The 115,343-nt window shown below is 28.0% G+C and carries 126 protein-coding genes, 11 tRNA genes, 3 rRNA genes and 1 other RNA gene (2 of these 141 only partly in view); 122 read left to right on the top strand and 19 right to left on the bottom strand.

The window, feature by feature from the left end; all coding sequences use genetic code 4:
- Together ACFEL4_RS08435 and proS are read left to right on the top strand one after the other, a co-directional pair.
- Nucleotides 1-424 carry the final stretch of a hypothetical protein gene (locus ACFEL4_RS08435; RefSeq protein ID WP_375317392.1) on the top strand. 1,361 nt of this gene lie to the left of the window's left edge, so the window shows 424 of its 1,785 coding nt (coding positions 1,362-1,785); its start codon lies off the left edge, out of view; its stop codon occupies nt 422-424.
- Between the two features lie 7 nt (nt 425-431).
- The gene (gene proS / locus ACFEL4_RS08430; protein WP_375317391.1) at nt 432-1,892 is read left to right on the top strand and encodes a proline--tRNA ligase; all 1,461 of its coding nucleotides are present in this window, start codon (nt 432-434) and stop codon (nt 1,890-1,892) included.
- 178 nt (nt 1,893-2,070) lie between these two features.
- Here proS and ACFEL4_RS08425 read toward each other — a convergent pair whose 3' ends face one another.
- On the bottom strand, nt 2,071-2,274 hold the full coding sequence (locus ACFEL4_RS08425; RefSeq protein WP_375317390.1) for a hypothetical protein: 204 nt from the start codon (nt 2,272-2,274) through the stop codon (nt 2,071-2,073).
- Here ACFEL4_RS08425 and ACFEL4_RS08420 point away from each other — a divergent pair.
- The 10 genes from ACFEL4_RS08420 (at nt 2,255) to ACFEL4_RS08375 (ending at nt 7,534) form a co-directional block, all read left to right on the top strand.
- Nucleotides 2,255-2,791 (top strand): hypothetical protein, encoded by a 537-nt coding sequence (locus tag ACFEL4_RS08420; protein ID WP_375317389.1) that lies wholly within the window; start codon nt 2,255-2,257, stop codon nt 2,789-2,791. The two genes, ACFEL4_RS08425 and ACFEL4_RS08420, sit on opposite strands and share 20 nt — an antisense overlap.
- Nucleotides 2,686-3,075: an IS1595 family transposase gene (locus ACFEL4_RS08415; protein WP_375317388.1), complete on the top strand. Its 390-nt coding sequence runs from the start codon at nt 2,686-2,688 to the stop codon at nt 3,073-3,075. The genes ACFEL4_RS08420 and ACFEL4_RS08415 overlap by 106 nt, the downstream gene beginning before the upstream one ends.
- 362 nt (nt 3,076-3,437) lie before the next feature.
- The gene (locus ACFEL4_RS08410; RefSeq protein ID WP_375317387.1) at nt 3,438-3,794 is read left to right on the top strand and encodes an MG284/MPN403 family protein; all 357 of its coding nucleotides are present in this window, start codon (nt 3,438-3,440) and stop codon (nt 3,792-3,794) included.
- Nucleotides 3,795-4,013: 219 nt separating this feature from the next.
- Nucleotides 4,014-4,493 (top strand): hypothetical protein, encoded by a 480-nt coding sequence (locus tag ACFEL4_RS08405; protein WP_375317386.1) that lies wholly within the window; start codon nt 4,014-4,016, stop codon nt 4,491-4,493.
- A gap of 351 nt (nt 4,494-4,844) precedes the next feature.
- Nucleotides 4,845-5,195 carry a hypothetical protein gene (locus ACFEL4_RS08400; RefSeq protein WP_375317385.1) on the top strand — a complete coding sequence of 117 codons (351 nt, stop codon included), beginning with the start codon at nt 4,845-4,847 and terminating at the stop codon, nt 5,193-5,195.
- Between the two features lie 408 nt (nt 5,196-5,603).
- Nucleotides 5,604-6,140, top strand: a complete 537-nt coding sequence (locus ACFEL4_RS08395; protein ID WP_375317384.1) for a hypothetical protein — start codon at nt 5,604-5,606, stop codon at nt 6,138-6,140.
- Nucleotides 6,035-6,424 (top strand): IS1595 family transposase, encoded by a 390-nt coding sequence (locus tag ACFEL4_RS08390; protein ID WP_375317383.1) that lies wholly within the window; start codon nt 6,035-6,037, stop codon nt 6,422-6,424. Before ACFEL4_RS08395 ends, ACFEL4_RS08390 begins: the two co-directional genes overlap by 106 nt.
- A 243-nt stretch (nt 6,425-6,667) precedes the next feature.
- Complete coding sequence (locus tag ACFEL4_RS08385) at nt 6,668-6,919, top strand: acyl carrier protein (protein WP_308150193.1); 252 nt, start codon at nt 6,668-6,670, stop codon at nt 6,917-6,919.
- 18 nt (nt 6,920-6,937) lie between these two features.
- A complete protein-coding gene (locus tag ACFEL4_RS08380) occupies nt 6,938-7,402 on the top strand; it encodes a Fur family transcriptional regulator (RefSeq protein WP_375317382.1) in 465 nt (154 codons plus the stop codon).
- Nucleotides 7,403-7,459: 57 nt separating this feature from the next.
- Nucleotides 7,460-7,534, top strand: a tRNA-Trp gene (locus ACFEL4_RS08375).
- A 39-nt stretch (nt 7,535-7,573) separates the two neighbouring features.
- On the opposite strand, the gene ACFEL4_RS08370 is transcribed toward ACFEL4_RS08375, so the two are convergent.
- Nucleotides 7,574-8,458: a DegV family protein gene (locus ACFEL4_RS08370; RefSeq protein ID WP_375317381.1), complete on the bottom strand. Its 885-nt coding sequence runs from the start codon at nt 8,456-8,458 to the stop codon at nt 7,574-7,576.
- 204 nt (nt 8,459-8,662) lie between these two features.
- Here ACFEL4_RS08370 and secG point away from each other — a divergent pair, with 204 nt between their 5' ends.
- The 3 genes from secG to ACFEL4_RS08355 all read left to right on the top strand — a co-directional run bounded on the left by secG (nt 8,663) and on the right by ACFEL4_RS08355 (nt 11,916).
- Nucleotides 8,663-8,926: a preprotein translocase subunit SecG gene (secG, locus tag ACFEL4_RS08365; RefSeq protein ID WP_375317380.1), complete on the top strand. Its 264-nt coding sequence runs from the start codon at nt 8,663-8,665 to the stop codon at nt 8,924-8,926.
- A 111-nt stretch (nt 8,927-9,037) separates the two neighbouring features.
- Nucleotides 9,038-11,314 carry a ribonuclease R gene (gene rnr / locus ACFEL4_RS08360; RefSeq protein ID WP_375317379.1) on the top strand — a complete coding sequence of 759 codons (2,277 nt, stop codon included), beginning with the start codon at nt 9,038-9,040 and terminating at the stop codon, nt 11,312-11,314.
- Nucleotides 11,296-11,916 carry a phosphoribosyltransferase gene (locus ACFEL4_RS08355; protein ID WP_375317378.1) on the top strand — a complete coding sequence of 207 codons (621 nt, stop codon included), beginning with the start codon at nt 11,296-11,298 and terminating at the stop codon, nt 11,914-11,916. The genes rnr and ACFEL4_RS08355 overlap by 19 nt, the downstream gene beginning before the upstream one ends.
- Before the next feature lie 3 nt (nt 11,917-11,919).
- Here ACFEL4_RS08355 and ACFEL4_RS08350 read toward each other — a convergent pair whose 3' ends face one another.
- The gene (locus ACFEL4_RS08350) at nt 11,920-12,333 is read right to left on the bottom strand and encodes a hypothetical protein (RefSeq protein WP_375317377.1); all 414 of its coding nucleotides are present in this window, start codon (nt 12,331-12,333) and stop codon (nt 11,920-11,922) included.
- A 395-nt stretch (nt 12,334-12,728) separates the two neighbouring features.
- Between ACFEL4_RS08350 and ACFEL4_RS08345 the strand changes: the two genes are divergently transcribed.
- The 3 genes from ACFEL4_RS08345 (at nt 12,729) to ACFEL4_RS08335 (ending at nt 14,375) form a co-directional block, all read left to right on the top strand.
- A complete protein-coding gene (locus ACFEL4_RS08345; RefSeq protein WP_375317376.1) occupies nt 12,729-13,094 on the top strand; it encodes a hypothetical protein in 366 nt (121 codons plus the stop codon).
- A 138-nt stretch (nt 13,095-13,232) separates the two neighbouring features.
- Entirely contained in the window at nt 13,233-13,763 is a 531-nt protein-coding gene (locus tag ACFEL4_RS08340) for a hypothetical protein (protein ID WP_375317375.1), read from the top strand.
- A gap of 138 nt (nt 13,764-13,901) precedes the next feature.
- On the top strand, nt 13,902-14,375 hold the full coding sequence (locus ACFEL4_RS08335; protein WP_375317374.1) for a hypothetical protein: 474 nt from the start codon (nt 13,902-13,904) through the stop codon (nt 14,373-14,375).
- Between the two features lie 40 nt (nt 14,376-14,415).
- On the opposite strand, the gene ACFEL4_RS08330 is transcribed toward ACFEL4_RS08335, so the two are convergent.
- Entirely contained in the window at nt 14,416-15,237 is an 822-nt protein-coding gene (locus ACFEL4_RS08330; protein WP_375317373.1) for an IS1595 family transposase, read from the bottom strand.
- Nucleotides 15,238-15,255: 18 nt separating this feature from the next.
- Here ACFEL4_RS08330 and ACFEL4_RS08325 point away from each other — a divergent pair, with 18 nt between their 5' ends.
- The 27 genes from ACFEL4_RS08325 to ACFEL4_RS08195 all read left to right on the top strand — a co-directional run bounded on the left by ACFEL4_RS08325 (nt 15,256) and on the right by ACFEL4_RS08195 (nt 28,295).
- A complete protein-coding gene (locus ACFEL4_RS08325) occupies nt 15,256-16,044 on the top strand; it encodes a hypothetical protein (RefSeq protein ID WP_375317372.1) in 789 nt (262 codons plus the stop codon).
- Between the two features lie 2 nt (nt 16,045-16,046).
- Nucleotides 16,047-16,328, top strand: coding sequence for a hypothetical protein (locus tag ACFEL4_RS08320; protein WP_375317299.1), 282 nt, complete (start codon nt 16,047-16,049; stop codon nt 16,326-16,328).
- A complete protein-coding gene (locus tag ACFEL4_RS08315; RefSeq protein ID WP_375317371.1) occupies nt 16,297-17,118 on the top strand; it encodes a hypothetical protein in 822 nt (273 codons plus the stop codon). The genes ACFEL4_RS08320 and ACFEL4_RS08315 overlap by 32 nt, the downstream gene beginning before the upstream one ends.
- Complete coding sequence (locus ACFEL4_RS08310; RefSeq protein WP_375317370.1) at nt 17,118-17,798, top strand: hypothetical protein; 681 nt, start codon at nt 17,118-17,120, stop codon at nt 17,796-17,798. The genes ACFEL4_RS08315 and ACFEL4_RS08310 overlap by 1 nt, the downstream gene beginning before the upstream one ends.
- Nucleotides 17,799-18,001: 203 nt before the next feature.
- Nucleotides 18,002-18,529, top strand: a complete 528-nt coding sequence (locus tag ACFEL4_RS08305) for a hypothetical protein (protein WP_375317369.1) — start codon at nt 18,002-18,004, stop codon at nt 18,527-18,529.
- Nucleotides 18,530-18,532: 3 nt separating this feature from the next.
- On the top strand, nt 18,533-18,874 hold the full coding sequence (locus ACFEL4_RS08300) for a hypothetical protein (protein WP_375317368.1): 342 nt from the start codon (nt 18,533-18,535) through the stop codon (nt 18,872-18,874).
- 1,245 nt (nt 18,875-20,119) lie between these two features.
- Nucleotides 20,120-20,584 carry a hypothetical protein gene (locus ACFEL4_RS08295; protein WP_375317367.1) on the top strand — a complete coding sequence of 155 codons (465 nt, stop codon included), beginning with the start codon at nt 20,120-20,122 and terminating at the stop codon, nt 20,582-20,584.
- Nucleotides 20,496-21,317, top strand: a complete 822-nt coding sequence (locus ACFEL4_RS08290) for an IS1595 family transposase (protein ID WP_375317366.1) — start codon at nt 20,496-20,498, stop codon at nt 21,315-21,317. Before ACFEL4_RS08295 ends, ACFEL4_RS08290 begins: the two co-directional genes overlap by 89 nt.
- Before the next feature lie 468 nt (nt 21,318-21,785).
- On the top strand, nt 21,786-22,334 hold the full coding sequence (locus ACFEL4_RS08285; RefSeq protein ID WP_375317365.1) for a hypothetical protein: 549 nt from the start codon (nt 21,786-21,788) through the stop codon (nt 22,332-22,334).
- On the top strand, nt 22,288-22,527 hold the full coding sequence (locus ACFEL4_RS08280; RefSeq protein ID WP_375317364.1) for a hypothetical protein: 240 nt from the start codon (nt 22,288-22,290) through the stop codon (nt 22,525-22,527). The genes ACFEL4_RS08285 and ACFEL4_RS08280 overlap by 47 nt, the downstream gene beginning before the upstream one ends.
- Nucleotides 22,479-22,811 (top strand): hypothetical protein, encoded by a 333-nt coding sequence (locus ACFEL4_RS08275; protein WP_375317363.1) that lies wholly within the window; start codon nt 22,479-22,481, stop codon nt 22,809-22,811. The genes ACFEL4_RS08280 and ACFEL4_RS08275 overlap by 49 nt, the downstream gene beginning before the upstream one ends.
- A gap of 57 nt (nt 22,812-22,868) precedes the next feature.
- Entirely contained in the window at nt 22,869-23,696 is an 828-nt protein-coding gene (locus tag ACFEL4_RS08270) for a hypothetical protein (protein ID WP_375317362.1), read from the top strand.
- Nucleotides 23,674-24,210: a hypothetical protein gene (locus ACFEL4_RS08265; RefSeq protein ID WP_375317361.1), complete on the top strand. Its 537-nt coding sequence runs from the start codon at nt 23,674-23,676 to the stop codon at nt 24,208-24,210. Before ACFEL4_RS08270 ends, ACFEL4_RS08265 begins: the two co-directional genes overlap by 23 nt.
- Nucleotides 24,105-24,476 (top strand): transposase, encoded by a 372-nt coding sequence (locus ACFEL4_RS08260; RefSeq protein WP_375317360.1) that lies wholly within the window; start codon nt 24,105-24,107, stop codon nt 24,474-24,476. Before ACFEL4_RS08265 ends, ACFEL4_RS08260 begins: the two co-directional genes overlap by 106 nt.
- 136 nt (nt 24,477-24,612) lie before the next feature.
- On the top strand, nt 24,613-25,053 hold the full coding sequence (gene smpB / locus ACFEL4_RS08255) for an SsrA-binding protein (protein WP_375317359.1): 441 nt from the start codon (nt 24,613-24,615) through the stop codon (nt 25,051-25,053).
- Between the two features lie 398 nt (nt 25,054-25,451).
- Nucleotides 25,452-26,213, top strand: a complete 762-nt coding sequence (locus ACFEL4_RS08250; protein ID WP_375317358.1) for a hypothetical protein — start codon at nt 25,452-25,454, stop codon at nt 26,211-26,213.
- 86 nt (nt 26,214-26,299) lie between these two features.
- Nucleotides 26,300-26,689 carry an IS1595 family transposase gene (locus tag ACFEL4_RS08245; RefSeq protein WP_375316929.1) on the top strand — a complete coding sequence of 130 codons (390 nt, stop codon included), beginning with the start codon at nt 26,300-26,302 and terminating at the stop codon, nt 26,687-26,689.
- Between the two features lie 125 nt (nt 26,690-26,814).
- Nucleotides 26,815-27,238: a transfer-messenger RNA gene (gene ssrA / locus ACFEL4_RS08240) on the top strand.
- 141 nt (nt 27,239-27,379) lie between these two features.
- A tRNA-Cys gene (locus tag ACFEL4_RS08235) sits at nt 27,380-27,455 on the top strand.
- Nucleotides 27,456-27,559: 104 nt separating this feature from the next.
- Nucleotides 27,560-27,635 (top strand) — tRNA-Arg (locus ACFEL4_RS08230).
- Nucleotide 27,636: 1 nt separating this feature from the next.
- Nucleotides 27,637-27,713 (top strand) — tRNA-Pro (locus ACFEL4_RS08225).
- Between the two features lie 26 nt (nt 27,714-27,739).
- Nucleotides 27,740-27,815, top strand: a tRNA-Ala gene (locus ACFEL4_RS08220).
- A gap of 23 nt (nt 27,816-27,838) precedes the next feature.
- A tRNA-Met gene (locus ACFEL4_RS08215) sits at nt 27,839-27,915 on the top strand.
- Between the two features lie 10 nt (nt 27,916-27,925).
- Nucleotides 27,926-28,002: transfer RNA gene (locus tag ACFEL4_RS08210), tRNA-Ile, on the top strand.
- A 22-nt stretch (nt 28,003-28,024) separates the two neighbouring features.
- Nucleotides 28,025-28,114 (top strand) — tRNA-Ser (locus tag ACFEL4_RS08205).
- Nucleotides 28,115-28,140: 26 nt separating this feature from the next.
- Nucleotides 28,141-28,215, top strand: a tRNA-Met gene (locus tag ACFEL4_RS08200).
- Nucleotides 28,216-28,219: 4 nt separating this feature from the next.
- Nucleotides 28,220-28,295 (top strand) — tRNA-Asp (locus tag ACFEL4_RS08195).
- Between the two features lie 204 nt (nt 28,296-28,499).
- Here ACFEL4_RS08195 and ACFEL4_RS08190 read toward each other — a convergent pair.
- On the bottom strand, nt 28,500-28,634 hold the full coding sequence (locus ACFEL4_RS08190; RefSeq protein WP_375317357.1) for a hypothetical protein: 135 nt from the start codon (nt 28,632-28,634) through the stop codon (nt 28,500-28,502).
- On the opposite strand from ACFEL4_RS08190, the gene ACFEL4_RS08185 reads away from it, so the two are divergent.
- The 21 genes from ACFEL4_RS08185 to ACFEL4_RS08085 all read left to right on the top strand — a co-directional run bounded on the left by ACFEL4_RS08185 (nt 28,634) and on the right by ACFEL4_RS08085 (nt 48,868).
- A complete protein-coding gene (locus tag ACFEL4_RS08185) occupies nt 28,634-29,170 on the top strand; it encodes a hypothetical protein (protein ID WP_375317356.1) in 537 nt (178 codons plus the stop codon). The two genes, ACFEL4_RS08190 and ACFEL4_RS08185, sit on opposite strands and share 1 nt — an antisense overlap.
- Nucleotides 29,065-29,484 carry a transposase gene (locus tag ACFEL4_RS08180; RefSeq protein ID WP_375317355.1) on the top strand — a complete coding sequence of 140 codons (420 nt, stop codon included), beginning with the start codon at nt 29,065-29,067 and terminating at the stop codon, nt 29,482-29,484. Before ACFEL4_RS08185 ends, ACFEL4_RS08180 begins: the two co-directional genes overlap by 106 nt.
- On the top strand, nt 29,457-29,951 hold the full coding sequence (locus tag ACFEL4_RS08175) for a hypothetical protein (protein WP_375317354.1): 495 nt from the start codon (nt 29,457-29,459) through the stop codon (nt 29,949-29,951). The genes ACFEL4_RS08180 and ACFEL4_RS08175 overlap by 28 nt, the downstream gene beginning before the upstream one ends.
- Before the next feature lie 505 nt (nt 29,952-30,456).
- The gene (locus tag ACFEL4_RS08170) at nt 30,457-31,068 is read left to right on the top strand and encodes a hypothetical protein (protein WP_375317353.1); all 612 of its coding nucleotides are present in this window, start codon (nt 30,457-30,459) and stop codon (nt 31,066-31,068) included.
- A gap of 16 nt (nt 31,069-31,084) precedes the next feature.
- A complete protein-coding gene (locus ACFEL4_RS08165; RefSeq protein ID WP_375317352.1) occupies nt 31,085-32,761 on the top strand; it encodes a hypothetical protein in 1,677 nt (558 codons plus the stop codon).
- A gap of 90 nt (nt 32,762-32,851) precedes the next feature.
- The gene (locus ACFEL4_RS08160) at nt 32,852-33,472 is read left to right on the top strand and encodes a hypothetical protein (RefSeq protein ID WP_375317351.1); all 621 of its coding nucleotides are present in this window, start codon (nt 32,852-32,854) and stop codon (nt 33,470-33,472) included.
- Between the two features lie 17 nt (nt 33,473-33,489).
- Nucleotides 33,490-35,028, top strand: a complete 1,539-nt coding sequence (locus tag ACFEL4_RS08155; RefSeq protein ID WP_375317350.1) for an AAA family ATPase — start codon at nt 33,490-33,492, stop codon at nt 35,026-35,028.
- 14 nt (nt 35,029-35,042) lie between these two features.
- On the top strand, nt 35,043-36,536 hold the full coding sequence (locus ACFEL4_RS08150) for a VWA domain-containing protein (RefSeq protein ID WP_375317349.1): 1,494 nt from the start codon (nt 35,043-35,045) through the stop codon (nt 36,534-36,536).
- Nucleotides 36,537-36,619: 83 nt separating this feature from the next.
- Nucleotides 36,620-37,252, top strand: a complete 633-nt coding sequence (locus tag ACFEL4_RS08145) for a hypothetical protein (RefSeq protein ID WP_375317348.1) — start codon at nt 36,620-36,622, stop codon at nt 37,250-37,252.
- Between the two features lie 129 nt (nt 37,253-37,381).
- Entirely contained in the window at nt 37,382-37,543 is a 162-nt protein-coding gene (locus ACFEL4_RS08140) for a hypothetical protein (RefSeq protein WP_375317347.1), read from the top strand.
- An 84-nt stretch (nt 37,544-37,627) separates the two neighbouring features.
- A tRNA-Phe gene (locus ACFEL4_RS08135) sits at nt 37,628-37,702 on the top strand.
- A gap of 144 nt (nt 37,703-37,846) precedes the next feature.
- Nucleotides 37,847-39,037, top strand: a complete 1,191-nt coding sequence (nagA, locus tag ACFEL4_RS08130; protein WP_375317346.1) for an N-acetylglucosamine-6-phosphate deacetylase — start codon at nt 37,847-37,849, stop codon at nt 39,035-39,037.
- 24 nt (nt 39,038-39,061) lie between these two features.
- On the top strand, nt 39,062-39,811 hold the full coding sequence (gene nagB / locus ACFEL4_RS08125; protein ID WP_375317345.1) for a glucosamine-6-phosphate deaminase: 750 nt from the start codon (nt 39,062-39,064) through the stop codon (nt 39,809-39,811).
- Between the two features lie 12 nt (nt 39,812-39,823).
- Nucleotides 39,824-40,573 carry a triose-phosphate isomerase gene (tpiA, locus tag ACFEL4_RS08120; protein ID WP_375317344.1) on the top strand — a complete coding sequence of 250 codons (750 nt, stop codon included), beginning with the start codon at nt 39,824-39,826 and terminating at the stop codon, nt 40,571-40,573.
- Between the two features lie 48 nt (nt 40,574-40,621).
- A complete protein-coding gene (locus ACFEL4_RS08115) occupies nt 40,622-41,995 on the top strand; it encodes a hypothetical protein (RefSeq protein WP_375317343.1) in 1,374 nt (457 codons plus the stop codon).
- A 16-nt stretch (nt 41,996-42,011) separates the two neighbouring features.
- Nucleotides 42,012-43,547 (top strand): 2,3-bisphosphoglycerate-independent phosphoglycerate mutase, encoded by a 1,536-nt coding sequence (gpmI, locus tag ACFEL4_RS08110; RefSeq protein WP_375317342.1) that lies wholly within the window; start codon nt 42,012-42,014, stop codon nt 43,545-43,547.
- Nucleotides 43,548-43,696: 149 nt separating this feature from the next.
- Nucleotides 43,697-44,158: a hypothetical protein gene (locus ACFEL4_RS08105; RefSeq protein ID WP_375317341.1), complete on the top strand. Its 462-nt coding sequence runs from the start codon at nt 43,697-43,699 to the stop codon at nt 44,156-44,158.
- A 101-nt stretch (nt 44,159-44,259) separates the two neighbouring features.
- The gene (locus tag ACFEL4_RS08100) at nt 44,260-46,596 is read left to right on the top strand and encodes a hypothetical protein (RefSeq protein WP_375317340.1); all 2,337 of its coding nucleotides are present in this window, start codon (nt 44,260-44,262) and stop codon (nt 46,594-46,596) included.
- Between the two features lie 105 nt (nt 46,597-46,701).
- Entirely contained in the window at nt 46,702-48,012 is a 1,311-nt protein-coding gene (eno, locus tag ACFEL4_RS08095) for a phosphopyruvate hydratase (protein WP_375317339.1), read from the top strand.
- A 35-nt stretch (nt 48,013-48,047) separates the two neighbouring features.
- On the top strand, nt 48,048-48,584 hold the full coding sequence (locus ACFEL4_RS08090) for a hypothetical protein (protein ID WP_375317285.1): 537 nt from the start codon (nt 48,048-48,050) through the stop codon (nt 48,582-48,584).
- On the top strand, nt 48,479-48,868 hold the full coding sequence (locus tag ACFEL4_RS08085; RefSeq protein ID WP_375316929.1) for an IS1595 family transposase: 390 nt from the start codon (nt 48,479-48,481) through the stop codon (nt 48,866-48,868). The genes ACFEL4_RS08090 and ACFEL4_RS08085 overlap by 106 nt, the downstream gene beginning before the upstream one ends.
- On the opposite strand, the gene ACFEL4_RS08080 is transcribed toward ACFEL4_RS08085, so the two are convergent.
- Nucleotides 48,865-48,996, bottom strand: coding sequence for a hypothetical protein (locus ACFEL4_RS08080; RefSeq protein ID WP_375317338.1), 132 nt, complete (start codon nt 48,994-48,996; stop codon nt 48,865-48,867). The genes ACFEL4_RS08085 and ACFEL4_RS08080 overlap by 4 nt on opposite strands.
- Nucleotides 48,997-49,099: 103 nt before the next feature.
- Here ACFEL4_RS08080 and ACFEL4_RS08075 point away from each other — a divergent pair, with 103 nt between their 5' ends.
- The 22 genes from ACFEL4_RS08075 (at nt 49,100) to ACFEL4_RS07970 (ending at nt 71,280) form a co-directional block, all read left to right on the top strand.
- Nucleotides 49,100-50,158 (top strand): ATP-dependent 6-phosphofructokinase, encoded by a 1,059-nt coding sequence (locus ACFEL4_RS08075; protein WP_375317337.1) that lies wholly within the window; start codon nt 49,100-49,102, stop codon nt 50,156-50,158.
- Between the two features lie 16 nt (nt 50,159-50,174).
- Entirely contained in the window at nt 50,175-51,581 is a 1,407-nt protein-coding gene (gene pyk, locus ACFEL4_RS08070; protein WP_375317336.1) for a pyruvate kinase, read from the top strand.
- Nucleotides 51,582-51,623: 42 nt separating this feature from the next.
- Nucleotides 51,624-53,558 carry a threonine--tRNA ligase gene (gene thrS / locus ACFEL4_RS08065; protein WP_375317335.1) on the top strand — a complete coding sequence of 645 codons (1,935 nt, stop codon included), beginning with the start codon at nt 51,624-51,626 and terminating at the stop codon, nt 53,556-53,558.
- Nucleotides 53,559-54,025: 467 nt separating this feature from the next.
- Nucleotides 54,026-55,548: ribosomal RNA gene (locus tag ACFEL4_RS08060) — 16S ribosomal RNA — on the top strand.
- A 190-nt stretch (nt 55,549-55,738) separates the two neighbouring features.
- Nucleotides 55,739-58,673, top strand: a 23S ribosomal RNA gene (locus ACFEL4_RS08055).
- A gap of 81 nt (nt 58,674-58,754) precedes the next feature.
- Nucleotides 58,755-58,861, top strand: a 5S ribosomal RNA gene (gene rrf / locus ACFEL4_RS08050).
- Together the 16S, 23S and 5S rRNA genes form the textbook arrangement of a ribosomal RNA operon.
- 214 nt (nt 58,862-59,075) lie before the next feature.
- Complete coding sequence (locus ACFEL4_RS08045; RefSeq protein WP_375317334.1) at nt 59,076-59,201, top strand: hypothetical protein; 126 nt, start codon at nt 59,076-59,078, stop codon at nt 59,199-59,201.
- Between the two features lie 293 nt (nt 59,202-59,494).
- Entirely contained in the window at nt 59,495-60,034 is a 540-nt protein-coding gene (gene infC / locus ACFEL4_RS08040) for a translation initiation factor IF-3 (protein ID WP_375317333.1), read from the top strand.
- Nucleotides 60,035-60,049: 15 nt separating this feature from the next.
- A complete protein-coding gene (gene rpmI, locus ACFEL4_RS08035) occupies nt 60,050-60,244 on the top strand; it encodes a 50S ribosomal protein L35 (protein ID WP_308149980.1) in 195 nt (64 codons plus the stop codon).
- A 15-nt stretch (nt 60,245-60,259) separates the two neighbouring features.
- The gene (gene rplT / locus ACFEL4_RS08030) at nt 60,260-60,616 is read left to right on the top strand and encodes a 50S ribosomal protein L20 (RefSeq protein WP_342276629.1); all 357 of its coding nucleotides are present in this window, start codon (nt 60,260-60,262) and stop codon (nt 60,614-60,616) included.
- Nucleotides 60,617-60,775: 159 nt separating this feature from the next.
- Entirely contained in the window at nt 60,776-60,979 is a 204-nt protein-coding gene (locus tag ACFEL4_RS08025; protein ID WP_375317332.1) for a hypothetical protein, read from the top strand.
- A complete protein-coding gene (locus ACFEL4_RS08020; protein ID WP_375317331.1) occupies nt 60,904-61,311 on the top strand; it encodes a hypothetical protein in 408 nt (135 codons plus the stop codon). Before ACFEL4_RS08025 ends, ACFEL4_RS08020 begins: the two co-directional genes overlap by 76 nt.
- Entirely contained in the window at nt 61,206-61,595 is a 390-nt protein-coding gene (locus tag ACFEL4_RS08015) for an IS1595 family transposase (protein ID WP_375317056.1), read from the top strand. Before ACFEL4_RS08020 ends, ACFEL4_RS08015 begins: the two co-directional genes overlap by 106 nt.
- A gap of 198 nt (nt 61,596-61,793) precedes the next feature.
- A complete protein-coding gene (locus ACFEL4_RS08010; protein ID WP_308149487.1) occupies nt 61,794-62,657 on the top strand; it encodes a YwaF family protein in 864 nt (287 codons plus the stop codon).
- Between the two features lie 31 nt (nt 62,658-62,688).
- Nucleotides 62,689-63,192, top strand: a complete 504-nt coding sequence (locus ACFEL4_RS08005; protein WP_375317330.1) for a dUTP diphosphatase — start codon at nt 62,689-62,691, stop codon at nt 63,190-63,192.
- 59 nt (nt 63,193-63,251) lie between these two features.
- Nucleotides 63,252-63,941, top strand: coding sequence for a M48 family metallopeptidase (locus ACFEL4_RS08000; RefSeq protein WP_375317329.1), 690 nt, complete (start codon nt 63,252-63,254; stop codon nt 63,939-63,941).
- A complete protein-coding gene (locus ACFEL4_RS07995) occupies nt 63,941-64,720 on the top strand; it encodes a TrmH family RNA methyltransferase (protein ID WP_375317328.1) in 780 nt (259 codons plus the stop codon). The genes ACFEL4_RS08000 and ACFEL4_RS07995 overlap by 1 nt, the downstream gene beginning before the upstream one ends.
- Nucleotides 64,721-64,769: 49 nt before the next feature.
- Nucleotides 64,770-65,834: a phenylalanine--tRNA ligase subunit alpha gene (pheS, locus tag ACFEL4_RS07990; protein WP_375317327.1), complete on the top strand. Its 1,065-nt coding sequence runs from the start codon at nt 64,770-64,772 to the stop codon at nt 65,832-65,834.
- Between the two features lie 15 nt (nt 65,835-65,849).
- Nucleotides 65,850-68,258, top strand: coding sequence for a phenylalanine--tRNA ligase subunit beta (gene pheT, locus ACFEL4_RS07985; RefSeq protein ID WP_375317326.1), 2,409 nt, complete (start codon nt 65,850-65,852; stop codon nt 68,256-68,258).
- A gap of 97 nt (nt 68,259-68,355) precedes the next feature.
- Nucleotides 68,356-69,726, top strand: a complete 1,371-nt coding sequence (locus tag ACFEL4_RS07980) for an MATE family efflux transporter (protein ID WP_375317325.1) — start codon at nt 68,356-68,358, stop codon at nt 69,724-69,726.
- A gap of 67 nt (nt 69,727-69,793) precedes the next feature.
- Nucleotides 69,794-70,519 (top strand): ATP-binding cassette domain-containing protein, encoded by a 726-nt coding sequence (locus tag ACFEL4_RS07975; RefSeq protein WP_375317324.1) that lies wholly within the window; start codon nt 69,794-69,796, stop codon nt 70,517-70,519.
- Nucleotides 70,519-71,280 (top strand): ABC transporter permease, encoded by a 762-nt coding sequence (locus tag ACFEL4_RS07970; RefSeq protein WP_375317323.1) that lies wholly within the window; start codon nt 70,519-70,521, stop codon nt 71,278-71,280. The genes ACFEL4_RS07975 and ACFEL4_RS07970 overlap by 1 nt, the downstream gene beginning before the upstream one ends.
- Nucleotides 71,281-71,680: 400 nt before the next feature.
- Here the strand turns inward: ACFEL4_RS07970 and ACFEL4_RS07965 are convergent, their stop codons facing one another.
- The 4 genes from ACFEL4_RS07965 to ACFEL4_RS07950 all read right to left on the bottom strand — a co-directional run bounded on the left by ACFEL4_RS07965 (nt 71,681) and on the right by ACFEL4_RS07950 (nt 72,870).
- Nucleotides 71,681-72,043, bottom strand: a complete 363-nt coding sequence (locus ACFEL4_RS07965; RefSeq protein ID WP_375317322.1) for a hypothetical protein — start codon at nt 72,041-72,043, stop codon at nt 71,681-71,683.
- Nucleotides 72,044-72,138: 95 nt separating this feature from the next.
- Nucleotides 72,139-72,276: a hypothetical protein gene (locus ACFEL4_RS07960; protein ID WP_308149476.1), complete on the bottom strand. Its 138-nt coding sequence runs from the start codon at nt 72,274-72,276 to the stop codon at nt 72,139-72,141.
- An 88-nt stretch (nt 72,277-72,364) separates the two neighbouring features.
- The gene (locus tag ACFEL4_RS07955; protein ID WP_375317321.1) at nt 72,365-72,685 is read right to left on the bottom strand and encodes a hypothetical protein; all 321 of its coding nucleotides are present in this window, start codon (nt 72,683-72,685) and stop codon (nt 72,365-72,367) included.
- The gene (locus tag ACFEL4_RS07950) at nt 72,676-72,870 is read right to left on the bottom strand and encodes a hypothetical protein (RefSeq protein WP_375317320.1); all 195 of its coding nucleotides are present in this window, start codon (nt 72,868-72,870) and stop codon (nt 72,676-72,678) included. The genes ACFEL4_RS07955 and ACFEL4_RS07950 overlap by 10 nt, the downstream gene beginning before the upstream one ends.
- A gap of 211 nt (nt 72,871-73,081) precedes the next feature.
- Here ACFEL4_RS07950 and ACFEL4_RS07945 point away from each other — a divergent pair, with 211 nt between their 5' ends.
- The 3 genes from ACFEL4_RS07945 to ACFEL4_RS07935 all read left to right on the top strand — a co-directional run bounded on the left by ACFEL4_RS07945 (nt 73,082) and on the right by ACFEL4_RS07935 (nt 76,870).
- Nucleotides 73,082-73,387, top strand: coding sequence for a hypothetical protein (locus ACFEL4_RS07945; RefSeq protein WP_375317319.1), 306 nt, complete (start codon nt 73,082-73,084; stop codon nt 73,385-73,387).
- Between the two features lie 58 nt (nt 73,388-73,445).
- Nucleotides 73,446-73,835 carry a transposase gene (locus tag ACFEL4_RS07940; protein WP_375317318.1) on the top strand — a complete coding sequence of 130 codons (390 nt, stop codon included), beginning with the start codon at nt 73,446-73,448 and terminating at the stop codon, nt 73,833-73,835.
- Between the two features lie 416 nt (nt 73,836-74,251).
- Nucleotides 74,252-76,870 carry a valine--tRNA ligase gene (locus ACFEL4_RS07935; RefSeq protein ID WP_375317317.1) on the top strand — a complete coding sequence of 873 codons (2,619 nt, stop codon included), beginning with the start codon at nt 74,252-74,254 and terminating at the stop codon, nt 76,868-76,870.
- 156 nt (nt 76,871-77,026) lie between these two features.
- Here the strand turns inward: ACFEL4_RS07935 and ACFEL4_RS07930 are convergent, their stop codons facing one another.
- Nucleotides 77,027-77,377 carry a hypothetical protein gene (locus ACFEL4_RS07930; protein ID WP_375317316.1) on the bottom strand — a complete coding sequence of 117 codons (351 nt, stop codon included), beginning with the start codon at nt 77,375-77,377 and terminating at the stop codon, nt 77,027-77,029.
- 428 nt (nt 77,378-77,805) lie between these two features.
- Here ACFEL4_RS07930 and ACFEL4_RS07925 point away from each other — a divergent pair, with 428 nt between their 5' ends.
- The 5 genes from ACFEL4_RS07925 (at nt 77,806) to ACFEL4_RS07905 (ending at nt 81,626) form a co-directional block, all read left to right on the top strand.
- Nucleotides 77,806-77,940 (top strand): hypothetical protein, encoded by a 135-nt coding sequence (locus tag ACFEL4_RS07925; protein WP_375317315.1) that lies wholly within the window; start codon nt 77,806-77,808, stop codon nt 77,938-77,940.
- A complete protein-coding gene (locus ACFEL4_RS07920) occupies nt 77,880-78,416 on the top strand; it encodes a hypothetical protein (protein ID WP_375317314.1) in 537 nt (178 codons plus the stop codon). Before ACFEL4_RS07925 ends, ACFEL4_RS07920 begins: the two co-directional genes overlap by 61 nt.
- Nucleotides 78,311-78,700: an IS1595 family transposase gene (locus tag ACFEL4_RS07915; RefSeq protein WP_375317313.1), complete on the top strand. Its 390-nt coding sequence runs from the start codon at nt 78,311-78,313 to the stop codon at nt 78,698-78,700. The genes ACFEL4_RS07920 and ACFEL4_RS07915 overlap by 106 nt, the downstream gene beginning before the upstream one ends.
- 565 nt (nt 78,701-79,265) lie before the next feature.
- Nucleotides 79,266-80,177 (top strand): DNA polymerase III subunit delta, encoded by a 912-nt coding sequence (gene holA / locus ACFEL4_RS07910; protein WP_375317312.1) that lies wholly within the window; start codon nt 79,266-79,268, stop codon nt 80,175-80,177.
- Between the two features lie 39 nt (nt 80,178-80,216).
- On the top strand, nt 80,217-81,626 hold the full coding sequence (locus ACFEL4_RS07905) for a hypothetical protein (RefSeq protein WP_375317311.1): 1,410 nt from the start codon (nt 80,217-80,219) through the stop codon (nt 81,624-81,626).
- Between the two features lie 89 nt (nt 81,627-81,715).
- Here ACFEL4_RS07905 and ACFEL4_RS07900 read toward each other — a convergent pair whose 3' ends face one another.
- A complete protein-coding gene (locus ACFEL4_RS07900; RefSeq protein WP_375317310.1) occupies nt 81,716-82,537 on the bottom strand; it encodes an IS1595 family transposase in 822 nt (273 codons plus the stop codon).
- An 18-nt stretch (nt 82,538-82,555) separates the two neighbouring features.
- On the opposite strand from ACFEL4_RS07900, the gene ACFEL4_RS07895 reads away from it, so the two are divergent.
- On the top strand, nt 82,556-82,684 hold the full coding sequence (locus tag ACFEL4_RS07895; protein WP_375317309.1) for a hypothetical protein: 129 nt from the start codon (nt 82,556-82,558) through the stop codon (nt 82,682-82,684).
- Nucleotides 82,685-83,003: 319 nt separating this feature from the next.
- On the opposite strand, the gene ACFEL4_RS07890 is transcribed toward ACFEL4_RS07895, so the two are convergent.
- Nucleotides 83,004-85,127 carry a hypothetical protein gene (locus ACFEL4_RS07890; protein WP_375317308.1) on the bottom strand — a complete coding sequence of 708 codons (2,124 nt, stop codon included), beginning with the start codon at nt 85,125-85,127 and terminating at the stop codon, nt 83,004-83,006.
- A 478-nt stretch (nt 85,128-85,605) separates the two neighbouring features.
- Here ACFEL4_RS07890 and ACFEL4_RS07885 point away from each other — a divergent pair, with 478 nt between their 5' ends.
- Both ACFEL4_RS07885 and ACFEL4_RS07880 read left to right on the top strand, forming a co-directional pair.
- Nucleotides 85,606-85,977, top strand: coding sequence for a hypothetical protein (locus tag ACFEL4_RS07885; protein ID WP_375316858.1), 372 nt, complete (start codon nt 85,606-85,608; stop codon nt 85,975-85,977).
- A 5-nt stretch (nt 85,978-85,982) separates the two neighbouring features.
- Complete coding sequence (locus tag ACFEL4_RS07880) at nt 85,983-86,426, top strand: IS1595 family transposase (RefSeq protein WP_375318377.1); 444 nt, start codon at nt 85,983-85,985, stop codon at nt 86,424-86,426.
- 344 nt (nt 86,427-86,770) lie between these two features.
- Here the strand turns inward: ACFEL4_RS07880 and ACFEL4_RS07875 are convergent, their stop codons facing one another.
- A complete protein-coding gene (locus ACFEL4_RS07875) occupies nt 86,771-88,765 on the bottom strand; it encodes a hypothetical protein (protein ID WP_375317307.1) in 1,995 nt (664 codons plus the stop codon).
- 277 nt (nt 88,766-89,042) lie between these two features.
- Between ACFEL4_RS07875 and ACFEL4_RS07870 the strand changes: the two genes are divergently transcribed.
- From ACFEL4_RS07870 to ACFEL4_RS07825, 10 genes are all read left to right on the top strand, one after another.
- On the top strand, nt 89,043-93,752 hold the full coding sequence (locus ACFEL4_RS07870) for an ABC transporter permease (RefSeq protein WP_375317306.1): 4,710 nt from the start codon (nt 89,043-89,045) through the stop codon (nt 93,750-93,752).
- Nucleotides 93,753-94,317: 565 nt separating this feature from the next.
- On the top strand, nt 94,318-95,181 hold the full coding sequence (locus tag ACFEL4_RS07865) for an alkaline phosphatase family protein (RefSeq protein ID WP_375317305.1): 864 nt from the start codon (nt 94,318-94,320) through the stop codon (nt 95,179-95,181).
- A gap of 9 nt (nt 95,182-95,190) precedes the next feature.
- The gene (locus ACFEL4_RS07860; RefSeq protein ID WP_375318376.1) at nt 95,191-95,880 is read left to right on the top strand and encodes an alkaline phosphatase; all 690 of its coding nucleotides are present in this window, start codon (nt 95,191-95,193) and stop codon (nt 95,878-95,880) included.
- A gap of 240 nt (nt 95,881-96,120) precedes the next feature.
- Nucleotides 96,121-96,591 (top strand): hypothetical protein, encoded by a 471-nt coding sequence (locus ACFEL4_RS07855; RefSeq protein WP_375317304.1) that lies wholly within the window; start codon nt 96,121-96,123, stop codon nt 96,589-96,591.
- Nucleotides 96,569-96,886, top strand: a complete 318-nt coding sequence (locus tag ACFEL4_RS07850) for a hypothetical protein (protein WP_375317303.1) — start codon at nt 96,569-96,571, stop codon at nt 96,884-96,886. Before ACFEL4_RS07855 ends, ACFEL4_RS07850 begins: the two co-directional genes overlap by 23 nt.
- Nucleotides 96,887-97,008: 122 nt before the next feature.
- On the top strand, nt 97,009-97,908 hold the full coding sequence (locus ACFEL4_RS07845) for a hypothetical protein (protein WP_375317302.1): 900 nt from the start codon (nt 97,009-97,011) through the stop codon (nt 97,906-97,908).
- A gap of 12 nt (nt 97,909-97,920) precedes the next feature.
- Nucleotides 97,921-98,328 (top strand): hypothetical protein, encoded by a 408-nt coding sequence (locus ACFEL4_RS07840; RefSeq protein WP_375317301.1) that lies wholly within the window; start codon nt 97,921-97,923, stop codon nt 98,326-98,328.
- Nucleotides 98,301-99,092, top strand: coding sequence for a hypothetical protein (locus tag ACFEL4_RS07835; protein ID WP_375317300.1), 792 nt, complete (start codon nt 98,301-98,303; stop codon nt 99,090-99,092). Before ACFEL4_RS07840 ends, ACFEL4_RS07835 begins: the two co-directional genes overlap by 28 nt.
- 2 nt (nt 99,093-99,094) lie before the next feature.
- A complete protein-coding gene (locus tag ACFEL4_RS07830) occupies nt 99,095-99,376 on the top strand; it encodes a hypothetical protein (protein WP_375317299.1) in 282 nt (93 codons plus the stop codon).
- Nucleotides 99,345-100,166, top strand: coding sequence for a hypothetical protein (locus ACFEL4_RS07825; RefSeq protein ID WP_375317298.1), 822 nt, complete (start codon nt 99,345-99,347; stop codon nt 100,164-100,166). The genes ACFEL4_RS07830 and ACFEL4_RS07825 overlap by 32 nt, the downstream gene beginning before the upstream one ends.
- 82 nt (nt 100,167-100,248) lie before the next feature.
- Here ACFEL4_RS07825 and ACFEL4_RS07820 read toward each other — a convergent pair whose 3' ends face one another.
- Nucleotides 100,249-100,470: a hypothetical protein gene (locus ACFEL4_RS07820; RefSeq protein ID WP_375317297.1), complete on the bottom strand. Its 222-nt coding sequence runs from the start codon at nt 100,468-100,470 to the stop codon at nt 100,249-100,251.
- Between ACFEL4_RS07820 and ACFEL4_RS07815 the strand changes: the two genes are divergently transcribed.
- From ACFEL4_RS07815 to ACFEL4_RS07795, 5 genes are all read left to right on the top strand, one after another.
- The gene (locus ACFEL4_RS07815) at nt 100,451-101,272 is read left to right on the top strand and encodes an IS1595 family transposase (protein WP_375316797.1); all 822 of its coding nucleotides are present in this window, start codon (nt 100,451-100,453) and stop codon (nt 101,270-101,272) included. The two genes, ACFEL4_RS07820 and ACFEL4_RS07815, sit on opposite strands and share 20 nt — an antisense overlap.
- A 195-nt stretch (nt 101,273-101,467) precedes the next feature.
- Nucleotides 101,468-101,743 (top strand): hypothetical protein, encoded by a 276-nt coding sequence (locus tag ACFEL4_RS07810; protein WP_375317296.1) that lies wholly within the window; start codon nt 101,468-101,470, stop codon nt 101,741-101,743.
- 3 nt (nt 101,744-101,746) lie between these two features.
- On the top strand, nt 101,747-102,088 hold the full coding sequence (locus ACFEL4_RS07805; RefSeq protein ID WP_375317295.1) for a hypothetical protein: 342 nt from the start codon (nt 101,747-101,749) through the stop codon (nt 102,086-102,088).
- 41 nt (nt 102,089-102,129) lie between these two features.
- Nucleotides 102,130-102,819 (top strand): hypothetical protein, encoded by a 690-nt coding sequence (locus ACFEL4_RS07800; RefSeq protein ID WP_375317294.1) that lies wholly within the window; start codon nt 102,130-102,132, stop codon nt 102,817-102,819.
- Between the two features lie 4 nt (nt 102,820-102,823).
- Nucleotides 102,824-104,290, top strand: a complete 1,467-nt coding sequence (locus ACFEL4_RS07795) for a hypothetical protein (protein WP_375317293.1) — start codon at nt 102,824-102,826, stop codon at nt 104,288-104,290.
- 93 nt (nt 104,291-104,383) lie between these two features.
- On the opposite strand, the gene ACFEL4_RS07790 is transcribed toward ACFEL4_RS07795, so the two are convergent.
- On the bottom strand, nt 104,384-104,965 hold the full coding sequence (locus tag ACFEL4_RS07790; RefSeq protein ID WP_375317292.1) for a hypothetical protein: 582 nt from the start codon (nt 104,963-104,965) through the stop codon (nt 104,384-104,386).
- Nucleotides 104,966-105,244: 279 nt separating this feature from the next.
- Nucleotides 105,245-106,051: a hypothetical protein gene (locus ACFEL4_RS07785; protein WP_375317291.1), complete on the bottom strand. Its 807-nt coding sequence runs from the start codon at nt 106,049-106,051 to the stop codon at nt 105,245-105,247.
- A gap of 136 nt (nt 106,052-106,187) precedes the next feature.
- Between ACFEL4_RS07785 and tsaB the strand changes: the two genes are divergently transcribed.
- From tsaB to ACFEL4_RS07760, 5 genes are all read left to right on the top strand, one after another.
- Complete coding sequence (gene tsaB / locus ACFEL4_RS07780) at nt 106,188-106,766, top strand: tRNA (adenosine(37)-N6)-threonylcarbamoyltransferase complex dimerization subunit type 1 TsaB (protein ID WP_375317290.1); 579 nt, start codon at nt 106,188-106,190, stop codon at nt 106,764-106,766.
- Nucleotides 106,767-106,805: 39 nt separating this feature from the next.
- The gene (locus ACFEL4_RS07775; RefSeq protein ID WP_375317289.1) at nt 106,806-107,648 is read left to right on the top strand and encodes a MurR/RpiR family transcriptional regulator; all 843 of its coding nucleotides are present in this window, start codon (nt 106,806-106,808) and stop codon (nt 107,646-107,648) included.
- A 64-nt stretch (nt 107,649-107,712) separates the two neighbouring features.
- Entirely contained in the window at nt 107,713-108,273 is a 561-nt protein-coding gene (locus ACFEL4_RS07770) for a transposase (RefSeq protein ID WP_375317288.1), read from the top strand.
- A gap of 137 nt (nt 108,274-108,410) precedes the next feature.
- Nucleotides 108,411-110,498: a PTS fructose transporter subunit IIABC gene (locus tag ACFEL4_RS07765; RefSeq protein WP_375317287.1), complete on the top strand. Its 2,088-nt coding sequence runs from the start codon at nt 108,411-108,413 to the stop codon at nt 110,496-110,498.
- Between the two features lie 24 nt (nt 110,499-110,522).
- Nucleotides 110,523-111,461 (top strand): type I phosphomannose isomerase catalytic subunit, encoded by a 939-nt coding sequence (locus tag ACFEL4_RS07760; protein WP_375317286.1) that lies wholly within the window; start codon nt 110,523-110,525, stop codon nt 111,459-111,461.
- A gap of 711 nt (nt 111,462-112,172) precedes the next feature.
- Here ACFEL4_RS07760 and ACFEL4_RS07755 read toward each other — a convergent pair.
- Nucleotides 112,173-112,562 carry an IS1595 family transposase gene (locus ACFEL4_RS07755; protein ID WP_375316929.1) on the bottom strand — a complete coding sequence of 130 codons (390 nt, stop codon included), beginning with the start codon at nt 112,560-112,562 and terminating at the stop codon, nt 112,173-112,175.
- Nucleotides 112,457-112,993 carry a hypothetical protein gene (locus tag ACFEL4_RS07750; RefSeq protein WP_375317285.1) on the bottom strand — a complete coding sequence of 179 codons (537 nt, stop codon included), beginning with the start codon at nt 112,991-112,993 and terminating at the stop codon, nt 112,457-112,459. Before ACFEL4_RS07750 ends, ACFEL4_RS07755 begins: the two co-directional genes overlap by 106 nt.
- A gap of 481 nt (nt 112,994-113,474) precedes the next feature.
- Here ACFEL4_RS07750 and trxA point away from each other — a divergent pair, with 481 nt between their 5' ends.
- From trxA to ACFEL4_RS07735, 3 genes are all read left to right on the top strand, one after another.
- Entirely contained in the window at nt 113,475-113,807 is a 333-nt protein-coding gene (trxA, locus tag ACFEL4_RS07745) for a thioredoxin (protein WP_308149714.1), read from the top strand.
- Between the two features lie 11 nt (nt 113,808-113,818).
- Nucleotides 113,819-114,643: an HAD family hydrolase gene (locus tag ACFEL4_RS07740; RefSeq protein ID WP_375317284.1), complete on the top strand. Its 825-nt coding sequence runs from the start codon at nt 113,819-113,821 to the stop codon at nt 114,641-114,643.
- A gap of 169 nt (nt 114,644-114,812) precedes the next feature.
- Nucleotides 114,813-115,343: the 5' portion of a hypothetical protein gene (locus ACFEL4_RS07735; protein WP_375317283.1), read on the top strand. It continues 255 nt past the right edge of the window; the window shows 531 of its 786 coding nt (coding positions 1-531); its start codon is at nt 114,813-114,815; its stop codon lies off the right edge, out of view.

Raw genomic sequence — 115,343 nt, 5'->3', positions numbered from 1 at the left:
CCAAGATATTGGTGAAATCAACAGTTGAAATAAATATGACCCTATTATCAAAGCCATTCGTAGTAATAAAATTAAAATTAGTTTTACTCATGATTTACTTCATATCGATAATTTTAAATTAATTAACCATTTTAAACCAGATTATGTTGTGTTAACATCTAATTTACTAGAACAAGTAACATTTAGTTTTAGCAAATACATTGATGTTATTATTTGTATTCATTACCTAAACATCTTAGGTATTAAGAATATTTTAGCACGAGGATTAATTAATGTTCCTGAAATTATTGTTTTAAAGTCATTAAAAGTTGATTATTTACTAGGAAAAATATTAGAATCAGAACAAGCAAATAAAGCGTTGGATGCTTTAAATTATCCAAACTATTGAAAATGACATAAAAGTCAATCTATGAAAGGTGAATAAAAAAATTATGAAAACCCATGCTTTAAAATTAAATAAAAATATTACACCACGAGATACTGATTTTGCTAAATGATATACTGATGTCATTAAGCAAGGTGAACTTTGTGATTATGGTGCTGAAAATGGCAGTGCTGCCGGAACTATCATTTTTCGTCCTCGTGGTTATGCCTTATGAGAAAATATCCAAACAATTCTTAATCAAGAATTTCGGAAATTAAATGTTGAAAATGTGATGTTACCAATGTTAATTAGTCAAAAAGCTTTTCAAGTGGAAAAAGACCATATTGAGGGCTTTGCTCCTGAATGTGCCACAGTTACTAAAGTTGGTGATGTTGTTTTACCAGAGTCATTTATTATTCGTCCGACATCAGAAGTTTTATTTTGTCGTCACTTTTCCAAAATTATTAGTAGTTACAAACAACTCCCACTAATTTACAATCAATGATGTAGTGTTATTCGCTGAGAAAAAAATACTCGCCCTTTTTTAAGAACTAGTGAATTCTTATGACAGGAAGGACACACTATTCATAACAATGCTGATGAAGCACAAGCGCTTACGCTAGCAATGATTAAATTATATGCTAAGTTTGTTGAACAACACTTAGCTATTAAAGTTATTGTTGGAGAGAAGAGCGTTTATGAACGTTTTGCCGGCGCTAAAACTACCTATACTATTGAGAGTATGATGCAAGATGGACAAGCATTACAAGCAGGAACGAGTCATTATTTTGGTCAAGGTTTTGCCAAAGTCTTTGATATTAAGTTTACTAATAAAGATAATAAACAAGAATTAGCTTATCAAACATCATGAGGGGTATCAACAAGATTAATTGGTGCTTTGATTATGTCACATAGTGATGATTTAGGTTTAGTATTACCACCTACCATTGCTCCCACGCAAATTATGATTTTAAATTTATCACCAAAAAATGAAATGGTTCAAAAAGTTGTCCAACAAGTTAATAATTATTTAAAATCACATTTTAAAGTCTTAGTAAATAATGATGATAAAAGTTTTTCTTTTAAAAAAAGTGAGAGTCAAATTAAAGGTATTCCTTTATCAATTGAAATTGGAACTAAAGAAATTGAAAATAACCAAATTAAACTAGTTTTACGTCATAACTTAAGTGAAACACTTATTAACTTTGATGATGAAAAACAAGTTATAAAGGCAATTAATAATTTGTTTGTTACTATGAATCAGGAATTATTAACTAAATCAGCATCTAATTTAAAAAATAATTTAAAAGAAATTATAACTTTTGATGAATATAAAAAATTAGTAAAAATCCATAAAGGTTTTTTTATTGTTCCCTTTTGTAATCAAGTGATTTGTGAAAAAGAAGTTAAGGAATTAACATCTACTGTTTCAAGATGTATTCCCTTAGAAGTATATAAAGCACCAAGTAATTGTTTTAAATGTAATATGCCTTATAGTGCTTGAACTTATTTTGCTCGTGCTTATTAAATAAAATTAAAAACTACTAAAAAATTTTGGTAAAAGTCAGAAAATATGTCGAATTTGCTTATTGGAAAATTATTAGAAGAAGAAAAAAATAATATTCTAGTTTATTTTGTAAGACCAGGTACTCCTTGAGAAAAACCCACTATTGAACATGCTAACAAGTTTATTAGAGAATACTTACTTAAAAAATTTGACTTAAATGATTTTCCACCAAAATACAACTATAGTTAATTTGAACGACTAAATAACAGACCAAGAAAAAAAATAGGTTATAAAACGCCATTAGAAGTATTTTATGAAATGACAAAAAAGTTTTAAACAAAAAATTAACGGACTTCTCCCCACATGTACTTGTGGAGGAAACAATGAAATTGAATGAGTTCAATAATACTTTTCAAACTGAAAAACAATGTCTTGCATATATAGCAAGTTTGAAACAAAGCAAATGTATTAGGTGTTCTAGTTTTAATTTGAATACTTCTAATTTAAGAAAAATGAGATGTTTGAAATGTCATCAAACATTCAGTATTCTCACGGGCACTATATTTTCAAAGTCACAAACACCTTTAATATCTTGGTTTTATCTCATCTTTAGATGAATAAAAACCAAACATGGAATTCCATCAACTGATGTTGCAAAAGAATTGGGAGTGACCTTGAAAACAGCTTGAAGAATGGGTCATAAAATCCGAAGTTCCATTGCTAAACAAGAACCTCAATTCATTGTTGAGGGCATAGTGCAAATGGATGAAATGTATCTTTCACATATGGGTTTAAAAAACAAGGAAGATCCTTGTTGAACAAAAACTTGATTGTTGGTATTTATGAAAAAACAACCAACAAGCTGATTGTGAAAGTATTGAAAAACGCAAACAGTAAAAATCTTTTGCAGTTTGCAATAAACCACATTTCTTCAAAGTGTGATGTACATACTGATTCTTGAAAAGGATATCGCGATTTGAAATCGGTTTTCACTAAGCATGAAACAGTTAACCATCAAGATGGCTATGTTTCAAAAACTGGTGTAAATACCAACCAAATTGAGTCAGTATGAAAACATATACGAAGAACATTTAAAACACATATCAAAGTTGCAAAACATCATATTCATTTATATGCCAAAGAAGCTGCATATAAATTCAATAACATACCTAGTTTTGAAACTGTAATACTATGTTTAATTTAAAAATGTGGGGAGAAGTCCGTAGATAGGCTTTTCTCAGCATTTATGTGATAAAATTTAAAAATAGTACATAAAGGGAGAAAAGCCTAAAATAATTCAATAAGCAATCTTATGCCTTCATTTTTAGTCTCTTTTGAAATAAATTTTCTAATTATTTCAGAATCTATTGTAAAATTTAATGGAGTCATATATTTCTCTTCCTATCTAGTTTTTATTTTCAAACTAATTATATTTGATAAGGAGGGGTATATGGCTCATTTTTTATTACTTTTTTAAATTTACACACAATCTTAGACTTAACCAAATAAAAAATTTTAAAAAGGAAATTTTAAGTTTTATCATTAGTTATTATTGAGGTGATAATAATGAAAGAACAAACAAGTATTGATCAAAGAGTGGTCGCAGCTATTTTTATGAAATATACTCAAACTAAGAAAGCATTAGAAACTAATAATTTTAATCAAACAGGTATTATTCAAGAAACATCTGTTGATTATGCTAAAGAGAAAGTAACAACTGTTAATTTAAAAAATTATGAAAAACATGTTAAAATTGTTGATACAGTTTTGGCGTTACTTCCAAAAAATGAATACAGTTATATTGTTAGAACATTTCTAACTAAGTCTAATAAAAATTGATGAAAAAACCATTATCATCCCCATGAATATGAAAAACTACAAAAAACTGCTATTAATCGTTTTTTATATTTATATTTGGTTTAGGTGGTGTGGTAATGGATTACAATCATGTTGATTTATTAAATAAAAGTAGTTTTTTAGAGCAAAAAAATTAATCTTAAAGAAACAACTAAATGGGATGATTCACGATTAGTAAATCAAATATTTTTAATACCAACTTTTAGGGTTGTGGGGTTTCCCATTACTAATGCTGAAAAAACATCATATTACTATATTGAATTAACTGTCCAAAAAGGTTATGGCATGCTAGAAAGTTATGATAATCCTGCAAATAATATTTTAAAAAATGTTATTTTTCAATATGATGTTAACTATAGTGATGTGCAACAAGCCCGTGGTAGCATTAATATTTCTACTTCTTTTACTTATCAAAAAGATAATGGAGCAGGTAATAAAAATGCAACTTTGTTTGATAATAATTTAACTCCCATTGTTGGACATATTGCCAATGCTGATAATTTATTTTGAAATACATATAAAATTATGATACCAATAAAGGCAATTAAAAGTGATGATGTTAATGTTTTAAATTATAGTTTTACTAGTGATAAACCTAGCGATATTAAAGATGCATTGTATGTTAGTAATAATAATTATGGTTCATTAAATTTCTATTTTAATCAGAACCCTTTGTATCAATTAACAATAACTCCTAGCATTTTTAGTAATAATATATTTAACTTAGAAATTAATAATACTATTGTTTTAAAAACAAACATATAAGGGTTTAAAGATCCGTTGTTTGTATGTACTTTATTTGGAGAACAACAAACTAATGAATAGTTTGAAGTAACTGGTAATAATATTATAATGGCAATATTGTACCAATTAAAATTAATCATAGCATTCATGACTTAGGTTATTTTAAGAAAACTGATTTAGAAAAAATTATTTTTTTTCATCATGATTTTTAATTTAGCCCAAAACACTAGCTTAAATATTTCTGAATAAAATAGTAAATTTTATCAAGATAAAAAAGTTAATGCAAATTTAGTTAAGGATTTTAATTCTATTGTTGATCCTTATGATGATGGCCTTAAAGAAAAATACCAATTACAATATACTAGTAATGTAATGGACATTATTACTAATACTATTTTTTCTAATGATGAAATTCCTAAAAATCAATTTGATTTACCATTATTTGATAAATTTCATTTCGAAGTTAATATACCATTAACTTTTCAAACCTTTTTTAAATACGATGTTAATATTAAATTCGTTGAAAATAGTGATCAACCAATCATTGGTAATGATTATATCAAAGTAACTATTCAAAAATTAACTAAAAACAATGATGAACAATGAATTCAAAATCAAACTATAACTTTAAGGTATGAAGAGATATTACGTTTTTATAGTTCTGGTGCATTTACGTATGCTGACTATGAACACTTAAAGCAAGGAAGTGGTAGTTATGTTTAGTCGTAGATTTAAAATTATTTTTTTAATTACTACTATTAGTTTCTCATTAATTATTATGTTATTTTTTGTTTTTCAAAATTTTGCTAATAATCGTAACTTAAATCAAGTAAAAAAAAGATTATGATGTTAAAGTAGAAGATATGAATAATACTGATGAAAATTTAAATTCTGAAATTATTAAAAATGCTATATCTATATAATATCTCAACAAAACGATTAAAATTGTATTAGAAAATAATGGTTCTATTTCAGAACCTACCATTATTTATAAAGTAGAATTTGATAAACAATCATTCCAATATATATTTTTATCAATTATTATCAAAACCTTTCCACAGTGAAAAACTAATAATTTTATTTTTAAATTTAATATCGGACTTCTCCCCACATGTACTTGTGGAGGAAACAATGAAATTGAATGAGTTCAATAATACTTTTCAAACTGAAAAACAATGTCTTGCATATATAGTAAGTTTGAAACAAAGCAAATGTATTAGGTGTTCTAGTTTTAATTTGAATACTTCTAATTTAAGAAAAATGAGATGTTTGAAATGTCATCAAACATTCAGTATTCTCACGGGCACTATATTTTCAAAGTCACAAACACCTTTAATATCTTGGTTTTATCTCATCTTTAGATGAATAAACACCAAACATGGAATTCCATCAACTGATGTTGCAAAAGAATTGGGAGTGACCTTGAAAACAGCTTGAAGAATGGGTCATAAAATCCGAAGTGCCATTGCTAAACAAGAACCTCAATTCATTGTTGAGGGCATAGTGCAAATGGATGAAATGTATCTTTCACATATGGGTTTAAAAAACAAGGAAGATCCTTGTTGAACAAAAACTTGATGGTTGGTATTTATGAAAAAACAACCAACAAGCTGATTGTGAAAGTATTGAAAAACGCAAACAGTAAAAATCTTTTGCAGTTTGCAATAAACCACATTTCTTCAAAGTGTGATGTACATACTGATTCTTGAAAAGGATATCGCGATTTGAAATCGGTTTTCACTAAGCATGAAACAGTTAACCATCAAGATGGCTATGTTTCAAAAACTGGTGTAAATACCAACCAAATTGAGTCAGTATGAAAACATATACGAAGAACATTTAAAACACACATCAAAGTTGCAAAACATCATATTCATTTATATGCAAAAGAAGCTGCATATAAATTCAATAACATACCTAGTTTTGAAACTGTAATGCTATGTTTAATTTAAAAATGTGGGGAGAAGTCCGTAGATAGGCTTTTCTCAGCATTTATGTGATAAAATTTAAAAAATAGTACATAAAGGGAGAAAAGCCTTTAATATTTTAAGTAATGCTGCTTGAGTACAGTATGATACTGATTCTCAAGTTGATTATTTAGATTGGTATTTTAAAATAGTCAGCAAAATATAGTCTGCTATGTTATACTATAGATACTTTAAAAGTGCCTAATTAAGTAAAATAGGAGTGAAATTATGAATATTTTAAAAGAACTTAAAACATTAATTGATACAGAAAACATTCGAGTAAGAGTAAAAAATATTACACCAACAACGAAGTTTGCTGAGAGTGGTATTGACTCTTTGGATTTAGTTAATTTAGCAATGGCCATTGAAAGTAAACATGGTATTACTATTGATGATGCAACGCTGTTGAGTTTAAAAGAAAAAAGTGTGCAAGATTTTATTGATGTAATTGAAAAACAAGTTGCTGCTAAAAATAAATAGTCGCTTTAGGAGCAAATTATGAATAAAAATTTTGAAAACATTACCCAAAGATTAAAAGATAAAGACTATCGTTTAACAGATATTCGTAAAGCAGTTATTAAAGTTTTAACAATAAAAGAACATGTGAGTATTAACGATATTATTAACTTCTTAAAAGAAGAAGGAAATGAAACTATTAATATTATGAGTATTTATAATACTATTGATTTATTAATAGAAGAACATATTATTCATGCTAATATTTTTGAAGGCAAGCAAATTATTTATGAATTATCAGAAAATGGTATTCATATTATTTGTAATTATTGTAATAGTATTATTCATGTTAACGAAAATCGTAAAAATCAACAAAATGCTCCGTTACACGTGACACACTTAGAAAAGTTGGCAACTGAAAACAATTTTTCTTTTTCACATTACAAGTTAGAAATACATGGTATTTGTCGAAATTGTCAATTAAAATCAAAAAAAATGAAATTTTAATTGCACTTAAAACATCTTTCACGTAAAATTGTACATGTACTAACTTAATTTAATTCTAGGGGTGTAGTTCAACGGTAGAACATCGGCCTTCAGATCCGAGTGTTGTGGGTTCGAATCCTGCCACCCCTGCCATATTATAAAAAAAATTCACAATTCGTGATTTTTTTTATTTTAATCCAATGTTGGTAAATTATTTTTTTCTAAATCAAACACAACAAAAGCAAAAGTTCCTATCCCTGTATGAGCACTGATAACATTAGCTAATGTTATTGTTTGAACATTTTCTATATGATAGCTATGAACATATTCTTCAATTTCTTTAACCATTTCTGGTTTTGCAAATGCATGAATAATATAAAATAAAGCAATTTTTTCTTTATTCTTAATTTTTAATATATCTTTAATGGTATTATTAACTGCTTTTTTTCATGTTCGTGTTTTATCATGTCTATCAATAGTACCATCAAAAGTTAAAATTGGTGTGATTTTAGTTAATTTAGCCAAAGCAGCAGCAGTCTTACTAATTCTGCCACCACGTTCTAAGTATTTTAAATCATAAGGTAAAATATATGCTAAGTAGTTGTCTCTAATTAATTTTAACGCTTCTAAAATAGTATTAACATCATTTTTTTCTACTAATGACATTTGATAAGCTTTTTTAACTAAAAGTCAGTTGATAATAGAAACCCCATTACTATCAAAAATAAAAACTTTATTTTTGAAATTAGGTTCTTTAGCTAACATAGTTGCTGTATTATATTGCCCTGACAGACCTTTTGATAAAGGAATAAAAATTAATTTATCAAACTTATTAAGCATTTCTTCTCAGATTTTAGCCATTTCACCAAGTGGTGTTTGTGAAGTTTTAGCAGATTGTTCTTTATCAACAATTCGTTCATAAAATTCTTTATCTGTTAAAATGCTAGGGTCATCATTAATGGTTGTGTTATCACTAAAATTAATTATTAGTGGACAAAAGCCAATTTCCATTTCTTTCAAATCTTTTAATGAAAAACCAGCAGAAGAGTCACTAATAATCCCAATTCTATTTTTCAATTTTATCACCCTAACTATTTTTTGGCTATTTATTTTTTATTTAAATGCTTTTTAGATAAATTATAGCATATATTTTTTGATAAAATATAATGTGTAGTAATAGAAAATATTATAAAAAGAGATAAAATACAATTATTTTTGCTAAATTTTTAAAAATTAAGTGTAAAATTAATTAGTAAAATAAAAAAAATGGATGTGACAAATATGAGTCAAAATATTATTTTTGCTTTTGAAATTATTGCTTTAATTATTGCCATGTTATTAGTAATTTTAGGGTTGCTACAAGGTAAAAAAAATCATAATGGTTTAGGTGCCTTAAGTGGTGGTAACCAAGAATTATTTGCTAGTACCAAAGAACGTGGATGAGCAAAATTATTTTCCATGGCTACGCTTGTTTTGGGAATATCACTTTTTGTAATAGTAATCATTATCAGAATTATTATTAATACTATTGGAGTTATAAACTAGAAAGTATTTTGTAAAAGGCACATTTTAATGTGCCTTTTTATAAATTTTAAAAGATATATTATAATTATTAATAGATTGATAGATATACAAAAAAGATGGGAATGATTTTATATGAAACAACAAATCATTAATGAACTGCAAAATAGTGTTGTTCCATTATCAACTATTGATTTAACAATGAAATTAAATGTTACCAATCATCAGCAACAACAACAATTGATTGCTGATTTAGAAGAATTAAAGAATAGTGAAATCATTTTCGAAAATAAAGAACAAGAGTTTTATATGACAAAACATAATAATTTATTTATTGGTAAAATTCAAATTACCCAAAAAGGTTTTGGTTTTGTTAAATTATTAAATAGCGAAGAAGAATATTATGTTAACATAGAAAACATTAACAATGCTTTAAATGGTGATGAAGTATTATGTGGTTTAATTAAAATTAATAATCAACGTGATGAAGCGACAGTTTTAAAAGTGATTAAACGTGACACTAATTTACTAGTAGGAACGATTGTTATTGATCCACAAACTAAAGTTAAATCACTAGTTATTCAAAATGCTAAAATGCAACAATATGAAGTTAATATTTTAAATAAAGACCAAGCGTTAGAAAACAATATTGTTGTTGCTAAAATTGAAAGTTTTGACCATAATATTTTCAATGTTACGATTGATCGTATTCTTGGAAATTTAAATGATCCTGGTGTTGATATTTTAGCAGTTATTTATGAAATTGGAATTAAAGCTCAATTTGATGTAGAAACTTTAGCTGTTATCGAAAAAATTCCCCAAACTGTCCAAGCTAGTGATAAGGTTGGCCGTATTGATTTAACAAAAGAATTATTAGTTACAATTGATGGTAAGGATGCCAAAGACTTTGATGATGCCATTTGTGTTACTAAGTTAAGCAACGGTAATTACCGCTTACTGGTTGCTATTGCCGATGTTAGTCATTACGTAACCGAAAATAGTCCAATTGATGAAGAAGCTTTTACACGTGGAACATCGGTCTATTTAGCAGACCGTGTTATTCCTATGTTGCCAACACAATTATCAAATGGAATTTGTTCTTTAAATGAGCAAGTTGAACGTTTATGTATGGTAGCTGATATGGAAATTGATAAACATGGATTACCTGTTAGCCATCGTATTTATCAGGCGTTTATGAAATCAACACGTCGAATGAACTATGATGAAGTTAATGATGCTTATAATGACAAAAATCCTGATTTTATTAAAACTCATCCGCAAATATGAACAATGCTGCAAGATGCCAAAGATTTATATCAAATTTTATGAAAATTCAAAGAAGCTGCGGGTGTTATTGACTTTGAAATTAATGAAGCAAAAACAATAATTGGTAAAAATGGTGAAGTAACTGACATTGTTTTAAGAACTCGTGATACTGCTGAAAAGTTAATTGAAAGTTTTATGATTAGAGCTAATGAAGTAGTTGCCCAAACTATACATGAAATGAAATTACCGTTTATTTATCGTGTCCATGAACACCCACGTGCACGCAAAATGCATCAAATGACTACGATTTTAAAATTAATGGGTCTCAAACTTAACCCTAAAATCGTTAATATTACTTCTAAAGATTTACAATTATTATTAAATTCCTTAAAACAATTACCGACATTCCAAATTTTATCAACGTTGTTATTAAGAAGCATGGAAAAAGCACAATATAGTAATAAATGTATTGGTCACTTTGGATTAGCAAGTCAATACTATACCCACTTTACTTCTCCAATTAGACGTTATCCAGATTTAATTGTTCATCGTTTATTACGTCAATATTTAGTTAAGAAACAAATTAATGGGAAAGTAATTGAAAAATATCAAAGCATTACTAACTGAGCCTCAGAACAGTCAAGTAACATGGAATTAAAAGCTTTAGAATGCGAACGTGCTGTTGATCAAATGAAAAAAGCTGAATACATGATGAAATTTATTGGTCAAAAATTCACAGGTATTATTTCCAGTGTTACTGGTTTTGGGTTATTTGTAGAATTACCTAATACTATTGAAGGTTTAATTAGAATTTCGGATATGAAAGATGATTATTATATTTTCAATGAAAAAGCTATGGTCTTATTTGGAGAACGAAAACGCAAACAATATGGTTTAGGACAAAGAGTAAAAATTATTGTCAAAGACGCCAATAAGATTGCACGTACGATTGATTTTCAATTAGAAGAAAGCAAGCAAGAAAATAGCAAAAGTAATAGTGTCCGTAATGGTGGAAAAGTTTACCAAGATTCCAAGTTTAAAAATAAAAATGGAAATAATAAAAAGACTGTTGCTAATAGCAATCAAATTGGTAAATTTGACCCACGAAATAAAAATGGAGTTAAGAAATGAAATCGCAAAAAGTAGAACAACAAAAAAGGTTAATCCAACAAAATAATATTAATATTGAATGTTACTATTATAACTATTTTAAATCTCCAGGTTTAAATAGTTATCCTCAACTATCATGAGTTAATGATGATTATAATTTAATTAAGCAACCAACAATTAGTGAAGAAGAATGTTTGCGTTTAGCAACCAACCTCTTCATTGTTGGTCAAAAATATAATCTATTTAATGGTGTTGATTATTTTATCATGATGCCAAAAAAACCAACATCAGTTAGTAGTTTGGAAGTTATTATAAATCAATTAGTAAAAATGATAAGCGATAAGTTAAATATTAAGATTGAATTTCTTGATAATATTTTTTATGTTGAAAATTATCGTAAGTTTTGACAAAATAAATTAAAAGTTAGTGAACGTCAAGCAGAAATTGCTAATAAGATTCATTTATTAGTAAAGTATGAAAATTACTTTACTAATAAATGAATTATTATCATTGATGATGTTGTTTCCTCAGGAACATCTATTGCCCAAGTCATTACAACATTATGGGATAATAATCATAATTTTAATGTTAAGGCTTTATGTTATGGGTCAGTTTATAATTGGCAGGAAATTTATTAATAGTTAAAAGTTAATATTGTTTTTTTTCTTGCGCTTTTTAGTTACTCCATACTCATCTACATAATATTCTTCTTCTTTGTTAATCTGATCTGATAAAAATTCAATTTCTCATTGCATTTTCATTTCATGGATAATTTTTAAAATGTACTGAGCAGTATCATTTTCTAAAGCAAAACTATAAATTTGAATTTCAGATTCATGAATGATGCTAGTTTTTGTAGCTATTTCAATTTTATTATTTTTTTCATCAATAATTATTTTGCAAACCTCAAGTTTTTTTTCAGTTAAAATTTTATAAATAATAAATTTATTATTATTTTTGTCAAATCCTAAATCACCTTTGAAAAATTGGTTATCATTTGAACATTTTCTACTTTTTGCATTTAGAGTAGTCGCCATTTTTTTGATTCCTTTCATTGACTTTAAAAAACTAATTAAAGAAAAGCAACCCATAAAACAAATATAAAATTTATTCCTAGGGTTGATTACAACGTATATTAATTTGTTTTTTTAATTCTTTTATAACAATTGTTAAACTAACAAATCTAACTGTTACTAGAAGTTTATTATAACACTTTAATTATAAAAAGCAAAAAAAATATCATTTAGGAATGTATTGCAGTATTTTTTTAGGATTGTTATATAATTTATCGGACTTCTCCCCACATGTACTTGTGGAGAGAAGTCCGATATTTAATTCCTTTCTTAATTTATGAATTTGATTATAATAGTAATTAAAAAGAAAATGTTGTAATAATATTTTTGACACTAATGTATAATTAATATAAGAAATAATAAATAAGGTGAATAATATGCCCGCACAAAGAAAATATTTAGGAAATTATGAGGTTACAATTAGTAATTATTTACGCACAAAAAATAAAATATTAACACCACAAGGATTAAATAATGCACTTGGAATTGATAGAAAATATATATTTGATTGCCGACGCAGAAGCAGTCCATGACAACGTAATTTTTTAAAAAGTTATGATAAAGCACGTAGTATTATTTCAACTCATATGTTAGAAAAAGCATTAGTAAAACCAGAAATAATTTATCAACATTGATTAAAATCTCATCCAAATGAATTTGATATTAATGAAGAAGATAATAAAACACAAAGTAATATAATTATTAATATTATTGAACCTAGAAAAATAGAAAATAATGACTAGAAACCTATAATAAATATAGGTTTTTTTCTTTATTTTAAAGGGTAAAAATGATATAATATATTAAAGTGAATATGTTAAATAACATATATTAAAGTGATGTATTAATATAATAAAAATTCATAAAGGGAGATTAAAGGTATGAGTAATTTTACTTTTGATGAAAAAGAGAATTATAGTTTAGATGATGTTAAAGGTTTACTAAAACAACATAGAAATGTAGTATATGCTGAAAGTAAAAAAGATATTGAACCTAAATTAAGTGAATATGAAACTAAATTAAAAGAATATGAAACAAAAATTAATAGTTTTGAAGAGCAACAATTATTTTCTAATATTAAAGATACTAAAAAAGTTAATTTAATTAAAAATTTAATGAGCACTGATAATTATAAATCTTTATCTAAACAAGAAGCATTTAATAAAATAAATGAAGATTATAAAGAATTTCTTATTGATAAAACATCAGAATCTATTAAACAAGAAAATAAACCTAATTCAAATGATTTTAATCCTAAAACTCTTTTAGATTTACATACAAATAGTATTAATCCAGAAGAATTAGAAAGAAAATTAAATGAAAAAGCTAAAACTACAGGTATTACTGACCCTAACGAATTAGAAAAACTTGTAAATTTAGCAAGAGGAACTGCACTTAAATCTATTAAATAGAAAGAGGAAAAAATGGCAATTCCAAAAATTCCAGAAGCATTTATTATTGGTGGTAATTCCCCTACTTAAAATGCTGTTTTAAGTGTACTTGAAGCACAAGTTCGTGGTGAATTAACTGCTGAATTAAGTACTTTATTTATGAGAAATACTGTTACTGCTGACCAAATAGCAAATATTAGTGGTGTAGCAATGGCAATATATAGAGCAACAGTACGGGTATTATGAGGCTCAACATGAGATGAATTTACAGGTACTAAAAGACAAAAAGGAACAGTTAAAACAACAACAATAATTATTGATAAAGAATTAACAATTGATTTTAATATTCCAGAATTTGATATTGAAAGATTTATGACTTCACCAGCAAATGTAGCAACTCAAATTGTTTCAAATTGAACAAGTTCATTTATGAGAAATTTAAGAGAAAATTTTGAATTAATATTTTTACAAGGTACAAAAGATTATGCAATTGCTAAATCATTAGTATTACCTTTAAATTTAAATAATATGACTAAAGAACAAGCATTAAATGCTTATTATATAATTGGAGAAAGAAATAATAAATTACGGCTTTTCTCCCTTTATGTACTATTTTTAAATTTTATCACATAAATGCTGAGAAAAGCCTATCTACGGACTTCTCCCCACATTTTTAAATTAAACATAGCATTACAGTTTCAAAACTAGGTATGTTATTGAATTTATATGCAGCTTCTTTTGCATATAAATGAATATGATGTTTTGCAACTTTGATATGTGTTTTAAATGTTCTTCGTATATGTTTTCGTACTGACTCAATTTGGTTGGTATTTACACCAGTTTTTGAAACATAGCCATCTTGATGGTTAACTGTTTCATGCTTAGTGAAAACCGATTTCAAATCGCGATATCCTTTTCAAGAATCAGTATGTACATCACACTTTGAAGAAATGTGGTTTATTGCAAACTGCAAAAGATTTTTACTGTTTGCGTTTTTCAATACTTTCACAATCAGATTGTTGGTTGTTTTTTCATAAATACCAACCATCAAGGTTTTGTTCAACAAGAATCTTCCTTGTTTTTTAAAACCCATATGTGAAAGATACATTTCATCCATTTGCACTATGCCCTCAACAATGAATTGAGGTTCTTGTTTAGCAATGGCACTTCGGATTTTATGACCCATTCTTCAAGCTGTTTTCAAGGTCACTCCCAATTCTTTTGCAACATCAGTTGATGGAATTCCATGTTTGGTGTTTATTCATCTAAAGATGAGATAAAACCAAGATATTAAAGGTGTTTGTGACTTTGAAAATATAGTGCCCGTGAGAATATTGAATGTTTGATGACATTTCAAACATCTCATTTTTCTTAAATTAGAAGTATTCAAATTAAAACTAGAACACCTAATACATTTGCTTTGTTTCAAACTTGCTATATATGCAAGACATTGTTTTTCAGTTTGAAAAGTATTATTGAACTCATTCAATTTCATTGTTTCCTCCACAAGTACATGTGGGGAGAAGTCCGTAAATTAATTAAAAAAGTAGATGATATTACAGTTAGTATTAATAAAGCAGATTTAACTGGTGCTTGTGGTATTGATAGTAGTTTTAATCTTGCAAAAGCATTTACATTATTAAATTATGGTCAAATTGCTGCAAATACTTTAGCCACTGGTAAAAGATATACAAATCAAATTATGGGTATGGAATTTTATGAAAGTTTTTATTTAGAACAAGATTTTATACATGATACTGTTTCTGGTATGCATTTAGAAAAAGATTATAAATTATTAGATTTATTTGGTGTAGTTTATAACAGATATATGTGAGGTATGCCTATTTCATTTACAAAAGTAAGAAATAAATTAGATAATGCAACAGATAATATTCGTATTATTGGAAAAGCATTATATGCATTACCAAGTGCAATTAGATCAGATTTAATGTATATTATTCAAGAAAAAATGCCAACAATTGATGAAATTAAAACAGCAAGAGCAAAAAATTATAAAATAGAACCAACTAATGTTAATGCTACTTATCAATCAACAGATTATGATAATATGAATATTTTAGATTTACAAAATATAATTTATTATAAAAATTTAGGAAAAATTACTATGGCTGGTGCAATACCTACTAATGATGAATTAGAAACTATAATAGTAAATATTGGTAATAATGGCTATGAAAAAGGTAAAGCAGAATTTAGTAATATTACATCAACAAGTGCTACTATGACTGGTAATAATAAAGAATATTATGGAACAGTAAAATTAGAATTTACTAAAAAATAATTATGGAATATATTTATAAATATTTTGATGAAAAAGCACATATTACTATTTATTCAGCCAAACCAGAAGATTTAACTACAAGTAATGATATAAGAACAATTTTATTAGATGAATATCCTAAATTAAGAAATGATTATTTTATAGTAAGTGATGTTCATGATAATTTTGCTATATGTGTTGGAGATAATATAAATTGTCAAGGAACAGTTAGAATTCAAGTTAAAAAACAAACTAATTTAAAGGATGTTAAAAATGCCACATGTTGAGAATACACAATCAAATAACTATACACTAACTAAATTAATGAGAACTGGTATAAGTCCAATTTCAGCAATGATTGGAACTAGTGCTTATTATGGTCAATTAATAGGTAATCCAATATTAGGTTCAATTAATAGTTTATTATTTGGTAAAAAATTAGGTTTAGATATTTGAAATTTAAATCAAAGACCTTCTGCTAAAACTAAACTAATTAATAGTTCTAAAAAAATATTATTAGGTTTAGGAATAATTGGGTTAGCAAATTATAGTAAATTTACTAACTCTTCTATTAATCCAAATCCAACTGAAAATCCAATAACTACAACAACAGTAGACCCATTTCCAGATAATGTATTATTAGTTAATAATGATAATCATTTAATGGATTGAGATACTTATATTTCATTAAATGCTTATGGTATTTCAAATCTTATGGCAGGAATTACTGAATTAATACCTAATAGATTTGAAACTATTCGTAAAGTAGCAAATATGGCAAATGGTGGATGTTTGATTTCAAGTGGTGTTGCAATGGGTATTAATAATGATTTTAATAATGCTTATGCAGTACCTACCATAGTTGCTGGTGCTTCTGAAATTATCCATAATTTACTACCTATTGAAACTACACATCATAACCAAGAAATGCAAGAAACACCATTTAATAATGAAACTGCAAGATTAATTAATGATAATAGATTTACTATTAATAGTGAAACATCTAGTCAATATGGTAGTGATAATATGAGTGAAGTACCATTAAATCATGATAATGCTTCATTAAATTGAGATTATAACCATATGAGTTTATAATGTTACCTTTAATTATTAGACTTATATACTCAGCATTAGCAAGTGATGATATTCGTGTATTAATTGTTAGTTTATTAAAAAATTATAGTAAAGATACAGGATTAAAAGCAGTTTTAGATAGTGAAAATGTTAGTGAAGAAGAACTTGACCAACCATATTCAACTTTTAATCCAAATATTGCTAAAAAATTATTATCTATATTAAAATCTAATGAATTAAATAAATTATTTGTTAATCCTGCTAAAAAAATTAATAATTTATTAAAAGATAATACTAAAGATTTAAATGATAAAGATATAGAAGAAACTAATAATAAAGATGAAAAAGGTTGAGTAGTATTATCTAGTTCATGATTAAAAAAAGGTAATTTTTATAAATCTAATAAATCATTAAAATTGGGTTTATTACAAGTATTAATACAAAGTGATACAAGTAAAAATAAACGTTGATATGGACCATATACTTATCCTAATGTAAGTGAAGAAACTTGAAACTTAATGAAAGTACAAAAAGGTAAAAATGGTAGTGGTGCTGGAACAATATTTTGAAGATATTTTTTAAGGAGTTTTTTACCATCACAGATACGTAAATATGTTAAGAAACAACTTAAAGAACAGAAAGGTATTAGTAAAGGTAAACAACGTTATAATGTGCTTAAATCAACGAATATTAATGTATAAAAACAACTGCATTTATTAATAGATTAGAACGTGGATTTTTTAAACTTAAAGAATTTAAAACTTTACCAAAAACTGAATTAGGTAGTAGAGCATGAATAGTAGAAAGAAAAGAATATTTAACTTTTCATAAAACTAATAATTTAAATAAAAATATTGGCATTTCTATTTATAAAAATAAAAGTAAATATAAAACATGAAAGTAGGTGGTAATTATTATTGAATTAGATAAACCAATTAAACCAATTGGTATATGAAATACTATTAATCCATTAAGTAAAGATAATAAAGAATATAAAAGATTAAATAAGATTTGATTTAATAAAAATAGTACTCATATTGATAAAATTAAAATTTTAATATCTAATATTTTAAAAATAACTAGTCATATTATTGGTATATTAATCACTGTTTTCTTTACTAGTACACCATGATTAATACCTAAAATAGATATATTAATGGGTATTGGATCATATTCTAATAATACTTTTTATTTTAGTTGACCAGACCATTTTGCATTAACTTTATTTCCGATGTTTAGTCATATAGGATTAAATCTTATTACTAAATTAGGTAATTATGGAAAATTAATTAAATATGGATTAATTACTATACCAATTATTATTACAAGTCCTTATTTAATTTATCAATATCAACAAATTAAAAAACATAAAAAAGAATGTAATTTATGTAAACAACATTCAAATAAAATTCAAATAGAAAAGGTGGAATAAATCATGAATTTAACAGTATATTTATTAAGTGGAATTATAGGAGGAGCAGTTACTAGTGGTATTATTATTGCTTTTGTATTATCTATTATTTCAAAAAAAATTAAAAAAAATAAACAAGATATAGTTGCTAAAGAACTTAAAATTAATAAATTAATTGAATATATTATTTTAAATACTAAACAATTAAATGATAAATTACAATTAACAGAAACTCCTATTGCACAAAAATTAGATGCTTTTGATGTTGATGAAAAAGATTTTGAAGATTTTATTATTGCTCAAAAAGCAAAACGTCAAGAATTAACAAAGAAAGATAAGAAAAAAGTAACTAAAATTAAAATTTAAAGGGTTTAAATACCCTTTATTTTTACATTAAGGAGTAAATTATGGCTATTAAAGACCCAATTTTATTTATAACAGTTGAAGAATTTAAAAATTCTAAATATTTTAATTAATTATTATTTGATAAAGTTACTACTCCAGATAATGAAATTTGATTTGCAATATCTGTAGCTAGTAGTAATATTGATTATTTAAGTGGTTTTACTATTAGTAAAAAATGACCAGAAATAACACCAACAGATTTTACAGATAATATTCAAACAGCAACTACTAATTATGTTAGATTTTTATTAACTAAAGATGTAGATTATTTACGTGGTCAAGGTTCAATTAGTCAAGGTGGATTAACTTATAGTGAAACTAATCCAGATGACCCTTATTTTATCCCACCAGAAGTATTTAATTATTTAAGAAAAATTAAATAATATCCAAATATTAAAGGTTTTGATTTAAAAGGAATAGAACCACAAAAAAATAATTATTTTAATAAATTTATTTCAAATTGTGGTGAAGATAGTCCTTTAAATGAATATATTCCTTATACTAATTTAGAATCATCAGATACTAGAACTAAAATCACTATTACTCATCCACAAAATAGATCAAGACCGGTTATTAATATTGATACTAGAGGTATTAATACCTCTACTACAGTACCTGAATTTAAAAGTCCAAAAGAAACTATTTATATTAAATATGATAAAGAAACTCACATAGTTAATAGTGATGTTAGTGATAAAGTAATTTATTTTGATGACCTTGATGATAGAAAAAATGCTATTGAAATTTTAAAACATACTTTAGTACCTAATTTTATATATAAATGAGTTGCTTATAAAAATTTTGATCCTTTTACATAAGATTACTCAAGTTATTTAAATGGAACTTTATTACCTAAAAAATATGCAGATGATAAATTACAAAATAAGTTAATTGCTGGTAATAATATAACTATTGATAAAGATAATAAAATTAGTGCTACTGGTGGTAGTTCAGTTGATGAAAATAGAATATTTAATAATAAAAATGATAAAGATAATACAACAAGATTAGTTAATGATGTTATAAATGTTGGAAATAGAACATTAATTTATAAAAATAAAAGTGGTCCTTCAGTAACAGATGATAATGATATTCCAAATAAAAAAGGCTTTTCTCAGCATTTATGTGATAAAATTTAAAAATAGTACATAAAGGGAGAAAAGCCTAAATTATTAATTAATAAAAATAATTTTGGTGGTGATTAATATGATAAATACAATGGAATATTTAAGTTGTGATAAATCAAAATGATATATTGATATACCAATGATTATTGCTCAAAAATCAACTAAATTATGATTAGGTAAAGGTTTTTTATTTAATTCAAGTAAAAAAGAAATATTAGATTATCTTAATGATATGAATTTAAAAGATAAATGATTAGAAAAATTTTATAAATTTGGTTTACAAAATAGTTTAATGGGTAAAGTATTTATTATGATTATAATTAATGAAGATAATAGTAAATCACTTAAAATATTACCTAATAGTTTTTGTGGTAGAGTTGCTAAATATAATGAACAAGAACAATCAGCAGAATTTTATTTCGTACTTCTCCCCACATGTACTTGTGGAGGAAACAATGAAATTGAATGAGTTCAAGAATACTTTTCAAACTGAAAAACAATGTCTTGCATATATAGCAAGTTTGAAACAAAGCAAATGTATTAGGTGTTCTAGTTTTAATTTGAATACTTCTAATTTAAGAAAAATGAGATGTTTGAAATGTCATCAAACATTCATTATTCTCACGGGCACTATATTTTCAAAGTCACAAACACCTTTAATATCTTGGTTTTATCTCATCTTTAGATGAATAAACACCAAACATGGAATTCCATCAACTGATGTTGCAAAAGAATTGGGAGTGACCTTGAAAACAGCTTGAAGAATGGGTCATAAAATCCGAAGTGCCATTGCTAAACAAGAACCTCAATTCATTGTTGAGGGCATAGTGCAAATGGATGAAATGTATCTTTCACATATGGGTTTTAAAAAACAAGGAAGATTCTTGTTGAACAAAACCTTGATTGTTGGTATTTATGAAAAAACAACCAACAATCTAATTGTGAAAGTATTGAAAAACGCAAACAGTAAAAATCTTTTGCAGTTTGCAATAAACCACATTTCTTCAAAGTGTGATGTACATACTGATTCTTGAAAAGGATATCGCGATTTGAAATCGGTTTTCACTAAGCATGAAACAGTTAACCATCAAGATGGCTATGTTTCAAAAACTGGTGTAAATACCAACCAAATTGAGTCAGTACGAAAACATATACGAAGAACATTTAAAACACATATCAAAGTTGCAAAACATCATATTCATTTATATGCAAAAGAAGCTGCATATAAATTCAATAACATACCTAGTTTTGAAACTGTAATGCTATGTTTAATTTAAAAATGTGGGGAGAAGTCCGTAGATAGGCTTTTCTCAGCATTTATGTGATAAAATTTAAAAATAGTACATAAAGGGAGAAAAGCCTTTTATTTTATTAATGAACAAGAAGATAGTGCTACTTTAACTTGAGTAACAATACAAAATGGAAAAGTTAAATATGAAACATATAAAGATAATAATAAAGATATTATTTTAGGTTCTACAAGAACTAAATTAAAACCAAATATAACACCATTAAATACTTATGAAATTAAAAATCCATTTAATTATATTCCTATTTTTGAAATAACTAATTTACCAATTATAAATTTATATGGTAATACAACTACTTTAAATGCATATCCAGATTGTACAGCAGTATGAGATTTAATATATGGTTTAAATCGTGTTATTAGACAAAAAAGATTAGAAAGAGAATTAAATGTTACTACTTTATTTGCTTCATTAGATAATGAAACAGCAAAAGAAATGCAAGAAAATGGTAATATTATTGAAAATCCTAAAAAAGATATGATAGTTAATGTTGGTAGTGCGGGTTATGATAAAAATGGTAATGGTGGTATGCAAATTATACAAGGTGACCCAAAATTTAGTGAATATTGACTTGATTATAATGGTACTGCTAAAGCCATATTTAATGGTGCAGGTTATGATTATGATGAACATGGTAATGATGTTTATACAAATAAAACACAAAGTATGTTTAATAATAAATTTGATATGGAAACAACAGAAATTAAAATAGCATTTTATAGTGCTTATTTTTATCGTATATTTGATTTACTTCTTATTAGTGAAAATTTATGAAATGGTATTGGTGAAAGACCTTATTCATTTAAATTTATACCTATAGCAATGACTGACCAACTTATGGCAGAAAATAAATTAGAAAATATTATTATAGAAAATAAAAAATTAAATAAAGAATTAGGAGATAATGAAAATGAGCAATCATCAACGAATTCAATTAATGAAACACGCACATCTACATCTAAAGAGACAACAAGCAATAATTAAACGTTTAAGTCATTGAAAAATATTTCCATTTATAATTAATAATGGAGCAATACCTTTAACTGAAACTGGTTATAAACCTATAAATAGTAAAATTAGTGATTTTGGTCAATATGAATTAATACTTTCTGGTAATACTCCAGTTGTATGTATTTGAAAAAAAGTACTAATATATATCAAAAAAATAAAGGTATAACATACCCAGTAACACATAAAACAACAGGCCAAGATGAATTTTATACTAAACAATATAAAATTGGTGATTATTGAAATGCTTATTTAATTGATGATACAAGTGGTGTAGATTTTGGTGGTTTAGCTAATAATATTTTATTTAAAACAATTTCTACTACAAGACAATATACATTAGTTATGTTTGAAGAACAAATTACAGTAGATGATTATTTACAATTTTTTTGTGTATTTAATGATAAAAATGAAAATATTGGTGGTAATACTGGTAAAAATCAAGATAGATAATTATTATATATTTCAAATGTAACTAATTATTATATTTCTTATAATGGTGAATTTAGTATGCAAGTATTAACTTTTAGTTCAGTTAATGATAGAGCAGTAGCAAGTGGTCAAAATACACTTGATTATGTACAATATGCAAGCCCAGGTAGTGGTTATGCTTTCCCTACTATTCAAGAAGGAGAAGTAACGTTAAATCGTACTTTAATGCGTGATATTGGAGTAAGATATAGTCATAGACAATCTTATGGTTTAGAATTATTATCAAGTTGTTATTATTATGGTAGACCTATAATACAAGGTCAAGCACCAATACAACAAGAAAATAAAGAAATATTTGAACAAAAAGTATTTGCTTCAAGAAGATTATTTATTGCTGGTAATAATGACCATTCAATTACATCAATTAAAAATAATGGTGGTTTACTTGCTGGTATAAATGATAAAATAACTACTAATAGTCATCCAGAAACAACATTTTATAATTTAATGGATGCAAAACCTACTGGTTATCTTAATTTTAAAAATTGAAAAGAATGATTATCAACTAGTTTAAATTTACAAGCAAATTTATTTGTTACAAAAGATTTTAAAGGTATGTTAGCATTTGATAAAACAAAAGCAACTAATAGTAATGGTAGTGCAATTGGAGAAGCTAAATTCTTTTGAGATAGTGAATGAAATATTAATAATATCTCTGGTAGCTATAATGTTGATATGTCTAGTAATTTTAAATATAAAGACCCAGATACTAATTTAATAATTGGTTCACCAACTGTAGATTATTCAAAAATAAGTCAAAAATATATGAGTGCTATATTAAATTTTAACGAACTTCTCCCCACATGTACTTGTGGAGGAAACAATGAAATTGAATGAGTTCAATAATACTTTTCAAACTGAAAAACAATGTCTTGCATATATAGCAAGTTTGAAACAAAGCAAATGTATTAGGTGTTCTAGTTTTAATTTGAATACTTCTAATTTAAGAAAAATGAGATGTTTGAAATGTCATCAAACATTCAGTATTCTCACGGGCACTATATTTTCAAAGTCACAAACACCTTTAATATCTTGGTTTTATCTCATCTTTAGATGAATAAACACCAAACATGGAATTCCATCAACTGATGTTGCAAAAGAATTGGGAGTGACCTTGAAAACAGCTTTAAGAATGGGTCATAAAATCCGAAGTGCCATTGCTAAACAAGAACCTCAATTCATTGTTGAGGGCATAGTGCAAATGGATGAAATGTATCTTTCACATATGGGTTTAAAAAACAAGGAAGATCCTTGTTGAACAAAACCTTGATTGTTGGTATTTATGAAAAAACAACCAACAATCTGATTGTGAAAGTATTGAAAAACGCAAACAGTAAAAATCTTTTGCAGTTTGCAATAAACCACATTTCTTCAAAGTGTGATGTACATACTGATTCTTGAAAAGGATATCGCGATTTGAAATCGGTTTTCACTAAGCATGAAACAGTTAACCATCAAGATGGCTATGTTTCAAAAACTGGTGTAAATACCAACCAAATTGAGTCAGTATGAAAACATATACGAAGAACATTAAAAAACATATCAAAGTTGCAAAACATCATATTCATTTATATGCAAAAGAAGCTGCATATAAATTCAATAACATACCTAGTTTTGAAACTGTAATGCTATGTTAATTTAAAAATGTGGGGAGAAGTCCGTAGATAGGCTTTTCTCAGCATTTATGTGATAAAATTTAAAAATAGTACATAAAGGGAGAAAAGCCTTATAAAAAATAAAAAAAGAAATATTGGTGATACTTTTGAAAATTATTTCAAAAAATAAAAAAGCATATTTTAATTATGAATTACTGGAAAAAATAGAAGCAGGAATGGTTTTAACTGGTGCTGAAATTAAATCTATTCGATTAGGTGAAGTATCATTACAAGATAGTTATGTTACGTTCAGTAATAACGAAGCATATATTGTTAATATGAATGTTGCTACTTATAAATTTAGTAGTATTTTTGTTGTAGAACCTTTAAGAAAAAGAAAATTACTTTTGAATGCTCGTGAGATTAAAAGATTGCAACAAGAACAAAAACTAAAAAATTTAACTGTTATTCCCATTATGGTATATTTAAATAGTGCCGGACGTGCTAAATTAGAAATTGCTTTGGGACGTGGTAAAAAATTTCATGATAAGCGTGATGTGATTAAAAACCGTGAAGCACAGAGGGAAACTAAATACAAAAAAATGTAATTTAGGGAATGAAGTTTATGACATCAATAGTATCGTATGCTATTATTATTGCTACATTGAGTATTTTATATAGTATTTTTCTTTTTAAATATAAAATTAAAAAAAGACAACTATTATTTATTGTTTATTATTTTTGTTTTTTTATGATGGTAAATGTTTTTCAATATATTTGCACTATTAATGATATCATTATCAAACAAGTGTTTTCTATTATTTTAGGAGTTATAATTTCATTCATACTTATAGTAGTGGCAATTCCAGCTACGCTTATTACTGGTAATTTAAGGAAACGCAAACTTTATATTTGATGGTCTCATTTTTGAATGTTTTTAAGTGCTATTTGTTTTTTAATTATGCCTAGTGTTGAAACTTTAATTTTTCTCAATGTAGCAATAGGTATGTCGCTTGGTTCATTAAGTGTTCATGAGTTAATGTTTAATGAACAATACTTTTCAAAGTCATATTCTTTTTTAACTTTTACTATGTTAAGCATTCCTCCTTTGCTAGCTAGTTTGTTAGTTAATGGTATTATTGGAACAGTTGTAATAGATATTAATAATAATTTTAAACGAAATATAATATTTGGTTTGGGTATTGGTTTTTTATTTCTTTCGTTAATTTTAAGTTTTTTATTAAAAGAAAAATCAAGAAATATGGGGATGCATAATTTATTTGTGTTAAAAGAAATAAAACCATTTCAAATTAAAAAAATTGTTATTTTAATTGTTATTGGTTTATCAATTTATATTGTTTATTATTTATTGAATAATCATTATTTTACGGACTTCTCCCCACATGTACTTGTGGAGGAAACAATGAAATTAAATGAGTTCAATAATACTTTTCAAACTGAAAAACAATGTCTTGCATATATAGCAAGTTTGAAACAAAGCAAATGTACAAGGTGTTTTAGTTTTAATTTGAATACTTCTAATTTAAGAAAAATGAGATGTTTGAAATGTCATCAAACATTCAGTATTCTCACGGGCACTATATTTTCAAAGTCACAAACACCTTTAATATCTTGGTTTTATCTCATCTTTAGATGAATAAACACCAAACATGGAATTCCATCAACTGATGTTGCAAAAGAATTGGGAGTGACCTTGAAAACAGCTTGAAGAATGGGTCATAAAATCCGAAGTGCCATTGCTAAATAAGAACCTCAATTCATTGTTGAGGGCATAGTGCAAATGGATGAAATGTATCTTTCACATATGGGTTTAAAAAACAAGGAAGATCCTTGTTGAACAAAACCTTGATTGTTGGTATTTATGAAAAAACAACCAACAATCTGATTGTGAAAGTATTGAAAAACGCAAACAGTAAAAATCTTTTGCAGTTTGCAATAAACCACATTTCTTCAAAGTGTGATGTACATACTGATTCTTGAAAAGGATATCGCGATTTGAAATCGGTTTTCACTAAGCATGAAACAGTTAACCATCAAGATGGCTATGTTTCAAAAACTGGTGTAAATACCAACCAAATTGAGTCAGTATGAAAACATATACGAAGAACATTTAAAACACATATCAAAGTTGCAAAACATCATATTCATTTATATGCAAAAGAAGCTGCATATAAATTCAATAACATACCTAGTTTTGAAACTGTAATGCTATGTTTAATTTAAAAATGTGGGGAGAAGTCCGTTAAAAAATTATTAAAGGATTATTAACATATAAAATAACACTTAAAATATAATTTTATATTATGTAAACATCTTGATTTATTTCCAAAATATAGTACAATACTAATGGGGATGTTCTGGTTTCGACAGGAGTTAGCAGCCTATTGTGGCAGTGGTCTGGTAGACCATAATACTACGAGGTTTCATAACCGGAAAACAAACTAAAACTGTAGTACCTGCAGATATTAAAGCTAAGTTAAATGAATTTAACTTCAACTTTAATTCAGTAGGAAACCAAGCTGTTTTACCAGCTTAATTACTTTAACTAGTAAATACTACCGTTAGTAATGGTAAGCTTATCACCATTACTAACGTATCATATGATAAGCTAGGGAAAATGATGTTAATAAGTTTTCTTGAATTTTTATTGACTAACTATTTCTAAGTTCGTGTAATTTATTATTAATAGTGAATTTCTAAATTATACTAAACTGTAGATACAGTTGGTCAGTTGACTTTTGGACGCGGGTTCAATTCCCGCCATCTCCACCATTATCTTAAAATGCACACGAAGTGCTTTTTTTATCAAAAAATTTAGTTTTTAATCCATTATTTATAATTATATTTCAAAACAAGTTGCAAATATAATTTAGTCTTGGTAATATTGAAAAGTCGTTAAATTTAATTGTATCTGGAGCCGTGGCCAAGTGGTTTAAGGCATAAGTCTGCAAAACTTTGATCGTCGGTTCGAATCCGATCGGCTCCTCCAAAAATTATTAATAATTTTTACAAATATACTTGTAAATATTACTTTTAATAAGTTATAATTGATTAGGTTTAAATGATTTGTTTATAAACTTTGATAATTAAATTGCGCCTGTAGATCAATGGATAGATCGTTTGACTACGGATCAAAAGGTTGTGGGTTCAAGTCCTGCCAGGCGCACCACCGGGATGTGGCTCAGCTTGGTAGAGCGCTCGGTTTGGGACCGAGAGGTCGCAGGTTCAAATCCTGTCATCCCGACCATTTACATTATTATCAAAAATTTTCATGGGTCCTTAGCTCATTCGGTAGAGCGCCTGCCTTGCACGCAGGAGGTGGTCGGTTCGATCCCGATAGGATCCACCATTTTATAAATTTAAACTTAAACTGGCGAGGTAGCTCAGTTGATTAGAGTGCTCGGTTCATACCCGAGAGGTCATGGGTTTGAGTCCCATCCCCGCTACCATTAATCACTTGGACCCTTAGCTTAGCTGGTTAAAGCTCCCGGCTCATAACCGGGTGACCATTGGTTCGAATCCGATAGGGTCCACCATTAGTTTAAAAAGCTAATAACTGGAGGCTTGCCAGAGTCCGGTTTAATGGAACAGTCTTGAAAACTGTCAATGCGCAAGCATTCGAGGGTTCGAATCCCTCAGCCTCCTCCATAATTATTAAAATTAAATATTTACATCGCGGAGTGGGGAAGTGGCATCCCGTCGGGCTCATAACCCGAAGACCATTGGTTCAAATCCAATCTCCGCAACCATATTGGTCTCGTGGTAAAGTGGTTAATACGCCTCCCTGTCACGGAGGAGATCGCGGGTTCGATCCCCGTCGAGACCGCCATTATTTTAATAGTAAATTAAATTTAAAAAACTAATCAATGATATTATTATTGATTAGTTTTTTATTTAAGTATTTATGAGAGGATAACTCTCTGAAACTAATTTTCAGTTTATATTTGTGAAATATATTATAATTAACAGTAAATTAGCTATTAACATAGAATGAAAATTATTTGGAGTAAACTTAGGTAACTTGTGCCGTTGATTAATTTTGATTTAAAAAATTGTTAGAAAACATATCATACCTGAATTGTATATTAAATAAGATTAGGTGATAATTGTGAAACATTTTAAAATTAAAAAACGGACTTCTCCCCACATGTACTTGTGGAGGAAACAATGAAATTGAATGAGTTCAATAATACTTTTCAAACTGAAAAACAATGTCTTACATATATAGCAAGTTTGAAACAAAGCAAATGTATTAGGTGTTCTAGTTTTAATTTGAATACTTCTAATTTAAGAAAAATGAGATGTTTGAAATGTCATCAAACATTCAGTATTCTCACGGGCACTATATTTTCAAAGTCACAAACACCTTTAATATCTTGGTTTTATCTCATCTTTAGATGAATAAACACCAAACATGGAATTCCATCAACTGATGTTGCAAAAGAATTGGGAGTGACCTTGAAAACAGCTTGAAGAATGGGTCATAAAATCCGAAGTGCCATTGCTAAACAAGAACCTCAATTCATTGTTGAGGGCATAGTGCAAATGGATGAAATGTATCTTTCACATATGGGTTTAAAAAACAAGGAAGATCCTTGTTGAACAAAACCTTGATTGTTGGTATTTATGAAAAAACAACCAACAATCTGATTGTGAAAGTATTGAAAAACGCAAACAGTAAAAATCTTTTGCAGTTTGCAATAAACCACATTTCTTCAAAGTGTGATGTACATACTGATTCTTGAAAAGGATATCGCGATTTGAAATCGGTTTTCACTAAGCATGAAACAGTTAACCATCAAGATGGCTATGTTTCAAAAACTGGTGTAAATACCAACCAAATTGAGTCAGTATGAAAACATATACGAATAACATTTAAAACACATATCAAAGTTGCAAAACATCATATTCATTTATATGCAAAAGAAGCTGCATATAAATTCAATAACATACCTAGTTTTGAAACTGTAATGCTATGTTTAATTTGAAAATGTGGGGAGAAGTCCTTAAAATTATAAGTGTTTTATCAAAAGATAATCTTGAATTTGCAAAAAATTATAATAATGTTTTAATTAGAAAAAATAATGTGTTAAAAAATCCTTTATTATCTTCACAAAATTTAAGGTTATTAAAAGATACATCTTTTTATTCTTTAGAAAATTATGTTTATAATTTAAAGATTGCTAAAACTAATTTTATTACAATATCAGCTGCAGTTGCTGCTGCAGGGTTTTGAGCAGCCGCTTGATGATTTGGAATTAGTATTCCTTGAGCCATAGGAAGTACAGCAATAAGCGCTCTTGATGGAGGAGTTGCAGCAAGAATTAATGTAACTTTAGTAAAATATGATCATGAATTAAGTGGACTTGATAAAGCAACAATCTCTGCTACTTCAATATATAAATTAGGACATATATTTTATGCAGTATTAAATCCACTATTAATAACTTTAAAATATATCAGGAAAATTTTAAAACTAACTTAAAAGTTAACAAATTTAAATTATATAAGTCTGATTAGATTGCATTAAGAAATAAACCATTTCAGTTTAATCAATGAAGATATAAAAACAAAATTAGAAAATTAAATAACAAAAAAAGTTATAATGCAGAAAAATATAATCTTAAATTATTAAATCTTTATATTAGATATTTAAAAACATATGCTATTTTTTTCAAAGCAATGGAAAGTGATTCAAAAAGTAATGATGATTATTATGTTGTAATAGAAGAACAAAAATCTAATTCCTTAGAATCATTAAAGAAAACATTAATTACAAATTTTTTTGCCTATGTTAATGAAATAAAGAAACAATAAAAGTTTGCAAAATACAGTATTAGTATAGTAAACCCTAATAGCAATCATTAAAACATAGTGCTTACTCTTTTTTAATTTTAATACTCCTAAATTTAACTATCAACTTATATTCAAAAAATATACTATAATTATATTAATAAATAAGTGATAAACAGTGGGTAGGTGAATACATTATGGATAAAATACTAACATCACAACCGTTAACTAAAAGTAATGTTCTTGGTCAAAAACAATTAACTAAATTAAAAAATATTCCATTACCAGCTACTTTAGATTTAAATTTAACAAGAGTTTATTTTACTAGTGGTAGGGACTCCTGTTCACGCCTTTTAATTTTAATTGTTCATGTTTTTTGAATTGGTTTAATATTTTTTAATGGAATTGCTCTAGGAAAATTAGTTGCTAATTCATCAGCATTACCCCCCCTTCCCGCTGTTCAAAAGGCTGTTTTACAAGTTATTACTATGATTATTACGATTCTATTTGCTTTTATAATTTTAATTATGATGTTACCAATTTTCTTAGCAAAAACCATTATAGGAATTGTTTTAACGTGTGTTGTTTATTTAGCGTTTGGTACCATTATTAATTTAATGATTATGGTTCTAAGTTTTTTCATGTTTTTTGATACCAATAGTCCTTATCGCCTTACTATTATGATTTTAACAATAAGTGGAATGGGTTTTTGATTAGGTGTTGTTATTAACTGATGATTTAGTGCTAAGAAAAGTAAAAAATGCTTAGTGCAAAGTATTATTAAGATGTATGACTTAGGCTATAAATAAGGTTAGGTGATAATTAATGAAACGTTCTAAAAAAAATAAGGATGAAGATATTTGAAAAGAAATAAATGGTTTAACTAAACATGTAATAGAAAAGAAACTATCTTCTTTGCAAATTAGAAAGCGTTGATTTATTAGTGCCATTGCTATCCTTTGTACTTTAATTTTAGGGGCAAGTACTTTTTTGATTGGATTTGCTATGCAAAGTGCTTTTAATATGGGTGATTTTGAGCATAAAATGCCAGAAGAATCAATTGTAGTTGATATGAATAAAGTTGATATTCATGCTAGTGATAAGAGTTTACGTTTACCTTATTTTGAAGAAGAAACCATTGACCAAGTCTTTAAATTGATGACCAATGATTCATGATGGCAGGGGGTTTTACCAACAGAAAAAGATAAATATGATTTTACTTTTTATAGTCAAAATGGAGTTGAGGGCATTGATAGCAGTTTAGTACAAGCTAATGGATTAGTTCATTGTAGTTTAAAGGTAAAATTAAGAAATTTACCAATTGAATTTAAATTACCAGTTATTTCTCAAATTATTAATACAGCTAAATTTTATGAAAAGTTTATGAGGTTTAATCAATTTGATGGACACTATAGTAAGCACATATCAGGTAATACGTCTAACCCACTTCCTTGACCAGTTAATTTACAAGAAAAAAGATATCAAGGTTATTTACCTGGTACTATGTATTTTGATGCTAATGTTAGTAATGTTGATATTTATAATAGTATTCAACAGTGAATAAATAAATTTATTGCAGATTATGCAGAAGAGTTTGCACCTAATACTCACCTTTTTCCAATTTTATCAACAAATGATTTAGGAGATGTTGATTTAAATGATCCGTTAACGTTTACTCCATATTTACAAATGATTGCTCGTCCGGATTTATTTTACATTGGCAACGCTGTTGCTGGTGCTCCTAATCAATATGTTAATTTACAAAATTATACTTTTATTCCATGAGATCCTCCAAAAAGTCCGCGTTCTTTTTATATTAGTTATGTTTCTAATCCTGATATAATTAATCATTTAATTGATTTAAAATTAACAACTAAAGAACAATTAATTGACTATTTTACCCGTAATCCTATTGATTACATTCTTTTTAGCCATGTTCAAAAAGGAGAAGATGCCACTGATAATGAAATTGCATATACACCTTCACATTTAATATCTTCAATGTATAATCCTGCTGGTGTTCCCCTATTTCAATATTGAGAATTAGTGCATTATTTTGCCAATGATCATTCAATAAGTAATGATGTTAAAACTATTAGAGCCGCTGATTATGCTAATATTGGTGTCTTAACAACTGCTTTAGAAAATCAATATTGACAAAATATGTTTGATTGATTGTTAGCGCATAAAGCTTATTTTAATTTGCATTACCCTAATTTGGCGACACCAGGTGAACCTAATTGACAAACAATTACTGCAGGTGGTATTACTACTTTTAAACAATATTTTGCTACTGCTTTAAATGTGGTTTTACCAGCATTAACCACTTTTACTTTTTTAGATAATAACCATAGCGATATTGCTTTATTACCAAATGATTTAATAAACCCAGATGAAATTACAAATTTCCGTTTTGATATTGGTCAAGATCTTGTGAGCAATCCTAATTATAATACCTTACCAGATAGTTTTAGTTTTTTCTTTAAAATTAATTGAATCTAGTAAGAATATAAAGTAGTAACTCTTATAATCTCAATGTTCTTTCTTAAAATAAGTTATAATATAATTAATATGGGTAAGGAGTGGTAAATTATGATTGATGAAAAAGATAATTTAAAAAATACTCCATTGTCAAGCGTTGATAATAATATTTTAAATTCTAATCACAATAATGATTCATTTAAAGATATTGAAGAACAAAGGTTTACAACTTATAATCCTTTGTTAAGCAACAGTATTAAATTTAAAAAAATGTATTGAAGTTCAACACTAGAAATCATAGCCCGTAGTTTATTACTACTAGTTTCATGTTTTCATTTAATCTTTTCTTATTTTTTAGCTAATAACATTATAAATCAAGTTTTAAAAGCTAGTAGTAGCAGTATAAATCCTAATTATATTATTTATATTTTTTTAGCTATTACTTTAGGTTTTAATTTTTTATTTTATTTACCATTAGCTATTGGTCGTTCTGCCAGTGCCATGTTTGCATGGTCAATTGTTTACATTGTTTTAGCAATTTTTTACTTTATTGTTTTAGAACTGATGTGTACTGTCTTATTAGTGGTTGATGGTTTAGTTAATGAATCAGTATCAGCAGAAGTACCAATTTTTATGGTTATTGTGTTAGTAATTACTGTTCTATGATTAGTAGCATCTTGTATTTTATTTGTTAAAAGCGATGATGTGCGAAGAGAACTAAGTGTAGAATAAAGGAAAGGAGAATTTAAATGGGCACTAATAATGAACTTTCAAAACGAATTGAGCAATTAATTAAAGTAATTAGTGCTGGTGTTTATGAAAAAGAAACAGTTTTTAAATTAGCAGTATTAGCATTGCTTTCAGGTGAATCAATCTTTTTATTAGGATTACCAGGTATTGCTAAATCACTAATTTCACGAAGAATTAAATATGCATTTCATAATGGTCGTAATTTTGAATATTTAATGAATCGTTTCTCAACTCCTGAAGAAATTTTTGGTCCAATTTCCATTAAAGACCTATTAAAAGGCCACTATGTGCGAATTATTGACCAATATTTACCTGCAGTTGATATTGCCTTTTTAGATGAAATTTGAAAAGCTGGTCCTTCAATTCAAAACACACTATTAACAATTATTAATGAAAAAATTTTTCGTAATGGTGGCGTTGATATTAAAGTGCCATTAAAATTATTAATCTCAGCGTCTAATGAATTACCAGAAAGTGGTAAAGGACTAGAAGCGTTATTTGACCGCTTTATTATTAGAATGATTGTTCATGGTTTGACTAATGAAAAAAATTTCAACGATATGTTAGGTAGTGTTACTAGTTTAGAAGTAAATGTTCCTATGAAACTACAAATTAAAACTCCTGAATATGTCAAATGATTGAAAGAACTAGAAACAACAGTTACTTTAAGCAAAGATACTTTAAACTTTATTTCCCGTTTCCGTGTGCGATTAACAGAAGCAACAGATGGTAAAGCTTATATTTCTGATCGAAGATGAAAAAAAATTGCTAAATTAATCAAAGCATCAGCTTATTATAATGGTCGCAAAACTACTGATAAACCTGATTTATTAGTTATTCCTTATTGCATTTGAGATGATGAAGCACAAGAACAAAGTTACACTAAATTATTTAATGAAGCATATACTGAAGAATTAACTTACACTTTACGTAAAAAACAAGATGAGTTAGAAAGTGAACTTGAAACATTAAGTAATGATTCAGAAAACATTAAAGATAGTAAATTTCAACCTTCACTATATAGTGAACCTTTTGGAGGTACTATTAAAGGCGCTTACTATCGTTTACTATGACATACTGATGAGTTTCCAATTTGTTTTATTAGTCAAAAAGAATATCAAAATTTAACGCGCCGAAATAAAAAATCCCATACTGTTACTTTATTTTATGGTAAGAGTTTAAGTAAACTAGATGGTAGCAGAAAAATAGAATTACAATTAAAAGCACCTAACGAATTAGTTGATATTAAAAACCGTACTAGTATTCAAGCTGAATTAAGCGATTCTGATGGTAAATCACAACTTAGTACTCTTAATAGTCAGATGACCGAAATAAAAACACAAGTTACCAACTTAAAACAACAATTCCAACATGAGCACCAACGTTTAAGTAAAACTCCTTCAATCTTTTTTGATGAACAGTTTAAAATCTTATTAGAAACTGCTTTTTTTGAACAAATACCACCTGTTCCTGAATCGGCAATTGTTAATGATGATGCTATTATAATTCCCCAACCTAATAATATTGAAAATGAATAAGGTGGTGATTTTGTATGGAACAATTAATTGAAACGCAAGTTTCAAAAAAAATGGCATCCAAATTAAATAGTTTAGCTTTATCAGAAACTAATTTAAGCAATTTCATTTGATTTAAAAAACATTTTTCGTGATTAGCCAAGGAATTTGATGACCAAATCAGTAATTTTTATTTAAATGATGTATTAGCAGCAACAAAAAATGTCCCGATTAGTCCAATTATTAAACAAGAAATTCGTTTATATTTTTGAGTTAAAGTTAATGGTTTAACACGTTTAAAAAACAATTGACAAGAAATCTTTATTAAAGCTAAAAAGATTAACTCTGGTATCATTAATTATTTTCATTATTACCAAGATAAACTTCAAGAACGTAAAATTAATGGCAATTTAATCTTTAATGATTTTACTATGCGTTGGGAAAGTTTAATTATTGAACGGGTAATTAATTATAAGTTGTTTGAAACTACGCAAATTCGACAAAAATATTTAGCTATGTGAGGAAATAATATTAAAATTATTAATGAAACACGTAGTCTAATTGGATTTGCTTGAAATTTTTTTGGTCGATTTTGAGAGGGGAATTTAAATGATTTTAAGAAAATTAATTTAAATACTTTAATCCAATATGGTGAAATTCTAAAGCAAAATCCAGCAATTATTGAAATAGCTCGGATGTTAGGTCGTTGAAAAGGAACCTCTGATTTAACTGAAAAACAAGTTCATGAAAAAATTCAAATTGAATATGAAATGAAACCATTAGGTAAATGACCAGAAGAAGTGGTTGGAATAACTGAAGGAAGAGATTTAGAACATTTATTGCCTTTAGAATTAGTTAACTTAGCTATTCCAGAGTTAAATGCTATTTTTTATAAAAAATTTGTTGAAGAAAAACTAGCAATTACCGAATTTGAATCAATGGATTTAGTAGCAACAGAACACATTGTTAAAGAAATAATAGAAGTACCGATTCCTGAAAGCGAAGGGCCATTTATTTTATGTATTGATACATCAAAATCGATGGCCAATAGCCCAGAAATTATAGCTAAATCAATAGCATTAGCTATTACTAAAATTGCTTTATTAGATAAAAGACCATGTTATATGATTAATTTTTCTGGCATATTTGAAACCTATGATTTATCAAGTGTAGCATCATCAATTCCAAATTTAATTCACTTTTTAGGTCATAGTTTTAAAGGTCAAACTAATATTAATCCTGCTTTTAGTCATGCTTTAACAGTTATGCAAACTAAAGAATATCGTAATTGTGATTTATTATTAATATCTGATTTTTTAGGTGCTAATATTAGTAATAATAATTTTAATATAATACAAAGTTTAAAAGTTAAAGGTAATCGTTTTCATGCTATTAATATTGCTTCATCGATGTTAAATAATAATTGAAAAAAATATTTTACTAATTATTGATATTATGATCCCCGAGACCCTTTTGCTGCGCGAAAAATTGCATTAAATCTATCACAAAATAAATCAAGACAAAGTAAATAAATATGAATAAGAGGATTAGTGATTTTTATTTAATAATGGTAGAATGTTAGTAGTTAAGTTAACTATTTATTGAAAGGTGTATTATGAAAACATTTGGTTCAATTTTAAGTAAAGTATTAGTAATTATCGCAACTCTATCAGTAACTATTAGTTTAACTATTTTTCCCTTATTCAGTTGAGGTTTACCTTTGAAAAATAATATTGCTGTTATTATTACTTTACTAGTTAATCAAAATCCATTAACGAGCGATTTGTATAAACAATTAATGGCTAGTAGTAATATTATTACTGATTACTTAGCTGGTGGGTTACTATTATTTAATTTAACATATTTAGTAGTATTAGTGTTTGTTAAAAAACCGTTTAGTAAAGCATTAATTGCAATTTATATGTTTTTAATGACATTAATCCTAACGGCTTTTGTTTTAATTATTTATAATGTTTTTAATTTTACATATTTTCAAACGATTCCATTTAATAATTTATGAACCATTCCCCTTGCTGGATTAGGTTTAAGTTTTCTAACTATTTTTTGATATGGATTGCGAAATTTATGAGTTAATCCAAGGACATTAGTAGGTAACCAGTCATTAACAGATTCGCCAGAAAATGATGAAGAGCAAGTTAGTTATGAAGATTTACAAAATCAACTTAAACAATTGAAATCGCAATTAAAAGAAGTAAGGAATGTTGAACGGAGAAAAAAGAGTAAATAAAATTTTATCTTTGTTTATGTGATAAAATCTTAATTAATTAAGTGGTATAAAAGTAATGTTAAAAAATATTAATATAAAATAAAAAATGTATCTAAGTTTAAAAATAAAACTTTAAAGGAGAAAATAAATATGGCAAAACATAAAAAAGATGATAACCAAAATTTTCTATTGCAAAAATCAACTAAAACTTTTGATTTAGAACAATTGTTTGAACATGGTACAGAAGTAAATAAAAATAATCGTTTTATTCAAGAATTAGCAAAAAGATTAGTTGATAAATTTTTTTGCTAATACAACTATTTTTAAAATAATTTAAATTTACCCATTAACCCCTTGTTATTTATTAGTTTTATATGCTATTATTGTATAGGTAATGGCCCGGTAGCTCAGGGGTAGAGCATTCGCCTGAAGAGCGAAGTGTCAGTGGTTCAAATCCGCTTCGGGCCACCATTAAAAAATAAATTAATTAGGCAATATGCCTTTTTTTAATATTTTTTTGTACAATTAGGTTTAAATTAAAATTTTAGGTATAATAACATCAATAGATAAAAAACTTTATTGATTGAATATTTAATTTAAGAGAGAAGGATATTAATGACTAAAATTTTAGTTTTAACCAATGCCAAGATAGTTAGTACTAACAATATTATTGAAAATGGGTTTCTAGTGATTGAAAATAATTTAATTAAAGAAATTAAGTCAGGAAAATATAACCAAAACTACAATGACGCTAAAGTTATTGATTGTCAAAACCAAGCAATAATTCCTGGTTTTATTGATTGTCATGTCCATGGTGGTTATGGTTATAGTTTAATGGATGGTATAGTTGAATCAATTGTCAACTTTGCTCAATTAGTTCCCCAAGAGGGAGTAACTAAGTTTTGTTATGCAACTGTTACGGCAAGTACCAAAGAGATTGATAAAATTTTATTAGCATTTGCTCAATATATGAAAACTGAAAATGGCATTGCCAATAGAGCACGGATTGTGGGTGCTTACTTGGAAGGCCCATTTATTTCCCATGAACAAAAAGGCGCTCATACTGAATCTTTAATTAACATCCCTGATACTAAATTAGTTGCAACATGGAATAAGATTAGTAATAATAATATTAAATTTGTTGTATACGCAACTGAATTAGATCCTAATTTTAATAATAATAAAAATTTTACAAGCACATTAATTGCTAATAATATTATCCCAACATTAGGTCATAGTAATGCTACTTTGCAACAAGTTAGCCAAGCAGTACAACAAGGTTTAACTCATGTTACCCATCTTTACAATGGTATGAGTGGCTATGACCACCGTAATCCTGGTGTCGTTCCAGCAGCACTTTATTATGATGAAATAGTAGCAGAATTAATTTGTGATGGTATTCATGTTAATCTTGATATTGTTGCACTAACTTATAAGATTAAAGGTGCTAATAAGATTTGTATGATTACTGATGCTATGAGTGCCAAAGGCTTACCTGATGGTGATTATTTTCTCGGTCCATTACCAGTAATTAAAAAAGATAATCAAGTGGTAGTTAAAAGTACTGGTAAATTAGCTGGGAGTCTTGCTACTATGATTGCGGGCTTTAAAAACTTATTACGTGTAACTAACAATAATTGACAAGATTGTGTTAAAATGGCTTCGTATAATAGCGCAAAACAATTAGGCATCGATAGCATTACTGGTGATTTAGTTGTTGGATTATTAGCAGATATTGTCGTGCTTGATAAAAATAATGATATTTTACTAACGATTTGTGAAGGAAATATTGTTTATCAAAGTTAATAAAATTTAAAGGAGGTACGAGAAATGAAATTAGTTGTGTTTGAAACAAAAAGTGAGATTGCTAAGTTAGTAAGTACGATTATTATTGAAACAATAAAAGAAAATCAGAAATTAGTTTTAGGCTTAGCAACAGGCAGTAGCCCGATAGATACTTATGATTTATTGATTAAAGATTATCAAAAGAATCATACTGATTGGTCACAAGTTACCACTTTTAATTTAGATGAATACGTCGGATTAGCACCAGAACATAAAAAAAGTTATCGTTACTTTATGAATGAACAACTATTTAACAAAATTAACATTAAAAAAGAAAATACGTATGTTCCTAATGGTTTAGGTAATGTAACAGCAAATGCGCAAGCATATGAAAAATTACTAGTTGAAAAAGGACCTATTAATTTACAAATTTTAGGAATTGGTACTAATGGACACATTGCTTTTAATGAACCAGGGACATCAGGTGATAGTAAAACTCATGTTGTTGATTTAACTACAGCAACTATTGAAGCTAATAAAAGGTTTTTTGCTAGTGTCAAAGATGTGCCAACTAAAGCAATAACCATGGGCGTTGATAGCATTTTACAAGCGCAAGCCATTATCTTAATTGCTGATGGTCAAGCAAAAGCGCAAGCTATTTATGAATTAGTTCATGGTAAAATTACCCCTGATTATCCTTGTAGTTACTTACAAGCCCATGACAACGTTATGGTAATTATTGATAGTGCCGCAGCTTCATTATTAAAGCCACCAACTATCCAACCAAAAAACTAAGGAGTGAATAAAATGAGTCGTAAACATATTATTATTGGCAATTGAAAAATGTATAAAAACATGGAGGAGACACAAACTTTTATTAATCAATTTAGTAAATTAATTAAAGGTAAAGATATTAAATGTGATTATGGTATTGCTGCTAGTTTTACTAACTTACCAGTATTAAAATTAAATCAGGTTAATAAGTTAATCATGGTTGCGCAAAACTGTCATTATGAACCTGAAGGTGCCTTTACTGGTGAAGTTGCAATTAAAATGTTAAAAGATATTAATGTTAGTCACGTTGTGATTGGTCATTCTGAACGCAGAATGTATTTTAATGAAACAAACGAAACGATTAATAAAAAACTACATGCTTTATTTAATGCTAATCTGATTCCAGTTTTATGTTGTGGTGAAAGTGATAGTGAATATGAAGCAAAAAAAACTAATGATGTTATTAAAAAGCAAATATCTTTAGCGTTAACTGGCATTAAATCGCAACATGTTACTAAATTAGTAATTGCTTATGAACCAATTTGAGCAATTGGTACTGGTAAGACAGCGTCTGCTGCTGAAGCACAAACAGTTTGCAAAATGATTCGCGATTATATTGCTGAATTATATGATAAAAATATTGCGCAAAAAGTTCGCATTCAATATGGTGGTTCAGTAAAACCTGAAAATATTAAATCATTCCTTGAACAATCTGATATTGATGGCGCCTTAGTAGGTGGTGCATCATTACAAGCAAAATCATTTTTAGGATTATTAGTTTAACTTTATTTAAAATATTGTCACTATTATTAAAATAAGGAGTAACTTATCATGAATTTATCAAATACAAAAATTGCTAGTATGTGAGAAAAATTAGAAAATCAAATTAGTTATTATAGTTTCTCTCATACTACCTTTATTAACAACTTTACCACTAGAACCAAAATTTTATCTTTATTTACTAAAAATGGTGAACCTACTATCCAACTAGAACAAATTGGTTTTATCATTTGTTCCAAAACTATTTTTCAAGCCCAAAGTGATACTATTAGTAGTGACCGCGGTGTTATTACTAATGATTACTTTGTTGGAGAAATAATTGATGTTAATAATACTTTATTACCAGGTGTATATATACATTTAGTAAAAGTGATTAGTGGACCAATTGTTATTAATGACATTCCTTTACAATTATCACTAGATGAAGACCGACATAAAGGAATTGTTAACAATACTTTAGGTTGAAAATTATTTGATGCTGTATTAAATAAAAATTTACGAACTAAAAATAAATTTAATAGTACTATCGATAATCAAAAATTTGTAGTTACTAGCAAAAATCTTAAGTTAAAAAAACAACAAATTCTAAGTTGTGAAGCAGAAATTAATGTTTTATTAAGTCAACAATTACCATTTTCACAATTATTATCTTTACAAATTGCTAATAATAGTAAATATTATTTTCTAAAAGCGTTAACACAAATGGAATTAATGCAATTAAACAATTTACAACGCTTAGCAGTTACTAATATTATGGTACAACACAAACAGTTAGCAATCACTGTTATTTCAGGTACTAGTGAAGATATTGAAAAATGATTTACCAAAACTAAAAAACCTATTATTAATGGTATTAATATTCTCAATAAAAAAATTAGATTAATTAATCAACCTGATATTATTAAACCAGTAACTGTTGTTAATAATATTACAAACTATCAAAATTTATTTCAATTACAGTTAGTTTATAAAAGATTAAAAATCCAATTTCACAATTGAAGAAAAATTTCACAACCTTTTTTAGAATCACAAATCGATAATATGGCTTATGGTTATTATTCAGAAGCTGTTGATAATTTCAAATTTGTCCACTATTCTTTTAATAATGATTTGTTAGATGATAATTTAATGGAAATTAAAGGCCGAAAGTTATTAGCAGATGTTAATAATACTATCTTATTCCTAACTAATAATGTTGTTGATAATCCTAGTATGATTATTTTAATGAGTAATAATATTAGTAGTAATTCACGAGTAAAAACAATTATTAGTAAAACATCTAAATTACCATTAACTAAAATAAAAATTAAATATGATATTATTATTTTTAGTACTAGTAATTATCAAACTATCACTAATGTTATTAGTGAAATTATTTCTGTTTTCAAGAAAGGCAACTATAAATATAAATGACAATTAAAATAAACTCTGAGGTGAAATTATGAAATCAAAACAACCAATTTTACTATGTATTTTCGATGGTTTTGGAATCGCTAAAGCCAATCTTAATAATGCTATTAGTCAAGCTAAAACTCCTAATCTTGACTATTTAAATAAAACTTATGCTCACACTGAAGTATCTGCTTCTGGCTTAGCTGTTGGTTTGCCAGAAGGGCAAATGGGTAACTCAGAAGTTGGTCATTTACAAATTGGTGCTGGAAGAGTAGTTTATCAATCTTTAACTTTAATTAATAAGGCTATTAGTGAAAAAACTTTCTTTACTAATGAAACAATTTTAAAAACTATTAAACATGCCCAAAAGAATAATAGTAATTTACATATTTTAGGGCTATTAAGTGATGGTGGTGTTCATTCCCACATTAATCATATTTTAGCGTTATTGGAAATTGCTGCTAAAGAAAACTTTAAAAATGTTTATGTTCATGCGATTCTTGATGGTCGTGATACTAAAAGTGATGTTGCTAAAATTTATGTTCAACAACTATTAGATAAAATGACAGAATTAAAAACTGGATATTTAGCTTCTATTTCTGGACGTTATTATGCTATGGACCGTGATAAAAGATTTGATCGTGCTCAAATTGCCTATGATGCTATCGTTAACCATAAAGGTATTATTTTTACTGATCCGATTGCTTATATCAATAGTGAATATGCTGCTGATAGAAATGATGAATTCATTAATCCAGCCTACAATCCTGAGCTTGATCGTGGTAACATTAGTAATAATGATAGTATTATTTTTGCTAATTTTCGTCCTGACCGTGCTATCCAATTAGCATCGGCTTTAACTAATCCCAAATATGATTGAAATATTGCTAATAAAATTCGACCTTTAAAAAATACATTTTTTGTTTCGATGATGGAATATGCCAATAGTGTGAAAGCACAAGGAGTTATTTTTCCACCAACAATGATGATTGATGGATTTGGAGAATGATTAAGTAAAAACCAATATCACCAATTACGAATCGCAGAAACAGAAAAATATGCGCATGTTACTTACTTCTTTGATGGTGGTGTTGATATTGAATATCCTTTATCAACAAGGATTTTAATCCCTTCACCGAAAGTTGCTACTTATGATTTAAAACCAGAAATGAGTGCTCGTGAAATTACAAGCAGATTAGAAGTAGAAATTGCTAAAAATATTTATGATGTTATGATTTTAAACTTTGCTAACCCTGATATGGTGGGGCATACTGGTAATTTAAAAGCTGCGATTATTGCTATTGAAGTTGTTGATGAATGTGTTGGTAAATTGTATAATGCTATGAAAAATGTTAATGGTATTTTAATGATTACTGCTGACCATGGCAATGCAGAAGTTATGGTTGATGCTCAGGGTGCTATTAATAAAAAACATACATCACAACCTGTACCTTTTATTATTTGTCAATCAGGAATTAAATTAAAATCAGATGGATGTTTGGCTGATATTGCTCCGACTTTACTAGAAATTTTAGGATTAGAAAAACCTGAAGTTATGACTAATCAGTCGTTATTGAAAAAATAAAAATTTTTAAATCTATTGTATTAAAATTAAAAAGGATTATAATAAATATGTAAAATTAAAGATAGTGTTTTCCCCTTTTATTTTTTTAAATAAATAAGAGGGGTTTATTATTAATTTTAAAAAATTACCTTTTGAAAAGAGGAGAAAATATGGCTTTTGATAAAAATAATTTATACGGTTCTAATTTTGAAGATTTACCTTTTCTTCAGGACAATAATTCCAATAGTTCAGATGAAAAGGAAAAAAAGCTTCAGGGTGGATTTCAGTATGTAATTGAAATATCAAATAATGGATATAAAATAAAAAACAGCAATATAGATATTGTTCTTAATCCAAACTCAAATCAAGAATTATTCAATTCTCTTAATAGTATTATAAAAAAAATTAGAGATAAAGGTAAAATAAGTTCCAATCAATCAACTACTATTTATATTAACTTAGGTGAAAATGGTCAAATTATTGATTGTGAAGTACAATCAGGTTCAAGTAATGAAAGAAAATCCATTGAATTAAGTGATGAGACTAAAAATGACTTACAAAAATGTTTACATGGTATACAACGAAAATGCGATGAAAAAAGAGTTAGTAACTCTAAATCAATAAATCAGTAGTAGAACAAGCAAATTCTCAACCATTATCAACACAGCCTACATCACAACCATTAGCAACAAATACTAATAGTTAAAAAAATATTCAAGAAGGAGGAATTAAAATGGCAATAATTAGAAACAATGATTTTTGAAAATATATAGAAAAAAGTAATTCTGAAATACAAACATTATATAGTGAGTTACAGAAAAAAATAACAACTATACTTTCAAAGAAAGTTTCCTATAATGAAAAATTAAAAAAAATAAAACATGAATACATTGTTATTACAAATAAATTAAGTGAAAAAGATGTAGATTTTGAAACAAATATAAAAAAATACACAGAAAACCAAGAAGATAATGGTACAAAAATTATTAACTATGATGAAGTTGAAAGTGGCAATGTTGATGTCAAAGAACAAATAGAAAAAGATAAAAAATCTATGAAAGAGTTTGAAAAAAATAAAATTTTTTTCAAACTTGCAAAAAAAAACATAGAAGAAAATGATGATAAAATAAACTATGAGCCTATTTTAATACTAGAACTTTATAAAGAATTTCTAACTCCATCAGCTAAAGTTGAATTGTATGAGTTTAGAACTCGTGAAGCAAGTACTAATTTTGAGTTTAGTAAGAGCAAAATATATTTTGAAGATTTAGAAAAATTTGTTATTAAGTGCAACCAAGCATTCAAATATTATGAACAAGAAGTGTGAAATTTAAATACATGGTATTTAAAAAGATTTGAAGCAATAAAAGAAAGTAAAGATGTTTACAATCAAGAAAATAATTTTGAGAAGTTAGATAGAGACTTTCAAAACAAAAGAAGTGATGTTTTTAAAAAATTTGAGGCAGGATATATTAAACTTCTTCCTGAGTTAGAACACCATCTTATTTATAATAGAGAAGAATTAGACTATCATATTACACAAACGGGTTACAATGCTCAAGATCAAGAACAAAAAGAACAGTTTCAAAAGTTTTTATTAATAAAAGCAAATCTAGAAAACTTTCAAATCAGATATCAAACGTATTATGGGAATAATAAAGTAATTAACAACGATGCTCAAAAATTAAATAAATTGCATAAACAAAGTGTGGAAAATAAAGAAAAAGAATATTTAAAAAACAGTAGTCAAGAAAGCCAAGATTTTAGCACTATTGGTGATGAAGTTATTAAGGAAAAAATTAAGTATTTAGAAAAATATTTGTTAGCAAACAAAAAAATTGAAGACATTTCATCAGCAATAACATTATTTAAATCTGAAACTGATAAAAACTATGAGAATAAAAGAAAAATTAAACTACAAAAAGAATACAAGATTATATCTGCTTCTAAAGACGTCTTTGGTGATGATTATAGTATAAAAGAAAAAAATAGAATGTTAAAACTTAACCTGTTTGATGTTGATGCTTCTAAAGTTGCTGTTGTTAATGCTAAAGTTGCTGTTGATAATCTTGCTGCTGTTATTAAAACTAAAATAACTAATGATAGTGAAACAGTTGATGCTGCTATTGATTTTAATGTTACTATTTATGATAATGTTGTTAAATCATATGATGATGTTGTTAAAACTTATAACGAAATTATTGATATTTATAATAATGATGATGATGATGATTATATTGTTGCTAAAGTTGCTTATAACGAAGCTATTGCCAAAGCTAAAGTTGCTGTTGACCTTGCCACTAAAGATAGTAATAAAATAGCTCAACAGTTATTACTTAACGAAGAACGAAAAAAATTATTTATAAAATTTGTATCAGAAGCTAGAACAAGTAATTATAAGTTTAAAGATAACATTGGTACTATTGAACTTAAAACAAAAAAGTCACTAACGTGAAGAGTATGAAATACTGTTAAAACTAAAACAAAATGATTTTTTAAAACATTATTGCCATGAAATGCTATTAAAAGTGCATATAATGAAATTAAACAATCAATAAACCCATATATATTTTTAAAGCGGAATACTGAAAAACTAGAAGCATTGAAAGACCAATTAGCTTTGGAAATTGATAATATAAAACTAAAATATGCTAAAAAAATGGCAAATGGCCCAGGGTGAAAAATTTGAAATCTTAATAAGAGTGATTCATATTATCTTAATGAAGCAGATAAAGAAATAGAAGATGCAATACATAAATTTAATTTTAAAGCAGAGCAGATAGTTAAACATTATGAATATTTAACTCAAAAGAATATTAATGTATATTCTCCAGGTGGTAGAGCAGTAAAAAAAATAGAAAAATTTAATGATTCATTAAAATTAAAATATAAAGAAAAAAAATGATACACTTCAGTTACTGATATTGAAGAACTTAATGATAAGTTAAAAGAATTAAGTGAAAACTCAAAACTTAAACTACAAAGTCCTAAAATCAAAGAATTAGTTGAATCTTCAAATTCATTAGATTCTGATGTTAAAAATAGCATTGTTAATCCACAAGTACTATAAAAAAATCAAAGCACAAATAAAAAATATTTGTGCTTTTTTAATTATAAACACCGTTTTTCTGTATAATAAATATTGAACTATACAAAAGAAAGAAGGAATGAACACATGTCATGCATTATTGATATTAGAGCATTACAAGTAATTGACTCACGAGGAAACCCTACTATCCAAGTAGAATGTTGAACAGAAGACGGTGGATACGGAATCGCCTTAGTCCCATCAGGTGCTTCAACAGGAACTAGAGAAGCCCTAGAACTACGCGATGGAGACCCTAAATTCTATGGAAAAAAAGGTGTCTTAAAAGCCATTAAAAACATTGATGAACTTATTGCTGATGAAATCATCGGTCTAGAAGTAACTAATCAAAGACAAATTGACCAAACTATGATTAAATTAGATGGCACTGCTAATAAAGAAAAACTAGGAGCTAACGCTATCTTAGGTGTTTCATTAGCTGTCGCTAAAGCTGCTGCTGATGAATTAGGTCAACCATTATATGCATACTTAGGTGGACCAAATGCTTGCCAACTACCTTTACCAATGTTAAACGTAATTAATGGTGGCGCTCATGCCGATAATAATATTGACTTCCAAGAATTTTTAATTATGCCAGTAGGTGCTAAAACTTTTTCAAAAGCAATGCAAATGTCTGCTGAAACTTTCCACGCTTTAAAAGATATTTTAAAAACTAAAGGCTACGTTACTGCTGTTGGTGATGAAGGTGGATTTGCTCCTAACTTAAAATCAACCGAAGAAGCATTAGACTTAATTATGGAAGCTATTAAAAAAGCTGGATATACACCTGCTAAAGACATGAAAATTGCTATGGACTGTGCTTCATCAGAAATTTACAAAAATGGTAAATATGTTTTTGGTAACAAAGATGGAAAATCACAAGCTACAGAAAAACTATTAACTTCAGAACAACTAGTTGATTACCTAATAGGTTTAACTAAAAAATATCCAATTGTTTCAATTGAAGATGGTTTAGCAGAAGGCGACTGAGATGGATTTAAATTACTATTAGAAAAATCAGAAGGTAAATTCCAAGTTGTCGGTGATGACTTATTTGTTACTAACCCAAAAATTATTAAAGAAGGAATTACAAAAAATGTTGCTAACTCAGTATTAATTAAACTAAACCAAATCGGAACATTAACTGAAACCATTGAAGCTATTCAAATGTGTCAAAAAGCCGGTTGAACTGCTGTTGTTTCTCACCGTTCCGGTGAAACTGAAGATACAACAATTGCTGATTTAGCTGTTTCCTTCAACACTGGACAAATTAAAACTGGTTCAATGTCAAGAACTGACCGTGTTGCTAAGTACAATCGCTTACTAACAATCGAAGCAGACCTTGGTGACCAAGCAGTATTCTTAGGTGATGATGCTTTCTATAACATCAATAAAAAATAACGGACTTCTCCCCACATGTACTTGTGGAGGAAACAATGAAATTGAATGAGTTCAATAATACTTTTCAAACTGAAAAACAATGTCTTGCATATATAGCAAGTTTGAAACAAAGCAAATGTATTAGGTGTTCTAGTTTTAATTTGAATACTTCTAATTTAAGAAAAATGAGATGTTTGAAATGTCATCAAACATTCAGTATTCTCACGGGCACTATATTTTCAAAGTCACAAACACCTTTAATATCTTGGTTTTATCTCATCTTTAGATGAATAAACACCAAACATGGAATTCCATCAACTGATGTTGCAAAAGAATTGGGAGTGACCTTGAAAACAGCTTGAAGAATGGGTCATAAAATCCGAAGTGCCATTGCTAAACAAGAACCTCAATTCATTGTTGAGGGCATAGTGCAAATGGATGAAATGTATCTTTCACATATGGGTTTAAAAAACAAGGAAGATCCTTGTTGAACAAAACCTTGATTGTTGGTATTTATGAAAAAACAACCAACAATCTGATTGTGAAAGTATTGAAAAACGCAAACAGTAAAAATCTTTTGCAGTTTGCAATAAACCACATTTCTTCAAAGTGTGATGTACATACTGATTCTTGAAAAGGATATCGCGATTTGAAATCGGTTTTCACTAAGCATGAAACAGTTAACCATCAAGATGGCTATGTTTCAAAAACTGGTGTAAATACCAACCAAATTGAGTCAGTATGAAAACATATACGAAGAACATTTAAAACACATATCAAAGTTGCAAAACATCATATTCATTTATATGCAAAAGAAGCTGCATATAAATTCAATAACATACCTAGTTTTGAAACTGTAATGCTATGTTTAATTTAAAAATGTGGGGAGAAGTCCGTAGATAGGCTTTTCTCAGCATTTATGTGATAAAATTTAAAAATAGTACATAAAGGGAGAAAAGCCAAAAATAATTCATTATTATTGTTTTTAATCAACTCTCAAATCATAATTGTATTTTTATACGGTTATGATTTGATTAATATTTAGTTTTTGATTTAATAATAAATGTAACAATTATTTATATGCACAATTAGAAAAGGATGACTAACTATGAATGATACAGAAAAAACAAGAATTGGTATTTTAACCTCTGGTGGCGATGCCCCAGGCATGAACAACGTAATTAATGGTGTTTATAAAACTCTCCGTAGTATGAGTTTTGAAAACAGCAAAGCAGGTAGCACTGATAAAAGAGCATTTGAATTAGTTTTAATAAAAAATGGTTATAAAGGTTTATTTGAAAGTGAGTTTCAGACAATTAATGCCCAATGAATACAACTAATTGATTTAGGTACCCAAATGGGAGGAACTATTATTGGCTCAGCTCGTTTTAAAGAATTTGAAAATGAAGCCACAAGAAAAAAATGTATTGATATTTTACGTAAAGAAAACATTAAAGGTTTAATCGCAATTGGTGGTGATGGAACAACTACTGGTTTACAAAAGATTAGTGTTGAATCAGGAATCCAATGTGTTGGAATCCCAGGAACTATTGACAATGATGTTAATTCAAGTGAATTTACTGTTGGTTTTGATACTGCTTTAAATACTATTGTTGAAAATCTTGACAAAATTCGTCAAACTGCAGATTCACATAGTAGAATTATGATTGTTGAAACTATGGGTCGTGAATGTGGTGACCTTGCTCTACATGCAACTGCTGCTGCCAACTGTGATTTAGTAGCAACCAAAGATTTAAATATTTTAGAACCTGCTTTAATTGAACTAATCAAACAAATGTATCTTAAAAAACAACGTCGTTCAATGGTAGTAGTAGTAACTGAAAACCTATATGATGTTAAAAAAATGGCTAAAATTCTGGAAGCAGAAACTAAATGTGAAACAAGATCAGTAGTTTTAGGACAAATTCAACGTGGTGGCACAGCCAGTGCTTTTGACCGTTATCTTGCGACAATGATGGGAGTTTTTGCTGCTGAAAGATTTGCAAATAGTAACAAATCTAGCATTTGTGTTGGATTACAAGGTAACCGTTTAGTAGCCATTGAAATCCAAGATGCACTTAATACTCCAAAAATACCAGAAAAAAATTCAGCACTAACTGCTAAAGTATTACGCTTATCAGGGATTATTACAAAAAAGAATACTTAAGAAAGAGGTGAATCACTTGATTCCAATTATAAAAACAACTAAGTGTGTAACAACCTTAGGACCTGCATCAAGTTCAGCAGAAGTTATTCAACAACTAGTTGAAAATGGATCGACTTGTGCTCGAATTAACTTTTCTCATGGAACCCATGACGAACATTTAGCACGTATTAAAACAATTAGAGAAGTTGCAGCAAAACTAAACGCTCCAATTGCTATTATGTTAGACACAAGAGGACCTGAAGTAAGAACTCATACTTTCAAAGGTGGTAGTGCCCAAATTAAAAAAAATGATGTTATTACTATTATTGACAATGAAGAAATTATTGGTACTGCTGAAAAATTCTCTGTTAACTACGCAAATCTTTCTAAGGACATGAAAGTTAACGATAATTTATTAGTTGATGATGGGAAATTAACATTAAAAGTTATTACCATTAAAGGGCATGTTATTACTTGTCAAGCTTTAAACACACATACGATTAAAGACCGTCGTGCCATTAATATTCCTAACGTAAAATTATCATTACCATTTATTTCTGATAAAGATAAAGCTGATTTAATTTTTGGTTGTCAACAACAAGTTGATTTTGTGGCAGCATCATTTGTTTGTTCAAAAGCAGATATTTTAGCTATTCGTAAAGTATTAGATGACAATGGTGGTAAACACATTCAAATTATTGCCAAAATTGAATCACAATTAGCAGTGAATAATTTTGATGAAATCTTGGAAGTTTCTGATTCTATTATGGTTGCCCGTGGTGATTTAGGAGTTGAAATTCCATTTGAAAAAGTACCATTCCTAGAACGCCAATGAATCCAAAAATGTTGAGATGTTAATAAAACAGTAATTGTTGCTACACAAATGTTAGACTCAATGGTTGATAATCCTCATCCAACAAGAGCCGAAGTAACTGATGTATGAGTAGCTGTCGATTGAGGTTCAACATGTACAATGCTCTCAGGTGAATCAGCTAATGGTAATTACCCAGTACTAGCCATTGCTACGATGAGTAAAATTATTGTTGATGCTGAAAGTCATCAACCAGTAAGTAAAATTGCTAATGAATTACTAACATCAAAAGATACGTTAGTTGCTAAAACAATTAAAACCATTATTGATGAAAAACCACAATTTTTAATTACTAACAGTCAAGATAGTAAATTCTTAACAACAATTGCTAATGCTCATTTACCAGTATACATAATTCCTATTAGCAATAATGTTATTGATTACAATAAGTTTGCTTTAAATTCTGGAATTTATGCTTATTATGACCAAAAAGGTGCTACAATTGATTTAAATAATACTTTACAAATTCAAGAAGCGATTAGTAGCACGTACACAATTCCTACTAAAGCCAATATATTAGTAATTGATATTAATAATAGTACTAAACCTTTTTCATCTTTCACTGCTAAATAATCTAGTACTATTCATGTAAATAGAAAAGGAATTAGGTAACTTATGAAAATTAATATAAATACAGTAGATGGTAAATTAACATCTTATCAATTAGACCAACCGATCACTGGTTATGAATTATTATTGAAAGATGATGATAAGCAAGCAGCTTCGATCATTGCTTTTACATTGAATGGTCAATTAAAAGATTTACACTGAGAAATTAAAGAAGATGCTGAAGTTAAATTTGTTACTAAAGATGAAACTTTAGGTTGAACGGTTTTAAACTATGGTTGCGCCATGGTTTTAGCACATGCTATTAAAACTATGTATCCCAAAGCATTAATTACTGTTGCGAAAACTAATGATGATGGTTTTTACTTAGATTTTGACTATAGCACTCGTTTAACAAACGAAGATTTAGTTAAAGTTGAAAAACAAATGCATGAATTATTAAAAAATAATTTAGCTGTTGCTCGAATTTGCCAAACCCAAATTGAGTCATTAAAAAGTCACAGTGAAAATCCGTTTGCCTTAGAATATATTAAATTAAATCATGTTAATGGTTTAAAGTGCTCATACTTGGTAGACAATAAAACCTTAGTAGTTGCTTCTGGAGTTGCCATTAATGAAACAAAGTCAATGAAAGCTTTTAAATTATTAAATATTACTGGTGCATATTGATTAGGAAATGATAAAAACAAACAATTGCAAAGAATTACTGGGATTTGTCACTACTCAAAAGAACAATTAACAGCAGTTATTAAAGATATTGAAGACCGTAAAAATCGCAATCATCGTAAATTAGGAAAAGAATTAAATATTTTTACTTTCAACGATGATTGCGGGAAGGGTTTACCAATCTTTTTACCTAATGGAATGACAATTAAAAAAGTTTTACAAAATTACTTACGTGAACAAGAATTCAAATGAGAATATCAAGAAGTAGCAACACCAGTTTTAGGTTCAGTTGAACTTTATAAAAAAAGTGGTCACTGAGACCACTATCGCGAGAATATGTTTAGTCCAACTGAAAAAGAAGGTGAACAATTAGTATTGCGGCCAATGACTTGTCCTCATCATTGTATGATTTATAAAAGTGTCCCTCGTAGTTACCGTGATTTACCACTGCGTTTAAGTGAGCATGCATTGCTATATCGTTATGAAGCAAGTGGTGCTTTAACTGGTTTAGAACGTGTTCGTAGTATGGAATTAACTGATTCCCATATCTTTGTGCGTCGTGACCAAATGAAAGCAGAATTCAAACGCTGTTATCAATTAATTGCTGAAGTTTTAAAAACTTTAAATATTAAAATTGATTACTTATCACTATCATTACGTGACCCTGCTGATAAAGAAAAATATTTTAATGATGATAAAATGTGAGTTGAAGCAGAAACAGCATTGCGTGAAGTATTGGATGAATTAAAATTAGATTATAAACCGATGATTGGTGAAGCTGCCTTTTATGGTCCTAAGTTTGATGTTCAAATTAAAACAGCACTAGGTCATGAAATCACGATTTCTACAATTCAATTTGACTTTTTATTACCAAGAAAATTTAATTTAATTTATATTAACCAGAATAATAAAGAAGTTAACCCAGTTATTGTTCACCGTGGTTTAATTGGTACTTACGAACGTTTTATTGCAACACTGTTAGAACAAACAAAAGGGGTATTCCCATTATGACTATCTCCAACCCAAATTGCTATTTTACCCATTAATGAAACCCAACCGATGTTAGAATATGCTAATGCGATTCATGAAACATGTAAGCAAAATAATATTCGCGCCGAAATCATTAGTAGTGGCACTATTAGTAAACGAATTGCTGAAGCACAAACTCAAAAAGTGCCTTATCAAATTATTGTTGGCCAAAAAGAATTGAATGACAATAAAATAAGTTATCGTCAATATGGACAAAAAACAAGTCTCACTAGTGATTTAATATCATTCTTGAAATTATTAGTAAAACAAGTTAATGATAAAAAATAAATATTAATTTCTAAAAAGTATTTAAGAAATAGTCTTGAATACTTTTTATTTTATATAGATGCTTTTTAAATAGTAATCAATTAGATAATTATTACGTCCAAAATAATATTCATTAATCATAAATAAAATTTTTGTGCTTTCGTTAATTTTAATGATGTTTTTTTAATTCATTAGAATAAAAATTGATAATTTTTAAAAATAAATAAGTGTTATTTTTGATAAAATTAATATTATTTATTGATATTTTTATTAGTTTTTAAAATCTAATAAAAATATAATTATTTTTTATTAGATTTTAATTGACATTGCCTTTGCTTTTCTGTATTATTATTATTGTGACCAAAAACAAAGGGGTCATAAATCAGAAAAAACGATCTTTGAAAACTAAATAGAACAAGAATTAATCCGTCAATTTTTATTAAAAAATTAAGTAAGTCAGACATCATTCTTTTAACAAAAAAAACAATTTTATTGAGAGTTTGATCCTGGCTCAGGATTAACGCTGGCGGCATGCCTAATACATGCAAGTCGAACGGAAGTAGCAATACTTTAGTGGCGAACGGGTGAGTAACACGTATCTAACCTACCATTTAGTGGGGAACAACTGTTGGAAACGACAGCTAATACCGCATATGTTATTAGTATGAAAAACTAATAATGAAAGGAGCAGTAATGCTTCGCTAATTGATGGGGATGCGGCGCATTAGCTAGTTGGTAAGGTAATGGCTTACCAAGGCAATGATGCGTAGCCGGTCTGAGAGGACGAACGGCCACATTGGGACTGAGACACGGCCCAAACTTCTACGGAAGGCAGCAGTAGGGAATTTTTCACAATGGGCGAAAGCCTGATGGAGCAATGCCGCGTGACTGATGAAGGTCTTCGGATTGTAAAGGTCTGTTGTAAGGGAAGAAATACTATAATAGGAAATGATTATAGGATCGACGGTACCTTACCAGAAAGCCACGGCTAACTATGTGCCAGCAGCCGCGGTAATACATAGGTGGCAAGCGTTATCCGGATTTATTGGGCGTAAAGCGTGCGTAGACGGTTATGCAAGTCTGAGGTTAAATTTAGGGGCTCAACCCCTAACCGCCTTGGAAACTACATTACTAGAGTATAGGAGAGGTTAGTGGAATTTCATGTGTAGCGGTGGAATGCGTAGATATATGAAGGAACACCAGTGGCGAAGGCGGCTAACTGGCCTATTACTGACGTTGTGGCACGAAAGCGTGGGGAGCAAATAGGATTAGATACCCTAGTAGTCCATGCCGTAAACGATGAGTACTAAGTGTTGCCAAGAGGCAGTGCTGTAGCTAACGCATTAAGTACTCCGCCTGAGTAGTATGCTCGCAAGAGTGAAACTCAAAGGAATTGACGGGGACCCGCACAAGCGGTGGAGCATGTGGTTTAATTCGAAGCAACGCGAAGAACCTTACCAGGTCTTGACATACCTTGCAAAGCTATAGAGATATAGTGAAGGTTAACAAGGATACAGGTGGTGCATGGTTGTCGTCAGTTCGTGTCGTGAGATGTTTGGTTAAGTCCAGCAACGAACGCAACCCTTGTCCTTAGTTGCCAGCATTAAGTTGGGGACTCTAAGGAGACTGCTAGTGTAAGCTAGAGGAAGGTGGGGACGACGTCAAATCATCATGCCCCTTATGACCTGGGCTACACACGTGCTACAATGGCTGATACAAAGAGTCGCAAAACCGCGAGGTTAAGCCAATCTCAAAAAGTCAGTCTCAGTCCGGATTGAAGTCTGCAACTCGACTTCATGAAGTCGGAATCGCTAGTAATCGCAAATCAGCAATGTTGCGGTGAATACGTTCTCGGGTCTTGTACACACCGCCCGTCAAACCACGAGAGTTGGCAATGCCAGAAGTTGGTGTCCTAACCGTAAGGAGGGAGCCACCCAAGGCAGGGTTGATGATTGGGGTTAAGTCGTAACAAGGTATCCCTACCGGAAGGTGGGGATGGATCACCTCCTTTCTATGGAGTTTAATTTCTTTCGAGAAATCAAGACAACAAGAAAAATCAGATGTGTGACTTATTGGATTAATTTAATTGTTCTGTTTAGTTTTCAGGGATTGTTATCTCTGAGCAATTGTTCTTTAAAAACTGGATAATAGACATCTTTTAAAAAAAAAGATAAGTTTTATCTTGCAATAGGATATTCTAAAAATAAATTATTAAGAGCGTATGGTGGATGCCTTGGAATTGGAAGACGAAGAAGGACGCGATTACCTGCGATAAGCTTCGGGGAGCTGGAAATAAGCTTTGATCCGGAGATGTCCGAATGGGGAAACCCACTATCTTTAATCAGATAGTACTGCATAATGAATACATAGTTATGTAGAGAGTGATACCTAGAGAATTGAAACATCTTAGTACCTAGAGGAAAAGAAAGCGAATGCGATTCCCTTAGTAGCGGCGAGCGAAAAGGGACCAGCCTAAACCAGTCGTCAGACTGGGGTTATAGGGAGCCACTAATTAAGTTTGAAGGAGTTACAAAGTTTACATATAGCAGAAGTTGTTGGGAAGCAACGCCATAGACGGTGAAAGCCCAGTATGCGAAATGTGTAGACCTCCTTGGTAAACCCTGAGTACGGCGAGGCACGTGAAACCTTGTCGGAATTTGCGCAGACCACTGCGTAAGGCTAAATACTAACCAATTACCGATAGTGAACCAGTACCGTGAGGGAAAGGTGAAAAGTACCCCGAGAGGGGAGTGAAATAGTTCCTGAAACCATATGCTTACAACAAGTCGGAGCCCGTTAATGGGTGACGGCGTGCCTTTTGTAGAATGAGCCGGCGAGTTATGATTACATGCAAGGTTAAGTCGAAAAGACGGAGCCGAAGTGAAAGCGAGCCTGAATAGGGCGTTTAGTATGTGGTCCTAGACCCGAAACCAGGTGATCTAGCCATGAGCAGGTTGAAGTTGATGTAACAGTCAATGGAGGACCGAACCAACGTTCGTTGAAAAGACCGTGGATGACTTGTGGCTAGCGGTGAAATTCCAATCGAACCTGGAGATAGCTGGTTCTCCCCGATATAGTTTTAGGACTAGCGTCAAAATTAGTGCAACGGAGGTAAAGCTCTGAATGTATGATGGCCCCACCTCGGGGTACTGAATGCAATTAAACTGCGAATGCCGTTGTTACATGTTTGGCAGTCAGTCTATGGGTGATAAGGTCCATGGACGTGAGGGAAACAGCCCAGATCATCAGCTAAGGTCCCCAATCAATACTAAGTGGAAAACGATGTGGAATTGTTTAAACAGCTAGGAGGTTGGCTTAGAAGCAGCCATCCTTTAAAGAGTGCGTAACAGCTCACTAGTCGAATGATTCTGCGCGGAAAATGTACCGGGGCTAAGTATTGTACCGAAGCTATGGGTCTATATATATGTACACATATATTGTGGGCGGTAGGGGAGCGTTCTAATCTGCAACGAAGCTAGACCGGAAGGACTAGTGGAGCGTTTAGAAGTGAGAATGCCGGCGTGAGTAACGATTGAAGGTGAGAATCCTTCATGCCGATTGACCAAGGTTTCCTGGGCTAGGTTCGTCCACCCAGGGTTAGTCAGGACCTAAGGCGAGGCTGAAAGGCGTAGTCGATGGACAACAGGTTGATATTCCTGTACCACCATGGTGACTGATGGAGTGACGAAGAAGGCTAAAATATCCCAGCCGTTGGTTGTGCTGGGCTAAATACAAAGAGGGTTGTGTAGGCAAATCCGCACAGCAATAACCTTGAAGTATGATGGGGAGTGAACGGTTCGCCTAGTAACAAAGTATTTGACGCCAAGCTTCCAAGAAAAGCTTCTAAAGACATCATCATGGTGCCTGTACCGAGAACGGACACACGTGGTCAAGGAGAATATCCTAAGGCAAGCGAGATAACTATAGCTAAGGAACTCTGCAAAATAACCCCGTAAGTTAGCGAGAAGGGGAGCTCATAGCAATATGAGTCGCAGTGAAGAGGTCCGGGCGACTGTTTAGCAAAAACACAGCTCTGTGCAAAGTCGTAAGACGAAGTATACGGGGTGACGCCTGCCCAGTGCTGGAAGGTTAAAGAGATTTGTTAGCGCAAGCGAAGCTTTGAACTGAAGCCCCAGTGAACGGCGGCCGTAACTATAACGGTCCTAAGGTAGCGAAATTCCTTGTCAGGTAAGTTCTGACCCGCACGAAAGGCGTAACGATCCGGACGCTGTCTCGGCTATAGACTCGGTGAAATCTTAGTACCTGTGAAGATGCAGGTTACCCGCGATTAGACGGAAAGACCCCGTGGAGCTTTACTACAACTTGATATTGAATTTTGGTGTAGTTTGTACAGCATAGGTGGGAGACGTTGATATGCAGACGCAAGTAGGCATGGAGTCACCATTGGGATACCACCCTTGCTATATTGAAATTCTAACTTGAAACCATGATCTGGTTTAAGGACAGTGTCTGGTGGGTAGTTTGACTGGGGCGGTCGCCTCCTAAAAAGTAACGGAGGCGCCCAAAGGTACCCTCAATATGAATGGAAATCATATGTAGAGCGCAAAGGTAAAAGGGTGCTTGACTGCGAGACATACAAGTCGAGCAGGAACGAAAGTTGGGCTTAGTGATCCGGCGGTGCTGTGTGGAAAGGCCGTCGCTCAACGGATAAAAGTTACCCCGGGGATAACAGGCTAATCTCTCCCAATAGTTCATATAGACGGGGAGGTTTGGCACCTCGATGTCGGCTCATCGCATCCTGGAGGTGTAGTCGCTTCCAAGGGTTGGGCTGTTCGCCCATTAAAGCGGTACGCGAGCTGGGTTCAGAACGTCGTGAGACAGTTTGGTCCCTATCTGTCGTGGGCGCAAGAAATTTGAGGAAAGCTGTTCCTAGTACGAGAGGACCGGAATGGACCTACCTCTGGTGCACCAGTTGTCACGCCAGTGGCACAGCTGGGTAGCTATGTAGGGCATGAATAAGCGCTGAAAGCATATAAGCGCGAAGTCAGTTCCAAGATGAGATTTCTCATTCGAAAGAAGTAAGATCCCTTGAATACTACAAGGTTGATAGGTCAGGTGTGTAAGCATAGTGATGTGTTTAGCTTACTGATACTAATAGATCGAGGATTTATTAAAGATATTCTCTATTGCAAATCAAAAGTAATCAAATTTAAAGATGTCTATTTCTAGTTTTTAGGGAGCAATTGCTGTAAACTATTTGGTGTCAATGGCGGAGTGGCCACACCTGTTCCCATCTCGAACACAGCAGTTAAGCACTCCAGCGGCGAAAATACCAGCAATGGGAAAATAGCACGATGCCAAATTTTTTATTATTCTTTTTACAAGTCTTAATTTTAAACGTTAAGATTTTTTTTATTTTAAAAATAACACTTATAATATAAATTATAAATAATAAAAGAGTACGTGAATACTTATAGTTTGTGTTATTTATGAAAAAATATAAAAAAATGTTAATATTTACTTATATAATTATGATTTTTTTATTTTTTCTTTAAGAATACAAAGGGTGAGATTAAGATGAGCCAAAATAAAAAAGGATTTTTACATCCTTTTATTAAGTATTTAATTGAGAGTAAACAATTGGAAATTATTATTGAAGAATATTCAACAGAATCTGAAGAAATTGTTGCAGCAACTGATTAGTTGGATATTAAATTTAGTTTGTTTTAAACACTTATTTTCTTAACGATTGATAAGTAATTTTTAGTTTATCACAAGTTCTGGTTTTAAAACAAAAAAAGTATTGCAATTTGTGCAAAATTTACTATAATAATAAATGACATAAAGAAAGTAGTATTTTACACTCACCTGATAACTAAGTTGTTATAGGTTCAATGCTTTACAGATCTTATTTATATAAAAATAAGTTACTTTGTAATGGTGAGTGTGCTCTTTAGGCACACTTTTATTTATGTATCTATCCAAAGGAGGTATGTATGGCTATTAAAAATAATGACGATTTATGAAATAGCAATATTCCTTATGAAAGCTTAATCATTGGTAACGATGGTACTAATTATGGATTAATGAAGAGATTCGATGCTTTACGCAAAGCTAAAGAATTAGGATTTGATATACTATGCATTTCACCAAATGCTCGTCCTCCTGTTTGTAAAATGTTTAAATTTGATAAATATCGCTTTGAGCAACAACAAAAAGAAAAGGAAGCTAAAAAAGCACAAAAGGCCGCAATTTCTGAAGAAAAAGAAATTCGTTTAAGCGCTGTTATTGGTGATCATGATATACAAACTAAGGCTAAAAATGCTCGAAAGTTTTTAAATGATGGAAACAAAGTAAAAATTACTTTAAAATATCGTGGTCGTCAAAACTCTAATCCTGAAATTGGGAAAGAAGTTATTATGAAGTTTTACAAAGAATTAGAAGATATTTGTATTTATGATAAAAGTTTTGATAAAAAAGAAAAAAATATACAAACTATTTATTTATTTCCAAAAAAGAAAAGTCAAGAAAATTAATCGGAGGTCAAAAATATGCCAAAAATGAAAACAAAGAAGGCCATTAAAAAGCGTATTAAAATTACCGGAACTGGCAAAATTATGTGTGGGACAGCTGGTGTTTCTCACTTAGCACAAAATAAAACAACAAAACAAAAACGTCAAGCTCGTGGATGAGGTCTAGTTGATGCAACTGACTGTAGACGTTGAAAAAAAATTAAGATATCTTAAGAAAGGTGATATAAAATGGCTCGAGTTAAAGGTGGTTATACAACTAATCATCGTCGTAAAAAAATATTAAAGTTAGCTAAAGGATACTATGGAGCAAAACACACTCTATACCGTACAGCCAATGAACAAGTTATGAATTCCCTTGCGTATGCTTACCGTGACCGTAAGAATCGTAAACGTGAATTCCGTAAACTTTGAATTACCAGAATTAATGCTGCGGTTCGTAATTATGATTTATCATACTCACGTTTTATTGATGGTTTGAATAAAGCAAATATCAATTTAAATCGTAAAATATTATCAGAATTAGCAATTAATCAACCAGAAGAATTTGAAAAATTAGTTATTGCGTCTAAAGCAGCTTTAGCATAATAACCAAATTATTAACAAAATGCTTCTCTATAACAGAGAAGCATTTTGTTTAGTTTTTAATTAATTATTATAACTATAAAAGTTTAACGGTTATAAATTTTCATAGTTATTAGTATTTATTTTTCGGACTTCTCCCCACATGTACTTGTGGAGGAAACAATGAAATTGAATGAGTTCAATAATACTTTTCAAACTGAAAAACAATGTCTTGCATATATAGCAAGTTTGAAACAAAGCAAATGTATTAGGTGTTCTAGTTTTAATTTGAATACTTCTAATTTAATAAAATGAGATGTTTGAAATGTCATCAAACATTCAGTATTCTCACGGGCACTATATTTTCAAAGTCACAAACACCTTTAATATCTTGGTTTTATCTCATCTTTAGATGAATAAACACCAAACATGGAATTCCATCAACTGATGTTGCAAAAGAATTGGGAGTGACCTTGAAAACAGCTTGAAGAATGGGTCATAAAATCCGAAGTGCCATTGCTAAACAAGAACCTCAATTCATTGTTGAGGGCATAGTGCAAATGGATGAAATGTATCTTTCACATATGGGTTTAAAAAACAAGGAAGATCCTTGTTGCACAAAACCTTGATTGTTGGTATTTATGAAAAAACAACCAACAATCTGATTGTGAAAGTATTGAAAAACGCAAACAGTAAAAATCTTTTGCAGTTTGCAATAAACCACATTTCTTCAAAGTGTGATGTACATACTGATTCTTGAAAAGGATATCGCGATTTGAAATCGGTTTTCACTAAGCATGAAACAGTTAACCATCAAGATGGCTATGTTTCAAAAACTGGTGTAAATACCAACCAAATTGAGTCAGTATGAAAACATATACGAAGAACATTTAAAACACATATCAAAGTTGCAAAACATCATATTCATTTATATGCAAAAGAAGCTGCATATAAATTCAATAACATACCTAGTTTTGAAACTGTAATGCTATGTTTAATTTAAAAATGTGGGGAGAAGTCCGTAGATAGGCTTTTCTCAGCATTTATGTGATAAAATTTAAAAATAGTACATAAAGGGAGAAAAGCCTTATTTTTTATATCTAAAAAATTGTGTTTTTATGTTATAGTATTATTAGTAGTAAAGTTAATGAAATTTAATTTAGTAATAAGTAGAAAATTATACAAAATATTTGGAGGCTGTATGAACTTGAATATATTTGGGTTTTTTGATGGTAACCCACAAGATATTATTAATCCTTTGTTTGGAATGTATTATTGAATTGGTTTAGTTTTGTCAATATCTTTTATTGGAAGTTTATTTATTTTTAAAAGATTTTACGCTAACTTAAGCAAACATTATAGTTTTAAGTGTAGTTTAGGAATTTTTCAATTAGTTTTATATGTAGGTTTTTATGTTGTTCATGGTCTTAATGGTAATAATTATAACTCATATGATTATTTTCCATTTCAACTTTGTTCAGTGCTAAATATTACTAGTGGTTTATTATTAATCATTCCAATTCAAGGAATGTTTAATATCACATTTCCTTTAATTGGTCCAGTTCTTTTAGCATTCTTATTTCCAGATAGCAGTAAATGAGTATTCGGACCACAGCATTTCTTATATTGAAATTATTATATTATTCACACTATTATCATTTTTTCTTACTTGTATTTATATTTATATGGTCACATTCAGTATGACAAAACATATATCAAAAAAAGCATTTTATATATCACAATGTTTGGAGCAGGTGTCTTTATTTTTAACGAATCATTTGGTACTAATTATTTATTTATTGGTGATCAAGGATATACAGCAAGTATTGGTAAGGATACATTAAATACTTCAGTTTGATTACCAATTCTTCGTTTTGGGTTTATGTTTGTAGTAGGTATTACCTTACTATGCTTGACATATGTATTTATCGCTAAAAGCTTATTACCATTTTATTTAGATAAGGGAACAGAAGTTAACCCACTTCATGAAAATAAAAAAAACTTAATTCAAAAAATTCATAATTTTGTTAAATCAATTAAGTTTAAAAATACAGTAAGATCATAATTATTTATAAAAATTAGAAGGTGAACCAACTATGTTAAACCAAGAGCAATTTACAACCATTATTAACTTACAACGTGAATTAGATAATAAAATTATTACAACAAGAAGTGTTAGTGAAAGTAGTACTTTAACTGCACGATTTTTAGCTTTATTAGTTGAATTAGCCGAATTTGCTAATGAACAACGATGCTTCAAATATTGAAGTTCAAAGCCAAGTTCTGCTAAGAATGTGATGTTAGAAGAATATATTGATGGATTGCATTTTATTATTAGTATTGCTAATAGTTTAAATATTAATTTTAAAAAATATCATTTTATAGAGCAAGATAATGAAGTAGAACTTACGCTACTTTTTATCAGTTTATTTGCTAGTGTTACTACATTTTTCACATCAAAAACTAATGAAAACTTTTATCAATTATTAAACTTTTATTTTTCAATTGCCAAAAGATGCGAATTTACTAATAATGATATTATTAGTAGTTATCTTACTAAAAATAAAATAAATCATTTACGACAATCCCAAAATTATTAAAAATAAAAAAGGAATTTAATTTGAAATAAGGTAAGTATTAGTAAGAAAGGAATTTTAAAATGGCTATTGTTAAAAATTTTAATTATGGCAATACACAATGAGAATATATAATTACGTATAAACAACAAAAGCATATGTATTTAAAAGTTTGTAATGATAAAATTCTTGTTAGCGCTCCATTTTTTATGCAAGAAAAATTAGTTGAAGATTTTATTTTAAAAAGTTTACCAAAAATTACCAAAAATAAAATAGTAAAAGAACGTAATCTGGTTATTAATGGTCAAGATGATTACGTTTACTTTTTAAATGAAAAATATCCTATCTTTATTAAATATCATTCTCAAAAAACAGTAATTAATTTTGATTATCCACAATTAGTTGTATTTACTAAGTTACAAGATTTAAAACAAATCCAAATAAAAATTGAAATCTTTTTAAGAAAGGAATCAATGTTAATTTTTATGAATCGTTTGCAATATTGGTCACAAATCATGGGTATTGAGTTTAATATCCTTAAAATTCGTTCAATGGTTAGTAAATGAGGAATTTGTCAACCAATTGCAAAAATAATTACTCTTAATTACAAACTAATTCACTATAGTTATGATATTATTGATTATGTTGTCATTCATGAACTAGCTCATATTATTCATGGTCACCATCAGAAATCTTTTTGAAACTATGTTATGCAATTTTGTCCTAATTATCAAGATTGTCAAAAGTTTTTAAAACAAAGTAGGGGTTGCTAATGAAACAAATAATGTCACTTAAAAATCCCCTAATTCAAGACTTGGTGTTATTGCACGATAAAAAATATCGTGATACAAAACAATTGTTTTTAATTGAAGGAGACCATTTAATTACTGTTGCCTTTAGTCAAAAGCAATTAACAACAATTTTAATAGATGAAAAATATTACAATAAATTTGATAAATTGTTAAAAGATTGTTATGGTGTTGATATTATTGTTATTAATGAGATGATTATTAAAAAACTGTCACAAAATAAATCACCACAACCTTTAATTGGACTATGTACCATGAAAAAAGCTAATACTCATTTAACTACTAATAACATTATTATGATTGACACCATTCAAGACCCGGGTAATTTAGGGAATATTCTGCGAAGTGCGGTTGCTTTTAATTTTTCTGAAATTTATTTATCACAAGGTAGTGTTGATTTATATAATCACAAGGTAATTAGTGCAAGTCAAGGAGCAATTTTTTATAGTAATGTTTACTATGAAGAATTTGAACAGTTGTTAATAAAAGTAAAAACCAAACAATATAAAATTTATGGAACATTTTTACATGAGCCTAATACTACTAACTTAAATAAAATTACTTTTTCTGGCAAAACTGCTCTGCTATTTGGTAATGAAGGTCAAGGTATCAATGACAAGTATAAAATTTATATTGATACTAACATGATTATTAAAACTACGTCTAATGTAGAATCATTAAACCTTGCAACAAGTATTGCCATTGTAATATATTGCTTATTCGTTAGTAATATATTAAAATAAAGGTGTTTTATAATATAAAACAGTAGAGAATAACATTTGGAGGTATATAGTGTTAGAAGTTAGTGACTTAAGAAAGAAATTAGATATTATTAGACAACAAGCTTTTATTAATATTGAAAAGATTAATGATTTATATGAATTACAAGTAACAAAAACCCAATATTTAGGCAAAAACTCAGCAATTAATGATATTTTAAAGTCGGTTACTCAATTACCTCATCAATATCGAATCGAGATTGGTCAGTTAACTAATAAACTTAAAAAAGAAATTTCTGATAAGATAACTATTAAGTTTAATGAACTTGAAAAAAAATTAATTGATGAAAAATTAAAAGATTCTGAAATCGATTTAACTTTACCAGGTTTAGATTTCAGTATTGGTCATCGTAATCCTTTATTAAAAACAGTTGATGATATTGCTAATATTTTTAAAAATTTAGGTTATCAAATTGTCAGTGGTAATGAAGTTGAAAACGAAGAATACAATTTTAATCGCTTAAATTTACCTGCTAATCATCCAGCACGCGCGATGCAAGATACTTTTTATTTAGATAATAATAGTAAAGAAGTTAATCGTTGATTATTAAGAACTCATGCTACTAACATTACTGCTCGTATTTTAAGTAAACAAAATAAAAATAAACAGAAAGTAGAAGCTGTTATTAGTTTAGGCAATGTTTATCGTAAAGATAATGATGATGCTACTCATTCTCACCAGTTTATGCAAGTTGATGGATTTGTTGTTGCTCCGAATATTACCTTTGCTAATTTAAAATGAACTTTAAATCATTTTTGTCAACAAATGTTTGGTTTAGAAACTAAAACTCGTTTACGCCCTAGTTATTTTCCTTTTACCGAACCTTCAGTAGAAGTAGATGTTAATTGTCCAATGTGTAAGCTACAAGGTTGCTCATTATGCAAACATACAGGCTGAATTGAAGTTCTTGGCGCAGGAATGATTCATCCTAATGTTTTTACCGCTGCAGGTTTAGATGAAGCAACCGCAGGTTTTGCCTTTGGCGTAGGAATCGAAAGAATTGCTATGATTAAATATGGTATTGATGATATTAGATTGTTTTATAATAATGATTTACGTTTCTTAAAACAATTTTAAAGAGAGGAGTATATAATGACCATTTCACGTAAGATAATCTCACAATGATTAGATCTTAGTAGTATTAAAGATAAAGAAATTATTATTGCTTTAAATAGTTTAGGATTTGAAGTAGAACAAGTTAGAAACCTAGTTTTTACCAATACTAATTTAATAGTTGGCGAAATACTTAGAATTACAAAACATCCTAAGTCAAGTAAGTTAAATATATGCGAAGTAAGTTTAGGCAATAAAAGTACAACTATTGTTTGTGGTGCTAGTAATGTTGCTGTTGGTAACAAAGTTGTTGTTGCCAACATAGGTAGCACGCTAGCTAATGGTCTTATTATCACGAGTAGAACCATTCAAGATGTTGTTTCATCAGGAATGATTTGCTCATTAACAGAATTAGGAATTTTTGGTAATGTCCAAAATAAAGATGAAATATCAGGCATTATTCATTTACCTAGTGATGCTGTTGTTGGCAATAATAATCCTTTGCAATATTTAAAATTAGATGACACAATTTTTTTTATTGATTTAACTGTTAACCGTAGTGATTGTTTAGGAACTTATAGTATAGCACGTGAACTTAGCGCTTATTTCAAAATCCCATTAAAGAATATGGGAATTAGTAATTTATTATTTTTAGATAAAAAACCTCAAGTTTCCGTTGTTAATACTAAAATTCAAGCTTTAGCAACTTTAAAAATTCGTTTAAAACAGAATTCAACTAAATTAACACCAATGTGAATTAAAAGAACCTTACAACTTGCTAATATTGCCCCTAAAACTTTAGTTGAAGATGTTGTTAATTTAGTTATGTTAGAATTAGGTCAACCTATAATTACTTTTAATGCTGAGTTATTAAAAGAACCTTCAATTAATGTTTCTCCTAAATCATATCCAGAAGGCAGTTTAAAAATTGAAAAAGGGGATATAGTTATCCATGATAAATTTTTAGCCTTTAGTGTTTTAGGAATTAGTTATAATATTGATTATGAAGTTAAACCAAGTACCAAAGATATCTTTATTTTTTCTATTAATCCTAATGTTCAAACAATGATTGAACAAGCTAAACGTCATATTGCTATTAATAGTATTTTTATTGAACGTTTAGTGAAACCAGTTGCACCTGACTACTATATGATTGCTTTACAACGCTACTTATTTATTTTAGATCAATTAAAAATTGAATATGAAATTCTTGGATTTAGTAATGACATTCCTTACAATATTCAAGAAAAATTACTTGTTTTAAATTATAATGATATTAATAAAATTTTAGGCTCTAGTTTAGAAATCAAAGAAATCATTACTTATTTAACTGTTATTGGTTGTAAAGTTGAACTAGTTCCTACTAATCATGAGTTACTAAAAATAACTGCACCAGGTCACCGTAACGATTTAAATAATACTAATGATTTAAGTGAAGAAATTGCTAGAATTATTGGCTATGATAACTTGCCGGTAACAATGCCAGTATTTTATGTTCCCCAAAAACCACCTACAGTCTTAGAAACATTAATGGGAAATTGAAGAAATCACTTAATTAGTTATGGTTTTAACCAAGTAAAAACTTACAGTTTAACAAGTAGGAAAAGTTTAACTGAATTTAATTTTTTTAATCATAAAAGTCCAGTTAGTTTAAGTTCACCATTAACTTCAACACGTGAAGTTATGCGTTTTAATTTAACAGATAGTTTATTAAAAATTTGCCAATATAATTATGCGCGCAAAGAAACCCAACTTAAAATTTTTACTGATGAAACTATTTATACTGGTGATGATGGTGATGATAATCATCATTTAGGATTAGTAATTATGGGTGATTTTTTGCCAAAGTCTAGTATTAGCAAATCTAATCCTAATCCTTATCATGTTGTTAAAGGTTTCATTGATGGTTTTTTAAACAAGGTTATTCCTCATGTTTCACAAAATATTATTTATAAACCTAATAAAAACATTGCTATGCATCCATATTTAAGCGCTGATATTTTTTATGAACAAGAACACATTGCTACTATTGGCGCATTGCATCCCCAAACTGAAAAGCAAATGAATTTTGAAAAAATATTCTTAGCAGAAATTAATTGTACTAAAATAGCAAAAATTATTATAGCATCTGAAAAGAATGTTATTAAGTTTAAACCATGGTCAAAATTTAATCCATTAAATCGTGATATTTCTATTTTTGTTGGAATTAGTGTCCAGTTTTCAGATATTAAAATTATGTTGTTAGACGAAAATATTGAATTTCTTGAACAGGTTATATTAATTGATTTTTATACTGATGATCGCTTAAAATCACAATTCCAACATTCTTTAACTTTTAATTTAAAATTCAATAGTAGTGAAAAACAATTAGATGAAGAAAAAATTAAATCTTCAATAACAGTTGTTCAAAATCTTTTAAAAAACAAATTTAATGCTACTATTCGGTAAAAAAACTAAGAAAGTAATGAATTTTAAATTAAGGTATCTAATCATGTACTGCTTTAAAAATAGTAATTTAAAATTTTATAAAACTGCATTATTATTTATGATTCCAATTATCGCTCAATCATTAATTGAAACATTATTAAATTTAATGAATAATTTTGTAGTTGGTCAATTTGGTGATGATAATTCTATTGCTGGAGTTGCATCATCAAGTAATATTTATGATATGGTTTGATATATTTTTTTTGCTGTTGTAGCAACAGGAAATATTTTTACTGCGCAATATCTGGGGGTTAAGAATAAAAATAAAATTCAAGAAACTACTAATATTAAGTTATTTTACACTTTAATTTTTTCTATTATTTTCGTAATAGTTTTAGAATTATTTAGTAAACAAATTATGGGCGTTATTCTAGGATCTGAAGACAAAACACATGAAAAAGCCATTGGCGTGGCTGAACAGTATAGTCGTTTAATTGCTTGAAACTATCCATTGCTAGGATTTGCTTTTATTATGTCTATTACTATGAATACTTGTGGTAATGTGAAAACACCATTAATAACTTCAATTTGTTCTTTATTTTTAAATACCGCTTTAGTTTGTATTTTATCTTTACCATATAAAGGTGGTCCTAACTTAGGGATTGAAGGTTTAGCTATTAGTTTAATTGTTTCACGAGTTGTGGAATGTATTATTTTTGTTACTTATTTGATTTATAAAAAACCCATTTATTTCCCTAATTTAAATATTTTGAAATTTACTAAAAGTTTACATAAAAAATATTTTATTACATTTTTACCATTATTTGCTAGTCAAGTTTTATTTGGTGTTTCAGTTGTTATGTTAACTGCTTTGTATTCACATTATGGTGATACTGATGTCATTGCTGCTGTCCAAATTGTCGGTTCTGTTGTTGCTATTTTCTACTCTACTTTTAGGGGATATAATGCATTAGTAGGAAATTCTGTCGGAAATTTATTAGGTTCTAGTGAGTTAGTCTTAGCTAAAGAAAATGCTTTAAAAATTTTAAAGTTAAGTTTTGGTATTTCGACCGTAATTGCTATTATCATTGTCAGCAGTGCCTTTTGGGTACCGAGGGCTTTATTTCCTAATTTATCAGAAAAAGCTATGAATTTAGCTGTTTGGTATATGGCTTTTTCTGCTGTTACTTATTTCTTTATTAATATGATGCAACCGCTATTTAGTTTTCTGTATGCTGGTGGTTATACGTTAATTGCTAGTATTGCTGATTTATTTTTAATTTGATTTATTGACATTTTTATTACCTTTGCTTTATTACAATGAACAAGTTTGAGCATTCAAATGGTAATTATGATTTCTTGTTTAGATAAAGTGGCTGATTTTGTTTGTGGTTATTTACTATATAAATTTATTCCGTGAAATAAAAATATTATTAATACTATCAAATTAGAAAGTATTCCTCATCCTATCTTTGAACCGCATGGATAAAAAATGTTAAAAAGAAATATTTAATGTTATACTTATAAAGTATAAAATTCAAGAAAGGAAGTTAAATATGAGTGTAATTAAAATTAATAATATTACAAAATCATATAATGGTAAAGTCGTACTTGGCCCTATTAGTTTAAATATTACTGCCGGTAGTTCAGTTGCTATTTTCGGTGCTAATGGCGCAGGAAAAACTACACTTTGCGAAATCATTAGTAATACCAAAAATGCTACTATCGGTAGCATTGAATATAGCTTTGATAAAAAGGATATTCCTTATGTTTTAGGGATTAATTTTCAAGATCAAGTTTATCCTAATTTTATTACTGTCAAAGAATTAATAAACTTTTATCATAAAATCTATGTTAATAAAATTAAACCAGAAGTATTTTCTTCAATGTTAGAAAAGTTTCAATTAGCAGAATTGTTTAAACGAAAAGTAAACAGTTTATCAGGTGGACAAAGACAAAGAGTTAATCTTTTCTTATCTTTATTTCATCAACCTAAAATCTATGTTGGTGATGAAATATCAACTGGTTTAGATGTTAAAACCAGAATTGATGTTATTAACTTTTTGCAAGAACAAATTAGTCTAAATAATATTACTTTAATTTTAGTTAGTCACAATCTTGATGAGATTCAAGCGCTATGTCAACGTATTATTTTTTTAAAAGATGGCGTGGTTATTGACGACACTACTGTGAGTGAAGTTACTAAAAAGTATTGTTCATTATTAAAATATTATTTAGAAAAAACTGAAGGTAAGAAGCCTGTTAGTAAGGAGGCAAAATAATGTTAGCCATGTTTCGGTTATTATTGGGTTACTTAAAAAAATCTTTTCATAGTATCTTTTTTGGCTTTGTTTTTCCGATTATTATGTTGACTATTTTAGTTGCAGTGCTTGGTGGTGATAATTCCGCCAATACTGTTTTACCAGGATTAGTTATGTCAGCGTCACCGGTATTAGGAATTGTTACACTAGCTATGACTTATTCTGATTTTAAACAATCCATTATTATTAAAAGAATTGGTGCAACTCCATTACGACCATGAGAATTTATTAGTAGTATTTTGATTTTTCATGTTATTTTAATTTTTGTTGGTAGTTTCTGAACCTTAGGAATTGGTTCTGCTTTATATCAAAATCAAATTAATCGGGGTGCTATTAATTGAGGATACGTTTTATTATCAATTTTACTATCATCAGTAATGTGTTCAGCAGTAGGGGTAATGGTAGGAATTTTAGCGCCTGATTTTAAAGTTGCTAACGCTTTTTCGTTATTATTATATTTACCAACTTCATTTTTATCAGGACAATACATTCCCTATCAAGGTATTAGTAAACAACCTGCTTTAGTTATTATTGCCAAAATCATTCCTTTTTCATACCCTGTTTCAATTATGAATCGCGGATGAAATAATTATAGTTCAAGTTCTGATTTAGCTAATTCTGCTTTATTTAATAACTATTGAGTTCCTATTTTAGTTAGTATTGTTTGAATTGGTACATTAGTATTTGGCGCTATTATGGCTTACAAATATCGTCGCAAATAAATATAAAACAAAAATAAAGTTCAAACTAATATTAGAGTGAACTTTTATATTTTTTATAAAGGATTTGGTGATATTGAAGATGAAATTTGTTTTGATAAGCTTGTTTCATCAAAGTCATTAACTTCAGATGATTTGAAGTTTTTAGTAAAGAGAGAATTTATATTATCCTCATTTAAATCATTAAAAGACTGTGATTTATTGCCATTAGTTAAGGAACAAGTAGTTTTTAATGATTCAATTTCAGTTTCTAATGTTTTAATTTAATCTTTTAATTCTGTAAATTTTCAATTTAATTCATTATATTTGTCATTAAGTTGTTTAATTTCTCACATTCCGCATGTAATAAATTTAAGTGGTCAATGTCATAATTTTCTTAGAATTTGTTTTTCTTTTTGAAAATTTACTTTAAAATCTCCTTTTCTTTGTTAATATTTGTCAATTTTTCATTTAATTCTGCTAAAGTAGATTTTTTTTGTTCAATAGTTGCTGAAAGTTCATTGTTTGTTTCCAATTCACTATCTTTATTATCTTTTGTTAAGTTAATTAAACTTTTAGATTTTTTTATTTCATTTTTTGAATTAGTTAAAGAGGTTGTTATCGTAGTTTCATTAGTATTTGAAAAAAGTATTTCATCTTCTTCAGTAGTTGTTAAAGCATTTAAATCATAAGTATGTACTAAGTTAAAGTCTGAAACTAGGTTTCCATCTTTCGTTTGATTGTTTAAAAATGACTTTGTTGTAGCAAATAAACTTAGTATTGGCATAACTTGGTTATTCTCATATTTTTTACTATTTTTTCCACAATAATCTTCATACTCTTTAAGTATCTTGCTAGCACTATCAATATCTTCTAATTTTTCTATTTTTTTAATTCTTCAATAATTCTTTTGTAATAAGGAATTTGATTTTTATACTTAAGTTTATATTTTGAATTTATTTCTTCAAGTTTTTCAATTAATTCTTTTGCATTCATACTATTTTTATTTGCTGGTGCCATTTATTTTCACTTCTCCCCAATTTAAACATAAAAAACCATTTAACTTTTAAGCAAAATTAAGTGGGTTAAAAAACTTATATTAAGTTTACTATTTTAGTATTTCATCATTAGTTTTTCCATAATCTGGTTTAAATTTTTCAATATATTCAACGTCAGATGCTTCATTAGATCTAATAATATTACAAATTGCTTCAATTTCAACAGAACCTGCATAATTACCATTTTTTCTCATTTCTTTTAAAGTTGTTTCTAGTTGTTTTTCTTCATTATCTTTAGGATTTATTTTTTTATTAATTTTACTATCTAATAACAATGATTTAAAATCGCCTTTATTAGGTGGGCGTTTTGTATCTAAATTTTCCTTAATATAATTACAAATCCGGCTACGAAATAGTTTAACTAGTCTCACATTTTTTTATCTTTAAAGTCAAAATCATTAAAATTAAAAATACGATTTCGATCACTTTCTACACCAAAAAGTGCTTTATACCTTTTTTTAAATTGCTCTTCATCAGTTTTAACTTGTTCTAAATATGACACCATTACTGCTCATAATATGCAATTACCATCGCCTGGGACATCTTTAATAATCATATCATTTTACTCCTTTAAAAATAAAAAACCATTTACTTTAAAATAAAGTAATGGGCTAAAAACTAAACAAAATATTTAGTAAAATCTTACTTTTATTAGTATATGCTTTTCGGACTTCTCCCCACATGTACTTGTGGAGGAAACAATGAAATTGAATTAGTTCAATAATACTTTTCAAACTGAAAAACAATGTCTTGCATATATAGCAAGTTTGAAACAAAGCAAATGTATTAGGTGTTCTAGTTTTAATTCGAATACTTCTAATTTAAGAAAAATGAGATGTTTGAAATGTCATCAAACATTCAGTATTCTCACGGGCACTATATTTTCAAAGTCACAAACACCTTTAATATCTTGGTTTTATCTCATCTTTAGATGAATAAACACCAAACATGGAATTCCATCAACTGATGTTGCAAAAGAATTGGGAGTGACCTTGAAAACAGCTTGAAGAATGGGTCATAAATCCGAAGTGCCATTGCTAAACGAGAACCTCAATTCATTGTTGAGGGCATAGTGCAAATGGGTGAAATATATCTTTCACATATGGGTTTAAAAAACAAGGAAGATCCTTGTTGAACAAAACCTTGATTGTTGGTTGTTTTTTCATAAATACCAACAATCTGATTGTGAAAGTATTGAAAAACGCAAACAGTAAAAATCTTTGGCAGTTTGCAATAAACCACATTTCTTCAAAGTGTGATGTACATACTGATTCTTGAAAAGGATATCGCGATTTGAAATCGGTTTTCACTAAGCATGAAACAGTTAAACATCAAGATGGCTATGTTTCAAAAACTGGTGTAAATACCAACCAAATTGAGTCAGTATGAAAACATATACGAAGAACATTTAAAACACATATCAAAGTTGCAAAACATCATATTCATTTATATGCCAAAGAAGCTGCATATAAATTCAAGAACATACCTAGTTTTGAAACTGTAATGCTATGTTTAATTTAAAAATGTGGGGAGAAGTCCGTAGATAGGCTTTTCTCAGCATTTATGTGATAAAATTTAAAAATAGTACATAAAGGGAGAAAAGCCATGCTTTTTTTATTTAAAAGCAAGTTATAACTGTAGAAATTAAACAAATGTTTATCAGGTAAAACATTGCTTTTTTTGAATTAAACCTGTAGAATAAAAAGTAATAATAACTTAAAAATATAAAAGAGTAAACAAAAAATAGTAAATTCAGAGACTTAGTGGTCGGTGTAAACTAAGCAAGTTTTTGTTGAAGGTAGTTTATATTTGTATTATATTTTTCATAAATAATTAAGTGCATTTATTTTATGTAAATGAATTAGGATGGTACCGCGTTCACATCAAACGTTCCTATTTTTATAGGAATTTTTTATTTTTAAAAAGGAGTATAAGCAATGAATAAAGATTTAGACAAAAAATACGACCATTTAATAGTTGAAAACAATAAATATGAACAATGAGTAACACAAGGCATTTTCACAGCTACTGCTAAAAATAAAAAACCATCATTCACTATCATTTTACCACCCCCTAATGTCACAGGATTGTTACATTTAGGTCATGCTTGAGATGGAACAATCCAAGACCTATTAATTCGTTATAAACGCTTACAAGGTTTTAATACACTTTTTGTGCCAGGTATGGACCATGCAGGGATTGCTACGCAAATAAAAGTTGCTCAACGTATTAAAACTGAGCAAAATTTAAACTTACAACAGTTAGGAAAAACAAAATTTTTAGAACAAGCATGAAAATGAAAAACAGAGTATGCTCATAATATTAGAACACAATGAGCCAAACTAGGACTTGCTTTAGATTATTCACGCGAAACGTTTACACTTGACACCAAAGTTAATCAAACTGTTAATCAAGTATTTGTGAAACTATATAATGATGGTTTAATTTATCGAGGTAAAAAAATTGTTTTTTGGGACACACAATTACAAACTGCTATTTCTAATATTGAAGTAAATTACAAAGAAACCAAAGGAAAAATGTATTATTTAAAATACTTTGTTGTAAACAGTGATGAATTCGTTACTATTGCCACAACACGTCCAGAAACCATGTTTGCTGATCAATGTCTAGTTGTTAACAGTAAAGATAAACGATATATTAAATTAATTAATAAAATGGTTATTAATCCCGCTAATAAAGCTCAAATTAAAATCATCGCTGATGATTATGTAGAGATTAATTTTGGTACTGGTGTCATGAAATGTACGCCTGCTCATGACGCTAATGATTATGAAATTGCACTGCGTCATAACCTAGCAATGCCCATTTGTATGAATATTGATGGAACCATGAATGAATTAGCTTTATCATATGTTAATCAAGACCGTTTTACTTGTCGTGACCAATTAATTAAACAATTAACTAAAGAAAATCTTGTTGTTAAAATTGAAGATTATCTTCATCAAGTTGGTTATTCAGAACGTAGTAATGCTGTTGTAGAGCCATATTTATCACAACAATGATTTGTAAAAATGGAACCATTGGTGAAAAACATTTTAGAAAAACAAAAACATGTTAAAACTAAAGTTAACTTTCATCCCATTTCGTTTGAACAACAACTTTTACAATGATTAAATAATATGCAAGATTGATGTATTTCCCGTCAACTATGATGAGGACATAGGATTCCTGTTTGATATCATAAAACAACGAAAGCAATTTATGTTGCTAAAGAGCCACCAAAGAATTTGGATGATTATATTCAAGACCCAGATGTTTTAGACACTTGATTTTCTAGTAGTTTATGACCATTCGTTACTTTAAGATGACCTGATAAGTCATTTGATTTTCAAAAATATTATCCAACAACAGTTTTAGTAACAGCTTATGATATCTTATTTTTCTGAGTTGCTCGTATGATGTTCATGGGATGGGAGTTTACTAATCAAAAACCATTTCAACATGTTTTAATCCACGGTTTAATTCGTGATGAAATTGGTAGAAAAATGTCAAAATCATTAAATAATGGCATTAATCCGATGGAAATAATTGCAAAATATGGTACTGATGCTTTACGCTATTTTTTAGTTAGCAATTGTGCTCCTGGTCAAGATTTACGATTTAGTATTATTAAAGTAGAAGCTGCCTGAAATTTAAATAATAAATTATGAAATGCAGCACGCTATGTGTTAATGAATTTACCTGCTAATTTTAAATTACAATCTAATATTAATCATGATAACTTTATTGACCAATGGATTTTAGAACAACTAAACGAACTAATTATTAAAGTTAAACAAAATATGAAGCAATATGAATTTGTTTTAGTTACCAAAGAATTATCAAACTTTATTTGAAATAAATATTGCTCTTGATACATTGAATTAAACAAAGTTAATTTACAAAATGATAAATTAAAAATCAATTCTTTGCAAATATTGTATTATGTTATGCAACAAATTATTATTATGTTGCATCCCTTTGTTCCGTTTATTACACAAACCATTTATGAAAAAATGGGTCATCAAGACACAATTTTAAATGATAAATTTCCACAAACTCAAAAGTTGGTTATTACCAAAAAAGCTAATGAATTTGTTAATATACTAATAGCAATTATTAGTGCTATGCGTGAAATTAGAAAAGAACTTAACTTACCATTTAAAGCACCATTAGTTATTCATGTTAATAGTGAAAACAGTTTTTTCAAGCAAGCAAAAGATGATTTAAATCCTTACTTATTACAATTAACTAATAGTGAAATTGTAAGTGTTAATGATAGTTCATTACCGATTAATAATAAAATTGTAAAAGTTATTCATGGGGCATTTTTGGAAATCAAGACAGAAAATTTATTTTCCAAAGATGAGCAATTAAATAAATTGAATAAAGAATTAGTCTTTGTTAAGAGTGAAATATTACGTAGTAAAAATATTTTAAGTAATGAACAATTTATTAAGAAAGCACCGCCAGGAAAAGTTGCCTTGGAGAAGGTAAAGTTAGCAGATTATGAAGAACAAAAATTATTAATTGAAACAAAAATTAAAGAGTTGTAGATTATTTGGTAGTGTTGATAGGAGTTAGTTCAAGTTGAAAATGGTCATTATTTGTTAATAATGTATCATCAATGCCCATTGGCGTTGGCACAAAATTTGTACCATTTAAAGATTCTTCAACTTGTCATCAATCTTTAATTTTATCATCATTTTGTTTTATTTTTGACCATTATCACTTGTGACTTCATATAAATAACGAAGATTCATGCTAGCATATTTTTTAACTTCAAATTGATTAGGACAAGCAGTTAGCAAACTTCCTAATGTTTTAAATGTAGTAACATATGTTGTTTTAGTGAGTATTATTTTATCAATTTTTGAATCTGCACTATTAATCGCTTCAATGGTAATAGTGGTAACATCTTGGTTATTGTTATTTCTTCCACTAAAATATTTATGTAAATAAATAATGTTTAGGATAATTGAAGCACCAGTAACTATGGTAATACAGTTATATTTAACTCATTTGATAAACGTTTTATTTTGTAAAAAATGTAGTTTTTTCATCTTGTTTATATTCCTTTGATTACCAAAATGTGTCTTGACATTATATAAATTTTAATTAACCATATTATAAGGTTTTGGAAAGGATAAGTCTAGTGCTGTTTATAAATTCTTTCAGTTTTTGTATTTATTAAATATTCCTAATTTAGAAATGAGAATAAAAATAATAGAAATTAAAAAAGGATTTTCTTAGTTTTTATTATAATCATCGTTTGAGGTGATATCATATGCGATGATTAATTATTGGCATTTCTAGTATTATGATTATTAGTAATGCTATTGTTGGCATTAGTTTGTATAAAGGGTTTAAAAGTAGTTAACATACCAATAGTAATCAAGATGAAAAATTGATTACTGTTACTATTGAAATTAAAGACCATTTACCAATTCGTTCTTCGTTAAATGTGTTAGATAAATACTATGTCAAGTTGATGAAACCTAAAATAAGTCTTATTAATTTAATTAATAATCGGACTTCTCCCCACATGTACTTGTGGAGGAAACAATGAAATTGAATGAGTTCAATAATACTTTTCAAACTGAAAAACAATGTCTTGCATATATAGCAAGTTTGAAACAAAGCAAATGTATTAGGTGTTCTAGTTTTAATTTGAATACTTCTAATTTAAGAAAAATGAGATGTTTGAAATGTCATCAAACATTCAGTATTCTCACGGGCACTATATTTTCAAAGTCACAAACACCTTTAATATCTTGGTTTTATCTCATCTTTAGATGAATAAACACCAAACATGGAATTCCATCAACTGATGTTGCAAAAGAATTGGGAGTGACCTTGAAAACAGCTTGAAGAATGGGTCATAAAATCCGAAGTGCCATTGCTCAACAAGAACCTCAATTCATTGTTGAGGGCATAGTGCAAATGGATGAAATGTATCTTTCACATATGGGTTTAAAAAACAAGGAAGATCCTTGTTGAACAAAACCTTGATGGTTGGTATTTATGAAAAAACAACCAACAATCTGATTGTGAAAGTATTGAAAAACGCAAACAGTAAAAATCTTTTGCAGTTTGCAATAAACCACATTTCTTCAAAGTGTGATGTACATACTGATTCTTGAAAAGGATATCGCGATTTGAAATCGGTTTTCACTAAGCATGAAACAGTTAACCATCAAGATGGCTATGTTTCAAAAACTGGTGTAAATACCAACCAAATTGAGTCAGTATGAAAACATATACGAAGAACATTTAAAACACATATCAAAGTTGCAAAACATCATATTCATTTATATGCAAAAGAAGCTGCATATAAATTCAATAACATACCTAGTTTTGAAACTGTAATGCTATGTTTAATTTAAAAATGTGGGGAGAAGTCCGTAGATAGGATTTTCTCAGCATTTATGTGATAAAATTTAAAAATAGTACATAAAGGGAGAAAAGCCTTGTATTATTTAGTATTAGGATTGTGTTTTACTTGTTTTCGTTATTTTAATTGGAGAATAATAACTTAAGTTATAATTTAAACACTAATATGCTTCTGAAAATAATAAAAGTTTAGTTTTATTATTACAAATTTATCAATTTAAAATTTTAATTACTGGTGATATTGAAGCATCAACCTAAAATTTACTCATTAATTCCGGTCTATTAACTAAAATTAATATTTTACAAGTACCCCATCATGGTTCAAAAACTTCCTCTACTATTAATTTTTACAAATTATTAAACCTGAAGTTGCCCTTATTCCTGGTCGCTTTCAAACTCATCGTCAGTTTCCAAGTCCAGAAACTTTACAAAACCTAGCAAAAATTAATGCCAAAATTTACTCGTCAGAGTAAAATAAAACTATAGTTATGCGAATATACACTCAACATTATGATATTATAACATTAACATAAATTAATAATAGGTGAGGTATAAGTAATGGTTCATATTGTCCATGGTCAAGACCAATATTTGATTAAAAAAAATATTGAATCTTTAATTAAAAAACATCATAAAAATAATGATTACAACTATAGCAGTTATCAACTACATGACACTACTATTGCTAATATTATTTCTGAAATTGAAACTATTAGTCTATTTGAAACTAATAAAATTCTCGTTATTAATGATGAAAATCATGAATATTTGAAACATATTAAAGATGAGAGATTTTCTTATGCTTTACTTAATCATAGTGATAAGGTAATGATAATTATTAAAATTCAAAGCGATGATTTTAAAACTAAGAATATTGATAGTAGCTTTAATATTATTAAAGTTAAAAATTATACAAAAGTACAACTAGAATTATTTATTAATAAAGTATGTGCAAGTTTTAAAATTAGTATTACTAAACCTGCTATTGATTTTTTAACAGCAAATTTACCCAATGAAGTTAATGTATTTATTAATGAGTTAAAAAAGTTGCGAAGTATTAATGAATTCATAACCTTAGAAATAGTTCAAGAAATTGTACCTCACTATTTTAACAATAATGTTTTTAAAACCATCGATTATTTATTAAAAAAAGATTATAAAAAATTTTGAATACAATTTAACTATTATAACACTATTAATTATGATAAAATTAAAATGATTAATATTCTTGCATATCAACTAGAGTTAATTAGAGATATTAAAATTTTAATTAATCAAAACCATAATTATGAACAAATATCAAGAAAAATAAATATTCCCACTTTCCAAGTTAAATTATTATCGCAATATGCTATGAATATATTATATATTAATAATAATTTGTTAAAATTATATGAATTAGATGCCGACATTAAAAAAGGAAAATGTGATAAAAATATTGCAATTGATTTATTTTTTTTAAGTTTTTAGTATATAATTATATGTGTTTCAATATAATGAGGTGATACAATGGAAAGCAACAAAAATAATGTAGATGATAAGGTAGATTCAAAATCATTAGACGATAGTATTGCTGGTAAAAATAAACCAAAAAGGATTATTAAAAAGAAAAAAGCTGAAGAATATTCAGAAGATACAGTAAATATAACATTGTATTATGAAGTGTCAAGTACTATATATAACAGTTTGGCTAATTTAGTGGTTAGAAAAGCTATTATGAGTGATGAAAATTTGATAAAAATTTTAGAATTACAAATTTCTAATTTATTTTTTCTTGAAATAGAATTAGTGCAACAGCTGAACAATAAAAAATATGCTATTGAATTTTTACAAATTATTTCTAATTTAATGGATCGTAGTTTTAGTGTAACTAAAAGTTCAAGAAAAAATCGTATTGAAATTTTAGAAGAACGTAACTTATTAATTGTTTCAATCACTAATAGTTGTAAAACTATCGAAAGAGAAAGTCTTGAAAGAATTAGACAGTTTGATAATGAGACACTGGTACAGTTAAATGATCAAATCGCAGCATTAAATAACTTTAGTGATGATAATATTAGTCCAACAGTATCTGTATCAAATCCTATGTCTGGTAACCAATTAAATAACAGTATGCCTAATATTAATAATTTAGACAATGCTAGTTTAGCTAATTTAGCAAAATTAGGAGTTTTACCACAACACCCTGCGACAAACCCTAAATTCTATCCTTATGTAAGTAAACCAAAATCAATTCCTTTATTAAAGAAAATATTGTGTGGTTTTTTATTGTTAACAGTACTATTGTTAACAATAACTTATATAATGACATATTTTGTAACAAGTAACTTCGTTATTAAAGCAGGTGGTTCTGCAGTAGATTATAATTTTGGACAAAAATCTCAATCTGTTATTTTTTCAATTATTACTACATTATTATTTGGGGGCGGATTTGTTTATTATATTTTAAAACCCGCTAAATTAATTCGTGATACTTATCGAATATCGTATTTCCTATTAATAATGGTAATTTTCTGAATTATTTATTCAGTCGCTAATATTGTTTTAATGACAACAGATAACTCTTTAACAGCAACTTTTGCTAGTTTCTTAGCTGATAAAACTAATAGCATAGATAGTAATGCTTTATCATGACTAAAAAGTTTATCAACTTTCCAAGCATTTAAAATTTTAACATATGTTTCAGCAGTTTCAGCAGTACCGTCAGTAGTTATTGGTTTAGTAATTGCTATTCTTAATCCAAAACGTGATAACAATAAAATTATTAGAGCTAATTCTGAATATCAAAATGCTATTAATAGTGCACTAAATGGTAAATCATACGAAATTGATCCATCATTATTTGACGACAATGATGACAATGATAAAAAAATAAAAACTGGTCATAAATTTTGAAAAGATAGCGATTTGTTTAAATAAAAATAGGCTTTTCTCCCTTTATGTACTATTTTTAAATTTTATCACATAAATGCTGAGAAAAGCCTATCTACGGACTTCTCCCCACATTTTTAAATTAAACATAGCATTACAGTTTCAAAACTAGGTATGTTATTGAATTTATATGCAGCTTCTTTTGCATATAAATGAATATGATGTTTTGCAACTTTGATATGTGTTTTAAATGTTCTTCGTATATGTTTTCATACTGACTCAATTTGATTGGTATTTACACCAGTTTTTGAAACATAGCCATCTTGATGGTTAACTGTTTCATGCTTAGTGAAAACCGATTTCAAATCGCGATATCCTTTTCAAGAATCAGTATGTACATCACACTTTGAAGAAATGTGGTTTATTGCAAACTGCAAAAGATTTTTACTGTTTGCGTTTTTCAATACTTTCACAATCAGATTGTTGGTTGTTTTTTCATAAATACCAACAATCAAGGTTTTGTTCAACAAGAATCTTCCTTGTTTTTTAAAACCCATATGTGAAAGATACATTTCATCCATTTGCACTATGCCCTCAACAATGAATTGAGGTTCTTGTTTAGCAATGGCACTTCGGATTTTATGACCCATTCTTCAAGCTGTTTTCAAGGTCACTCCCAATTCTTTTGCAACATCAGTTGATGGAATTCCATGTTTGGTGTTTATTCATCTAAAGATGAGATAAAACCAAGATATTAAAGGTGTTTGTGACTTTGAAAATATAGTGCCCGTGAGAATACTGAATGTTTGATGACATTTCAAACATCTCATTTTTCTTAAATTAGAAGTATTCAAATTAAAACTAGAACACCTAATACATTTGCTTTGTTTCAAACTTGCTATATATGCAAGACATTGTTTTTCAGTTTGAAAAGTATTATTGAACTCATTCAATTTCATTGTTTCCTCCACAAGTACATGTGGGGAGAAGTCCGAAAAATAATTTATAAACCTATAAACTTTGTAAAATTATTAACTATAAGAATTTTAAAATTAATTTTAGATAAGATTAACCTACCAACTTTTAAGTATGGTACAATAAATTAAACTAAATTTATTTGATATGAGAAATATTGCTCTGTAAAAATAAATTTACACAAGATTCGGGACTTAACCTTATGCTCCTTTACTTTTTAAACATAGATGGTCATAACAACCCGTTTTTTGAATAATTTTAGACTTTTTTCCCTATTTATGTGATAAAATCTTAATTATACACAAAGGGAGAAAAGCTTATAAAAGTAATACTAAACTTTTTATTTTTAAAAAGCAACAAATTTTTGACACATATAAATTAATTTTTGAAATAGATTATTATCATCATTTGTTTATTTCCAACATAGGGTGATTGCAACTTAAGTAAGTATTAATTGCTAAGTGTAATTGTTTTAAATTTAAAATTACGAATACCTTGGAAAGTATTTAAATCTTCGCTATCAATAAGAGTAACTACAAAATGATAGGTAGTACCATTAATAGTATAATTAAAATCATATTTTAAATTAATGGTTTCAGTGTTATTAACAGTATTACGTTGCATACTAATATTATAAGTATGTCCTAATTTAGTATTAGGAACATCAAAATAATCCTCATAGTTAGTTTTAATTCATTGGTTATTAAAGTTACTAATAATATCTGATAAACCAAGTTTTTTATCAGTGTCAGCAGTAGTACCAAACATTAAGTTTAAAATTTTAGTTAGTTCACTATTTTGGTCGAGCATAGCTTTTTCTAAAATGTCAATGGGTAAATCGGGAGTAAAAATATTATAGTTAGTTCCTGGTTTATTACCACCAAGGTCAACATATAACTGTTCAATCCTACTATCTTGAATGGGGTCATTATTTTTAATAATATCTTTTAAGGTAACCATTGCCGTAGTTAGTTTATTTAATAAACCATTAGTAGCCTCTAGTAAAAATAATTTAGTTTTAACTAAATCTATATCAATGAATTTTCCTGCAGGATATTGGTTACCAAGTTGGGTAATAAGATTAACAATCATATCAACAGTATTTTTAACTTTATCTGATGTTAGGAAACCAGCAGCGCTATCAACTAAACTATTTTTAGTGTCGTCATCAATATAAGTACTATTTAAAATAGAACCAAGTGGAGCATTAACTTTTCCAATCACGGGGGCAGTAACACCTATTTTTATATCATAAGTAAAGGTATCTAATGTTTTATCATTACCAGATCACCCTAATAATTTTTTAATAATACTTTTTAATTGTTTAGGACTATTTACTAAATTTTTAATAGTATTAGCAATATCTAATAAGTTAAAACTTTGCGTAGTTTTGTTAGTTGGAATGTCACCAACTATTAAATGTTTAACACCAAGGGTAATATCAGGCATTTTTAAAATTCATTTTTTAATTATTGGGATAATACCTTCTTTAATTAATAAAGGATATAAAGGATTGGATAATAAGAAAGGTATAAATTGTGATATATCTTTTAATAATCCATCTGTATCAATATTATTATTAGTATCAATATGGTCGCTAAGAACATCCCCTAAATATCGCGGTGCTGGTACTGGTGGCACCGGGGGAACAGGATTAATTATTTCAGAGTGGTCGCTACTAATTTTTCAAAATAAATAATTAATTAGTGAGCCACCGCGGTATAAATTAAAATCATCTTGTGATCATGAATCAAGAGCATGACCATTAGTTAAAGCAATAAGTGTGGGCGTAAGACCGCTATTTAATTTTCAATTAGTCCCATTAACTCATGCACTATACGGTTTATAACTATTATTATCTTTTGAATTAATTATGAAATTTTTTAATGCTGACAAATCATTAGGTGTTTTTTGTCCGGTGGTATCTCATTCACCATTAACTAAGCCACCCATTAATCTACTAATTTCTGGAATAAAATCGGTATCATAGTTATTAATCAAATTAATCGCTAATTGTAAAGTTGCTGGTTTATCTGCTAGATTACCTTGCAAGGTTTTAAGAAATTCCACAATCGGTCCATGGGCGATCCCATTAGGAGCAATTGCTAAACTATACAAAGTTGGGTTGTTAAATGCTGTTAGTAATCTAATTCGACTAGCAGTATTAAAACCATTAGTAATTGTTCGTCGCGTGTTAACATTTTTTGTTAATGTTCCAGTTCCAGTCCTTTTAAAATAAGTACTAGCATCAAAACCATTGGTTTCAATATTACCATTACTTCCTCATTTATTTGCAAACTCACCTCAATTATTTACGGTTTGCCCGTTACTGGCATTAACAATACTCCCATTTTTAGTTTGTTTCATAATATCATCGTTAGTGCTATTAGTGTCACTGTCAATGACTTTGGACATAACAAGACTTTTAAGAACTGATGATGTTTGATCAGCAAAACTACGAGCTATGGCATTAGCAGCACGGTTAACATAAAAGTTAAAACTACAAGCTACTAGGGGGCTAGCAGATGAAGTTATTAATAAAACAATTCCAACTTTAGTAAACAATTTTTTCATAATCTGCTCCTTAATAATTTATTGATGTTTATTAATTGTATTAATTTTACTAAAACTAAGATTTTTAAGTTGTAAGATACTTGTTTTGAACTAAATGACAGTAGTTATTAGTTAAGTTGAAAGTGAATAAAATCATTGTTAGTCAAACCAGTTAATATCTTTTGAAGCATTTTAATTGATAAAAATTGAAATAGTAATGTAATTAAATATAAAGTTTCAAAATAAAAAATGCAATAGGCGTACTGGAAATACCCTATTGTTGACAGAATATGCATAATGTATACATAAACCTGCATTTATGTTATATGTTTTTCATGATTTTTTTTACAACCGACATTTTAAATATAACTTAATATGTCGTTTTTTCGTTTTTAAAGTTTTCTGATTTATGAATATATAGGAAAAAACTTTGTTTATAAACAAAAGTTAGTTAAAATTATAAACGGACTTCTCCCCACATGTACTTGTGGAGGAAACAATGAAATTGAATGAGTTCAATAATACTTTTCAAACTGAAAAACAATGTCTTGCATATATAGCAAGTTTGAAACAAAGCAAATGTATTAGGTGTTCTAGTTTTAATTTGAATACTTCTAATTTAAGAAAAATGAGATGTTTGAAATGTCATCAAACATTCAGTATTCTCACGGGCACTATATTTTCAAAGTCACAAACACCTTTAATATCTTGGTTTTATCTCATCTTTAGATGAATAAACACCAAACATGGAATTCCATCAACTGATGTTGCAAAAGAATTGGGAGTGACCTTGAAAACAGCTTGAAGAATGGGTCATAAATCCGAAGTGCCATTGCTAAACAAGAACCTCAATTCATTGTTGAGGGCATAGTGCAAATGGATGAAATGTATCTTTCACATATGGGTTTTGTTCAACAAGGATCTTCCTTGTTGAACAAAACCTTGATTGTTGGTATTTATGAAAAAACAACCAACAATCTGATTGTGAAAGTATTGAAAAACGCAAACAGTAAAAATCTTTTGCAGTTTGCAATAAACCACATTTCTTCAAAGTGTGATGTACATACTGATTCTTGAAAAGGATATCGCGATTTGAAATCGGTTTTCACTAAGCATGAAACAGTTAACCATCAAGATGGCTATGTTTCAAAAACTGGTGTAAATACCAACCAAATTGAGTCAGTATGAAAACATATACGAAGAACATTTAAAACACATATCAAAGTTGCAAAACATCATATTCATTTATATGCAAAAGAAGCTGCATATAAATTCAATAACATACCTAGTTTTGAAACTGTAATGCTATGTTTAATTTAAAAATGTGGGGAGAAGTCCGTAGATAGGCTTTTCTCAGCATTTATGTGATAAAATTTAAAAATAGTACATAAAGGGAGAAAAGCCTTATTTTATTATTTTAATAAGTAATCATTAATTTCCTTTCTTTTTATTTAATGTATTTTAATTATAATTAATTTAGTTTTATTTTTCAATATTATAAGTGTTATTACTAGATAAGTAAGATGGTATGATTTAGTACTTGACAGATTGTATCAAAATTAAGTTGAAATTTTATTATGTGTTTTTTAGGTTATGAGGTATACTCATTTGACTAAAATAAATTTAATAAAAATAACTAATATTTATTAGTCACAGTTATATTACTAATTTAATAATGTAATAGATTTAAATTTAAAGTTACGCATACCTTGAAATGTACTTAAACTTTCAGTATCAATAAGACTAACTACAAAATGATAGGTAGTATTATTATCAGTATAAATAAAATCATAACTTAAATTAATTGTTTGAATATTATCATCAGTTTTTTCATTTATGACAATATTAGTAATATTATTAGTTTTTTTAGTTTTTTCACTAAGATATTTAGTATAGTGTTCTTTAATTCAATCATCATTTTGTTTAGTGATAATTGTTGCTAAACCTTTTTTATCATTATTGTCAATGATGATGTTAATAAGATTGGATAAGGGGCTAGTAGTATCATTAATTTCTTTTTGTAAAACATTAATTGGTGAGTTAGGTTTAAAACCTTTAGTAGAATCTGGCTGACAACCTAAAGCATAAAATAGTTTGCTAATGTCATTAGGATTAATATTGTGATTAGGATCAACAATTTGTTTTAATGTTTCAATTGTTGTTTGTAAAATTACTAGTAATCCACTATTTTTGTCAGTTAAAAACTGTGTTAATTTTGTTAAATTTATATCAATCATCTCATCTCCATGATATTGTTGTGAAACATTAGCAATTAAATTAAATATAGTATCTAAAGTTGTAATAATAGTACTAGAATTTAACATAGTTGTAATTTTATCAATTAAAGGATTAATGTAAGTTTCAGGAATTATCTTTAATAATACGCCTAATGGTTGTTGCACATCACTTATTTTTACAATAATATCATAAGTAAAAGTATCGAAACTATTTTCTTTAATACCAAGCAGTTCTTTAATAGTATTTGCTAATTGTTTAGGGTTTTGAAATAACGTTTTAATGACATCTAATAAATTAAAACTGCCACTGCTTGGATTGCTTGGTTTATCAGAAAATATTAAATGTTTAATTCCTGAATTAATATTAGGCATTGCTAAAAGTCATTTTTTAACAATCGGGATTACAGCTTCGATAATAGTAATTAAATATGTCGGGTTAGTTAATACATAATTTAAATATGGAGTAATATCTTTTATTAATTGATCAGTATTTATACTTAATCCATCAATATTTTTACTAATAATTTCTCCTAAATATTTTCGTTCAACTTGCGGATTATCATTACCTATTTGTCAAAATAAGTGATTAATTAAAATCCCACTGCGGTATAAACTATATGCCTCAGGAGTTCAATCTTGAACTTTATGACCTAGATTACTACTAATATTTCAACTACCATTTTGATTTCATTGGCTGTAAGGATTATTATCAACATCTTTTCAATTAGTCATAAAAGTAGTTAAACCACTAACATCATTAGGAACACTGTGGTCTTGATTTCAATCACCAGTATTTACATTACTTAATAATTGGGTAATAGCAGGTAAAAATTGATTGCTATAATAATTAAGTAAATTACTAACTAGTTTCATACTTGCTGTTGAATTTTTTAAATTATTTTGCAACGTAGTTAAAAACGTCATAATTGGTCCTTGTAAAATAGGACTGTTAATTAAACTATTCAAATTACCATTACTAATAAGTCCAATCGTTTTAATTTCTTTAGCATAACCTAAGATATTATTAATATTTTTTTTGCTATTAATTGTCTTGGTTAATGTTCCAGTTCCTGAAGCAACAAAAAACTGATCAGGATCAAAACCGTTAATATCAATTTTTTCATTGACACCTCAGTTATTTGCTAAGTCACCTCAGTTATTTAAAGTTTTACCAGAAGTAGCATTAACAATAGTATTATTTTTAGTTTGATTAATAATATCATCGTTAGTACTAATAGTATCGGCGTTTAAATCTTTAGACATAACAAGACTTTTAATAATTGACGATGTTTCATTAGCAAATTCTTTAGCACTACCATTAATACTATGATTAACATAAAAGTTAAAACTACAAGCAATTAGTGGCATACTACTGGTGCTTGCTATTAAAATAACACCTAGTTTAGTTAATAATTTTTTCATAGTGTCTTTCTCCTTTTTAGAAAGTTATAAGTAAAAGTGTTAAAGTATTATTTTCTATTTTTTCTTTTGTGTTTAATATGATAATATAATTAAATAGATTAAATTAAAAACTATGACCATTTATATTCTAGCATTGAATAATAACTTTTGAAACTATAAATTTAATGTTAAAATTTATCCAAATATTATTTTTGGTCTAATTATGCTATTATTAACATAAATGTAGATTGATTATTAATAAATTTAAAACCTAAAAATGGATTAAGGAAAAATTAAAATGCCAAGATTAAAGAAACGTAGTAGTAAAGTAGAATTAAAGACAACTGTTAGTAGTAAAAATAAGAAAAGAATTTTTAGGGGTGATACTTTACTATTAAAACAAACTTTAATAGCAACTTGAAAAAGCAAGCTACAATTAGTAATTTTGCTTTTATTAACTGCATTTGCTACTTCTTTAGTTACAGGTTGCTGAATTTCTTATGACCGAATGATTGATGGTAGCAAAGAAATGGGATTAGATGATCTTAAATTTGATGCTGTTTTACCCTATTCACCAGTTCCTCAAGGAATTAAACAAATTGCTGATCAAGCTTTTAGTTTAAAATTGGGGCGTTTATATTATCAAGAAACAGGGAAGAGTACTAGTAAAGCCCTTTACTTTGATAATACTGTAATTGGTAGCAATCAACAAATTAACGCTATTACTGTCAATGATGTAATTGTTGATTTTAATCATGATGTGACAGGAAAAATTACTGGTCTTAATAATTTTAACTGAGCTAATCCTACTAATCCATTAACATTTAATTTAAATAATTCTGAAGTGAAAGCCAGTATTTATGGTCAACTACAAGTTAAAGCGGTTGCCGCCACAACTTTAAGCCTAAAAAATCACTATTTACAAGCAGCATCAGACTTGTATCGTGATATTTTTATGCGTTTATCAGTACCTAATATTACGACAGCCGTCTCAGATTTTATTAAAAGTTGAATTGTTCAAAATTCCACATCACCAGAATTGTCGAAACCAGATAGTGAGTTCATTGAATGAATTTTAGAAAACAAAGTTAATTTTCAAAGTGATACTCTTGATTCTACTATTATTCCTGATGCAACTAATCTATTTGATGATAATGCTAGAAATAGTTTATTCACTACTATTAAACAAGGAATAGGTTCAAATAAAAGTGATTTTGATAATAATACCGACCCTCGAGCTGCTACTACTGCTACCTTTGGTATGAATGGTCACTATATGCGTATTGGTCGTACATTTGATAATGTTGCTACAAGTGATATTTATTCTAATCTTCATAATTATTTTTCTCCTGCTGGGTTTAATCAAATTGGAGATGGTCGCGAAACTGATGCTTATTCTTTTTATTTAGCACGTGCAGCAGCATCTTTACAAGAACGTGATATTTATGTTCGTAATCAATTTAACGCTATTGTCAAAACGGAAAATACTGTTCAAACTAATACCAAAGTTATTGATATCGGTATGCCTGGTGCCATTAATCATGCTAATTTAAAAATCTTTGAAGGAGTAGCTCCAACAAGTAGAAATGAAATTGCTATTACTCCACAATATGCACGAAAACTTCATTACAAACCAGGCGACAGTATTGTTATTAACAATAGTAGTTTTATAATTACCGGCATTGGTGGCGATGCTTATGATATTTATCCTACGATTAATGATTTAGACCCAGTTCCTAATACAAGAACAGAGTTTATTGCTTATGCTCCACCAATAGCATGAAGTAATAGTGACTGATATCCTAGTAAAGAAAAAACTGATACAACTTTAATGTATTTTACACCGTGAAATGATCGAGATAATAAATCCTTATTTAACACTGATTACTTTGATGATTTTTTCCAAAAAACTATTTTCAGTGATAATGGCAATAGTGAACATAATCAGTTTGACTATAATAAGTATTTAATTGAAAAGTATACTGCTGGTAAATCACCCACAACTATCTATCATATTGTTCCTAATCTAGTTATTGCTAGCGATAATAGCCAGTTTTCTATTTATAGTGGACGTAAGCAAATCTTTGAAAGTTCAGTAAAAGGTTTTTTATACGCTTCCATTATTGCTGTTTTATTTTTAGTGTCAATTGTTATTTTTATTACAACATTAATTGTTAAAAAAGCTATTCAGCATGGGCAAGTATCAATGGGGATTTTAAAGTCTATTGGTTATAAAACTTGACAAATTACTCTTTCGTATTTATCATATCCATTAATTGCTTTAGCAATTGCTATTCCTGTTGGTTGGATTGCTGGTTTAGTTGTCCAAGTTTATTTAACTGAAATTTTTAATACTTTATTTGTTTTACCTTATAATGTTTTTAATTTTAATGTGGCACCATTATTTGCTTCTATTGCCTTAATTATTGGTTTTATTGCCATTGCCACAGTATTAACCGCCTTTCGCGTTTTAAAGAAAGACCCATTATTATTAATTAAGAAAGATAGTGATTTAGCTCTTTCTAATAACACGAAAAAAAAGGCAAGTGGGTTTTTAAAAAATCATTTTCGTTGACGTTTTTTATTATCTTTATCAAAAACTAGTTGAAAAAAAATTCTTGTGACCTCTAGTGTCATTAGTTTAGCTACTTTATCAATTGTAGCAACAACTGCTATTCCTGCTACTATTTTTAGTTTAAAAACTAGTTATTTTAAAACACAAAAATATAAAAACTACTATGAATATCAAACTCCTATCCCTAATTTACCTGTAAGTAAATATGGTTTATATGCTTGAAACTTTTTTGATAAACCACAAGATGAACAATATTACCCTGTTTATGGAGCAATGCCATGACCAGAAGATAAAATTATTTATGATAGTAATGATGGTAGTCGTGTTGGTTGATATGATCCTTTAAGTTTTAAAGCCAATGATCCAAATCAAGATTTTGTTCATATCTTTAACTTTGACCCCAATTATAATAAAGACAAAAATGTTTTTACAACTGCTATGACTAATTATTATAACGGTCTTGCAAATGGAACACTTAGCATTAATGATTTAGCTTGATCATATAGTTGATTAGGTGGTAAAGCTTTTAGTAATGAATTATTAACTGAATTAAGTAAAAGAGACCAAACACCTGGAAGCACCTTTTCTAGTTCGTTAGTTAATTTTGCAAGTACTGCTTTACCAACTATTATTGGCGTTTCTAACCCTGGAGTTGCTCCTGGTCCAGATGCTATTAAAGAAATTTTAAAACAAACTTTACCTGGTTATGTTTGTCAAAGTTTAGATAGTTTACCTAAAATTGGCAATCAAGATCCATATGATTATTTTTCTATTGGTCACAATACAGTTGCCTTTAATCCTAACCATAGTAAAGAAAAAAATGGTCCAGATGGTCCAAGTGAAGAATTAGTAACGCAATTTAAAATTGGTTCTAATAATTCAGATTTAGCATCAAAAGGATTAATGGATACCATTGGTATTAATCCTGATACCAAAATGATTGTCTTAAAAAATAATGAAGCTAACTTATTACATTACAGTAGTACTGCTACTGTAATTCCGATGGTTATTAATAAAGCCTTTCAATCTAAATATGGTTTATCAGTAGGTTCAACATTTGATGGTGCTCCTGATATTAATACTTTATGTTATAAAAATGAAAATGGCAAAATGATTCCATTACCAAAAGATAGTTGATATTATGGTGATAACCCTGAAAATGCTCCGGATAATGGTGGTATTTGGTCAAAAAATGGAACTAAATGAAATTATCGTGAAAACGAACAAATCGGAAATACAGGTTATACTGATATTCAAGGTTATGAATATGGTGGCATGTATGGCAGTAATGGTAAACCTATTATTGATGAAAATAATCCTAAAGCCTGAAATGATATGAACAAAGTATGATTAAAAGTACCTGATAAGATTGATAAAGGTGCGTTAAAGGGAACCATTAGAAAAGCTGATGGTAGTACTTTATTTCCCTTTGATATTAACAGTATTGCAAAAACAAAAGATAGTAAATGAATTAAACCTTTCTCATTTAGTTTATCTAATAGTCCAACACCAGAACCATCAAAACCCATTGATCCAGTAGGACTTTTAACTAATCGTAATCCAGAATGATTTATAGGAATGATTGATCGTGGTATCCTTGAAAAACAAAATACTTTAAGTGGTAAGGGTAATTTACAACAAGCTATTAAAGATATGCCACTATGATGACAAAATATTATTGGTGATGCTAACCCTATTCATAGTTATCAAATTGTTGGAATTCAAGATTCTTATGATACACCAAAAGCTTATATTGACCAAAAATGAGCTAATCAAATTGTTGGCTATAGTGCTTATGATGATAATCCATACTATGATGGAACAACAGTTCCACAATGATTTAGCGGTAAACTAAGTGCCGATAATAATATCTTTGACTTGATTGGGCGGATGAGTTTTAAACAAAACGTTGATGACTATAGCATTTATGGAACAGTTGGTCTAAATAATAACGGAATTGTTCCGTTAGTTGCTAATAATGACTTACTATCAAGAAAACAAGCTATGCTTAATAAAATGTCTGACATTTCCTTTAGTGCTAGTGCATTATTTATTGTGACAACTATTATTTGTTCAATCTTAATTGTTATTATGATTACAGATTTATTTACTGACCAATTCCGACTATTTATGGCTCACATGAAAGCAGAAGGATATACTAATAGTGAAATTAACTCCTTTATTTTAGGTATTTTTACGCCATGAGCATTATTAGGATATTTAGCAGGATTTGCTATTGGTTTCTTAGTTGTATATGGTTTAATAACAACTATTACTGCTGCTACTGCTTTGGCATTGCCATTTACTATTACGTGATGAATCTTGCCTGTATCATTTGTGGTAATTGGTGGCATTTATATCTCAACCTTTATTATTAACAATAGTGAATTAAATAAAATGAATTTAATTGAATTGTTGAAATCAGATGAATAATATAATGATAAAAATAAAACTTTTAATAGTAAAAATTATTGAATATTAACATTATATGAGTTATAATTTATATGACCATTATAGATATTTAAAAAATATTTAGAGGTTACCTGTTATTTAAATTTAATATTTGACTTTAAGTCTTTCTATAATATTTATTTATAGAAAGACTTTTTCTGCACATTTGCACAATATATTTGATAAATAACTTGTAAAAATTTTTATAAAAAAAGGAGGAACTTAGTTAAATCTTTACTTAATATCAAAACAATTTCAAATTTTTACTTTTCATAAAAATATTCCCCCATTATTATTTTCTTAGTATGTTAAAGTTATTAAACATACTCTACTCTTTTCCAAAAAAAAAAAAAAATAATTATTATGTGTCATAACCTTAATATCTGTGTTATGACACATTTTTTCATTTTCCTTGAAATGTAAATATGAAGAGAAACTTTTTGCGTAAAAACAGTTACATTAATTACTTTGTACTTCTTACAATTAAGTAATTTAGAAAAAATATCAAATATAATATAATAAGATAAACTTAGAAAGGAATCTATATATGACAAGGATTATATTTATTAAGTCTTTCAACTATCAAACATTTAAAAAAAATGAAAATCAATTTTTATTTTCTTATATTCAAATTAAAATACGTTTAGCATTGCCAGCTTTTTCTCATCATAATCAAAAAATTATTTTAAACGATGGATTACCATTAGAATTTATTATTAATGGTTTTAGTAGCAATTGTATTGTTAATAATCGCGACATCATTATTCATGATTTATCTGTTAAAACCTTTAACCATGACGAACTATTTCGTCATTTAAACCAATTTATGCAAACATTTAAAACTGATAATATTATTGTTATTGGTGTTAGTGGTAATGAGGATAGTCTTAGTGATATTGAAATTGAAGTTCCTGTTTTATTCATTGGTGACTATTTTAAAAATAAAGTTATTAGCAATGATATCACTTATACGATTAATGATTTATATCATAATAAAGTTGCTAATGCTCGTGGCCAAGTAATTCAATTTTATGATAAAATTCCTACCGTTAATAAAGTTATAGTTACTAAACAAGAAACATCAATTAAACACATTGTCTTGTTTGCTAGTGACGCCTTTGGCAGTTATTTATTACAAGATAATAAACTACCTAATTTAAATAAAATTATTGCTAATGGAGCAATTACGTTGCAAGTTCATAGTGTTATCCCTACCGTTTCAGCAGTTAATTGAAATAGTATTATGTGTGGTTTGTCCCCTAATCTCCATGGATTTTTAGAATGAAATTCGTTTCCTGCTGAATTAACACCAGTTTTAAAAACCAAAGATAATGTACCGCCTAGTTTATTTTCGCTAGTTAAAACTTCTAATCCTACTGCTAAAACTTGTGCCTTTTTTCGCTGACCGTAATGACAACACATTATTGAATTAGAAAATGTTGATTATTATTACAATTCTATTCAAGCAGAAGATATTAAAAAGTGAGGACAAACTCCTAACAGCAAAATTGTTCCCAAACAATCTAATGAATTAATTAATGAAGACATTGTTAACACAGCCATTAGTTATATTAAAAAAGAAAAACCCTTTTTATCATTGATTTATGTGAATGAACCTGACACCACAGGTCATGAATTAGGCCATCAAACTTCTGCCATTAATAAAATGACAACTACGATTGACCAATGAGTCGGGCAAGTTGTGACTATGATTGAAAATGAAAAAACCATGAAAGATAATACTTTATTTGTTTTTTTAGCAGACCATGGCGGAATAGGTGTTGGGAGTGAATGTCATGGTGGTATTAGTAAAAGCGAATTAGAAGTACCATTAATTTGTTATGGTAGTATGGTTAACAAATACAAAATTCCGATACCATTAATGCAATATGATTTTGTTAAAACACTAGCATCATATTTACAATTAGAAGTTCCTAAACAATGAAATGGAACTATTATTCCCCATTTATTTATGAATGAATATAAGTTATCAGGGTTAGTATTATATGCTCGTAAGATTGGTAATTATGCCCTTTATGATAATGGTAAAAATATATTTTTAATGTTTGGTTATGAACAAGCATTAAAAAGATTAAAAGAATATGCCTAAATGCAAAATATTAAAACTTATCAATTTTATGATATTAATCATAACTTAACAGTTGTTGAATTATAAGTTACCAAGTGAAGAAATAAATTTTAGGAGTAAACAATAATAAAATGTGGATGTCAATAGGCATTCATTTTTTATCTTAGTAGAGTTTTCAATTTTTAAAATTAAGGCAAGTTGAGTTGGTAAAATGAGCATATTTATCATTATATATATATATATATATATATAATGATAAATATGAAATGTATGAATAATAAGTGGTACTTTCTATTTAAATATACAAAGGAGGTAGCAACTTATGAGAAAACTATTACTTTATTAACAGTTTTAACTCTGAAAGTACCAGTTCCATTAAATGTGATAGCATGTGGTGGCAAAGCAAATCCTGCTCCAGATACTGAGGGTACTGATTATTCAACATTAGCACAAACGACAAAAGATAAAATTCAAACTGAGTTTGCAAATTTGGTTAATGATGGTTCAAACCTAAGAAGAGAGGATGATGTTACAAATAGTGATAAAATCATGACATATTTACAAAGTATTGGTCAAACTACTGATACAGTTATTAAACAAAAAGATAGCAAAGAAACAATTGATGGGTTTTTGGAGGTTTTAAAAGCACAAGTTCTTAAAATTAGTAATAATTTAGTGAACAAGTATCCAGAATTAAAACCACTATTTAATGGTATTAATCCTAATTCCTAATGATATTTTAAAAGTAAATACTAATCACTTAGATACACTTTTAACTAACAAAAAATTTGATTGAAAGAATAATGATTTTGGTTTAGCAAATTTTGATGCAACTACAGATCCTTATAAGGTTACTGATTGATATTATATTAGTGCTAACTTGAAATTAGATTTTACATGTTTAGATGAAAATTCCAAAGCAAATACAACTACTATTAGTCAAACATATGATATGTATTTTGCTAACCAAGATTCTAATTTAAATCAAGTAGTTGAAACTATTAGTGCTAATGTTCAAAAAAACTAGATAGTATTAAATTTGTTGAACTTAATTATCCACAATGAAATGATAGTTTTGTTAATCAACAAACTAAGATTTTAACGGATATTAATCAAAAATTAAAGAAGGCATTGGTTAGTATTCAGAACTTGGAAATTAATACAAATTCAATTGCTAATCCTTATGGTAACGACTATAATTATATGAACTTTGGTGGATTAAAAGATTTAGATAAATATGATGCTTATCCTTTAACTTTACTTAATTCACAAAACTTTGTCAAAAATTCTCCAGATTTTAATAATGCCTGAAATCCAATTATTACTGCTCGAGAAAATAATTTTGTTAATCAATTGAACGCTTGAAAAACTAAACACAGTATTATTATTAATCAAGAAAATGTTTTTGTATTTGGTGAGTATCAGACAATTAATTGAAAGATTAGTGGTTTGGAAATTAAACCGTTATCACTTCCTTACTATATAACTAGTCAAGATACAACTAGAGCAAGTAATACTAGTGAAAGTTTAAAAATTTTAGAAAAATTGTTTGTTGGCCCTGATGCTTTATTTCAATATGAAAAAAATTATGCTATTGAACAAACACTTGGTTTTAAAGTTCTTTTGAATCCTGATGCTTATGATGGTTTTATTAAGAGAAACGTAACAAATCAAACAGTATATGATTATGTTACTACACAAACAAAAGATTTTGGAGTAAAAAATAATCGGACTTCTCCCCACATGTACTTGTGGAGAGAAGTCCGTTATAAATCTTTATCTAAACAAGAAGCATTTAATAAAATAAATGAAGATTATAAAGAATTTCTTATTGATAAAACATCAGAATCTATTAAACAAGAAAATAAACCTAATTCAAATGATTTTAATCCTAAAACTCTTTTAGATTTACATACAAATAGTATTAATCCAGAAGAATTAGAAAGAAAATTAAATGAAAAAGCTAAAACTACAGGTATTACTGACCATAACGAATTAGAAAAACTTGTAGATTTAGCAAGAGGAACTGCACTTAAATCTATTAAATAGAAAGAGGAAAAAATGGCAATTCCAAAAATTCCAGAAGCATTTATTATTGGTGGTAATTCCCCTACTGAAAATGCTGTTTTAAGTGTACTTGAAGCACAAGTTCGTGGTGAATTAACTGCTGAATTAAGTACTTTATTTATGAGAAATACTGTTACTGCTGACCAAATAGCCAATATTAGTGGTGTAGCAATGGCAATATATAGAGCAACAGTACGGGTATTATGAGGCTCAACATGAGATGAATTTACAGGTACTAAAAGACAAAAAGGAACAGTTAAAAAAACAACATTAATTATTGATAAAGAATTAACAATTGATTTTAATATTCCAGAATTTGATATTGAAAGATTTATGACTTCACCAGCAAATGTAGCAACTCAAATTGTTTCAAATTGAACAAGTTCATTTATGAGAAATTAATTAAAAAAGTAGATGATATTACAGTTGGTATTAATAAAGCAGATTTAACTGGTGCTTGTGGTATTGATAGTAGTTTTAATCTTGCAAAAGCATTTACATTATTAAATTATGGTCAAATTGCTGCAAATACTTTAGCCACTGGTAAAATATATACAAATCAAATTATGGGTATGGAATTTTATGAAAGTTTTTATTTAGAACAAGATTTTATACATGATACTGTTTCTGGTATGCATTTAGAAAAAGATTATAAATTATTAGATTTATTTGGTGTAGTTTATAACAGATATATGTGAGGTATGCCTATTTCATTTACAAAAGTAAGAAATAAATTAGATAATGCAACAGATAATATTCGTATTATTGGAAAAGCATTATATGCATTACCAAGTGCAATTAGACCAGATTTAATGTATATTATTCAAGAAAAAATGCCAACAGTTGATGAAATTAAAACAGAAAGAGCAAAAAATTATAAAGTTGATGCAACTAATGTTAATGCTACTTATCAATCAACAGATTATGATAATATGAATATTTTAGATTTACAAAATATAATTTATTATAAAAATTTATGAAAAATTACTATGGCTGGTGCAATACCTACTAATGATGAATTAGAAACTATAATAGTAAATATTGGTAATAATGGCTATGAAAAAGGTAAAGCAGAATTTGGTAATATTACATCAACAAGTGCTACTATGACTGGTAATAATAAAGAATATTATGGAACAGTAAAATTAGAATTTACTAAAAAATAATTATGGAATATATTTATAAATATTTTGATGAAAAAGCACATATTACTATTTATTCAGCCAAACCAGAAGATTTAACTACAAGTAATGATATAAGAACAATTTTATTAGATGAATATCCTAAATTAAGAAATGATTATTTTATAGTAAGTGATGTTCATGATAATTTTGCTATATGTGTTGGAGATAATATAAATTGTCAAGGAACAGTTAGAATTCAAGTTAAAAAACAAACTAATTTAAAGGATGTTAAAAATGCCACATGTTGAGAATACACAATCAAATAACTATACACTAACTAAATTAATGAGAACTGGTATAAGTCCAATTTCAGCAATGATTGGAACTAGTGCTTATTATGGTCAATTAATAGGTAATCCAATATTAGGTTCAATTAATAGTTTATTATTTGGTAAAAAATTAGGTTTAGATATTTGAAATTTAAATCAAAGACCTTCTGCTAAAACTAAACTAATTAATAGTTCTAAAAAAATATTATTAGGTTTAGGAATAATTGGGTTAGCAAATTATAGTAAATTTACTAACTCTTCTATTAATCCAAATCCAACTGAAAATCCAATAACTACAACAACAGTAGACCCATTTCCAGATAATGTATTATTAGTTAATAATGATAATCATTTAATGGATTGAGATACTTATATTTCATTAAATGCTTATGGTATTTCAAATCTTATGGCAGGAATTACTGAATTAATACCTAATAGATTTGAAACTATTCGTAAAGTATCAAATATGGCAAATGGTGGATGTTTGATTTCAAGTGGTGTTGCAATGGGTATTAATAATGATTTTAATAATGCTTATGCAGTACCTACCATAGTTGCTGGTGCTTCTGAAATTATCCATAATTTACTACCTATTGAAACTACACATCATAACCAAGAAATGCAAGAAACACCATTTAATAATGAAACTGCAAGATTAATTAATGATAATAGATTTACTATTAATAGTGAAACATCTAGTCAATATGGTAGTGATAATATGAGTGAAGTACCATTAAATCATGATAATGCTTCATTAAATTGAGATTATAACCATATGAGTTTATAATGTTACCTTTAATTATTAGACTTATATACTCAGCATTAGCAAGTGATTATATTCGTGTATTAATTGTTAGTTTATTAAAAAATTATAGTAAAGATACAGGATTAAAAGCAGTTTTAGATAGTGAAAATGTTAGTGAAGAAGAACTTGACCAACCATATTCAACTTTTAATCCAAATATTGCTAAAAAATTATTATCTATATTAAAATCTAATGAATTAACTATTTTAAAAAATGAATTAAATAAATTATCGGACTTCTCCCCACATGTACTTGTGGAGGAAACAATGAAATTGAATGAGTTCAATAATACTTTTCAAACTGAAAAACAATGTCTTGCATATATAGCAAGTTTGAAACAAAGCAAATGTATTAGGTGTTCTAGTTTTAATTTGAATACTTCTAATTTAAGAAAAATGAGATGTTTGAAATGTCATCAAACATTCAGTATTCTCACGGGCACTATATTTTCAAAGTCACAAACACCTTTAATATCTTGGTTTTATCTCATCTTTAGATGAATAAACACCAAACATGGAATTCCATCAACTGATGTTGCAAAAGAATTGGGAGTGACCTTGAAAACAGCTTGAAGAATGGGTCATAAAATCCGAAGTGCCATTGCTAAACAAGAACCTCAATTCATTGTTGAGGGCATAGTGCAAATGGATGAAATGTATCTTTCACATATGGGTTTTAAAAAACAAGGAAGATCCTTGTTGAACAAAACCTTGATTGTTGGTATTTATGAAAAAACAACCAACAATCTGATTGTGAAAGTATTGAAAAACGCAAACAGTAAAAATCTTTTGCAGTTTGCAATAAACCACATTTCTTCAAAGTGTGATGTACATACTGATTCTTGAAAAGGATATCGCGATTTGAAATCGGTTTTCACTAAGCATGAAACAGTTAACCATCAAGATGGCTATGTTTCAAAAACTGGTGTAAATACCAACCAAATTGAGTCAGTATGAAAACATATACGAAGAACATTTAAAACACATATCAAAGTTGCAAAACATCATATTCATTTATATGCAAAAGAAGCTGCATATAAATTCAATAACATACCTAGTTTTGAAACTGTAATGCTATGTTTAATTTAAAAATGTGGGGAGAAGTCCGTAGATAGGCTTTTCTCAGCATTTATGTGATAAAATTTAAAAATAGTACATAAAGGGAGAAAAGCCATTAAAATTTTAATATCTAATATTTTAAAAATAACTAGTCATATTATTGGTATATTAATCACTGTTTTCTTTACTAGTACACCATGATTAATACCTAAAATAGATATATTAATGGGTATTGGATCATATTCTAATAATACTTTTTATTTTAGTTGACCAGACCATTTTGCATTAACTTTATTTCCAATGTTTAGTCATATAGGATTAAATCTTATTACTAAATTAGGTAATTATGGAAAATTAATTAAATATGGAGTAATTACTATACCAATTATTATTACAAGTCCTTATTTAATTTATCAATATCAACAAATTAAAAAACATAAAAAAGAATGTAATTTATGTAAACAACATTCAAATAAAATTCAAATAGAAAAGGTGGAATAAATCATGAATTTAACAGTATATTTATTAAGTGGAATTATAGGAGGAGCAGTTACTAGTGGTATTATTATTGCTTTTGTATTATCTATTATTTCAAAAAAAATTAAAAAAAATAAACAAGATATAGTTGCTAAAGAACTTAAAATTAATAAATTAATTGAATATATTATTTTAAATACTAAACAATTAAATGATAAATTACAATTAACAGAAACTACTATTGCACAAAAATTAGATGCTTTTGATGTTGATGAAAAAGATTTTGAAGATTTTATTATTGCTCAAAAAGCAAAACGTCAAGAATTAACAAATAAAGATAAGAAAAAAGTAACTAAAATTAAAATTTAAAGGGTTTAAATACCATTTATTTTTACATTAAGGAGTAAATTATGGCTATTAAAGACCCGATTTTATTTATAACAGTTGAAGAATTTAAAAATTATAAATATTTTAATGAATTATTATTTGATAAAGTTACTACTCCAGATAATGAAATTTGATTTGCAATATCTGTAGCTAGTAGTAATATTGATTATTTAAGTGGTTTTACTATTAGTAAAAAATGACCAGAAATAACACCAACAGATTTTACAGATAATATTCAAACAGCAACTACTAATTATGTTAGATTTTTATTAACTAAAGATATAGATTATTTACGTGGTCAAGGTTCAATTAGTCAAGGTGGATTAACTTATAGTGAAACTAATGAAATAGAAGACAATTGTTGAGATATTGAATTAAAAGATAATCCAACACCAAATCCTAACCCAAGTGTTCCAGAATGAAAAGAAGTAGCAGTTAGTACTGATTTAGTAACAATTAATTATAATTTAAAAAATAAAAATTATTATCGAGTATTCTATAATGGACGTACTAGAGATTTAATTACTAATATTGGGAAAGGTACACATGAAATAAAAGAATTTTATTATCAAGATAATGAAAATGCTTTTATGTTAGGTATTTTTAATATGATGTTAACTGGAATGCCTATGTATATTAAAAATAATGGAGTTAGTTTATATGCTGAATCACGGATGTGTAATTTATGAAAATTAGAAGAATTACAGGAATAATATTATGAATAAAGAATTTACTTATCTTAATGAAATTAGTTATTGATTATTAAATAAAAGTGATTTTACTCATAGTGAATATAATCTTAGTGGTTCACGATATAGTAGTAAAACATATAGTATAGCAGAAGAATTAGCAATATTAATAGCTATTTCAATTAAAGTTAATAAATCAATTTCTATATATTGTTTTAGAAAATTAAATAAAGATATTAATGATTTAGTAAAAGAAATATATAATACTTTAATAACAATATGTTTAAATGATTATAAAGATTTTACTTTAAAATACCCTAATAAGCAAGCAGACTTTCGTTTTAAAGGATCTAAATCATTTATAAGAGTAATGGGTGTATATAGTAATTCAAATGATAGAATACCTTTAAAAGGTCTTTCTCGTAGTGAAATAAAAGGTTTTGATTTAGCAATTGAATGATGTGAAGAAGCAAATGAATTTACTCAGCAAGAATTTCAAGCAATAACATTTGCATTAGGTAATGCTAAAAAAAGAATAAAAATAAAAAGTTGTAATCCAGATAATATTTATCAATATTATATTGAATATATGAATAAAATTGTACCTTTTAATTTAGAAATAATGAAAGAAAAAAATGAACAAATTAAATCAATATTTGATAATAATATTTTTAAATTATTTCATTATAGTAATTGAAAAGTAAATGCTCATAATCTTACATTAGATATGATTAATGATTTAGAAGAATTAAAAGTATTAGATCCAATTAAAGCACAATCTTGATATTATGGTGTACCAAGTATTCTTACTGGTGCTATATTTGCAAGATATCTTGATAAAGTTAGTACTAAATTAGATTTTCAAGTACAAAGATTATCAGGTGGATTAGATATAGGTATGGCAACAAGTCCAAGTGGTCATCCTACAAGTGCTAGTTTATGATTTATTGGTGAAAATGATAATGGTAGAAGAGCACATAAAGAAAGTGAATTTTATCATAGTAATGTAACAATGCAATATAAAGATACTGATACATTAGCAAATGATATTATTAATTATTATATAAATGAAAGTAAACGTTATATAGCAATGTTATTTGGTTTTACTTGTTATGTTGATTATGGTAATGGTGGATTAGTATTTATTGATGTTTTAAAAAGTTGAGTTAAAAAACGTAATATAACATGATTAAAATTTATAGCAGTAGATAAATCAACTTTATATTTAAATGATAGAATTGATTTTACAACAATTTGTATGCTTAAAAATATTATTAGTTTTAATTGAGGAAGATGTCCAGAAACTAAAAGACAATATAATTTAATGCAATGATTATCTAAAGTAAAAATAGATACTAATAATAATCAACCAAAAATGTTAGATTTACATGATGATACTTGAGATAGTGATATGTATGCTTTAATGCATGAAATGAAATGATTAATTAATGGTATTAATAATAAAGGCTTTTCTCCCTTTATGTACTATTTTTAAATTTTATCACATAAATGCTGAGAAAAGCCTTGAAAATAATATTCCCCCACAATCTAATTAAAAAGTTACCTTAATTGGTAACTTTTTTTATATTTACATTTTTGGTGAATTTGGTTTATATCCACTTGTTAAAGGCTGATTTTGTAAATCTATAGAATTTGTTTTATTAAATAAATTCATCTTTTTTTCTTCCTCTTGTTTCGAACAATGTCATATATCTTTTTGATTAGCTTCTAGTTTTGTTTTTTCTTTTTGAATTTTATTTATTTTATTTTCTATAAATTTATTTTTATCATAACAACCAAAAGTAATAATTTTAATAAGAAAATTATTAAACTTACTTATTTTTTGTTTTTTTAAATTTATAATTTCTTTTTTTAAATTATCCAGTTGTAAATTATAATTAGCATGTTTTTCTAAATACGATTCATCTAAAATTTCCTCTAGTCTTTGCACCTCTCTCACTAATTCTTTTCTTATTTCTCTCATTTTATCAAACACTTTCAAACTATCCAATTTTTCAGTTTGCTTTTGAAGAAACCAATTAATATTATTTGCATCTTTTAAATTGCTTAATTTCTTGAATTTTTCTTCAATTTCTTTCAAATTTGAACGTACCTCTTCAAATGTTTTTTCAATATCTTTATTTATTTCTTCTTCTATAGATTTGTTCATTATTTATTTTCCTTTCAAATAAAAACTCATTTATTTTAAAATAAAATAATGAGTTAAAAACTTATATTAAGTTTATGTTTATAATTATATACTTAAATTAGTAAAATATTATTAATTTTTAAAATTATTTCCATTATTTACTCCTTATTTTCATTATTAAGATATTCAATCACTTCATCTATTCTTTTATTTGTCATTTAAGTTCTTATTAAATCTAACTATTAACTTGATACTCCCAACAGGCTTTTAAAAGCACTATCTGTTTATTTTTATTTTATATTAAACATCATTGTCTCTTAATATCACCATTGATTTATTCTTTTTTTTGTATAGTAAATTATTATAAAAAGTAAACAATACAATTAAAACTAAATATAAAGCCAAAATCACACCAATATAAATAAAAAATGTTGGTAAGCCATCATGAAAGTTTAAAAATGAATATGAAAATGAATAATCAATTTCAGTTTTACCCTTTGGCACCATCCCAACAAAATTACCTTTAGCAAGCGCATACCCTAAGTATGCAAACATGTAAATAGAAATAATTGGTGTTCATAAATAAGCTTGTTTCTTATATTCTCAGTAATATTTTCCAGCAGTTAGCAGGTAATATAAAACCATAATTAATGGAGTAACTAAATGTAATAAAAAAGTATTAACAAAGTTAGTTATACTAATCGGATCACTTGTATCTAAACTCTTTAACCAGGGTTTAAATAAAACGCTAAAGAAGACAACACCAGTTATAGTAATATATGTTGTAATAGCTAAACCAAATCTACCATGAATAAATAAACAACGATTCTCATAAAAACGATTAGTTAAAACAAAACAAAAAAAGAATAAAAGCAATAGATTGCTTTGAATAGTAAATGTAGAAAGCAATGTTCACAACCCTACTCAAGCACCATCTGGAGGAATTCAAAGTTTATGGGGATTTGTTACTGTAGGTGGCATTTTTGCATACCCAACTAGGATTGTTGTAAACTGAACAATTAAAGCAACAATAATAACAATAAGCCCAGTTCATAGTAAAAAATCAGAAAACTTCGCTTTAAAAACCACCCTTTTACCAAGGCCCATATTTATCAACTCACAATTCTATATTTTATCTAGTTATTAATTGTGTTTAATTACATTATACATGATATTATATTAAGTATGTAAGATATTACAAAAAACAATGCTAACTTTTAAGGTAACAATACATAGGTGGATTATGTACCAATTATTTTTAGACACAACAAATAAAAAATTAACAGTAGTACTATTACAAAATAATAATATTTTAGTAAGTAATTCATTTGACGCTTGACAAAAACAAACAGAATTAGCACTCACTACTATTGATAAGTTACTAGTTAAGTGTCAATTAAAATTAAAAGATATTAATCAAGTAGTAATTGCTTCTGGGCCTGGTAGTTATACTGGAATTAGAATAGCGTTTACTTTCGTTAAAACTTTGAAAGTTTTAAATCCTTTATTATCGATTTTTATTGTTAATAGTTTATTATTACAAGTAGGGTTACAAAAAGCCGTTAGTATACTCCTGGCATACAATAAGAAAAGTTATTTAGCAGTTTATGATAAAGGTAAAATCATAATTGCACCACAACTAGTAGATAATAATGCTAAAATAGGAATTGTTAGTGATTTATTGAATTACGTTTTGATTGAAGATTTACAAGGTTGCGATATCGTTAGTAATTTTCAATCTCTAGTACCACACTTTACTGAGATTAAATCAATTAATGAGTTACAACCATGTTATATTAATGATCCTTTTTCACAAGCATAACCTAGTAATAATATTTTATAGTAACTAAAGGAGGCTTAAATGCTTATCAATGATAATTTTTGATTGCGTGTATCAAAAGAACAGAATAATTTTACGAAGAAAGAAAAAAATATTATTAACTATATTAATAAAAACAGCCAAAAAATGGATTCAATTACCATTAGTGCTTTAGCCAAAGATAATGCTGTTGGTTATAGTGTTGTTTATAACTTAATTAAAAAACTAGGATTTAAAGGATATCGAGAATTTATTATTAGTTTAGCAGCACAAGAAACAACTTTCAAAGCTTTAAATCGTGAATTTTTTGGTGACCGTAGTGTTTTAAAAGACCACTATAAAAAACTAATTGATTTAAATGATTCAACCATTAATTATTGTGATTTGCAAGAATTTATTAATTGATTAGATGATAATAGTAAAGCTTGCCTTTATATTGCAGGAGTCGGTAATTCAGGATTAGGTGCTGAAGATTTAGCTAATAAATTATATCGTTTTGGTTTACGTTCTATTTGTTTAAACAAAGATGATGATAGCATTTTAATGCATGCTTCATTAATTAAAGCCGAAGATGTATTAATTCTATTTTCTTTATCAGGAAAGACAGCTGCCATTGTTGAAGCAGCAAGATTAGCTAAAAGAAATAATGCTAAAATCATTGTTGTTACATCACAAGATAAATCAGAAATATCGACTTATGCTGATTGAACTTTTAATATTGTTTCATCTGGACTTTATGAAGCTCAAGAAATATTTATTTCACCATTGTTTGCCATTACCTATTTTAATGATTTAATTACAACATACTTATTAAAGTCAAAAAATCGCGATTTGTATTTAGAAAATCGGATTAAAACTAACAAAGTTATTAAAAAATTTAATTAAAATTTATCATTTTACTTTAAATTAATTTACGGACTTCTCCCCACATGTACTTGTGGAGGAAACAATGAAATTGAATGAGTTCAATAATACTTTTCAAACTGAAAAACAATGTCTTGCATATATAGCAAGTTTGAAACAAAGCAAATGTATTAGGTGTTCTAGTTTTAATTTGAATACTTCTAATTTAAGAAAAATGAGATGTTTGAAATGTCATCAAACATTCAGTATTCTCACGGGCACTATATTTTCAAAGTCACAAACACCTTTAATATCTTGGTTTTATCTCATCTTTAGATGAATAAAAACCAAACATGGAATTCCATCAACTGATGTTGCAATAAACCACATTTCTTCAAAGTGTGATGTACATACTGATTATTGAAAAGGATATCGCGATTTGAAATCGGTTTTCACTAAGCATGAAACAGTTAACCATCAAGATGGCTATGTTTCAAAAACTGGTGTGAATACCAACCAAATTGAGTCAGTATGAAAACATGTACGAAGAACATTTAAAACACATATCAAAGTTGCAAAACATCATATTCATTTATATGCAAAAGAAGCTGCATATAAATTCAATAACATAACTAGTTTTGAAACTGTAATGCTATGTTTAATTTAAAAATGTGGGGAGAAGTCCGTAGATAGGCTTTTCTCAGCATTTATGTGATAAAATTTAAAAATAGTACATAAAGGGAGAAAAGCCTTAATTTATTATTAATATGTTAGAAAAATAACACCAAAAGGAGATGAAGTAAATTGTCTAAACAAGATATTATAACACCACAACAAGTTTTTTTGGATGATTCTTGTACAACACAAGATGAAGTATTTACAAAAATTGCCCAAGAAGCGCAAAAATTAGGGCTTTTGAGAAAAGGTTCTAGTATCGATACGCTAGTGCAAAGTTTTAAAGCTCGTGAAGCAGAAGGAACAACTGGTTTTGGTGATGGGGTAGCTGTACCGCATGCCCGAAATGAAGATATTGTTAAAGCAAGAATTTTTATTGTACGCTTTAAAAAACCTGTTGAATGAAAAGCCATGGATGAACAACCTGTGCAAGCTATTATTGCTTTAATTGTTCCGTTGAAATCTGCTTCTAATGAACACTTAGCAATTTTATCTAAAGTAGCGCAAAAATTAGCTAAACCAGATTTTCAAGAACTATTATTAAAATCAAATGATAAATCTGCTGTTATTGCTGGTCTTGCGATTGATGAAAAAGATGAAAAACCTGAAACTATAAAACCAGAATCACCAACAAGTAAAAATGGTAAGAAAAAAATTGTCGCTATCACTGCTTGTCCAGTGGGAGTAGCACATACTTATATTGCCCAAGATAAATTGGAATTAGCAGCTAAAACTTTAGGTCATGATATTAAAGTGGAAACCCATGGTAGTATTGGAATTAAAGGTACTTTAACCAAAGAAGATATTACTAGTGCTGATTTAGTTATTATTGCAGTAGCTGCTGGAGCTGCTGATTTAGGTTTAGAGCGTTTTGCTGGTAAACCATTATATCAACTAGAAATTACCAAAGTTATAAAAGACCCTGAAGGTTCTATGAACAAAGCGTTTGCTGAAGCTAAACCTTTTGAAACTAAAGGTGGAGATAGTAAAAATAGTTCAGGCGATGTTGCTGGAGATATGTTTGCTACTTACAAAAAAGGAATTATGAAACATATTATGGCTGGTGTTGGTTATATGGTTCCTTTTGTTGTCTTTGGTGGTATTATGATTGCGCTATCAATTGGATTAACGAAAGCTATTTACGGTCCAAGTGCTGACCCTTGTACTTTAGAACCTAACTTCTTATATTTCATGTTTAAAGCAGGAGTTGCTGGGTTTACATTAATGATTCCGATTCTGGCAGGATATATTGCTTATTCAATTGCTGGAAGAGCGGCATTAGTACCAGCAATGGTTAGTGCCTTTATTGCTAATACTGTTGGTTTAGTTTATCCGATTGCTGGTCTTGAGTCTAATGTTTCATCAGGATTCTTAGGAGCCTTGTTAATCGGTCCGGTTGCTGGTTATTTAGTAAAATGAATGATTAGTTGAAAAGTACCAAAAACAATTGCTCCAATTATGCCAATTTTTGTTATCCCAATTATTGCTACATTCTTAATTAGTTTTACATTTATGTATGCAATTGGTGCACCAATTGCTTGACTAATGCAACAACTACAAGATGGATTAACTAAATTACCAACTGCTGCGATGGCTGGTATTGGATTATTATTAGGAGCCATGGTTGGATTTGATATGGGTGGTCCAATTAATAAAATTGCTTTCTTAACTGCTTCTGGTTTAGTTGCTAGTGGTAATGGTGACCCAAATACCCAAATTTTCATGGGTGCTGTTGCTGCAGCGATTCCAGTTGCGCCAATTGGTATGGGATTAACAACGATGATTTTACGTAAGTACTTTAATGAAGGTGAAAAAACTTTAGGTTTAACAGCTTTATTAATGGGATGCATTGGGATTTCAGAAGGAGCAATTCCATTTGCGGTAAGAGATCCAAAACGTGCTATTATTAGTAACATTGTTGGTAGTGCTGTTGCTGGATGTATTGCTGGAGCATTCTTTTTAACCGATGCTGCTGCTCATGGTGGTCCCATTGTTGCAGTATTAGGTGCTGTGGGTGCTTTACATTATCATCAAGGAATTGGAATTGCTTTATTCTTTCTAGCTATTGTTGTTGGAGCACTTATTACTTGTTTTATGTATGGCGGATTATTAATTATCCAATCACGTAACATCTGTGTTTTTAAAATCATGGGTGATAAAGTTAATAAAGTTTTTAAGAAGAAACCAACAATAGCTAATAACCCAAACCAAAAATAAATTATAAATTTAGGAGAATGTATTATGGGTAATAACCCTTTGTCGCAAATAATTTTTTTAATTCCTGCTTTTGTCCATAAAATCTGAGGTAGTCAAAAGTTAGCGCATAAGTTTAACTTTGACTTACCAAAGAACACTGCTATTGGTGAAGCATGATTAATCAGCGCCCATCCCAATGGTATGAGTTATGTTTTAAATGGCACTCATAAAGGTTTAAGTTTAGCACAACTATTTAAAGATTTCCCACACTTATTTGGTAATCCTCACGAGGCTGAATATCCATTACTAACTAAGATTTTGGATGCTAATGATAGTTTAAGTGTTCAAATTCATCCTGACGATGAATATGCGCAAAAACATCATCAAAGTTTAGGTAAAACTGAATGTTGATATGTTTTAGATTGTTTGCCAGAACCCAAAGGTCAAGTTATTTTAGGCCACTTTGCTAAAACAAAAGACCAATTTAAACAGTGAGTATATAAAGGTCAATGGAATAAATTATTGAAGTACGTTCCAATTAAAGAAGGGCAATTTATTTATGTTCCTTCTTTAAAAATTCATGGATTGTTAGCCCACACTATGGTTTTTGAATTACAACAATCATCAGATATTACTTATCGCTTATATGATTATGACCGTAGAGATGATTTCGGCAATCCTCGAGTTTTACACTTAAAAGAAGCAGAAGATATTATCATTACTCCTGATAAAGATAATAGTGATACTAATGCTCATGATAATTACTTAGTTGATAATCAATTTTATAAACTAATTAAAATTACCAATGATGGTATTAAAAATTATAGCTATCCTGATGTGCGATGATTACAAGTTTCGGTTTTAGATGGTAAAGGAACAATTGATGGTGAACCAATTAAAAAAGGTGATTCATTTATTTTACCTCATGGCTATAATAGTTTTACTTTAGATGGTAATTTAATGATGATGATAAGTTATTGTTAAAATATTAAAATTAAACTCTTATTAGAAAACTATATTCTAATAAGAGTTTTTAATGTCTTGAACTAAGTTTAATTATACAATAAGTGATGGTTGTTGCAACATAGGACGATTTTGTTCCCCATTTCTTTCTAAATCATTACATTCTTTAACAGTAGTTCTGTTTCAAGGATTTTTAATTAATATAATAGCAACAATTCCAGTAGCTACAGTTCCATAAATTAATGCGTTATTTCTAGCGAAATTAACAGGTTTTGAAATTTGTTCATAATTTTAAATTAAAGGATAAGTAAGATTAAATGAATGAACAGAATTAATTGAATCATCTGCTTTAGGTGTATGTTAATTTTCTAAAGTAGAAATATTACATTTAGATGCTAATCCTGGTCTTAATACATCACAGTAAGATTGTTCAATAATTTTAGTGTTTAAATCATAAAATTCAATTGAATTTTATGTAAAGTTCATATTAATTTGCAATTCTTCTAATATAGTTTTAAACCTAACAATATTAGTGTCTATTGTTTTTTTATCAATGTTTTGATGAAGAATTGTGAATTTTTCCTTAGCATTTTTCAAATTATAAGTAATTAATCCTAGTTTTGAATCAATATTAAATGAATAATTTAAGTCTTTTCTCCCTTTATGTACTATTTTTAAATTTTATCACATAAATGCTGAGAAAAGCCTATCTACGGACTTCTCCCCACATTTTTAAATTAAACATAGCATTACAGTTTCAAAACTAGGTATGTTATTGAATTTATATGCAGCTTCTTTTGCATATAAATGAATATGATGTTTTGCAACTTTGATATGTGTTTTAAATGTTCTTCGTATATGTTTTCATACTGACTCAATTTGGTTGGTATTTACACCAGTTTTTGAAACATAGCCATCTTGATGGTTAACTGTTTCATGCTTAGTGAAAACCGATTTCAAATCGCGATATCCTTTTCAAGAATCAGTATGTACATCACACTTTGAAGAAATGTGGTTTATTGCAAACTGCAAAAGATTTTTACTGTTTGCGTTTTTCAATACTTTCACAATCAGATTGTTGGTTGTTTTTTCATAAATACCAACAATCAAGGTTTTGTTCAACAAGGATCTTCCTTGTTTTTTAAACCCATATGTGAAAGATACATTTCATCCATTTGCACTATGCCCTCAACAATGAATTGAGGTTCTTGTTTAGCAATGGCACTTCGGATTTTATGACCCATTCTTCAAGCTGTTTTCAAAGTCACTCCCAATTCTTTTGCAACATCAGTTGATGGAATTCCATGTTTGGTGTTTATTCATCTAAAGATGAGATAAAACCAAGATATTAAAGGTGTTTGTGACTTTGAAAATATAGTGCCCGTGAGAATACTGAATGTTTGATGACATTTCAAACATCTCATTTTTCTTAAATTAGAAGTATTCAAATTAAAACTAGAACACCTAATACATTTGCTTTGTTTCAAACTTGCTATATATGCAAGACATTGTTTTTCAGTTTGAAAAGTATTATTGAACTCATTCAATTTCATTGTTTCCTCCACAAGTACATGCGGGGAGAAGTCCGTAATTTAATATACTTTTTAAATTTAAAAAGATAGATTCACTTATGTGTATGCTTGTACTATTAGATGAATTTTCTTCTAATATTGAATTTAATTCCTGTCTTTTTTTAGTAAGAAAATCGTTTAAATTCTGATTTATAATAGGATTGCTGAAATAGTTATAAAAGTTTTGTAGTTGGATTACTAAATTATCAATAATACTACCATATTTTTCAATGCTTTTTTCTGTAGTAGTATTAATTTTAAATTAAATTTGACAGTTAAATCCACAACATTACTTTTAAATTTTTCTATCAATTAATTGAAGTAATATTCAAACTATAACGCTTATTTATAGTTTTTATGAATTAAACTAATATTTTTTCTTTTCTTAAATCTTTATTATAAGAAAAAAGCAAAGTAATGATAAAATTAATTAGTAAACAACTTAGAAAAGGTAGTGAAAAAAATGAGCGTACAACATATTAATGATAAAAAACAAGTTGCTGAGATTTTAAACTCTGGTAAAGTATCAGTTATTGATTTCTCTGCAGAATGATGTGGACCTTGCAAAGCATTAGGCCCAAGATTTGAAAAAGTAGCTAATGATAAAACTAATAGTAATATTAATTTCATTAAGGTTGATGTTGACCATGCTAAAGCTTTAGCAGAACAATATGAAATTGCTTCAATTCCCACTTTAATTTATTTTGATAAACATGGAAATGTTGTCAATCGTGTCTCTGGTTTAGTAAATGAACAACAAATTACAAGTAATATTGAAGAAGCTAAAGGAAAATAAGGTAATTAATCATGCCAATTAAGTTAATTGTTCTTGATTTAGATGGAACATTATTAAAAAGCCATTGAAAAGTACATCCTAAAAATTTAGTAGCTATTCAAAAAACCCAAGATAAAGGAATTAAAGTTATCATTGCCACTGGGCGAGCTCCTAGTTCAACCATTGATATTGCTAAAGCATGTTTAATCCATGAGCAGACAGGACATATTATTTGTTATAATGGTGGTAATATTATTGATATTACTAAAGAAAATAAAATGGATATTTTATACGAAAAATCTTTAAGTACAGAACAAATCCAAGCAATTATTAAATTTGCTAATGATAATAACTTAGCTATATGAGGATATAGTACTGATAATAAAACAGGGCTTATTAACCGTAGTTCATTACGAGTAAAGATTATGGAAAATTTTAATCACTTACCAAGTAAACAAATTGATGAAACTACTACTGAAGGGATGTATAAAATTCTATTATTTTGTAAAAAGAAAAAACAAGTTAATCCTATCTTAGAAAAATTAAATGACATTAAAGATTTAGAACTTGCCACATCTTCACATAGCGTTATTGAAATTAATCCACTTGGTGTTAATAAAGCAACAGCAGTTCAGTTCTTATGTAAAAAATGAGGAATTAAAGCTGATGAAGTTTTAGCATGTGGTGATGGAATGAATGACTACAAATTAATCCAATGAGTAAAATATGGAATTGCTATGAAAAATGGCCATCATAACTTAAAATTAGCAGCTTATGATGTAACTACGAAAAATACTTGTGGTGGAGTTGCTAAAGCCATTGATAAGTATGTATTTCCTATATCAGAATTTGATTAATGATTAACTTTATGAAGTTTAAAGTACGACCATATGTCGTACTTTTTTATTTTAGCAAATGAAGAAAATGTACTATGAATAATTAATATTGATATAATGTTATAAATTGATATAATGTTACAGACATAAAGTAAAAATTATTGAATTTATTGATTAAGGAGAAAGTAAAATGATTAAAAGTAATTTTAAATTTTCTAAGATTTTCTTTTATAATTGTATAAGTTTAAGTATTATTCATTGTTATAATCAAAACAATGTTTTAAAAATTATTAGCGAATTAAATAGTGTTTATTTAATTGTTAGTATGATTTTTATTGTCGTTTTTTTAGTTTATTTATCAAAAATTAATCAAAAAATTAAAATTTTATCCTTAAAAATAAAAAAAGACTTACAAATCAAAGGTAAATTCAATTATTTGTTGCTAATAGTTTTAATTGTTTTACTAGTTCATTTTATAATTATTTTAGTTTTAAAAATTTCTTTTATTAATAATATATCACAAACTTTATCACCACTGATTAGAAGTTTTCTAATTATTAACTTGGCAGTATTACTATTAAGTGTAATATTTTATACTTTTTTAGTAAATTTTTCTAATTTTATTAGTAAATTATATAAAAAAATAAAAATTAATATTTCAATTAAAAAGTCATTTCAACTATTTTTGATTTTAATAAAAAAAATAAAACTAAAATTGTTA

It is taken from the genome of Spiroplasma endosymbiont of Virgichneumon dumeticola (genome assembly GCF_964264745.1).
Taxonomy (GTDB): Bacteria; Bacillota_I; Bacilli_A; order Mycoplasmatales; family VBWQ01; genus Spiroplasma_E.
The sequence above is the reverse complement of the archived record's forward strand: the minus strand, read 5'-3'. Positions and strand labels throughout refer to the sequence as shown.